Raw genomic sequence first — 115,003 nt, 5'->3', positions numbered from 1 at the left:
TGCTCGGTGCCCGTGAAGAGCTCACCGAGGCTGACGCTGAGGGCGTTGGAGAGCGCCGCTAGGGTCTCCACGTGGGGCACGCGCTCGCCGCGCTCGATCATCGACAGGAAGGACACGCTGATCTGAGCACGCTCGGCGAGTTCCTCCTGCGTCCATCGCTCCGGGCGCTGCGTGCGAAGCTCGCGAATGCGCTGGCCAATTCTTTTTCCGAGATCCGACACGAAAGACTTCTCCTCTGGGGGATGTTTCGAGGTGAGTGCAACCCTCGCTTGCGGCGGGTGATTCCTATCCCCCCGAACCAAAGGACCCGAAACCGGCGACAGTCAGATTGATGCCGGCGAATTCCGGCGACTGATTGCGCCGCAGGATCACCACCCCCTCGATTCGCCAGCAGTCGCAGGCGGGTCCATAGGACACGCCAAAGGTCTGCTGTGCAAGGGGCTGACTTTCCTGGGAAATCACGTCCTTGTAGAGGGGCTGCACCAACGCTTCGTATCGCAACCCGAGCCCGAATCCGAGCTTGATTCGCGTACCGGCAGTGAGTGCCTGTGCCCGTTCGGTCGGAGAGGGTGCGACTTGGTCGGGGTGGGACGGAAGGGGACGAGGTGCGTCTCCTACCAGCATGTCCACGCCCCGACGCACGAAGTCGGGGCCTTGCGCGAGGGGATCCAACCCGCGGTCGATGGATAATTGTTTCACGGCGAGCAGGTCGTCGTAGCGGGCGTAGAGGGCGTTCCCCTTGCCGTTGTCGATGGTGAAGTCGGCGGACAGCTGGGTGATGTCGCGCGTCGTCGGGTCCATGCGCACGAGCGCGCCCGCGGTGACGACGCCAGCGCTGGCGGACAGGCGAGCGAAGGTGTCGCGCAGCACGCTGCCCTGCACCGTGTCGCGTCCCGCGACGGGGGCGATGCGGGACAGGTCGAAGCCCTGGCCGATGCGCAGGCGCAGCGGCTCGCGGGTGGTGGGCCCCTTCCGGACGCGCAGCGTCTGGTCCACGGCGACCACGGCGTGGAGGAAGCCGCGCACGCGGCCATCGGACTGGAGCGGCACGGCGGCGTCCAGCTCGTCGTAGACGAGCGGCACGGTGCCGGTGCCGCTCGAGTTCAAGGCGGTGAGGACCCGGCCCCAGCCGCCGGGCACGTAGCGCAGGCTCACCGACGGGGCCAGCGTGTGGCGGTAGAGCGTGTCCCCGTCCGTGAAGGTGCGCGCCAGCTGCGAGTCCAGCACCAGGTCCGCCAGCGGGTAGCCGCGCTGGGCGGTGTGGCCGGAGTACTCGCCCACGGAGACGGCCTGGCGCAGCCCCAGCGACGGCGTCAGCCGGGCCCAGGTGCCCAGCCCGTAGGACGTGGACATCCGGGAGAACAGCGACACGCGGTCGCGCCCCTCGCGTTCGGTGGGGTCGAAGCGGCCGTTGCCCTCCAGCGCGTCGAAAGGCAGCGTCAGGGGATTCGCCTCCAGCGGCGTGCCAGGAGGGCGCCACCGGCCGGAGGGGGAGAAGAGGGCGTCGAAGCCGTCATCGGCGTAGCTGCCGCGCAGCGGCGCGAGCCGGCTGTACTCCACCTCCATCCCGCCCGTGACGCGGCCTCCGAACAAGGAGCGCTCGGGCAGGTTCAGCGTGAGCCCCGGCAGGCGCTGGAAGGTCGTGGGCCCGTGGGGATTGAAGGCCACCCCGCTCTTGCTGGCCTCCGCGGGGATGGTGTTGTCCTGGAAGAAGCGGAAGGGGTAGCGCAGGTCCTGGCGCAGCGACACGTCCAGGCCCAGGTAGCGGTCGTCGCGGCGCTGGTACACGACCGCGGTGCTGCGCAGGTAGCTGTAGTTCTGCACCAGCAGGTCGGCGGTGAGGTCGCGCGTGTAGAAGCCGTCCGACACGAAGTACGCGTCCACGCGGTCGTGCCACCCGTCGCCCAGGTCCTGGGTGTGCTGCCAGGACGCCTCCCCGCGCAAGCCACGCTTCTCGTCGACGATCTCCGAGGTGTAGACCGGGTTCTCAGGGTCGGAGCGGTTCACGACGCGGAGGAAGTCGAAGGTGGTGGGATCCAGCCGGGGCCGCAGGTCGTAGAGGAAGCCCAGCGTCGCCCGGCCCCGCGTGTGGTCGCTGGGGACGTAGCGGAACTCGGTGAGCAACCGGGGGCCCTTCACGCCGACGGTGCGAGGCTCATGGATGGGGGTGCCGTCCGGGTTCCTGAAGGGACCGTCGATATCCCCGCCCCCCGTATAGAAGCCGGGGGTGAAGGTGAGGTCGTAGCTCTCCCCCAGCGTGACGAAGACGGGCGCGTCCAGCGCGAAGCCGTTGAGGCCGGAGTTGGATGGGCGGGGGATGAGCAGACCGGTGCGGCGCTCGGCCAGGGGCAGGTACAGCCACGGCAGCGCGAACACCGGCACCGACTGCACGTACACCACCGGCCAGGTGAGGATGGCCCGCTCGCCCATCTTCACGTTGGCCTCCTTCGCCTCCACGCGCCAGCTGGGCTCTCCAGGGCCGCACTGGCACGGCGTGAAGGCCAGGCCATCCACGGAGAAGGATGTCTCGCCGGTGCGGCGGATGCGCGTGCCGCTCATCAGGACGGGCGTCTCGCCCAGCTTGCGCAGCTCGTCCGGCGTCTTGGCGGCCTGGAGCGCTTCGGGGGTGACGCCCTTCTTCTGCATGAAGAGGCCGCCCTTCACGTTGGCCTCGTTGGAGCGCAGGTCCACGCGCACGTCGTCCGCGATGGCGGCCATCATGCCGCTGACGAACATCACGTTGCCGGTGGCGGTGGCCACCTGCGTGGCCTCGCTGTACGTCACCTCGTCCGCGCGCAGCACGTTGGGGCCGCTGCGCAATTCGCAGTGGCCGCGCGCGGTGAGGATGTCGGATTCGTAGACGACGAAGTCGGCGGCCAGCTCCACCACCTCACCGGTGGGTAGCTCCACCTGCGTGGCCAGCGGAATCTGGGCCGACACCAGGAGCGTCAGAGCGACCGGGACAAGGAAGGTCATGCGGGAGGCGTGGGCGGTGGGCGCCGTGCCGGCAACGGCGCCCGCCCCGTCCTACCGGCCCGGGCGGGGGAAGTCGAGGGTGATGAGCCCCCCCTCCTGGCGTGTCTGGTAGCGGACCCCCTGCTTCAGCTGGATGACGACGCGCACGGAGTGGCCCGCGCCGGAGAACGCCTCCACGCGCGACACGGCCGACGGGAAGAAGTGCGTGTCCAGGGGCAGCGTGTTGTTGGACTCCACCACGCGGGTGTTCTCCAGCTCCAGCACCACCTGGTTGGCGGACTCGCTCACCGTGTATCGCACCGGCTCGTTGGTGCGTACGAACACGCTCGAGCTGTCCGGGTGCTGCTGGAAGCCCACCAACGTCATCGTCTTGCGGCGAGACGACACCTGTCCCCCGCCGCTCTCGCGAGGCTCGGCCGCGGCGCTGCCCTGGCTGGGACGGGCGCGCGTCTCCCGGGAGGCCACGGCCGTCGGCTGGCGGCGCTCGCGGGCCTCCTGCGCCTTCTGGCGCTTCGCCTCGGCGGCGGCCTCGCGGGCCTCCTGCTGCTCCTCGCGGCGGGCCTGGGCCGCGGCGCGGGCCTCCTCCAGCTTCTGGCGCTTCGCCTCCGCGGCGGCCTGGGCGGAGGTCCGCTTCTCCTCGGCGGCGGCCTGGGCACTGGCGCGGCGCTCGTCCTCGGCGCGCTTCGCGGCGGCGCGCTTCTCCTCGGCGGCACTCCTGGCGGCGGCCTGGGCCTCCTCGGCCTGCTGGCGCTTCGCGTCCGCGGCGGCCTGGGCACTGGCGCGGCGCTCGTCCTCGGCGCGCTTCGCGGCGGCGCGGGCGTCTTCATCCTGACGCTTGCGTTCGGCGACGGCGGCCGCCTCCGAGGCGCGGCGCTCCTCCTCCTGGCGCTGCGCGGCGAGCCGGGCGTCCTCCTGGCGCTTGCGGTCCGCGTCCGCATCCGCCTTGGCGCGGGCGGAGGCCTCGGCCGCGGCCTTCTCCTGGGCCTCGCGCTCCGCACGGGCCGCGTCGGCGGCGGCCTTCGCGGCCTTCTCCTGGGCCTCCCGGTCCGACGCGGCGGCGCGGGCCGCGTCCTGGGCGCTGGCCCCCGTGGGCGTCTGGGTCGCCGAGGCGATCTCCGCCGTGCCCTGCGCGGGCGTGTTCTGGGCGACGGCGGCGTTGCCCCCACCGCCCAGCACCTTCACCACCAGCTTCGTGCCGGAGGACTGGATGTCCGTCTCCACCTCGCGCTCGTACCCGATGAGGATGCGCGCGATGGACGACAACTCCGTGCCGTACACCTGCGTCCGGATGCCCGTCACGGTGCCGTTGCCCACCGGCATCTCCTCCGCCACGCCCTGGAACACGGCGCCGGACACGTCGATGACGAGCCGGGGGGGATCCGTCATGGTGAAGCTGTTGAAGTCCGGCTTCTTGCTGCCGGAGATCTCCACCGTTCCACCGTTGATGGTGATGCCGGTGATGGTGTTGAGGTCCGCCGGCTGCTGCGCCAGCGCCACCAGCGGCACGAGCATCCACCCAAGCAGCGACACCGCGAAGCCCTTCATCGACCACTCCCGTGACGTTCGTCAGACAGACGGGCGTGAAACTAACACGCACCGGGGAGGCACCAACTTTTCAGGCTGGCGGGAACGTCCTCGCTTCAACGCAGGCGCGGCAGGGCCGGCGAGCGCGTGCGGTGCGTCCGCGTGTACTCGATGAGGTTCTTGATGTCGTAGCAGATCTGCCGGATGTCGTGCCCCATCGTCAGCTCGACGTGGCTGTTGCCCTTCACCGGCCGCCACAGCAGGTACTCGCTCTTCGCGGCGCGATACACGCTGCGCGTGGATTCCACCGAAGCCAGCGGATCCATGTCTCCGAAGATGATGGCCATGGGGATTTCAATCTTCCCGAAGCCCCGCTTGAAGTCGTAGTCGGTGCGGTAGCAGACCATCTCGCCGCGGCGGATCCACCGGGCGAACTGTTCAATCACCTTGCGCGGTTCGCGCTCGCCGCCCTCGCGCAGCAGCCAGCGGATGTCGTCGCGGCTGACGCGTTCGGTGTTGACGAGGCGGTTCAACTTGCGCGTGAACCGCTGATACAGGGCGGAGTCGTCCGCCTGCGCGATCTGCCGCTCCACCCACTTCAACACCACGTCCACGGGCACGGCGTTGAACACGAGGGACTTCTTCGCCTCGGGCTCCAGGCGCTTCTGGAGCGCGGGGCTGAAGGCGCCCACGCCCCTGGCCAGCAGCGCCCGGCCCAGCGTGCTGGCGCGGCGCTCCAGGTTCAGGCCGCCCAGCGTCAGGTCCACCGCGCCCGCGAGCAGCGGCGAGCCGTGCGCCAGCATGCGCAGGAGCATGAAGCCGCGCCCCAGGTCCGCGGGCGAGCCGATGGTGATGAGCCCCTCGAAGTCGTCGTGGATGCCGGCATAGCCGTAGCCGAGCATGCCGCCCATGGAGTGGCCGCAGTAGAAGATGCGCTCGCGCCGGGTGATGCGCTTGACGCCGGAGACGGCCGCCGGGAGGTCGTAGAGGAAGTAGCTGTCCAGGTCCCAGCCGTAGTCCAGGTCCGGCGGCAGCGGGCGCTTGAAGCGCTCGGCGCGCTCCTTCTGGAAGGCGATGGAGCTCTTGCCGTGCCCGCGCAGCTCCAGGATGTGGATGTCCACGCCGAAGAAGAGCAGGTTCTTGACGAACTGGCCGCTCGTCCAGGTGTGCCGGTTCTGGGAGAAGCCGTGCACCAACAGCAGCGGCTCACCGAACAGCGGCTGCGCGAACGCCTGTTTCACCGGACGGTAGCGCGTGATGACAAGCGACCATCCGTCCGCCGTCTCCACCACGTAGTTGGTCTTGGAGTACAGCGCCCGGAAGTCGACCTCATCGACGGTGGGCATCGGAGGTCCCGGAAGCGCTGATCTCCAGTCCGGCAGGCGCATGTCTCAAAGTTACTGCTGCTGCTGCATCGCGCCAAGGCTTCGTCCGACCAATCGCTTCACGGCGCCCACCAGGAACAATGAACCGGTGGCCAGAACGACCCCGTCCGGGTGCCCCAAGGCATCAGCCCTCGCCCCGGCGAGGGCATCCTCCAGGGAGGCGTGCGCGACGACCCGTGAACACAAAGCCCCTGCTTCATGGATGTATCGCGACGGGGCGAGCGAGCGCGGCGTGTCCAGCGGGGTGAGGTGCACGGAGGCCGCCAGCGGAAACAGCGCCCGCAGCATCGGTCCCCGGTCCTTGTCCGCCACCACCCCGAAGACCAGGTGCAGGGGCCGCGCGGCGTAGAGCGTGCGCAGCGCCTCCAGCAGCACCGCCACGCCGGCCGGGTTGTGGGCGCCGTCCACCACCACCGTGGGGGCGTCCGCCACCTCCTCCAGCCGCCCGGGCCAGCGCGCCGTGGCCAACCCCACGCGCGCGGCCTCCGGCGTCACCGCCACTCCGCGCTCGTGGAGGACCTCCAGGCAGGCGAGCGCCACCGCCGCGTTCTGATGCTGGTACGGGCCGCGCAGGGCGAGCGTCAGCCCCCCGAGCGACCAGACGGGCCCCCGGTACGCGAGGCGCCCCTCCGACTCCGGGGCGAGGCCGAAGTCGCGGCCCTCCAGCCGGACGGGGACGGCGAGCTGCTCCGCGCGGCCCAGGAGCGCGTCCAGGGCCTCGGGGTCCTGCCGCGACAGCACCACCGGCACGCCGGGCTTGAAGATGCCGGCCTTCTCTCCGGCGATCTCCCGGAGCGTGTGCCCCAGGTACTCCATGTGGTCGAAGGACACGGGGGTGACGCAGGTCACGACGGGCGCCGCGGCGCTGGTGGCGTCCAGCCGGCCGCCCAGGCCCGTCTCCAGCACCGCCACGTCCACGCGCTCGCGGGAGAAGTGCCAGAGCGCCACCACGGTGCCGAACTCGAAGTACGTCATCGGGTCGGCCCGCGCGGAGGGGTAGCGCTCCAGCACCTCCAGGATGCGCTGCCCGAAGACGTCGTCCGGGATGTCCTCCCCGGCCACGCGGATGCGCTCGTTGACGCGCACCAGGTGCGGCGACGTGTAGAGGCCCACGCGGTGGCCGGCGGCCTCCAGCGCGCGCGCGACGAAGGCGCAGGTGCTGCCCTTGCCGTTGGTCCCGGCGACGTGCAGCGCCGGGAAGTCGCGCTCCGGGTGGCCCAGCGCGGCGAGCGCGTCCCGCACCCGCTCCAGGCCCAGCTTGATGCCGGAGGGGTTGAGCGACTGGAAGAAGCGCAGGGCCTCTTCGGGAGTGCGTGGGGCGTCCATGCCGTGGAAGCCCTCCGCCCTACCCCAGCATGCCGAGGATCTGCCCCAGCCTGGCGCGCAGCTCCTTGCGGTGGACGATGGAGTCGATCATCCCGTGGTCCAGCAGGAACTCCGAGCGCTGGAAGCCCTCCGGCAGCTTCTGGCGGATGGTCTGCTCGATGACGCGCGGGCCGGCGAAGCCGATGAGGGCCTTGGGCTCCGCGAGGATGATGTCGCCCAGCCAGGAGAAGGACGCGGCGACGCCGCCGGTGGTGGGGTTGAGCATCACCGACACGTACGGCTTGCCGCTGGTGCGGAAGCGCGCGATGGCCGCGGACGTCTTCGCCATCTGCATCAGGGAGAAGATGCCCTCCTGCATGCGCGCGCCGCCGGAGGCGGAGAACACCACGGCGGGGCACTTCAGCTCGAAGGCGCGCTCGAACACGCGCGTCACCTTCTCACCCACCACGGAGCCCATGGAGCCGCCCATGAACTCGAAGACGAAGCAGCCCACGGAGACGGGGTGGCCCTCGATGCGGCCCACGCCGGAGATGAACGCGTCGTTCTCCTCCAGGTTCTTGCGCGTGGACTTCAGCCGGTCCTTGTACTTCTTGGAGTCGGTGAAGCCGAGCGGGTCCTGGGGCTCCAGCTCCTTGTCGAACTCCTCGAAGGAGTCCGGATCCAGCGTCGCCGCGAGCCGGGCGCGGGCCGTCCAGGCGTGGTGGTGTTCGCAGTGCGGACACACCATCCAGTTCTTCTCCAACTCCTGACGGTAGATGATCTCCTCGCACTGCTCGCACTTGGCCCACAGGCCCTGCATGCGGGAGGGCTGGGGCTCGGCGGCGGGCTCGGAGTCGACGGCGATGCGGGGCTTCTTGGAGAACCAGGCCATGTGGCCCGGGGGTTAATCCGAGCGCCGCGAGCCGTCAATACCTCCGTACGGCGCGCCGCGGCACGAAGTCCCTGCGCCCTAGAACTGGAACGTCTCTCCCAGCTCCAGGACGTTCACCGGCAGCGAGGCCAGCTCCTTCTTCAGCTGGGTCACGAAGGCGGGCTTCAGGTGGTAGAGCATCACCTGGGCCCCGTTGCGGTCGAACTTGCGCAGCTCCGAGCCCACGGTGGCCGGGGTCAGGTGGCCGGAGATGTCCGCCAGGGCCTGGAGGCTGTTGGGGAAGCTGGCCTCCAGGAGCAGCGCCTTGAGGTTCGGGGTGGCGTTGAGCGCCTTCCACAGCTTGTCGGTGGGGCCGGTGTCGCCGCTCATGGCGAGGGCGGCCTTCCCGTCGGAGATGATGAAGGCGCACGACTCCACGGGGTGGCTCACCGGCACGCTCTTCACGGTGTAGGGGCCCACCTGGAAGGTGCTGCCGGCGCGGAAGGTCTTGATGGAGAGGACGGGCTTGTGGCGCGTGGGGATGCGCGTGAAGTCCGGCCACAGCGCGTTGTTGAACATGTTCTCGCGCAGCGCCTTGGCGCACTCGCGGGAGGCATGGATGGTGACGGGCTTGTCCCTGCGGCCGATGACCAGGTCGGCCAGCAGCGGCAGGTCCTTCACGTGGTCGAAGTGGCTGTGGCCGACGAGCACGTCGTCCACCTTGCAGAGCTGCTCCAGCGAGAGGGTCCCGGTGAGTGCGCCCGCGTCGAGCGCGAGCACGTCATCCACGAGGAAGCAGGTGCTCCTGCACGTGGGAAGCTCGCCGCCGTGGCACCCGAGGACTTGCAGCTTCACGCTAGAGGTCTCCGAACTTCCACTTCATCTCAAGGTAGTTGAGGAAGTCGTGCAGCCGGGCGGTGTCATACACGGTCACCCGGTCACCGCTGCGCTCGATGAGGCCCGCGCGCTCCAGGCGCTCCAGCATGCTGCGCACGGCGGGCTCGCCCACGCCAATCTGCCGGGGCATCTCCCGCACCGCGAAGTCGATCTCCACGCCCTCCTCCAGCGGCCGGCCGCGCGTCTGGCAGGCCTGGAGGATCTGATGGACGACGCGGCTCGCGGGGTCCCCGTGGAGCAGGTTCTCGATCTGGGCGTCCGCCTCGGAGAGGCGCTCGGCCAGCTTCTTGATCATCCGAACGGCGATCTCCGCGTTGCCGCGGATCATCGCCTCGAAGGTCTTCGGGTCGATGACGAGCAGCTTCGCGTCGTCGTGCACAACGGCGGAGGCGTTCCGGGGCTTGTTGGAGATGATGGCCATCTCCCCGAAGAACTCACCGGGGCCCAGCACGGCGAGCACCTTCTCCACGTCGCGCACGCGCTTGGAGATGGCGATCTTCCCGGACTGGATGACGAACATCTCCTTGCCGATCTCTCCCTCGCGGAAGAGCTCGGTGCCCTTGGGGAACTCCTTGCCAAAACGTTGAAAGAGGGTTTCCTCGGCGCCCATCTGGCCCGCGAGTCAATCAGCCCCCACCCCACCGGTCAAATATCCCAGAGCGATATCGCACCGGCGTCGGAGATCCGGGGATTGAGGCACGCCTCGCGGCGGCGTGGAGGCCCCGCGAGCGCGCGGCCAGCCCCCGGGCAAGCCATCCGTAGCGGTGGCGTGACAGGACGGCCTGCGTGCCAGGGGGCGTGGTCGCCACAAACCCGACACCCCGTTCCGAGGCCCGAGACAGGGGCCTCCGGGAGGGATACAAGGCCGGCCGTGGGAACGACCTACAAGCAGTCCGGAGTAGACATCGAGGCCGGCGACGCGTTCGTCGAGAAGATCAAACCCCATGCGGCGCGCACCACGCGCCCGGAGGTGATGGGTGGAGTGGGCGGCTTCGGCGGCCTGTTCGCCCTGCCACCGGGCAAGTACCAGGCGCCCGTGCTGGTGGCGGGCACCGACGGCGTGGGCACCAAGCTGAAGGTGGCCTTCCTGGCGGGGCGCCACGACACGGTGGGCATCGACCTGGTGGCGATGTCGGTGAACGACATCCTCACCTGTGGCGCGGAGCCGCTGTTCTTCCTGGACTACTTCGCCACCGGGAAGCTGGAGGTGGACGCGGCGGCGGAGGTGGTGAAGGGCATCGCGGTGGGCTGCGAGCAGGCGGGGTGCGCGCTCCTGGGCGGGGAGACGGCGGAGATGCCGGGCTTCTACGCGCGGGGCGAGTACGACGTCGCGGGCTTCTGCGTGGGCGTGGTGGAGCGCTCGGCCATCATCGACGGCAAGACGGTGAAGCCGGGGGACGCGCTCATCGGGCTCACGTCGTCGGGGCTGCACAGCAACGGCTACTCGCTGGCGCGCAAGGTGCTGCTGGATGACGCGAAGCTGCCGCTGGACGTGGCGCCGCAGGGGCTGGACCGGCCGCTGGGTGACGCGCTGCTGGAGCCCACGCGCATCTACGTGAAGGACGCGCTCGCGCTGTGCCAGGCGGTGAAGGTGAAGGGCATGGCGCACATCACCGGCAGCGGCATCCCGGGCAACCTGCCCCGGTGCCTGCCGGACGGGACGCGCGCGGTGCTGAGCGAGTCCGCGTGGAAGAAGCCGGCCATCTTCGACCTCATCGCGAAGACGGGCGGCGTCGCGCGCGACGAGATGTTCAGCACGTTCAACATGGGCCTGGGCCTCATCGTCGTGGTGGCGAAGGAGGACGTGGCGAAGGCGCTGGAGGTGCTGCGCGCCCGGGGCGTGGAAGCGTCCGAGGTGGGCCGGGTGGAAGCGGGCCAGGGCGAGGCCACGGCGGTCATCGATCCATGAGCGCGCGGCGGGCGCGGCTGGGGGTGCTCGTCAGCGGCGGCGGGAGCAACCTGCAGGCGTTGCTCGACGCGGCCGCGCGGGAGGACTTCCCCGCCGAGGTGGCGTGCGTGCTCTCCAACGTGCCCACCGCGTACGCGCTGGAGCGCGCCCGGAAGGCGGGCGTGCGCGCGGAGGTGGTGGATCACAAGGGCTTCGGGTCGAAGGTGGACTTCGAGGCGGCGGTGCTCGGCGTGCTGGCCGACGCGGGCGTGGAGTGGGTGTGTCTGGCGGGCTTCATGCGGCTGGTGAGCGCGGACTTCCTCAAGCGCTTCCCGGGGCGCGTGTTGAACATCCACCCCTCGTTGCTGCCCGCGTTCCCGGGGCTGCATGCGCAGCGGCAGGCGCTGGAGCGCGGCGTGAAGGTGGCCGGGTGCACGGTGCACTACGTGGACGCGGGCACGGACACGGGGCCCATCATCGCCCAGGCGGCGGTGCCGGTGCTGCCAGAGGATGACGAAGCGAGCCTGAGCGCGCGCATCCTCGCGGAGGAGCACCGGCTGTACCCGCTGGCCGTGCGGCTCGCGGTGTCGGGCGCGGTGACGCTGGATGGGACGCGCACGCGCGTGGCGGCGCATGTGACAGGCGATGCGGGCGCCCTGCGCAGTCCGGGAGCGCCGAAGTGACGCAGGGGGTGGATCCGGATGCGGCGTCACGCGCTGCTTCGGGGCCCACGCCGGATGGAACCGGCGGCGTGCCACGGCCCGTGGCTCCGGATGCGGCGCCCAGCGCCACGGCGGACGGCTCCGCCGCGCTCGATGCGTCCGCCCGCGACGCGAGGCGGGAGGCCCTGCGCGCAGCCCCGCGGGTCCTCGTCAGCGCGTGCCTGCTGGGTGAGGCGTGCCGCTACGATGGACGCTCGCAGCGCTCGGAGCGGGTGCTCGCGGCGCTGGACGGCAAGGCCGTCATCCCCATCTGTCCGGAGGCCGCGGCGGGCATGGGCATTCCGCGTCCGCCCGTGGACCTATCGGGTGGCACGGGCGTGGACGTCTGGGCCGGCCGCGCGCGGGCCCTCACGCGAGAGACTCGCGAGGACCGCACCGCCGCGTTCCAAGAGGGTGCCCACCTCGCCCTGGAGGCCGCGCGGCGGTTCGACGTCACGGTCGCGCTCCTGAAGGAAAAGAGCCCCTCGTGCGGCAGTCAGCGCATCTACGAATCCGGCGTGCTCCGCCCGGGTGAAGGCATCACCACCGCGCTTCTGCGCTCGGACGGACGCACCGTCGTGAGCGACGAGGACTTGTAGCGCGCCCCCGCGAAGCGCCCTGCCAGCGTCGTCCACCGAAGCCTCACACCGGCGAACGACGCAGTTGCTCAACCTCGCGCGGGCAACTCCAGCTCGTCACCGGGGCGCGGCGCGAAGCACGCCTCCACCTCCGCCTCCGTCACCTCCGCGAGCGTCGCCGGGCTCCAGCGCGGCTTCTGGTCCTTGTCCACCAGCACCGCCCGGATCCCCTCCCGGAAGTCATGTCGCGCGGTCAGCGCCTGGCTCAGCCGGTACTCCATGCGCGCCGTCGCGTCGTAGTCCTGTCCCCGCCCCTTCCGCAGCTGCCGCAGCGTCACCCGGAGGCTCGTGGGCGACATGCGCAGCAGCGTGGCGCGCGTCTCCTCCGCCCATGCCGTGCCCTCTCGCTCCAGCGCCGCGAGGATGTCCTCCACCCGCTGTCCGCCAAAGCACCGCGCGAGGACCTCCGCCCGCGCCGCGAGCCCCGAAGGCCCCGGCACCTGATGGAACCCCGCGAGCACGCCCGCCGCCACGTCCCGCCCCGCCCCACTCCAGTCCGCCGCCCCCAACGCCGCCATCAGGTCCTCCAGCCGGGAGGACTCCACCTGATGCGTCGCGTACCCGAGCCACACCGCATCCGCCGCGTCACACCGCGCGCCGGTCAGCCCCAGGTACGTGCCCGCCTCGCCCGGGAAGCGCGGCAGGAACCAGCCACCGCCCACGTCCGGGAAGATGCCAATCGCCGTCTCCGGCATCGCGAGCACCAGCTTCTCCGTCACGACCCGGAACGCGCCGTGCATCGACAGCCCCAATCCCCCACCCATGCAGATGCCATCCACCAGCGCGATGAACGGCTTCGGGTAATGGTGGATCCGGTGGTTGAGCGCGTACTCCGCCCGGAAGAACTCGCGCGCCAACGACGCCTCCGCGCCTGTGCGTCCGACCGAACTGGCCACCGCGCGCACGTCCCCTCCCGCGCAGAACGCCCGGCCCCCCGCGCCGCGGATCACCACCGCCTTCACGGATGGATCCGCCGCCCACGCATCCAATCGGGGATGCAGCGCCCGGCACATCTCCAGGGAGAGCGCGTTGAGCGCCTTCGGGCGGTTGAGGGTGACAACGCCCAAGGGTCCCCGGCTCTCCAGCAGCACGTCGTCGCTCATGCCCGGGGGATATCAGCCCAGAAGGCGCTCGCAGGGGAGATTCAGGGGTGACATGGCGACGGAAATCGGTATTGGGAAGAACATGACTCCCGTCGCCGCCCCCTTGCTCGCCGCCGTCTTCGACATGGACGGTACGCTCGTCGACAACATGGACTTCCACAACCGCGCCTGGGTGACGCTCGCCCGGAAGCTCGGCCTGGACGACCTGACCGCGGACCGGTTCCAGAACGAGTTCGCGGGAAAGAAGAACGAGGAGATCCTCCCGCAGCTCCTGGGCCGCACCCTCTCCGTCGCGGAGCTGGATGCGCTCGCGGACGAGAAGGAGTCCCACTACCGCGCCATCTACCGGCCCTATCTCGCGCTGCACCGGGGCGCGGAGGCCTTCCTGCACCGCCTGCGCGACGCGCGCCTGCCCATGGCCGTGGCCACCGCCGCGCCCCAGGGCAACCGCGAGCTGGTGCTGGACGGGCTCGCGGTCCGCCCGCTCTTCGCGTGCGTCGTCGGTGCCGAGCAGGTGACGCGCGGCAAGCCGGCGCCGGACATCTTCCTGGCCGCGGCGCAGGCGCTGCACGTGCCCCCGGAGTCGTGCGTGGCCTTCGAGGACGCCATCAACGGCGTGCTGTCCGCGCGCGCCGCCGGCATGATCACCGTGGGCATCACCACCACCACGACCGCGGAGCAGCTGGCGAAGGCGGGCGCCCACTACACCGCCCCGGACTTCGACGCGCTCCCCCCGGAGCTGGTCGCGCGCCTCTTCGGCCCCAGGCCCTGAGGGGCCCTCGGACCCCACCCCCAAGCCCGGCCCCTTGGAAACCCGGGAGCCAAAAGGGCGCCAGACGCGGTGGCGTTGTGTAGTGTTCGGCGGCCATGTCGACGTCCGCCGCCAAACTCAAGCTCCCCTCGGGCCCGTCCCGGCACGTGTACGACGTCATCGTGCTGGGCAGCCAGGTCGGAGGCGCGCTCGCCGCCGCGCTCCTGGCGAAGCGCAACCACCGCGTGTTGCTGGTGGAGCACGACGGCATGGGGCCCGGCTACGAGCACGACGGCTTCGTGCTGCCCTATGCCCCCTTCGTCGCGCCGCCCCTCAAGGCGATGCCCGCGGTGGAAGAGGCCCTCAACGAGCTGGGGCTCTCCACCGCCATCGGCCGGGCGCTGCGCCCCCACGCGCCCGAACTCCAGTTGGTGTTGCCCAGGAACCGCGTGGACCTGCCCGGCGACGCCGCACGCCGCCGCGCGGAGCTCACGCGTGAGTTCGGTGAAGCCGGAGAGGGCATCCAGGGCGCGCTGACGGGCAGCGCCGCCCAGCACGAGGCCACCGACGCCTTCTTCAAGGAAGGCCCCCAGCTGCCCCCCGACGGCTTCTTCGAGGGTTGGAAGCTCAAGGGGCGGATCAAGGACCACCCGGGCCTGGAGGCCACGCCCCGGCTCGCGAGCGACGACCCTGCGCTGTCGCTGGTGCGCGGCCTGCTCCCCTTCCTGGTGCACCTGGAGAAGCCCACCGCGCCCCTGGCGCTCACCCGGGCCCTGTCCCAGGTGCTCACCGCGCCGTCCACCTACCCCGGCGGCATGGACGCCCTGCGCGACGTGCTCACCCGGCGGCTCGCGGAGCTGGGCGGCGACGTGCTGGGCCGCGACAACCCGGCGGGCTTCATCGTCGAGGAGCTGGCGTTCGACGGCAGCAAGTTCTCCGGCGTGAAGCTGGTCCGCTCGGACACGCTCTACCGCGCGTCGTGCCTGGTGACGGCCACGGACTCCGGAGCGCTGCGCCGGCTGGTGACGGACAAGAAGCACCACCGCGGCCTGCTGGAGCACCTGGACCAGTCCAACACCCGGTCGCTGCTCTTCAGCGTGAACTGGGTCGTCCCGGAGGCGGCGCTCCCGCGCGGCATGGGCGAGCTGATCCTCGTGGACACGCAGGACGCGGAGCTGGGCCCGTTGCTCGTGCAGCAGCACCCGGCGCGGACGGCGGCGGTCGGCGGCCACAAGGACGTGGAGGGTGTGCGCGTGGTGTGCGCGGGCGCCTTCGTCCCGGCCTCCGCGCGCGACCTGGGCGAGGAACACCTCCAGGCCCTGGCGGCGAAGATCGACGAGCACCTGGACCGGCTGATGCCCTTCACGAAGCAGCACCGCGCGCTGCGGTCGGCCCCCTACCTGGACGCCGGGGGAGTGCGCGGCAGCCGCCTCATGCCCCACCCCCTCTACAGCTTCGAGACGGAAGCCTTCCTGGGCGTCACGGGGTTGAAGCAGCGCACGCCCGCGAAGAACGTGATCCTGGCGGGCCGCGAGGTGCTCCCCGGACTGGGCCTGGAAGGCGAGCTTTTGGCCGGGATGCGGGCCGCACGGCTGGTGCAGGACATGCTGAAGAAGAAGGATCCCCTCAAGCGGTAGGACTCGGGTCGGATCCGGCTGGATTTTCGGGCTGTTTCTGGTAGGGTCCGCCGCTCTTTTATGGGCTGCTGTCGAACGCCCCAGTTTTCAAGGAGTTAGCAGTCATGGCGTGGAAGTGCGACCTCTGTGGGAAGCGTCCGCTGGTGGGTAACAACGTCAGCCACGCGAACAACAAGACCAAGAAGCGGACCCTCCCGAACCTGCAGAAGCTGCGGGCGAACGTCGAAGGCCGCATCGAGCGCGTTCTGGCCTGCACCCGCTGCATCAAGGCGGGCAAGGTGACGAAGGCCGCCTGAAGTCCCGGGGCCTTCCGGTGGGCACGATGCGCGCTCGAAAGTCCGCGCTTCCGCCCACCGAACGGCTCCATCCCCGTGCGGGCGACCTGGACCTCCTCTCTGTCGAGGCGGTCGTCCGACGGTTGCATCAAGAAGACCTGATCGCCCTTCGAGCGGTCCGTGAGGCCTTGCCGTCCATCGCGGCGGCGGCCCGGGCCGTCGCGGATGCCTTGCGCGCCGGAGGTCGGCTGCTCTACGTGGGCGCCGGCACCAGCGGACGGCTGGGCGTGCTCGATGCCAGCGAGTGTCCCCCCACCTTCGGTGTCCCGGCCACGCGCGTCCAGGCGGTCATCGCCGGGGGTCGGCGAGCCCTGACGCGCGCGGTGGAAGGCGCCGAGGACGACGCGGACGCGGGGGCCCGGGCGGTGAGGGCCTTCCAAGCGACGGCGCGGGACGTGGTGTGTGGAATCTCCGCGTCCGCTTCGACGCCCTATGTCCGGGGGGCCCTGGACGAGGCCCGCGAGCGCGGAGCGCGCACGGTGTTGGTGTGCTGCAACCCACCTGGGAGCCCCATGCGGGCGGACACGGTGGTGCTGGCGCGCACGGGGCCGGAGGTGGTGGCGGGCTCCACGCGACTGAAGGCGGGCACGGCGACGAAGCTCGTGCTCAACGCCATCACCACCGCGGCCTTCGTGGCGCTGGGCAAGGTGTACCGGGGGCGGATGGTGGACGTGCGCCCGACGAACGCGAAGCTGCGGGCCCGCGCGGCGCGCATGGTGGCGGAGTTGACGGACTTGCCCCCGGCGCGGGCGAAGGTGCTGCTCACGGCCGCGGGCGACAGCGTGAAGGTCGCGCTGGCCATGCACTTCACCGGGCTTCCGGCGGCCCAGGCGCGGCGCGAGGTGGAGGAGCAGGGCCTGCGAGCACTGGACCGTCCAGCGCCGAAGCGGAAGTCCGCGACGCGCCCCCAACCCGGCGGGGTGGATGGAACCGCTCGGCGCACGTCGAGCGAGCCGCGGCGCCGTCGCCCCCGGACGCAATCCGCCCGGCCCGGGTCAGCTCCCCGACCGTGACCTGGAAGGTCCGAGCCGGCGCCTCCGGACCTTGGTGACGCGGCCCGAGCTGAGCCGCCCCCGAGCCAAGCCCGAGCCAAGCCCGAGCCAAGCCCGAGCCAAGCCCGAGCCAAGCCCGAGCCAAGCCCGAGCCAAGCCCGAGCCAAGCCCGAGCCAAGCCCGAGCCAAGCCCGAGCCAAGCCCTCGGGAGTGGAGAGGGACCCTCGCGGCGGGCCAGCCGCGTCGGGGCCGCACTGGACGGACGTGCAAGCCCCCTCTGGAATCGAACACAGGACCCTGCGGAACGTGAACTGGAGACACCCGGAGGGCGCCGATCCTGGACACCCGGGGCCCCCCCCGGTCCCGGGGACGGCGAGCGTCGGGGGCGGGCTCTAGACTGAACGCATGCACCCCGCCCCGCCCCCCTCCCCTTCCCTGCCGCCCCGGCTGTGCGTGGGCGTGCTGTCCGGCACCAGCGTGGACGCGGCGGAGGCGGCGCTGTGCCGCGTGGAGGGCACCGGCGTGGACGTGACGCTCCAGCTGATCGCGCACGTCTCACGGCCCTTCCCACCGGAGTTCGTCGCGCGGGTGCTGGGCCCCCAGGACGCCCGGAGCCTCTGCGCGCTCAACTTCGAGCTGGGCGAACGCTTCGCCGAAGCCGTGCTCGCCGTCATCGCGCGCGCGGGCGTCCCCGCCAGCGACATCCACGTCGTCGGTTCGCACGGCCAGACGATGGCCCACCTGCCATCGGACCTGTCCCCCATCCCCTCCACGCTCCAGATTGGCGAGGCCGCGGTCATCGCCGAGCGCACCGGGCTGCCCGTCGTCAGCGACTTCCGCACCCGCGACATGGCGGTGGGAGGCCAGGGCGCGCCGCTCGTGCCGTACCTGGACTGGGCCGTCTTCCGGAACCGCGAGCGACCGGACCTCCCGCGCGCGTTCCTCAACCTGGGCGGCATCGCCAACGTGAGCGTGGTGGGCGAACACCTGGACGACACGCTCGCGTTCGACACCGGCCCCGCGAACATGGTGCTGGATGGGCTGGCGCGCCGGGTGTCGGGCGGACAGCTGGAGTGCGACCGGGACGGCGGCCTGTCGTCCCGGGGGAAGGTGGTGCCGGGGCTCCTGGACGAACTGCTCGCCCATCCGTTCCTTGCGCGTCCCCCACCGCGCAGCGCGGGCCGCGAGGGCTTTGGCGAGGCGCTGGTGGACCGGCTCTGGGCGGCGGCCCCGGACCGGCCCTACGACTTGATGGCCACCGCGCGCGCGTTCACCGTGGAGGCCACCGCGCGTGCCTTCGAGACCTGGGTGCGGCCCCGCTTCCCGCGCCTGGAGGCGGTGTACGCATCGGGCGGCGGGACGCGGAACCCCGTGCTGATGGCGGACCTGCGGGCGCGGCTGGCCCCCGTCCCACTGGAGCGGCTGGACGTGCTGGGCTTCCCCGAGGAGGCCAAGGAAGCGGCCCTCTTCGCCCTGCTCGCGGCGGAGCACCGGGCCGGGACGCCCGCGAATGTTCGCCCCGCAACTGGCGCGAGGCGCCGAGTCGTTCTAGGTAAGCTGACACCGTGAGCAGCGTGAACCTGATGGCCCGTGAAGTGGCCGCGAAGATCGTCTTCTACGGCCCGGGCCTGTCCGGGAAGACGACGACCCTGCGGAAGGTCTACGAGACCGTCCGCCCGGCCCACCGCGGAGAGATGATGTCCATCGCCACCGAAGGCGACCGGACGCTCTTCTTCGACTTCCTGCCCGTGAAGGTGGAGCGCGTGGGCGACTGCTCCGTGCGCCTCGCCCTCTACACCGTGCCCGGACAGGTCTTCTACAACGCCACCCGCAAGCTGGTGCTCCAGGGCGCCGACGGCGTGGTGTTCGTGGCGGACTCGCAGGCGGAGGCCATGGACGCCAACCGCGAGTCCCTGGCCAACCTGGAGGAGAACCTCCTGGAGAACGGCATCCGCCTGGACCGCTTCCCGCTGGTGATGCAGTGGAACAAGCGCGACCTGGAGAGCACCCTGTCCGTGGAGGAGCTGCGCCGGGAGCTCAACCCGCGCGGCGTCCCCGACTTCGAGACCGCCGCCACCAACGGCCGCGGGGTGCTGGACACGCTCAAGACCATCACCCGGCTCGTCATCAAGGACCTGCGCGCCAAGCGCATCGTCCCGCCGCCCCGTCCCGCGCCGCCCCCGCCCGGGACGGCCCCCGCGGGCCTGGAGGCGCAGCTCGCGCAGCACCTCACCCAGCGCCAGCCCCCGGCCGCGTCCCTCTCCCCCACGCCCGCGCCCCGGACGCTGACCGCGCCCGCCCCGCCCCGCGTGGAGCCCGCCCCCATGCCGGCCCCCGCGGCCGTGGTGAACACCGCGGCCCGCCTGCTGGGCGCCACGAGCGCGCTGGCGCCAGGGGACCTGTTCGATCACGCCCGGGCCGCGGAGGCCGCCTTCGTCGCCGCAGACTACACGACCTGCGTCACCGCCTGCACCGACGCCGTCCGGCGCGCCATGGCCTTCGCGGGAGAGGGCACCCTGGCGCAGCAGGCCTTCCTGCTCCACGTGGATGGCGCGGACCTGCTGCGCTTGCAGGGCCTGTCCACGCAGCCGCACCTGCGCGTGGATGACGCGGCCTTCTCGCTCTACGTCCTGATGCAGGTCTTCGTGCGACTCAACGCCGTGGGGCTCCCGACCGCGGGGTGATTCAGGCGCGGCAGGAGCCCCCACATCTCAGGGGCACGGCTCCCGCGCGGGAGCCCAGGAGGCAGCCCCTGCATGTTGCGTGTGAAGACCTCGGTGAAGCCGTCGCGGATCCACGGCCTGGGCCTCTTCGCAGAGGAGCCCATCGCCCGGGGCGCCGTGGTGTGGACCTTCGACGCCCCCGTCGACCAGCGCTTCGGGCCCGGTGACGTCGCCCGGATGAGCGCCGCCGCGAAGGCGTTCCTGTCCCGCTACGCCTATTGCGAGCACGGCGCCCTGGTGCTGTGCGGCGACCACGCGCGGTTCATGAACCACTCGGACGCGCCGAACTGCGGCAACGACGCGACCCGCACCGCCACCGTCGCGCTGCGAGACATCGCGCCCGGGGAGGAGCTCACGGACGACTACGGCGCCATGGAGGACCCCTGGAGCGAATTCGAGGGCATCATCGAATCCGAGCCGGTCCCCGCGCCCCACCCGGTGCACTGAGGCCCCGCGTCAGCGCGGGTACGTCAGCTGGAGCAGCCCCATGCGGTGCAGCTTCGCCAGCGTCTTGAGCGTCTCCAGCTCCCGCGCGGGGCTGGCCAGCACCAGGGTGGACACGTCCCAGGTCCCGCTGACGAGCCCGGCGATCTGCCGCTCTTCCGGTTTGAGCATCACCATGGCCTGGGGGGACTGGATGAGCTGGGGCACCACCAGCGGCGGCAGGTCCGCGTAGAGCGCGGCCACGTGCTCGCGCTGCACCAGGCGCGCGAACTCCCGCACGCGCCGGTCCGCCGGGTCGCTGGCCAGCAGCGACGCGCACACGATGCCGGCCGCGTCGTACTGGCCCTCGCGCATCAGCACCGCGCCCTTCTCCAGCATCTCCGCCACGGGGTCCGCTTCCACCTGCGGCGCGCCGTCCACCTCCACCAGCTTCGCGCGCAACAGCTCGTGCACCCGGCGCGTCACCGACGAGCGCGACACGCCCATGGACAGCCGGAGCCGCCCCAGGTTCTGCGGCGTCGTCGTCAGGCCCAGGATGATCCGGTGCATGAGCGGCTGGCTCGGGCTGGGCGGCGCCAGCGCCTTCACGCTCAACGCGTCGATGGGCAGCGCCTTGTCCACGTCCCCCTGCTCGTCCACCCAGCGCAGGGACTCGAAGAGCAGCTCGCGGATGCTCATGTCGGACGGCACCCAGTCCTCACCGGTGCGGTCCGCGTCCTCCGTCCAGTGGAACGTGCCCTGTCCCGCGATGGTCAGGTCCGTCATCGCCGCGAACAGCTCCTCGCGGCCCAGGTCCCGCACCCAGCGCGCCTGCACCCCGTGCGCGTCGAAGGCCGCGTCCACGTCCGGGGTGCGCGCCAGCTCGTCGAAGGCCGCCAGCACGCGCGTGCCCGCCGCCAGCTTGGGCAACGACAGGAGCCGGGCCACCCGGCCGCGCAGCCCTTCGCTCGCGGTGGCGCCCACCTGGCCGGACAGGAGGAACAACTTGCGCTCGCCTGCTTCCCACGACAGCTGCAACGTCCCCGTCTTGCGGGAGCTGTCCAGCCATTGAAGGAACTCGGGGAGCGGGTAGCTGAAGAGGTCGCCGTGGATGGCCATGCGTGTCGGATTCGAGGATACAGTCCCGGGCCGTGCGCGTCGCGGTCCTGTTCATCGATGGGGTCGGCATCGGACGGAAGGACCCGGCCGTCAATCCGCTCGCGGACCGCGACCACCTGCTGTCCTGGTTCCAGGACGCCCCCGCGCCCGCCCTCCCCCACGGCGGCGTCGGCCTCGCGGTGGACCCCACCTTCGGCGTGCCCGGCCGGCCCCAGTCCGCGTCCAACCAGACGGCCATCCTCACCGGCGACCCCGCCCCCGTCCTCGTCGGGGGCCACGTGCTGGGCTACCCCAACACCGCCCTCCGGGAGCTGCTCGCGGAGCGCTCCATCGTGCGCCGCCTCAAGGCCCAGGGCCACACCGCCACCTTCGCCAACGCGTACCCCGCGCCGTACCTGGACGCGCTCGGCCTCCCCCGGCGCCCCTCCACGTCCCCGCCCGAGTTCACCCTGCCCCCCCGCGCCGCGCGCAAGGTGCGTCCCTCGGCCGCGAAGCTCGCCTTCGCCGCGGGCGCGGAACCCCTGCGCACCCTGGACGACGCGCGGGCGGGCGACGGGCTCACCCACGACATCACCGGCGCGAACGCGCGCGCCCATGGCCTGGACGTGCCCAGCCGGACGCCCCAGGAGGCCGCGGCCCTCTTCTGGCGCATCACCGCCGGGGCGGACTTCACCTTCTTCGAGCACTACCTCGCGGACGAGGCGGGCCACGCCCAGGACTTCACCGCCGCGCGCGCCGCGCTGGACACCGTCGACGCCTTCCTTCGCGCCGTCACCGCCACGCGGCCCCCGGACGCGCGCGTGCTGGTGTGCAGCGACCACGGCAACGTGGAGGACCTGTCGGTTCGCGGACACACCGTGCACGCCGTCCCCATGCTCTACTTCGGCCCCTCCGCCCCGGAGCTAGCGTCGTTCACCACCGTCGCGGATGTGGGCCGCGCCGTGATGCGCTGGCTCGGGGCCAGCTAGAGGGGCGAGGGATGCGGGTGGGCGGCACTGGACGATGGGCCCTCCTGGTCGCGGCGGCGGCCCTCCTCTCCGCGTGCGCCGCCCAGAAGGCCGCGGCCCCGGACGCCACCCTGTCCCTGTCCGGCGGCGAGTTCATCGTCGCGCGCGCCGCCCAGGACCCCCAGGGCGCGCTCATGGTGCGCATCGCGGTGGAGCGCGCCAGCCCCCGCCTGTCCCGCTGGGGCACCTTCCACGAGCCCGTCACCCTGGTCCTCCACCCCAGCCACGCCGCCCTGGAGCGCGCCGCCAACCGCCCCGGCTACGACTTCCTGCGCGCGTGGGCGCGCTACGAGCAGGTGGAGGTCCAGAGCCCCCGCACGTGGACGCGCGGCGGCGCCAACCAGAAGCAGGTGGACGAGCTGCTCCTGCACGAGCTCACCCACAGCCTGATGTGGCAGTCCTCCGCCACCGTGTCGGACTGGACGCGCAAGGGCATCCCCCTGTGGTTCAGCGAGGGCATGGCCTCGTACACCGCGGGCCAGGGCTACCGCGTCCCCAGCCTGGAGGACCTGTCCCGCTTCCTCCACGACTTCCCCCAGGAGGATCCGCTCGCCCGCGCCGAGGCCCTCTACGAAACCCAGAACGCCACCGTCTACGGCGCCGCCTACCACGCCTTCACCTTCCTGATGGAGCGCTACGGCGAGGCGCGCGTGCGCGGCATCCTCACCGCCATGCGCCTGGGCCAGGACTTCACCGGCGGCTTCCAGACGTCCATCGGCCTGCCCGTGGACGCCTTCCTCCGCGACTTCCGCCGCTACGTGTACCTGCGCGGCTTCAAGGGGGGCCGTTTGACCCTCCCCCCGCTCCGGCCCCGCCTGGATGGCCGGGGATTTCCACGGAATCCTCAGCTACCAGCGGCTCCGACCCCACATTCGCCCACTTCCAGCCCGCCGGACACAACTCCCGTGGGCACAAGTCCGACAAGTTGAGCGTGCCCGCTATGCGCGGGCCGCCGGAGGATTGACCCGTGACTGACTCCAAAATCAACCGCCCGAACCGCGCCCCGGCTCCCGCCACGGGCTCCACCTCCGCGGACCCGGCGAAGCTGCTCGCCCAGAAGAACGCCGCCGCCGCGAAGTCCGCCGCCGCGCGCCGCAACCAGTCCGCCTTCGAATCCACTCCGGGTCCCACGGCCCGCGCCCCGGTGGCCGGCTCCGGCACGCTGGCCCGCTCCGCCAACGCGGGGGCCCTGCTGGGCGCCGCGCCCACCCAGGCGGTGCGCTCCGGCGCGACGGTGGAGAACCCCACGGTCCGCACCATCACCTTCACGTACGACGCGGGCCCGCACGCGCAGCTCACCCACCCAAAGCTCAAGGGCAGCTGGGACGCGGACGGCCGCTACAACGCGCAGTGGTCCTCCGGCGGCATCCCCATGAAGTCGCTGGGCAATGGCAAGTACGAGGCCACGGTGAAGGTGGCGGACGACGGCCTCGCCCGCAACTGGGAGTGGGGCGTCAGCGTGGACGGCCCCGCGGGCAAGGACCAGTGGGCGGTGATGGGCGAGGGCAACCTCAAGCTGGACCTGTCCAAGTCCACCGCGTCGTACTCGCCCACGACGTACCACCAGATGGGCGCGCAGCGCTCCGGCAAGGACGCGTCGTTCAAGTTCTGGGCGCCGGACGCGCGGGCCGTGCAGGTGAAGGTGACGGACAAGCAGGGCCGCGAGCAGCGCATCCCGATGACGCGCGACGAGGGCGGCAACTGGACCGCGCAGGCGAAGGGCGCGTGGGAGCAGCTGGAGGGCAAGGCCTATGTCTACGAGGTCGTGGACTCCACGGGCGCCACCAGCGACCGGCCGGACCCCTACGCGCGCCGGATGATGGGCGAGCAGCGCGGCCTGGACCGGCTGTACCTGGACCCCACGCGCGGCAAGGAGGTGGACCGCTACTTCACCGGCGCCACCGGCCTGATGCGCTTCGACATCGACGAGGCGGAGACCGCTGACAGCGCCTACCTGGTGCTCAAGGACGGCGACGGCAACCCGCTCGACAAGAAGCAGCTCCAGGAGCGCCTGGGCTCGTTCGACGACACCCTCATCGACAAGCTGCGCGGCGGGAAGTTCAACGACTTCTGGTCGCGCAACGTGACGGATGACGGCCGCATCAAGATGACGAACGAGGGCGGCGCGTGGACCACGCTCGTCAATGATCCGGAGAAGCTCGCCGGCCTGCGCTACGAGTTCCAGGTGTTCGACAAGGACGCCCAGGGCAAGCTCCACCTGCGCTCCGACGTGAACAACGACGGCAAGGTCTCCGACGCGGAGCGCCTGGCGTCGTCGGAGAACGACCCCTGGAGCGACCTCATCACCGTGGGCAGCGGCGTGTCCTTCCGCGGCTCCGTCATCACCGACCCGACGACGTTCCAGTTCAAGAACGACGACGTCCCGCGGGAGAAGGATCCGTCGAAGTGGGTGGTGTACCAGCTGCACGCGGGCAGCTTCCTGGGCCAGGCGGGCAACGCCAACCGCTCCACCATGGAGGACCTGATCCAGAAGCTGGATTACTTCAAGGAGCTGGGCGTCACCACGCTGGAGCTGCTGCCCACGAACGAAGTCGAGGGCGCGCGCAACTGGGGCTACCTGGGCGTCAACAGCCTGGCGACGGAGAGCTCCCTGGGCTTCGAGGACGAGACCGGCAAGTGGGTGGAGGGCGATGAGGCGCTGAAGCGCTTCATCGACGCGGCCCACGGCAAGGGCCTCAACGTGGTGTCGGACGTCGTCTACAACCACGTGTTCGGCGACTACAACGGCCTGTGGAACGTGGGCGGCCCCAGCAACCCGTACTTCAACTGGTCCAAGGAGCCCGGCCAGTTCGAGCAGCGCGACACGCCGTGGGGCTCCGTGCCCGCGTACGACACGCCGCAGGTGAAGCAGCTGTTCGTGGACCACGCCGTGCAGCAGGTGTCCGAGCTGAAGTTCGACGGCCTGAGATTCGACTTCACGGAGCCCATCAAGGGAGTGGGCGGCAAGGCGGGCTGGGACATGCTCCGCGAGATCAACCGCCAGGTGCACTTCCTCAACCCCAACGTGTGGACCGTGGCGGAGCAGTTCGACTACGACCCGGCCATCTCGCGCCCGGCGCAGCCGGACGGCACGGGCGGCGGCTTCGACGCCCAGTGGTACACGGAGTTCCAGCACCGGCTCATCAACGACAACAGCAAGCCGGGCCTGGTGCAGGCCGCCGCGCGCGGGATGAAGACGGACGTGGACGCGTTCGTGAACCTGATGACGTCGCCGCGCGGCCTGGACAGCTGGAAGAACGCGCTGTCCATCATCTCCAACCACGACGAGGTCGGAAACGCGCAGCGCACCATGAACACCGCGGAGGGGGAGAACGCCACCGACTTCCCGGACCAGTGGACGCGCGGCGCCGCCCGCTTCGCCGCCGGCATCGGCATGGCCGGCCCCGGCATCCCGATGTTCTTCCAGGGCGACGAGTTCGGCGCGCAGAACGACTTCCGCTGGGGCAACCCGTCCACCTGGGACAGCGACTGGAGCTGGCAGGACGTGGGCAAGGACGTGGACTTCGGCAAGGTGACGTTCAACGACACCACGAAGGCCACCTACGAGCGCCTGTTCAGCCTGTCCCCGGACGCACGCACGAAGGACAGCGCCTACAAGGCCTTCTCCGCGGATGACCGCAAGCTCTTCAACGAGGTCGCCAGCCTGCCCGCCTCCGAGCGCAAGGACGCGATGCTCGACGTCACCCGCCGGCAGAGCTTCACGTTCTACAAGGACGCCATCGGCCTGAGGAACAGCAGCGGGGCCTTCAGCGCGGCGGCGGAGGTCAAGCGCGTCTACACCCACAACGACGACAGCGTGATGGCCTTCACGCGCAAGGCGGGCAACGAGGAGTTCCTCGTCGTGGGCAGCCTCAACAAGAAGAACCTGGAGGGGTACGCGCTGCCCCTGCCCCCGGGCCAGTGGAAGGAAGTGCTGAACAGCGACGCCGCCGCGTACGGCGGGAGCAACTTCGGCAACTACGGCGCCACGCTGAACGGCGGGAACACCCCGGTGAACATCCCCGCCGCCGGTTACGTGGTGATGAAGAAGGTCGGCTAGGGCTTCGCCTTCGCCTCCGGTCCGGCCGCCTGTGGTGAGGCGGCCGGGCTGGGGAGCAGCGGCGGGCGGTCCTTCCCCTCCATCGCCCGCTGCAGCTCCAGCTCCTGGAGCAGCACCGCGGGCGCCACGGTGGACACCGGGACGTTGCCGCTCTCCGCGCCGCAGAAGCCGTTGAACACGCCCAGCCGCTGGCCCGTGGCGAGGATGCGGTTCACCGACGACAGCGGCGTACCGACGATCTCCACGCCTCGCACCAGCGCCTCCTCGCCCGTCTTCACGTCCACGCGGTACACCCTGCGCGGAACGCCCTTGAAGGCCTGGTAGCCGTAGCTGGACGTGTTGGTGTTGCCGCCGGTGATGTCGCGGATGATGAGCCCGTACGGCTTGCCCTGCCGCTTCGCCTCCGCGACGAGCATCTTCTTCAGCTCCGCGTCGCTCACCTGCTTCGTGCTGTCCACCAGCAGGTTCGCCATCCGCGCCACCGGCTGGAGCGTGCCCTGCCCTCGCCCGTGGCCGTTGGACTTCGGAAAGCCCTCCACCGGGTGGCGGCTCATCAGGTAGCCCTTGAGCTCGCCCTTCTCCACCAGGCTCACCGGCTGCCCCTTCACGCCCTCCTCGTCGTAGAGGTAGTAGCCGTTGAGCGGCTCGCCGTTCACCTCGCGCTTCGACGGATCATCCCGCAGCGACAGGAAGGCCGGGAGGATCTGCTTGCCCTCCTGTCCCTTGAACGTCTTGCCGTCGGTGTCGCCATCCTGCCGGTCCGCCTCCAGGCGGTGGCCCAGCGTCTCGTGGAAGAGCACGCCCGCGGCCTCCGGGGCCAGGATGGCGGGCCCCGCGTACGGCGTGATGGCCGGCGCCTGCCGGAGCGCGAGCAGCTCGTCGATGACCTTCTGCGCCGCCGCGTGCACCTTCGCCTCGTCCGGCATCCCCGCCTCGGTGGGCAGGTAGAAGCTGCGCGAGTCGTCCAGCAGCTGCCCGTCCGGCGCCCGCGTCACCGCGGAGACATGGAACGCGTACAGCGTCTCCTCCGTGATGAGGCGCGTGCCTTCGGAGGACACGAACAGGCGCGTGGACTTGTCCGCGGTGACGCGCACCTCCGAGTCGAACAGCTCCGGGTGCGCGTTGAAGCGCGCGGACACGTCGCGCGCCAGCTTGCGCCACTTCTCTCTGTCGAATGGGAACGGCACCGGCGGCTGGACGTAGGTGGCGGGCGCCTCCTGGGAGAAGGACGCGGGCCGCTTGGGGTCCTCCACGGAGTAGACGTCCTCGCCCTTCTTCTTCAGGTACTGGAAGAGCGCGGCCTTGTACTTCTCATCCGTCACGAGCCACAGCGCCGTGCGCAGCGCCAGCGGCGAGTCATCCAGCGGCCCGTCCTTGCGCGCGGTGTAGCTGGAGCCCTTGCTGGTGCTGAAGCCGAAGTCGAGCGAGTCCGCCACGGAGCTGTCGTAGTCGTAGCTGCCCACGCGCACGTCCACGCCCAGCTTGCGCTCGCGGTAGTCGTCGTCCTGGAACAGCGCCCCGTAGCGCGCGATGATCAGCCGCGACTCGTAGTCCTTCACGCCGTAGCTCAGGAAGTACGGCGCTTCGTGGCCGTTCACCTTGAGCTGCTGCTGGTTGCGCGTCAGCTCCGCGCTCATCGCGTCCAGGAGCTGGGCGCGCGGATCCTTCACGGGCGCCGCGCCCATCAAAAGGGACGCGGCCAGGGACAGCGGGAACAAGGGGCGGAAGGCGCTGGGCACGGGCGCACTGTAGCCAAAAACAGGCGAGGGCCCTCCCCTCACGCGCCAGGCGTGAAGCGAGGACCCCTCTGCCTGCAAGCCCTGCCCGCGGGCCCTACGCCTTGACGATCTTCTCGCGGCCCTGCGTGACGGCCTTGGTCGCGTTGCGCGTGTCGACGACGATGTTCGAGCGCTGGACCAGCTCGTTGTAGTCGATGTGCGAGTGGTCCGTGAGGATCATCACCGCGTCGTACTGCTTGAGCTTCTCCGGTTCCAGCGGGACGGACTTCATCTCCATGTTGAAGCCGTGGCCCTTGTGCAGCTCCTTCACGAACGGGTCGTGGTAGCTGATCTCCGCGCCCTTCTCCTTGAGGAGCGTCATCACGCGCAGCGACGGGGACTCGCGGAAGTCGTCGATGTCCTTCTTGTACGCCGCGCCGATGCAGAGCACCTTCGCGCCGTTGAGCACCTTCTTGTTCTGGTTGAGCGCCTCCATCGTGCGCTGCACCACGTAGTAGGGCATCTGCCAGTTCACCTCACCGGCCAGTTCGATGAACTTGGTATGGAACTCGAACTCGCGCGCCTTCCACGTCAGGTAGAACGGATCGATGGGGATGCAGTGCCCGCCCAGGCCGGGGCCCGGGTAGAACGGCTGGAAGCCGAAGGGCTTGGTGCTGGCGGCCTGGATGACCTCCCACACGTCCACGTTCATGCGGTCGCAGAGCATCTTCATCTCGTTGACCATCGCGATGTTCACGCAGCGGTAGATGTTCTCCAGCAGCTTGGCGAGCTCCGCCACGCGGGTGGAGGACACCGGCACCACTTCCTTCAGCGCGCTGCCGTACAGGGCGACCGCCACCTCGAGGCACGCGGGCGAGTAGCCGCCCACGACCTTCGGGATCGTCTTGGTGTTGAAGCCCTTGTTGCCCGGATCCTCGCGCTCGGGGCTGAAGGCCAGGAAGAAGTCCACGCCCGCCTTGAGGCCGTTCTTCTCCAGCAGCGGCTTCAGCACCTCCTCCGTGGTGCCCGGGTAGGTGGTGGACTCCAGGATGAAGAGCTGGCCGGGGCGCACGTGCGGCGCCAGGGCCTCGCCCGTCTGGATGATGAAGCTCATGTCCGGCTCACGCGACGCGGTCAGCGGCGTGGGCACGCAGATGATCACGCAGTCCAACTCGCGCGCCTTCGCGAAGTCCTTCGTCGCCTTGAGCTTGCCCGCCTGCGTCAGCTGCGCCAGCGGCGCGCTGGGGATGTGCTTGATGTAGCTCTCCCCCTTGCCAATCTTGTCGATCTTCCGCTGGTCGACGTCCAGCCCCGTGACCGGGAAGCCCGCTTCCGCGAAGGCCATGCCCAGCGGAAGACCGACGTACCCGAGCCCCACCACGCCCACCTTCGCTTCCCGATTCTGAATCCGACCCAGCAACGGGTTGCCAACCATCACGCGCATTGTCGTTACTCCCAGCAGTTGACGCGCGGCCTCGCCGGCTCGCGCGCCCCGACCCACACCATTCACCTGAAGACGAACACCCACCCCAGCCATGCCGGAGGCGCCAGCTGCCTCCGGAACTCCACCGACACCGCCGGCACCACGCGCCCATATCCGGGCGAGTAGCGCGACGGCACGAGCGAGGTCTCCAACCCCCGCCCGAAGAGCACCCACCCCACGGGTGCCTCCGCCGGTCCAATCTCCAGGGCCCGTGCCTCGAAGGCCTCCGGGCCCTCCTGCACGCGCCCGGCCCGCGCCATGACGGCCGCCGCGGGCTCGCACCACCGCGCCTGCCCATCGGGCAGATGCAAACGTCCCACCACTTCATGCCGGCCCGTCCCGATGAGCCGGTCTCCCACGGCCAGCGCCCGCACGTGCCGGTCCAGGAAGAAAGTCCTCTCGATGCCCACTGGAGCCGGCAGGTGGCGGTAGCCGTCGTGGCGCACCACCAACCGGTCGTGCTTCGCTCCGGGCTGGAAGGCCACGACGCGCGCCCGGGCATCCTCCGGCAGCGCGAACAGCCGCGCCGGATCCAGCGGGGCCTGCTCCTCCCCGTCCACCTGGAGCGTGTTGTGCGCCGCGGTGCTCCGCATCGCGTTGCGCAGGGAGGGATCCCGCGTGTACGTGCCCGTGCCCGGATCAACGATGACCGGGCGCCCGTCCACGTGGAGCTCGAAGGAGAGCTTGTCGTTGTGGCTGTGTCCCCCGACGCCGCGCTGCCCCTGCTTTCCGGCGGAGACGGTGAGCACGACGCCTTCGCCGCGCAAGATGTGGAAGCCGCCTTCCGCGAAGCTCACCGACGCGGGCACCGGCGCCGCGGGCAGCGCGCCGAAACGCATCAGGCCCGCCTCGCCCAGGAGCCACGCCGCCTCGTCCGGGAACACGCCACCGGCCAGCCCCACGTCGTTGAAGAGCGCCGCGCCCAGCCCCGCGAGGTAGCCGTGGTCGCCGTCCGCGCGGTCCTGGAACGGAAACACGCGGCCGGAGTCGTTGTCTCCAATCTGCGGCGCCAGGCCTTCTTCCGAGGACCAGGCGCGGGCAGCGACGAACATCAATCGCAGACGCGCTTCGTACCCGGGCCCCAGGGACACACCCGCGCCGCGCGTGACGAGGAAGGCCAGGGTGAACAGCTCCACCGACAGGCGGTGATAGGGAATGGAGCCCTCGAAGGACGTGCCCTCCGGATGCACCTGCGCGTCCATCTGGGCGCGCAGGCCGTTCGCCGCGAGCGCCACCTGGCGCGGGGCACCGGGCAGCTCCGGGAAGAGCAGGCCCACCACCGCGAGCCCCACGTAGTTGGAGACGAGGTGGTTGTTGGGCACCGCGCCGCCGTCCTCCAGGTGGGCCTCCACCCACGCGCAGTGCTCCGCGAGCGCGCCCAGCACGGGAACCAGGAACTCCGGACGGCGCACCTCGGGCGCGTCCGCGAACATCGCCAGCGCCTGCGCCAGGTTCGCCGCGCGCAGGCCAATCTCCATGGGGCACGTCCAGTGGACGCCCATGCCCACGGGGTTCGCCTGGAGGAAGTCCAGCGTCTGCGCGACGAAGGCCGTGGCCAGCCGCGAGCGCTCGCCCTGCGAGTCCGCGACCCACGCGCCCTGGGCCAGGGCCAGCGCGCTGTCGAGCCGGCCCATCACCCAGGGATACTTCGGATCCATGCCCGTCACGTGCAGCGGCATGCGCTCCACGGACTCGACGGGGTAGTGCTGGCCACTCACCGGCTCCAGCGACCAGTCCACCGGCTTGCCCTCGCCGAAGGCCACCGGCGTGCCGAAGACGTCCCACTCCTGGCGGAGCGCACGCCCGGCGCGCAGCAGCGTGCGCGCCTTCGCGCCCGGGAGCTTTTCGATGGCGGCGCGAGCGGACTCACGCTGTGACAGTTCACACCAGGCCCGCGAAGTGCGGTGGTCGAGCGCCACCGTCACCAGCTCGTCGGCCCGGGTGGCGCCAAAGGACTCCAGCAGCTGGGCCTCGTCGATCTGCTCGCGGCGGCGGTAGAGCGCCTGCCGCGCGACACCTTGGACGCGGCGGACGGCGCTCTTCGCCAGTGCCCCGGGCGCCATCCGAGCCATCGTCGCGTAGTAATCGAGAGTACCCATCCGCCCCTTCCCGCCCAGCGTGACGTGGGAAGGCAATAGCAAGCGGCTGGCCAAAACCTTTTCCCTGCAAGAGCAAGGGTTTGGCTCGGCCACGCACCCGGTACGGCGGTAAAAATGCCTGTCCCGGTGGATCCCCGTGGGTAAAGGATTGCTGCCTGACGCGGAACGGAGCGCGCCACGGTGGAGCCATTGCGCCTCCATGAAGGCATGCGCATTCCTTGGGGCGTGCGGGCTGGGGCTTGGATGGGGCGGCGCATCGAGGACGACCTCGATGCCAGGATGGAAACGACGCTGACGGCGGTGGCTGAACAGGCGCTGCGCGGAGGAACGCGCGCGGGCCTGGAGGCACTGCTGAAGGCGTCCTTGCGGCTGACCGGCGCGACCGGCGCGGCCCTCTATGAAGGACGCGCGTGCGTGATGAAGCTGGGCAACGTGCCCGCCCGTCGCGCCCAGGCTCCGGGAAGCAAGGGCGTCCTGAGCGTGTGGCCCGCGCCGCTGACGACCTCGCAACGCAACGTGGTGGCGCGCTTCAACGCCTTCGCTCCGGCGCTGCTCCAGGCCCATGCGCGCGAGGTCGCGCGAGGCGCAAGTCAGGCGCGGCTCCTGGAAGCGAAGCAGCGCCTGGAGCGCGCGGTGGCCGCGCAGGACAAGCGGCGCTCCCGCGCGGCGCATGACCTGCGCACGCCCCTGATGGTCATCAAGGGCTACGTGGACATGATGCGCAAGGGCACCGCGGGCCCCTTCGGCGCGCAGGCCCAGCGCTACCTGGAGCGGATCACCAAGGTCGCCGCGGATCAGAAGGACCTCATCGACCGGCGCCTGTCGCCCCCCGTCCCGGGCCTGGAGGACCTGCGCCCCGTGCTGGAGCGCGCCTTCGCGCCCACGCCGGGCCCGGGGCGGGCCGAGCCCACGGTGATGCTGCCCACCGACCGGGCCGTGCCCGTGCGAGGCGCCCGGGCGGACTGGGAGCTGCTGGCGCGCACCCTCGCGAAGGCCACCGCGCGCGCGATGGCCGTGGACGTCCACCTGGGTCCGGACACGGAGCCCGGCCAATGGCTGCTGCGCGTCCGCGCGTGCCCCGCTGAGGCCCTGCCCGCGCGCACCGGAGCGGTGCTCCAACAGCTCGCGGGACGTCTGGGGGCCACGCTGACCGTGGCGCTGGAGCCCCGGCTGGACCTCACCCTGCGCTGGCTGGGGGATGACGCCTTCCCCCTCCCCGCTCAGCGCTAAGGGGATGAGATTGCAGGAGACGTCGGAGCGGCGCGCGAAAGGTAGGCGGAGGTCGCAACTCGCCTACCCGGAACTGCGATAAAAGGGAAAGCGGTTTTCCTTCCTGCCCCCGAAGGTCTCCCCATGAAGCTCTCCCGAAGCTCGAGCGTCAGCTCCACCAAGTCCGACTCGGCGCTGCCCTCGCCGCGCCGCTCCAACTCCGTGGATTCGAAGCCCGCCACGACGACGTCGGCCACGACGCGCCCCCAGCGTTCGAACTCGACGCCTCCGCCCGCGCGGCCGCAAGGCGACGTGGCCACTGGCAGCGCGTCCCGCACCCGTCCGCGCAACCCGGATGGCGCCGCTCGCGTGAACGGCCCGGATGCGGGCACGGTGAAGAAGCCCACGACCAACAGTGAGATCCGCGCCTGGTACAAGGAGCAGGTCGCCGGCATCCCCGCGAACGACGCGAAGCTCAAGGCGCAGGGGGTCTCCCTGGAGGGCCGCGCCAAGGCGGCGCATGAGATCCGGCACAAGGCCCGCGTGGAGGCGCGCCAGTTCATGGGCACGCTCGACGCCGCGATGCTCAAGGCGCGCGACTACTTCAAGTACGGCCGGCTGGACGGCCCCTCGTTCGACCAGCTCGTCGCGGACGCGAAGAAGAGCGGCTTGAGCGAGGCCCAGGCCTACGACAAGATCATCAACAGCTCGCAGCGCACGAACCAGGCCGTGGACAACATGTACGCCAAGCCGCAGGCAAAGCTATGAACGGTGATCAACTGCTGAAGCAGAAGCTGGAATGGGTGAAGACGTCGGACCCGCTCCACCCGCTGCGCACCAAGGCGGAGGGCAAGGAGCTGCGCCTGCGCATCGGCGACTTCCCCGAGGAGTCCATGTACACGCTGCTCGTCGACGACCAGGAAGTCACCCAGTTCGACGACTGGCCCAAGGCGTGGGTCCGCCCGCGCTGAAGGCCTGACGCCCGGGCCTTCAAGCCCGGGCCGCTGAGTCCGCCGCCCTGTCCCTCGCGTCCGCGCGAAGGACGGGGCGTCGTCGTCTCCGCCCTCCCCTGGCTCAGGTCGCGGAGCTGGGCAGCAGCTGGCGCACGAGCTCCAGGAGCTTGCCGCGCTCCACCTCGCGCTTGACCAGGTAGCCATCCGCGCCCGCCTCTAGGCCGGCCGCGCGGTCCTCGTTGCTGTCCAGCGACGTCACCAGGATGATGGGCGTGCGCCGGAACATGGGGTGGCCCTTGATTCGCCGCGCCAGGCCCACGCCATCCAGCCGGGGCATCTGCCAGTCGCTCACGACCAGGTGGCAGTGCACGCGCTCCAGCACGCTCCAGGCCTCCTCGCCGTCCGACGCCGTCACCACCGGATAGCCGGCGATCTCCAGCAGCGACTTCATCGCGAAGCGCGTGGTGAGCGAGTCGTCGCACACCAGGATGCGCGGCATCTTGGACTCGCCCGAAGCGGTGCGGGTGTCCGGCTTGGCCGCGCGCAGCAGCTCCAGCGCGTTGAGCACCGGCACCACGCGGCCGTCGTCCAGCACCGCCGCGCCCGCCAGGTGCGTGACGTCCCGCAGGTGCTTGCCCAGCGCGCGCACCACCAGCTCCTGCTGCCCCACCACCTCGTCGATGGCGTAGAGCACGCGCTCCTCGCCCAGCGACAGCAGCACCGCGGTCTGCCGCCGGCCCGACTCCAGCGCGAGCGGCATGCGCGGCAGGCCGATGGCCTCCGACAGCGACAGGAACGTGAGCTGCTCGCCGTCCAGCCGCGCCACCACGCGCCCCGCCACCGTGCCCACGTCGTCCGCGTCCAGCCGCAGCACGCGCTTCACGGTGTCCGACGGGATCGCGGTGATGGTGGTGCCCGTGCGCACCAACAGGCCCAGCGCCGCCGCCAGCGTCAGCGGCAGGTCCACGATGAACCGAGTGCCCTTGCCCGGCGTGTACTCGACGTCCGCGGAGCCCTGGAGCCGCTGCGCGGTGGCCAGCACCACGTCCAGGCCCACGCCGCGTCCCGACGTGGCGGTGACTTCATCCCGCGTGGAGAAGCCCGGCTGGAAGATGAGCCGCGCGGCCTGCGCGTCCGTCAGCTTCTCCGCCGCGTCCTGGGTCATCAGCCCCCTGCGCACCGCCGTCGCGCGCACGCGCACCGGATCCAGGCCCGCGCCGTCGTCCTCCACGATGACGCCGATGCGCGTGCCTCGCGCCTCCACCCGCACCGTCAGCCGGCCCGTCTCCGGCTTGCCCGCCGCGCGCCGGGCCGCGGGCGTCTCCAGCCCATGGTCGATGGCGTTGCGCACCAGGTGCACCAGGGGGTCCTTCAGCGCGTCCACGATGCGCCGGTCCAAGCGCACGTCGGTGCCGCCCAGCTCCAGCGCCACGTCCTTGTCCAGCCGCGACGCCGTCTCGCGCACCGTGCGCCGCAGGGGCTCCAGCACCTGCGAGGCCGGCACCATGCGCAGGTCGCGCAGGTCGTCGCGCACCACCTGCGCCACCAGCGCCTGCTGCTCGCCGTCGCGGTGCGCGTCCTTCGCCTGCTCCAGGAGCCGCTTCTGCATCGTGCGCATCAGGCCCACGCCCGTGCGCAGCGGCTCCAGCGCGGGTCCGCCCCCCGCCATGGCCAGCTGGGAGGCGGCGCGCTCCAGGTGCAGCAACACCTCATGCGCCTGATCCGTCAGCGCGCGGAAGCCGTCCGTGCGCCGGCCCTGCTGAGACCGGCCGGCCACCAGGTGCTCCACCTGGAGCGCCAGCGAGTCCAGCGTCTTCACCGACACGCGCACCGCGCGGTCCACCGTCCCGCTCCGGCCTTCGGGAGCGACCACCGGGGCCCGAGGCAGGGGCTTCGCCACCGGGGCCACGGCCCGCTTCACGGGGGGGGTCTCCCGCGCGTCATCCGCTTCGTCCGCCAGGCCCAGCGCGGCGCGCAGGTCCACCAGCGCGCCCGCCACCTCCGAGGCCGCCAGCCCCGCCGCGTCCCCGCCTTCCTCCATGCGGGTGAAGCCCAGCGCCGCGGCCTCCGCCAGCGAGGCCACCTGATCCGCCCGCACGGCCTCCGCGCTCTGGCGCAGGGCGTGCGCGCGCTCCACCGCCGAGCGCACCGCGCCGGCCCGGTCCTCCACCTTGGGAGACACCAGCCGGCCCAGGGCCGCCTCCAGCGCCGCCAGCGCCTTCACGCCATCCTCGCCCAGCGGGCCGGAGTCCACCGCGCCCTCCGACGAGGGGGCGGCGGCGTCGCCGTGGCCCAGGGCCTTGAGCAGCGCGGACACGCCCTCCACCACGGGCTGCTCGCCCGCGTCGCCCCGGTTGAGGGCGTTCTCGATGGCGGACAGGCCCCTCAGCATCGCCTCCACGGCGCCGCGTGAGATGGGCTCCTCCACGTTGACGTGGGACAGCCCGTCCTCGATGGCGTGCACGACGCGCTCGATGTCGTCCAGCCCCAGGCTCGCCGCGGAGCCCTTGAGGCTGTGCACCACGCGCTTGAGCGAAGGCAGCAGGTCCGGTTCGCGCGAGGCGGCCGGCTGCTCCAGCCCCAGCACCTTCGACCCGATGGCTTGAATCTGCTCGCGCGTCTCCGCGGCGAACACCGGCCAGATGCTGCGCAGCAACTGCGGATCCATGAAACCCCAGTCCCCTCTAGCCGCGCCGTGCGGCCGCCGGGTTGCCCAGCTGTGTCAGGTCCAGCACCGTGAGCCGGTCCGGCGTCAGGAACAGGAACGGGCCCGGCGGCGGCTGCGACAGCTCCGCGCGCGGCAACTCCCGCCGTCCATCCACCACTTCGGCCGCCAGCCCGAACGCCTCGTCCTCCAGCTCCACCACCACGACCTTGCTCAGGTCGGACATGCCGCCGCCCTCCAGGCCCAACAACTGCCGCAGGTCCAGCACCGGCACGATGCGCGAGCGCGACAACAGCGCGCCCAGCACATGGCGGGGCGCCCCTGGCAGCGAACACATGCCGCGCGCTTCCAGCACGTGGTCCACCAGGTCGATCTTCACCGCGTAGCGCTCGCCGCCCACCTGGAAGGCGAGCACCGTGACGGCCTCCTGGCGCGTCTCATGGCGCGAGTTGGCCAGCGCCAGCGCGCGGGCGTGCAGCACCTCGCGCCGCTTGTGGGCGCTCACCACCGTCGCGCCCTCGAGCAGCATCTGGGCCGCGTCGAGCGAAGCCTTCAGTTCGTCGAAGTCGATGGGCAGCAGCTTGCCGTCGTCGGTAGGCATGGGCGCGTCAGTACTTCGTGGCCGGCAGCTTGAGGATGTCCCGCACCTTGGAGCGCAGGTCGTCCACGGAGACGGGCTTGTTGAGGAACGCGCTCGCCCCCACGAGCTTCCCCTTCTGGCGGCTCGCGTCGTCCTTCAGGGATGTCAGCAGCATGAAGGGCGTGTCGTGCAGCTTCGCGTCACCCCGGATGGCGGCGCACAGCGCGAACCCGTCCATCTCCGGCATCTGCACGTCGGAGATGATGAGGTCCGGCTTCTGCTCACGCGCGCGCTTGAGTCCCACCGCGCCGTTGGGCGCGTCCACGAAGTCCAGCCCCCACCCCATCAGGTAGACCTGCAGGAGGTTGGTGATGGTCTTCGTGTCCTCCACGATGAGCACCTTCGCCGACTTCCTGGCCCCGCCTGTCACGTTGCTGTTCATAGCTGGTACCTGCCTACGAGATCCGAGAAACGCTTCGACAAGATGGAGAGGTTGCCGGCGACCTGCTCGATGCGCCGCGTGCCCTCCACCGAATCACTCATGGCGGACGTCAGCTCGCCCATCGCCGTGGCGATCTGCTCCACGCCAATGGTCTGCTGCCGCGTGTTGCCGGCGATCTGCCGCGCCGCCCCCGACGACTCGCGGATGACCTCCGACAGGCCCAGGATGGTGGAGCCCGCGCCGCGCGCCAGCTCCATCGCCGCCTGTGCGCGCCGGCTGCCCTCGTCCGTCGTCGTCACCGCTACACGTGTGCCCTTCTGCACCTCCCCCAGGAGCACCCGCACCTGGTCCGCCGCCATGCGGGACTGCTCCGCCAGCGTGCGCATCTCCGTGGCCACCACCGCGAAACCACGCCCGTGTTCGCCCGCCTTCGCCGCCTCGATGGAGGCGTTGAGGGCCAGGAGGTTGGACTGCTCCGCCACGTCCTTCACCTGACCGATGATGTCGCTGATCTGCAGCGTGCGTTCGTTCAGGTCGGTGATGGCCAGCGCGATGGCCTTCACCTGCTCGCCCAGCTTCTCCATGCCGGCCACGCTCTCCGTGACCACCTTCTGGCCCTCCGCGCTCAGCGACTCCGACTTCTGCGTCTGGGCGATGACCGCGTCCGCGTAGGACGTGGCCTGCTTGGAGGTCTGGGCGATCTCCGCCACCGTGGTGCTGGTCTCGTTGATGGCGGACGCCTGCTGGTGCGCCATCGCGGACTGCTGCGTGGACGTGGCCAGCACGCCCGCCGCCTCGTGCTCCAGGTCCGTCGCCGCGCCCCGCAGGTCATGGAGCAGATGCACCAGCGCGTCCGCCATGGTGGCGAAGCTGCGCGCCAGCTCGCCGATCTCGTCCGTGCCGTTCGTGTCGATCTGCTGGCGCAGGTCCCCCGCCGCGATGCCCACCGCCGCGCGGGCCAGCCGCTCCAGTGGCACGATGAAGAGGCTGGCCATGCCGGCCGCCCCCAGCAGGCCCAGCACCAGCACCAGCAGGCCCAGGCCCGCGGTGCGCCAGGTGCTCGCGGCGAGCGACTCGGCCAGCGCCTCGCGGTCCAGCGCCAGCTGCACGGTGCCCACGCGCTGGAGCGTGCCGCCCGGCGGGCCGAACAGGATGGGCGCCGTGGTCTCCACCACGGGCAGCGTGCCCACGGTCAGGAGCCGGTCCACCACCGAGTCGCCGTCCGCGGGCTCCACCGCCGCGGCGCTCGCGAAGTGTTCGTCCGCGGAGCGCGCCAGCACCTTGCCGCTGGCGTCGCGCAAGACGATGTACGCGATGTCCGGCACGCTCTTGAGCGCCATGTCCGTGCCCGCCTGGAGCATCGCGGAGTCGCCCGCGGCCGCGGACGCGGACACGCTGAACGCCATGCCGATGCCCACCGCGCGCGAGCGCTTGGTGAGCTCCGCCAGCAGGCCATCACTCATCTGCATCCAGAACGCGAAGGTCAGGCTGCCGACCAACACGATGCCGAAGATGCCGGTGGCGGCGAGGATCTTCGTCCGCAGGCTGAGCCGCGCCGAGTCCGCCCCTTCGGGCAGTGCCGCCTTCATTCCTTTCGCTTCCACGTTGTCCCCACCTCACGTGTCGAGGCACGCAGCCTGTTCAGCGCGCGCCCTGCCAGCCCATCTGCGAAGGCCGGGGAGCGAGCGCCTGCCGCAGCCCCCCCGCGGTCATCGTCGTCTCCACCCCTCGCAGCGGGTGCTCGTCATCCAACCCATCCAGCGCACGCAGCGCGTTCTGCCGCGCGTGCTCCGCGTCCTCGCGTCGATCCAACCGGCTGTAGAGCGCCACCAGCGTCGCATGCCCCAGCGCCAGCTGCGGCTCCAGGTACAGCGCCTTGCGCACCGCCTCCACCGCCGCGTCCAGATCGCCCCGCGACTCCGCCACCATCGCCAGCAGCAGGTACGCCTCCGGAGACAACGCCCGCGCCGCTTCGCGCGCCAGCGCCTCCGCTTCCTCGAAGTGGCCCGCCTGCGCCGCCTCCAGCGCCCGCGTCAGCGCGCCGCGCTCGTCGCCCAGGCGCGGCGCCACCGCCGCGGAAGTCCCAGCACGCCGGGCCTCCGTCGCGCGAGGCTCCACCTGAGCAGAGGCCGCCGAGGGCCGCGGCAGCAGGGCGGGCATGGGCGGCGGCGTGGGGCGACGGGGCTCCAGCCGCATCACGCTGCCCGGCACGGGCGTGTGGCGGCGGAGCGCGGCGAAGGGCCCCGGCGTGTCGCGGCGCGCGGGCGCGGCCACGGGCTCCACCGAAGCCGAAGCCCACGGCTCCAGGGGCACGCGCAGGACGGGCGTACCGTCGGCGTCCAGCGACTCCAGGCCCAGGCCGTTGGTGAGCGGGACCTCCGCGGGCGACACGAAGAGCAGCCCGCCCGGCGCGAGCGCCGCCACCAGCCGGCTCAACACCGCGCGCACCAGCTCCGGCGTGAAGTAGATGAGGACGTTGCGGCAGAAGATGGCGTGAAAGCCCAGGGACGGCACCGCGTCCGTGGCCAGGTTGTGGCGGCGGAAGTCCACCGCGCGGGCGACCTCCGGGGCCACGCCGTGCTGCGCGTCCTGCCCCTGCGCGCCCGGGTGCGGGATGAGGAAGCGCCGCTCCAGCTCCGGCTCGATGCGGCGCAGCGACCACCCGCTGTACACCGCGGCCTTCGCGCGCTGGATCGCCCGGCCGGACACGTCCGTCGCCAGCACGCGGAAGCGCCCACCGTCACCCAACCCGGCGGCCATCAGCGCCATGGCGATGCTGTAGGGCTCCTCGCCGCTCGCGCAGCCCGCGCTCCACACGTGGAAGGTGCCGCCCTGATGGAGGCGGGCCCGCACGGCCAGCGCGCGCAGGTGCTCCGGGTGGCGGAAGAAGTACGTCTCGCCGATGACGGCGTGCTCGATGAACGCCTCCACCGCCGCCGGCTCACGCATGAGCAGCTGGCGAAGGAAGGTCGCCTCCGACAGGCCCCGCGACAGCGCCGCGCGGGACAGCGCGGGCTCCAACGAGCGACGCAGGCTGCTCGCGAGCGTCAGGCCGCAGGCGCCCTGGAGCACCTCCTCGACCTTCGCGAGCGTTGCGTCGTCGAGAAGCCCCTCGCTCACAGGCCCTCCGTCCCGGCCAGCATCGCGCTCGTGCGCAGGAGCGGGCGCAGGCCCTCGGGCGTGCGGCACAGCCCCGCCATCAGCCCGGTGCCGTCCCACGGGAGGGCTTCCTCGCCGCCCTGCGAGCCGTCCACCAGCACCGGCGTCTCCACCAGGTCCTTCACCCGGTCCACCAGCAGCGCCACCGTGCGGCCCGCGTCCACCACCACCAGGAGTGAATCCAGGTCCGGTACGCGCTTGACGCCCAGGAGCCGGGCCACGTCCACCACCACCGCCGGACTGCCCCGGTACACGAAGGACCCCGACACGTGCACGGGGGCGCCGGGCAGCGGATCCAACGCCACCAGCCGCACCACCTCCTGCACCTGGCGCGCGGGCACCAGCGCGGTCGTGTTGCCTGCCTCCACGGTCAGATAGAGGCCGGGCAGGCGGACTTCACCTTGCAGCGACACCAGCTCCTGCCGCAGCTGGTTCTGCTCCACCTCCAGCGCGCTCAACCGCTGCTGCACGGAGGCACGGCGCGCATGGGTGGGAACGGGAACTTTGGGGGTTTCAGCCATCAGGGAACTCCGCCCGCCGCACGACGGACAGGAAGAAAAACCGTAATCCGGGAACCCCGTCCAACGCAATGCGGGCAAGCCGGAAGGTCCGTTCTCACATCAACCCCTGCGACCAGGGTCGTGCTTGCCCCGACGTGGTGGATTCCGGACCCCCTCCGGGTGCGCCCCACCCGCGAGTTGTGCTTGGATGCAAGCACGCTGCTTTTGCCGGAGAAACCATGCTGCACGCGGCATCGAGGGGACACGAATGATCAAGAGCGATTCCCCGAGCCCTGAGGCCCCGGGAACGGATCCGCTCATCGGCCGGACGTTGAACGGCCGCTTCAGCATTCTGGAACCCCTGGGCGTGGGAGGCATGGGCAAGGTCTACCGAGCCCTGCAGGCGCCGCTGGAGCGCGTGGTGGCGCTCAAGGTGCTCAACCCCAACTTCCCGAGCAGCCGCGACCCGGGCTTCCAGAAGCGCTTCCTGCGCGAGGCGTCGCTGACGTCGAAGCTGCGGCACCCCAACACCGTCACCGTCATCGACTACGGGCAGACGGACGACGGCATCTACTACATCGCGATGGAGTACCTGGAGGGTCGCACGCTCGCGCAGGTGCTGGGCCAGGCAGGTCCGCTCCCGTGGGCGCGCGCGGTGTCGGTGGCGCAGCAGGTGTGCCGCTCCCTGCGCGAGGCGCACAGCCTGGGCATCATCCACCGCGACCTGAAGCCCGCGAACATCATGATCCTCAACGAGTCCGATCAGGACCTGGTGAAGGTCCTGGACTTCGGCCTCGTGAAGTCGGTGGCGCCGCAGGAGGGGCCGGTCAGCCCCGAAATCACCCAGAACGGCACGTTCCTGGGCTCTCCGCAGTACATGGCGCCGGAGCAGGCGCGCAACGTGGCGGACGCGCGGAGCGACGTGTACTCGCTGGGCATCATGCTGTTCCAGATGCTGATGGGACGGCCGCCCTTCATCGCGCGCGACCACATCGAGCTCATCTTCGCCCACTACAAGGAGCCGCCTCCCACCTTCCAGGCCGTGCGCCCGGACATCGCGGTGCCGGCCGAAATCGAGCTGGTGGTGCGCCGCTGCCTGGAGAAGGACCCGGTCCGGCGCTTCCAGACGATGGACGAGTTGCTGGAAGGCCTGCGCGAGGCGCACATGGCCGCGGGCGGCAACAGCGGCGTGTTCCGCCGGCTGGGCGGCGCGACGACCACGGGCCCCTACCCCTCTCCCCCGACGACGGGCCCGTACGCGTCGCCGCTGTTCGCCAACGTGGGCAACGCGGAGCCCGCGGACGGTGGGCTCGCGGTGGACATCAGCGTGGAGGTGCCGGCGGACGTGCAGCGCGCGCGCCAGCGCACGCTCCTGATGGGCGGCATGGGCGGCGTGCTGGTGGCGGGCCTCGTGGGCGTGACGCTGTTCTTCCTGCGCGGCGGTCCGGAGGAGAAGGCCGCGGCGCCCGCGGCGCCCGTGGCGGCACCCGCCCAGCAGGCCCCCGTGGCGGAGGCCCCGACGACGGCGCCCGCTCCGGGCAAGGTGCGCTTCCGGCTGATGAGCCAGCCGTCTGGCGCGCGCGTCTTCTACAAGGGCAAGGAGCGTGGCGTGACGCCCTTCGTCCTGGAGCTGCCCCTGGGCACCGAGGGCAGCATCACCGCGGAGCTGTCCTTCGTGCTGGAGGGCTACCAGACGGAGACCGTGGTCACCGGCGGCTCCGGCGAGGTGGTGCTGTCGCAGAAGATGACCAAGCGCCGCGGCGGCTCCGACCGCCAGAGCCGCGTGGACCTGGCCACCGCCTCCACGCCCGAGGACTTCGAGAACGTGGCCCCGGTGACGCCGGGGGGACTCGCCGCGCCGGTGATGGTGCAGGCGACGCCGGCCACCGCCCCCAGCACCGCCGTCGTCCCCGCCACGACGACGGACAAGTCCGCGGGCGCGGTGGGCTCGTCGGCCGCGGCGGCGCAGGTGAGCGCGGTGGGCAGCCTCGCGGTGCCGTCGCTGACCACCGGCGCGCTCGCGCCCGTCGACCCCAACGCCGTCGTCCCCTTCAACGAGGCCATGGAGCGCCCGGTGCTGTTGGAGGAGGGCCGGGACATCTCCTATTCGCGCGAGGCGCTGGCCACCAAGGCCGAGGGCCTGGTCGCGGTGCGCTGCACCATCACCACCAAGGGCCGCGTGGAGAACTGCCGCATCCTGAAGATGGTGCAGCACATGGACCGGGCGGTGCTCGACTCGCTCCAGTCCCGCGTCTACAAGCCCATCCAGTACCAGGGCCGCGCGACGAACGTGGACTACACGTTCACCATGCGGCTCGTCGCGCCGCGCCGCTGAGACAGCGGCACCGCGTCCTCCACTGCCCTTAGGGGCCGGTGGAGGGCAGCAGCGGCGGCGACGGTGGGACGGAAGGGGCGGCGCCTCCAGAAGGCACGCCCCAGTCCACCACCGGCCAGCCCTGCCGCCGGGCCTCGCGGCGCAGGCGGTGGTCGGGGTTCACGACCACCGGGCGCCCCACCACCCGAAGCACCGGCAGGTCCGAATACGAGTCCGTGTAGAAGGCGCATGCGGACAGCGCGACGCCTGCCTCCTTCGCGGTGGCCTCCGCGTAGAGCCGCTTGCCCTCGCCGAAGCAGACCTCCCCCAGCGGGCGCCCGGTATGGCGGCCCGCCGAGTCCACCTCGAAGCGGTTGCAGAGCACGCCGTCCAGGCGCAGCTCGCGCGCCACCAGGTCGGACAGGTAGCCCGAGGACGACGTCAGGAGCACCAGCCGGTCCCCCGCCGCACGGTGGGCCTCCAGGGCCTGCAGGGCCCCCGGCCGGTACCGGCCCCGCACGGCCTCCGCGTAGAAGTCCGCCGAGCGCGCCTCCAGGTCCTTCGCGTCGGAGCCGGTGAGCAGGGCCGTGGCGCGCAGCAGCACGTCCTGCATGGCCACGAAGCCCAGGTGATAGCGCGCGAGGAGCACGCTGGCGCGCAGGGCCTGCCAGCGGGAGATGTGGCCCAGCGCCAGCTCGCGGCGCACCCAGAGCGACGCGGAGTTGGCGGCGAGCAGCGTCCGGTCCAGGTCGAAGAAGGCGACAGCCACGCGGACAGTCTAACCGCGAGTGCTGCCCGGGGCAGCGGCAAGAGGGCCGGCCAGCGGACCCGTTGCCCGCCTGCTCCGGCGCCGCCGGAGGCCCCCCGCGGCCCAGAGCAGCCCAGCGGCCAGGGCCGGTCCCCCGGAGGAGGCGTCGCAGCCGGTGCCCTTCCCGTCCGCCACCAGCTTGAGGCCCGGGTCCACCGGGGTGCGGCACTGGGTGGGCGGCAGGCCGCGCGGATAGGTGGCGCAGAAGCCGGCCGCGGAGCCCGCGTCGATGACGCGTTTGGAGGTCTCCCCCAGCGAAGCGGTGGCTTCCATGGTGGAGCCCGCGGAGAAGACGTGGTCCAGCCCGATGACGTGGCCAATCTCATGCGTCATCGTGTTCTGCACGTCCGTGGCGACGCAGTCGGTGGACAGCGTGCCTTCGCACGGAGGACCGTTGACGGTGGTGAAGAGGAAGCCGGGGCCGTAGTCCGACTGCGCGGCGTTGAGCTCGATGTCCGCGTCCACCACGCGCCCGTCCTTGAAGCTGAACGAGGACGTGGTGAGCCCAATGGTGGCGCCCCCGTGCGCCCAGCATTGATAGACATTGCCGCACGTCTCCTCCTGCCAACACACGTCGTCCGCGGGGGCCACGTCCTGGCAGTTGCGCTCGCGGAAGGTGATGACGTTGTAGTTGTCGAAGGGGTGTTCCTGGTCGTAGCCCACGGCGACCGGCAGCTTCCAGTCCTCGCCCCGGATGAAGCGGTAGTCGCTGCACGTCGCGGACAGCGCCCGCCACGCGTCGAACGCGGCCTCGATGGCGGCGACCTCCGTGTCTCCGGGCGTGCGCGAGCTGCCGGCGGCATCCAGGTGGTAGACGTAGTCGCGGCCCGGCCACACGAGGCACAGCGGCCGACCCGGCACGAGCGTGCGCCTGTAGTCCTGCTGCGCGCCCGCGGCTCCCGCGCACAACAGCCATCCCAGGAGCAGCAGGCGACGGCTCACCGCGCCCCCCGGCGGCGACGCGCCAGCAGCGAGGCGGCGGCCAGCAGCGGCAGCGCCGCCAGCCCTCCCGACGCCGTGGCGCAACCACCGCCGCTGTTCCCGGACCCTCCCGGGTTCGTCAGCGGAATGCAGGGCTGGCTCGCGCTGCCCTTCGGGTACGCGGCGCACACGAAGCTCTGCGAGCCGGAGTCGATGGTGCGCTTGGACGTCTCACCCGGCGGGGCGCTGGGGTTCATCGTCGAGCCTTGCGCCTGCGTATGGTCCAGGCCCACGAAGTGACCCACCTCGTGCGTGGCCGTGTTCTGCACGTCCGTCTCCACGCAGTCCGGCGTGGCCACGATGCCGCACGGTCCGCCGTTGCCCGTGGTGAAGTTGAAGCGCGCGGCGTTGAAGGAGATGTCGGAGTCGTACACGACGCCCGTGCGCTCGTCGTAGGTGGTGAGCGTGATGGCGATGGTGCCGTCGCTGTCATCCCAGCAGTCGTACGTGTTCGCGCACGTGTCCTGGGTGAAACAGGCATCGCCGGCGGGCACCACGTCGCGACAGCCGCGCGCCCGGAACAGGGTGAGGTTGATGTTGTCGCCCGTGCGGTTGTAGCCCACCGTCCGGCTGTCCACGCGCGGGCCCTCCACCAGCGACAGGTTGCCGCAGGTGGCGAAGATGTTCTGCCAGCTCTGGAACGAGCGGGAGATGGCGTCGAACTCCGTGTGGTTCGTCATCTTCGGGTTGCCCACGGTGCTCTGCTGCCAGGTGACGCGCGACTGCGTCCAATACAGGCACTGCGTGGAGGCATCCCCGGGCGTCACGCGGCTGCGGACATAGGGCGCGGAGCTCTGGCCCAGCACCGCCGCCATCACCACCCACGACGCGAGCGCGCCCATCACTTCGCCCCCTTCTTCGCGGGCGCGGCCTGCTGCGCCTGGAGCGCCGCGCGCACGGCGGCCTTCAGCTCCTCCAGCGACAGCGTCTGCGCGGACGACACGGTCTCCTGCCGCGTCTTCGGGTCGATGAGCACCGCGTCGCCGGTGGGCGCCGGCACCGCCATCGCGCTCGGCCCGGCGCGCTGCACCTGGTACTTGCCCTGCGCCATGCCCGACAGCTGGAACGCGGACGCGCCCCGCTTCTCCAGGAAGACGACGACCTCCTCGCCCTCGGAGAACGACGCCAGGCCGCTCACCACCTGCCCGATGTCCCCCACCCGGCCTCCCAGCTGGGTGACGAGCACCGTGCCGCCGGGCTGCCCCTTGAGCGACTCCGTCACCTGGATCTCCACGTCGGTGACGATGCGGCGATTGTCACCGCTCCAGCGGCTCTGCACGCGCCGGACGACCCCCTGCACCACCGCGTCGGACGTCTGCGCCATCTGGGGCAGGTCCGCGCGCAGCATCGTGGTGGCCCCCACCGGCAGCCCCCCGAGCAGGGCGACCAGCACCAGCGTGCGAACTGCGTGTCGAATCGGCATGGAAAGTCTCCTTGGGCGCGCAGCCTAACCTCAAGCGGGCGGCTTGCGTTGACCCTCGTGTCCCCGTCCTGCTATCGCCCGCCTGCCCATGGCTTCATCCAAACCCCGCGTCCGCTTCGCTCCGTCGCCTACTGGATACCTCCACATCGGAGGCGCTCGCACGGCGCTCTTCAACTACCTCTACGCACGGCGCTACGGCGGCACGTTCATCCTGCGCGTCGAGGACACGGACCAGGAGCGCTCCACCCCGGAGTCCGTCAAGGCCATCCTGGACGGCCTGAACTGGCTGGGCCTGGACTGGGATGAAGGTCCCGGCAAGGAGGACCCGAAGTACGGCCCCTACTTCCAGACCCAGCGGCTGGACACCTACCGGGCGCACGCCGAGCAGCTCATCTCCCAGGGCAAGGCCTTCCGGTGCTACTGCACCCGCGAGGAGATCGCCGAGCGCCGTGCCGTGGCGGAGAAGGAGAACCGCGCCTACCGCTACGAGGGCACCTGCCACGACCTCAAGGCCCCGCCCGCCGGCAAGAAACTGGAGGACGCGGTCATCCGCTTCCGCATGCCCTCCGGCGAGGGGACCGCGTCGTTCGACGACAAGGTGCTGGGCGTCATCTCCAAGCCGTACTCGGACCTGGATGACTGGGTGATGATGCGCGCGGACGGCATCCCGCTCTACAACTTCGGCTGCGTCATCGACGACCACCTGATGGACATCACCCTGGTGTCGCGCGGCCAGGAGCACGTGAACTCCACGTTCCCCCAGCTGATGCTCTACCAGGCGCTGGGCTGGACGCCGCCGGACTTCGCGCACCTGCCGCTCATCCTGGGACCGGACCGGGAGAAGCTCTCCAAGCGCAAGCACCCGGAGGCGGACGTGATGCTGCACGCGCGCACGGGCATCATGCCGGAGGCGCTGCTCAACTTCGTCATCCGCCTGGGCTGGAGCCACGGCAACGACGAGGTCATCACCCGCGAGCAGATGGTGGAGTGGTTCGACTTCGACGGCGTGGGCAGCACGTCCGGCGTCTGGAACCCGGAGAAGCTCCAGTGGCTCAACCAGCAGTGGTTCAAGCTGCTGCCGCCGTCCGTGGTCGCGGAGCGGCTGACGCCCTTCCTGGAGGCCCGAGGCTTCCAGGTGAAGGGCGACGCGCGCCTGGAGCCGCTGGTGCTCGCGCTGCGGGAGCGCTCGCGCACGCTGGACGAGATGGCGAACACCGCGTCCATCTACTTCCGCACCGGCGTCACCCTGGATGAGAAGGCCGCCGCCAAGCACCTGAGCGGCGACTCGCTGGGCCTCCTGCGCCAGGCCCGGGAGAAGCTGGCCGCGCTGCCCGAGTGGACCGTGGAGCCGCTGGACGGCGTGGTGAAGGCGGTGAGCGAGTCCGCCCAGGTGGGCATGGGCAAGGTGGCCCAGCCGCTGCGCGTGGCCATCACCGGCAACACCACCAGCCCCGGCATCGGGGAGACGCTGCTGCTCGTGGGGCGCGATGAAGCCCTCCGGCGCATCGACGCGGCGCTGGCCCGCGGCGGGTGAGATTGTCGGTGGACGCGGACGGCGCCGGGCCCTATCTTGGCCGGCGATGACGCGACCGCTTGACAGCCTGCGACCCCATTTCTATAAGGCGCGCCCGCTCGGGGTGGTGCTGCTGGCCCTCTGGGCAACGGCCTCGGGCGCCGAGGTGGTGAACGGCGCCCAGATTCCGGATGGTGCCCAGAAGGTGGGCGAGAACAGGTACCGGGCGTCGCGTGATTTCGAGGCGACGCTCGACTACTACAAGAACATCTACCCAGCCTCGAGCTACCCGAGGCGGTCGATCGTCAACCAGCCGGGCATCAAGGCCGTGCACATCTCCAACCCGTCGGGGAAGAACTTCGAGGGGCTGAATATTTACGAAGCGAACGAGGAAGTTCGCATCTACGTCGTCCCGCTGCAGGGGACGACGAAGCCGGCGAAGAAGCCCGACAGCAAGCCGGTCAGGAAAACGAAGTAGTTGAAGTCAGCAGCAGAAGTCGGTAGTAGAAGCGCCCGCAGTCGCAGGTCCTTGGGGAATCGTCTAACGGCAGGACAGCAGACTCTGACTCTGCTTATCTAGGTTCGAATCCTAGTTCCCCAGCTGAAAATCTCCGGTTGACTGAGTGAAACGGAGACTGTAGGAAGCGTCGGCAGAAACGACGCGGTTGTAGGGAAGAAATCTGGCCCTGTCGTCTAGTGGTTAGGACGGAGCCCTCTCACGGCTCAAACTCGGGTTCGAATCCCGGCAGGGTCACTGAGACGCCCACCTTCTGAAAAGAAGGTGGGCGTTTCGCTTTTGCGGGCTCTCGAACCCCTCCCTGCTCCGCGAGCGGGGCCACCCCTCGTTCAGGAATGGCCCCGGCGGCGTCAGGCCGTGGACGCGATGCTCTGCCGGAAGGTGTCCAGCGCGGAGGTGAGCCGCTGCTGGGCGCGCTGGATGCCCCGGCGCATCAGCAGCATGCGCACCTTCTCTGGCAGGACGCGGGCGGCGTTGGCCTGGCCGTAGCCCACCAGGTCCATGCGCAGGGTGATGGCCTCCAGGAGGTCGCTCAGGTCGGCGTCCGCGCCGGCCAGGAGCACCACGTCCGGGGAGCCGTTCTGGAGCCGCTCGGCCAGCGTGTGCCACTGGGGGTCGCCCGTCTCCACCACCACCACGTCCGCGCCGTCCAGCTGGGGCGAGTACGGCGGCAGCTCCACCACCTCGAAGCTCGCGTCCCGCAGCACCTTCACGGCCTCCGCGCTGCCCACCACCGCGATGTTGCCGGAGTGGCCCAGGCGCACGGCCTCCTCGTAGTTGCGCAGCTCCGTCTCCAGCGCCACGTGCGCGGGCTCCGGCGCGTCCCGGCCGGCATCCAGCAGCGCGGCGGCCTGCCGCGCCACCTCGCGGGCGCTGTCGCGCGTGCGCACGCGTTCGGACCTGCGCTCCAGCGCGGCGCGCACCTTGGCGCGCAACACCCGCAGGTCGTCGAAGGGCTTGATGATGTAGTCGCTGGCGCCGGCGGCGAACGCGGCGATGACGGACTCGGAGCTGGCGTACGCGGTGATCATCACCGCCTCCAGCGCGGGCTGGATGCGGCGGGCCTCGGCGATGAGCTCCACGCCGCCCATGCCGGGCAGGTTCTTGTCCGTCACCAGGACGTCGAAGCGCTGGTTCTTCAAGAGGACGACCGCCTCCTCCGCGCTGCCCACGGGAGAGACGATGAGGTCCGCCTCCCGCCCCAACAGGCGCACGCAGATGTCGAGCACCACCGGCTCGTCATCCACCAGCAGCACCTTCGAGGCGAGCGTCCCCCGCCCTTCCCCTTCACCTTCACCGGTCTCAAACGGGAGATCCATGAATTGGGAGGATCGCACAGCTCTCGCCCAACTTCGAGGGTCGGAAGCATGCGGTCCGCCTATCATCGCCGGGTGAGCTTCGAAGACGCGCTCCGGGAGAACCGCGTACCGCCGCGGCTGGGTGATGTGCGGCTGTTCTACGACGCAGGACGACTGGTGGGGGAGTCCCTGCCGCCGCCCTGGACGCTGCGGCTCCTGCCGTCCCTCTGCGTGGGGCTGGCCGGGGTGTGCACCGTCGTGGGGCTGGTGCTGCTCGTCCTGGATGCCTCCCGGACCCCGGGTGCCGCGACCCTGCTGCTCGTGCTCGCCGGGGCGATGGTGGGCTGCGCGCTCGGGGTGGAGGCGCGGCTGCGGCGCCGGCGCTTCGTGCTGCACTTCAAGACGGAGTCCCTGCGGCTGGAGACGCTGGCGTGGGCCCCGGGGGCCGCGCGCACCCTGACCCTGCCCTTCGACGACGTGCGCGCGGTGCACATCATCGAACCTCCGAAGGGCGGCTACGCACTCGTGGTGGAATATGGCCCCGAGTCCGAACCCCAACGCGCACTCCTGGTGCGGAACGTGCGCACGCAGGAGGGGGAGACGCTCTACCGGGTGTGGCGCCTCCTGCACAACGCCTTCGGGCTCAAGGGAGCAGGGCTCGCTTGAAGGTGAGCTCGATCTCCGTGCCCTCGCCCGGCGTGGACGACAGGCGGAGCTGACCGCCGAACTGCGTCACCAGCTCGCGGCAGATGGACAAGCCCAAGCCGGTGCCGATGCCCACGGGCTTGGTGGTGAACAGCGGCTGGAAGACGCGCTCCTGAAGCGCCACGGGGATGCCGCACCCGTTGTCCACCACCGACAGCACCACCTCCTCGTCGCGCGCCGCCCACCGCACGTCGATGCGGCCCGCGCGGCCCGTGCCCTCCATGGCCTGCGCCGCGTTGACGATGAGGTTGAGCAGCACCTGGCACAGCTTCACCGGCCCGAAGACGATGCGCACCGGCTCGCCGTTGCTGGTGAGCCGTGCCCGGTCACGCACCTCCGCCCGCGCCAGCTTCACCGCGAAGGACACCACTTCGGCCACGTCCGCGGTGGCCTCCATGTCCTCGCCGCGCGCCTGCGCGCGCAAGCCCAGCGCCACCTCGCGCAGGTGGCTGGCGCCCTCGGACAGGTCCTTGATGAGGGCCGGCAGGTCCTCGACGGTGGAGGACACGTCCGCGTCCGGATCCGTCGCCAGGTGGCGCGACACGTACTGCACCACGCGGTGCATGTCGCGCTGGAGCGACGACACGTTCTGAGTGAGGTAGCCCACCGGGCCCATCAGCTCGTGCGCGATGCCCGCGGTCACCTGCCCCAGCGTGGCCAGACGCTCGGACTTCATCATCCGGCCTTCCACCTCGCGGATGCGCAGCTCCAGGCGAGCGATCTTGAGCGCGTCCTCCAGCGCCGCCAGCAGCTCCGCGCGGTCCCACGGCTTGACGAAGTAGCGCGTCACCTGGCCGCGGTTCACCGCGTCGATGACGGCCTGCATGTCCGCGTACGCCGTCACCAACATGCGCTTGGCGTCCGGCGCGATGGTGCGGGCGCGCTCCAGCAACTCCACGCCCGTCATCCCCGGCATGCGCTGGTCCGACAGCACCACGCCAATCTCCCCACGCCGCTGCTCCAGCAGCGCCAGGGCCTCGTTGGGCGACGAGCACCGGAAGATGCGAAACCGCTGCCCGAAGTTGGCGTCGAACACCCTCAGGTTGAGGGCATCGTCGTCCACGTACAGCACGGCGGGCAGGTCCGAGGCGTTCATGGAGCTCCTCCAGACCATGGCTTCCTCATCCGGAAGACAGGCTGGTCGCGCCGAAGATAACGCGCACGTCCGACCGCGCGCCTGGGGGTACCTTGTACCCAGGTCGGAACCGAACGTGGCAGCCGGCTTCCCGGCTCAGGCGGAGGCGTTTCCAAGCGCGAGGGCCACCGTGTCCACGGACGGGAACCGGCCTCGGGGAAGCGACCCCAGCAACGACACCAGGTGCGCCGGCGCCTCGTTCTCCCGGGCCACCCACATCAACTGCTCCGCGGTGAGAGGGAACACCGCGCCGCGAAGCGCTTCCTGAAGCGACTGCGCCAGGGACACCGACGGAACGAGCGGAGCCACGGAAGGCTCCACCTCCCGCAGTCCAAGTCCCAGGCGCTCGCGAGTCATGTCGTCGTTCATTGACTGAGAAGTTAAGCAGCGAACCGTGCCGGCTGCTGATCTTTTTCGCCATCCGGAGGGAGACAGGCAGGCAAGCCCCCTGCCCCTCCATCCCACGGGGTGGCTGCCTTGGTGCGGGCATCCCACCACACCGCCACACACCCCTCCCCATGCCTCCGTCCAAAGGGAAGAGTCACGCGTCTTCGCGAACACGACGGAATCGGGCGGGGCACCCGTGAAGCACGGTCCAGCCCCTCGCCCGGAACCGTGGCCCGGACTCCCAGGACGCGCGCATGAGCACGCGGAGAGGCCCCGACATGGACATGCCGCGCGCGGCCCCAGCGGACGTCACTGGGGCACGGCACAGGTTGAAGCGGGAGGTGGAGGAGGAACTGACGCGGGAGGAGCCCGAGCCGTGCCCCGCCCCCGTGCGTCCTGCACGGGGGCGAAGGCGGCGGGCCGCGAGCCCGCTAGAACAGCAGCCGCGAGGGGTGCTCCAGGAGCCCCTTGAGTTCGCGGAGGTACTCCGCGCCGGTGGCCCCGTCGATGACGCGGTGGTCACCCGACAGCGTCACCGTCATCATCTTGCGCACCACCACCTGCCCGTCGCGCGCCACGGCCTTCTCCGCCACGGCACCCACCGCGAGGATGGCGGACTGGGGCGGGTTGATGACCGCGATGAACTGGTCGATGCCGTACATGCCCAGGTTGCTCACCGTGAGCGACCCGCCCGTGTACTCGGCGGGCTTCAGGGCGCGCTTGCGGGCGCGCTCCGCCATGTCGCGGGACTCGGCGGAGATGGCCTGCAGGCCCTTCAGGTCCGCGTCGCGGATGATGGGCGTGATGAGGCCGTCCTCGATGGCCACCGCGATGCCCACGTCCACGGTGCCGTAGTGCAGCACCTGGTCACCCTGGAGCGACACGTTCATCTTCGGGGAGCGGCGCAGCGCGATGGCCGCCGCCTTCACAATGATGTCGTTGACGGACACCTTCAGGTCCAGCGCCTTGGCCTCCTCGCGGATCTTCGCCGCCGCCTCCATCTCCACCTCGACGGTGAGATAGAAGTGAGGCACGCCGGGCTTCACCTCCGACATGCGCTGGCCAATGACCTTGCGCATGGAGGACATGGGCACCGCCTGCGGCTCCGGACGCGCTCCGAAGGCGCGGACTTCCGGCTGCGGAGCACCGACCTTCTTCGCCGCCGGTGCCTGCACGGGGGCCTTCGCCACGCCCTGGCCCAGCGCCTGCTCGACGTCGCGCTTCACCACGCGCCCGAGCGGCCCCGAACCGCGCACCTGGCTGATGTCCAGCCCGCGCTCCTGGGCGATGCGCTTCGCCAGGGGGCTGGCGCGCAGCCGGCCACCCGAGGCCGGGGCGGCCTCACGGCGAAGGGGAACGACCTGCCCCCCGGCGGGCGCGGACGGAGCCGCGGCGGCGGACGGCTTCGGCGCAGAGGGCGCTGCCGCCGGAGCGGACGTCCCGGCCTTGGCCCCCTTCGGCGTGAGGAACGCGATGGGCGCACCCACGGTGGCCATGTCGCCCTCCTTCACGGTGATGCGCGCGAGCGTGCCGTCGTCGTACGCCTCGACCTCGAGGTTGGACTTGTCCGTCTCCACCTCGGCGATGGCGTCTCCGGAGGAGACCTTGTCGCCCTCCTTCTTCAGCCACTTGACGATCTTCCCCTCCTTCATCGTCGGGGAGAGCGAAGGCATCAGGATGGCGAGACCCTCACCCGCGCCGCTGGCGGCGGGGGCCGGGGCCTGCTCCGGAGGCTTCGCGGCGGGGGCTTCCGCCTTGGGCGCGGCCGGGGCCGCAGCCACGGGCGCGCCGCCCGTGACCTTCTCGCCCTTGGCGCCGAGGTACCCGATGGGCGCGCCCACCGTGGCGACCTCGCCCTCGGGCACGGCGATCTGGATGAGGTAGCCGTCGTCGTACGCCTCCACCTCGAGGTTGGACTTGTCCGTCTCCACCTCGGCGATGGCGTCTCCGGAGGAGATCTTGTCTCCCTCCTTCTTCAGCCACTTGACGATCTTCCCCTCCTTCATCGTCGGGGAAAGGCTGGGCATCTGAATGGGCGTCGCCATACGCGTTCAGGCTCCCTCGCGGTACAGGACCTTCTTGACCGCGGCGATGATCTTGGGCGCGTCCGGCTGGGTCGCGTTCTCCAGGTTCGCTGCGTAGGACATGTTCACATCGAGCCCGGTGACGCGCACGACGGGCGCGTCCAGGTCGTCGAACGCCTGGGACTGGATGAGGTCCACCACGGACGCGCCGATGCCGGCCAGCGCCCAGCCCTCCTCGCAGATCACGGCGCGGTTCGTCTTGCGCACGCTCGCGAGGATGGCCTCCTCGTCCAGGGGACGCAGGGTGCGCAGGTCCAGCACCTCCACGCTGATGCCTTCCTTCGCCAGGGCCTCCGCGGCCTCCATGCAGAAGTAGTACATCCGGCTCCAGGTGATGAGCGTGACGTCGGTGCCCTCGCGCTTCACGTCCGCCTTGCCCAGGGGGACGATGTGCTCACCCTCCGGCACCTCGCCCTTGAGCGCGTAGAGCCGCTCGCCCTCGAACATGATGACCGGGTTCTCGTCCCGGATGGCGCTCTTGAGCATGCCCTTGGCGTCCGCCGGGGTCGCCGGGGCAATCACCTTCAGGCCGGGGAAGTGCGCGTAGTTGGCCTCCAGCGACTGGCTGTGCTGGCTGGAGAGCCGGCCGCCCGCGCCGCCCGGGCCGCGGAACACGATGGGGCAGCGCAGCTGGCCGCCGCTCATGTGGCGCAGCTTGGCCGCGTTGTTGACGATCTGATCCATCGCCAGGATGGCGAAGTTCCAGGTCATCATCTCCACCACCGGGCGCAGGCCCACCGCGGCGGCGCCCACGGAGAGGCCCGTGAAGCCCAGCTCGCTGATGGGCGCGTCGATGATGCGCGCGCTGCCGAACTTGTCCAGCAGGCCCTGGGACACCTTGAACGCGCCGTTGTAGCGGCCCACTTCCTCGCCAATGAGGAACACATTGGCGTCGCGCTCCATCTCCTCGGCGAGCGCCTGGTTCAACGCTTCGCGATACATCAACTCGGGCATCGTCGGCTCCGAACTCGAATCTCGAATGGGTTGTGGATGGGGGGACGCGAGCGCTAGCGGCTCAGGCCCGCCTTCTTGTCCGCCTGCTCGGCTTCCGCGCGGGGCTCCAGGTCCCACGTCACCTTCAGCTCCTGGCCCGACGGGTACTTCGGCCAGTTGGTGACCTTCACGCCCAGCACGCGCTCACGCGGGCGAACGTCCTCCTCGCCCGGCTCCACGATGGTGTCGCGCCACAGCTCGTCCACGCTGGGCTCCGGCGACTCGTCGGCGAACTTCACCGCCGCGTCCACCGCGCGCTTCTCCTCCTCCTCGATGGACTCGAAGTCCGCGTCGGAGAGGCCAAAGCCCTGCTTCATCGCGAACTCGCGCAGCTTCGGGATGGGGTCGTTGCGGCGCTCGTCCTCCACCTCCTGCTTGCTGCGGTAGTTCGCCGGGTCCGCCATCGAGTGGCCGCGGAAGCGGTACGTGTTCGCCTCCATCAGCACGGGGCCCTTGCCCGCGCGGCAGTACTCCGCGGCGTCCTTCACCGCTTCGTACATCTTGAGGACGTCCATGCCGTCCACCGCTTCGCCCCGCATGCCGTACGCGGAGGCGCGCTTGTGGATCTCCGGCACCGCGGACGTGCGCGCGATGGCCGTGCCCATGCCGTAGCGGTTGTTCTCGCAGATGTAGATGACCGGCAGCTTCCACTTCTGCGCCATGTTGAAGGTTTCGTGGAACGCGCCCTGGTTGGCGGCCGCGTCGCCGAAGAAGCACACCGTGACGCGGTCCTCGTTGCGGTAGCGCGCGGCGAAGGCCATGCCCGCCGCGAGCGGAATCTGCCCGCCGACGATGCCGTAGCCCCCGTAGAAGTGGTGCTCGATGTCGAAGATGTGCATCGAGCCGCCCTTGCCCTTGCTGTAGCCCGTGCCCCGGCCGAACAGCTCCGCCATGATCATCCCGGCGTCGCTGCCACGCGCCAGCGGCTGGCCGTGGTCGCGGTAGGCGGACAGCATGTAGTCATCCGGACGGATGGCCTCGTTGCAGCCCACCGCCACGGCCTCCTGGCCGATGTAGAGGTGGCAGAAGCCGGCGATCTTTCCCAGCGTGTACTGCTGGCCGGCCCGCTCCTCGAAGCGCCGCAGGAGGTACATCTTCCGGTACATCGTCAACAACAGGTCCTTCGAGTACGCGCTGGCCACCGCGGCATGCCTCCGTCTGGGCCGCCCCTGGGGACCCGAGGGGGAAGGGCGGCGAACGCCGTGCGCCTCTTAGCGCGCGGCAAAGGGACTTCCAAAGCCTTTCAGAACCACTCTCCGCCACGCCTTTTTTCAGGCGCGGTGCGTCACGCCCTCCAAGTCAAAATGAGGCACGGATACAACGTCCTCCAAGAGTTCCACGGCGCGGCCCGAGTGGTCCGTGGCCAGGTGGATGACCGTCGCTTCAGGGAAGCGGTGACGGTAGTCATTGGCGTGTGTGGGTTCATTGTCGAACGCCGCCACCACCCGACCCATGCGGCCCAAACGCACATGCGCGTCGCGCTTGAAGGCGTCGTCGCTCTCCGCGAGCGTGGGCTTCATGATGAGCTGCACGCGCCCGTCCGCGCCGGGCGGTGTCACCATCCCGCAACGGGAGAGGCACGCCACGGTGCCCTCGCGCATCGCCTCGTGGCGGCCGGTGAGATAGACGAGCTGCGCGCCCGTGGCGGCCACCGCCTGCGTGAAGGCCGCCGCCCCTTCAATCGCCTCGTCGGAGACGCAGTAGGCGCTGGTGAAGAAGCGCTCCTGCCAGAAGGCCCGCGCGTCCGCGTAGAGCCGCTCCACGTCGGCGTCCGTCAGGCCGCACGCGCGCATGGCGGCGCGCATGTCCCAGCCGGTGTCCCAGTGACGGGGCTCGCACGCGGAGAGCAGGCTCAGGGCGCGCGCGTCGCCATACTCGCGCAGGATGCGCGCCTGACGGGGCCGGTTGTCGAAGAGCGTGGAGTCCAGGTCGAACGCCAGCACGGCCTGGGGGCCGAGCGAGCGGGCATTCACCAGGATGCCCCGGAGCGTGTCGCGCCAGTCCGGCCGCACGCGTTGCTTGAGATCTTCAAAAGCCATGGACGCCGGAAGATACATGCCCCCGGCGCGATGCTGGCCATCAAATCACGCGCCCGCGCGCCATGCGGCCGGCTGGAAGGGCACGGACCCTGCGGGCTCCGCTGCTTCCGGGGCCTGGAGGAAGTTCTGCATGCGCTGGATGCCGTTGCGGTCCAGCACCAGCCGGACCAGCTGCGCGGACTCCTTGCGCGCGCCGGCCTCCATCACCGTGAAGCGGAACACCAGGTCCACGGGGTAGCGCTTCGCGCCGCGGATGTGGCCCACGGAGAAGTCCCCCAGGTCCACGTACTCCAGCGCGAACTCCGGCTCGTCCATGTCGCGCAGGAAGCGCCCCACGTTGAGCCGGAGGATGTCCGTGACGCCGGTGAGGCCGCGCTCCGAGCGGGGCAAGAGGCGCGCGTCCAGCACGATGCGCTTCTGGTAGCGGATGACCGCCTCCGACAGCTCCCCCTGCGACACGGTGAGGAAGTCGTCGTGCTGCCGCAGGGACGACACCGCCTGGGGCACCTTCACCGCCGCGCCGTAGTCCACCCGCTCCTCGCAGGTGCCGATGGCGCGCGCCGTGACGGGGTCCACCAGGTCCGTGGTGCGGTCGTACAGGTGCGTGGCGGCCACGCGGCTGAACATGCGCCGCAGCCCTTCCTTGATGCGGTCCTTCATCATGTAGCCGACCACGGCCACCAGGAAGAAGTTGAGGCTCACCTGCGTGAAGCGCACCTGCGCCCAGAGCGCCACCGACGTGGCGAAGGCCATGGCCACGCCCGCGGCGATGGCGAACAGCACCTCCTCCCAGCCCTGCCGGCGCTGGCGCCTGCGCGAGGACAGGAAGAGCACGTTCATGCAGAACTTCTTCAGGAAGCCCAGCCGCTGCATGTACTCCTCGTTGTCCCCGGTGGGACTGAGGACCGAGCGCAGCCGGTGCTCCTTGCGGTAGGACTCCTCGCGCAGCACCGCCTCCATCAAGCCCTTGCGCAGGGACAGCCACGGCCCGGAGCGGGGCAGCGGCTCCATGTCCGCCACCGCGCGGCGGAAGAACTGCTCCACCAGCAGGCTCACGTACTCATCCACGAGCCGCAGCGACGCGCGCGTCTTCTCCTGGAGCTTCGCCTCGCCCGTCGCGCGCAGCCACGCGCGGAAGCGCTCCAACACCGCGGGCACGGAGTCCCCCGCCGAGCGCACCACCGTCTCCAGGTCCGCGCGCCCCGCCTCGCCGGTCTTCGCGTCACAGCGCGTCTCCACCGTCGTGGCGAACCGGCGCAGCGCGCCCCGGAACACGCAGGAGAAGAGCTTCGCCTGGTAGACGACGTCCGCCTCCGGCGCCACCCCCGAGCGCTGCCACGCCTCCAGCTTCACGAGCGGCGAGCCCTCCGACGACAGCAGTTCTCCCAGCCCCATCACCGGCGTCTTGAAGCGCACGTAGTTGTGGATGTCCGCGTAGAAGTCCGCGCGGGGGTACGTCTCCGCGTCGATGTTCAGGCTCGACGGCAGGAAGAGGTAGGCCTCCACCAGGTAGCGAGTCTCGTCCGCGCCCGTGGGCTGGTACTCGAGCTTGATCTCAAACTGCTTGCGGTCGTGGACGTCGAACCGACTGTGGAGTGCTTCAGGGGCCTGGGACACGGACCGCAGTCTATGTCACAGGCCTGTCACACGGGAGTCACCCACACCGGAGGACGGGGGAGCGTCCGAGGACGCACACCCCGGCGCTCCGGAAGTGCTCAACCGTTGGTGCCCGTACGAGAAGACGCTTCCGCCACGGCGCCCGGGACGACGGCGCCCACGGGGAGCGGCGCGGCCTTGGGCTGGGGCTTCGCGTTCCACACGCGGGACGCCAGCACCAGGCCCACGACGGCCAGGGGCAGCATGGCCAGCGGCCAGGGCTTCCAGTTGGCGGGATCCTTCATCGCGTCGCCCGTGGGCAGGATGGCCCCATAGACGAGCGCGTGGATGGCGGTGCCCGCGTACACCGCGCCGTCGATGATGCCCACCACGATGCCCGCGTTCTTCTTGCCGCCGAAGTCCATGGTGGCCGTGCCGGACAGCATCCCGTGCACGCCGATGACGCACAGGGACATGAACACCACGGACCAGCCGGCGCCCTGGGTTCCCAGGAGGAACACCGCGCCCACGGCGCCCGCCAGCAGCCCCGCGTAGAGCACCGTGGACACGGGGCCCCGGCGCGAGTCGAAGAGCCGGTCGCTGATGACGCCCGCGAACATGCCGCCCAGGATGCCCGCGACACACGACAGCATGCCCCAGTTGGAGGCCACGAAGCCGCCGGACTCCCCCACCGCCTTGGCGTACTTGGGGAACCACTGCATCACCGCGTTGCGCAGGAAGCCGCTGCAGAACTCCACGCCCAGGATGATGAGGATGACGCGGTTGCTCAGCAGCTTCCCGAAGAGCTGGGGCACGCTGAGGGCCGGCCCCGTCTCTCCGCTGGACGCATCCTGCGTGTCGAAGTCCGGGTGGCCCGTCTCCCCTGGCGTGTCGCGGATGACGAAGAAGTCCACCCCCAGGAAGCCCACGAGCAGCGCCGCCGGCACGAAGAACACCCACCACACCGGGGCGGCGTCCGCGATGAAGCGGCACCAGTCGAACGCGAAGTACAGGCCCAGGGAGATGAGGATGCCGAACACGCCGCCCAGCTGGCCGCGCTCACGCACGTGGAACCACGACGCGTTCACCTTCACGATGGAGACCGCGCCGAAGCTCTGGAAGTACATGTTGACGCTGTAGAGGAACGCCAGCCACGCGACGACGCCGCCCGGGGGCGCCCAGCCGTTCTTCAGCACCGCGTACACGACGCCGCCCATCGCGACGTTGGCCACCGCGGAGCCGCCCGCGGACAGCAGGATGGTGAAGCGCCCGCCCAGCTTGTCCGTCAGCGGGCCGTTGAGGAGGAAGGCCACGCCATAGGTGAGCGTCCCCCAGAAGAAGATGGTCGCGAAGTCCGCGTTGGACGTCTGCTGCCCCATCGCGCTGGTCGCCACGTTGAGGTTGTAGCGCCCCATGTAGAGGAACGCGTACGTGAGCCCCAGGGGGAACCAGTTGAAGAAGCGGCGGCGGCGGAACGCATCGGTGTGGCCCAGCTCCACGCGCGGCAGCCGCGAGAGCACCAGGCCAATGGCCCCGAGCAGGATGACGATGGGCAACAGCTGGGCCAGCCACGGGGGCAGCGACGACATGCGACGAACCTCGCCTGGAGGGGGGAACGAACGGGCCTGCACCCTACCCCGTCCGTCCTCACCCCGGAAACAGCAAGCGCCTCAGCCCAGCCGGGCGAGCAGCCGCGTGAGGGACACTTCCGTCTTCGCGTCCGCGATGTCACCGCGCCGGCACGCCTCCAGCACCGCCTGCACCGGCCGCCATTGCAGGTGGATGCCCTCCTCTAGAGGCGAGCCGTCCCCTTCCACCGCGCCCTGCTCGACGCCGGTGACGTCCACCGCGGCCGGGAAGACCTTCTCCGACAAGATGCCCGGCGCCAGGAAGAACGCGCCGCCCAACAGCTGGATGTCCTCCGGCCGCACCGCGTAGCCCGCCTCTTCCTTCACCTCTTCCGCCGCGCGGCGGCGAAGCCCCTCCTCGCCCTTGTCGGAAGGCTCCAGCAGCCCCGCGACGATTTCCTCCACGCGCAGATAACTCACCGCGTCGGGCACGGTCATGGACGCGGTCTGCTCCCGGCGGAAGTACGCCGCGGGGCGCAGGTTCATCCGCGTCAGGACTTCCACGGTTCCGTCTGACGCACGGCGGTAGACGAGCACGGACACCGCGTCCAGCCGTGGCCGGTCCACGACATCCACCCTGTACACCGGAGAGGAGGAACCGTCCGCGCGCCGGTTGCGGCAGCGCAGCCGCCGCACTCGGAGGAAGCCCTCATCACAACGCGCCGTGGCGGAGAAATCCTCGATGATCTCGATGTCAGTCACATTGGAACTGCTGGGACGCATGTCTGCCTGCTCTCCTGTTGCCGGGTACGTGGACCTGCCACGGCGGCGTTGCTTGCCCGTGCACCGTTGATCCCGTAGGTTGCGCCGTCCTCAAGTCGTCACTCCCTACGAATCACGGATCCGTCACGAATGTGTCGCGCACTGCTCGGCCTCCTCTGTGCCTGCGCCCTGGCCCTCGCCTCGTGCATGCCTGTGCTGGAAGGCCAGGATTACCACCTCGAAGGTCAGGAGGTGCGGCTTACCCTCCTCCATACCTCTGACATCCACTCGCGCCTCATCCCGTACGACTTCACGCCGCTGAAGACGGACCAGGACCTGGAGCTCATTCCGGAGGCCGGCCCGTTCGGAGGCGCCACGCGCATCGCGTCCATCCTCAAGCGCGAGCGCAAGAAGGGCGACCGCATCCTGCACCTGGACTCCGGTGACTGCTTCCAGGGCGCGCCCATCTTCAACGTGAACACGGGCGAGGCGGAGTTCCGCTTCCTCTCCGAGCAGCACCTGGACGCCGCGGTCGTGGGCAACCACGAGTTCGACGCGGGCGCGCTCAACTTCACCCAGAAGGCGCGCAACTTCGCCAACTTCCCGCTGCTGGCCGCCAACTACTACTGGGACGACCCGAAGACGACGGGCACCAACGGCACCGCCATGGTGACCAACCCCTACACCATCAAGACGGTGAAGGGCCTGCGGGTGGGCGTCATCGGCATGGCGAACATCTCCTCGCTCAACTCCATCGTGGAGGGTGGCAACAGCCTGCAGGTCACCCCGCTGGAGCAGAACGAGGCCGCGCGCGCCTACGTGGAGCTGCTGCGCCCGGTGACGGACCTCATCGTCATCGTCAGCCACCTGGGCCTCACCGAGGACCAGGACCTCATCCAGGGCTACGAGGCCTACTACGAGTACTCCCGCGCGAAGCCCTTCGTGGAGCGCGCGCATGACGCGTGGAAGGTGCTGGAGTGGTTCGGTCCGGAGGGCGACCCCAAGTCGGTGGTGCGCGTGCACATCGCGGGCGTCAACGGCATGGACGTGGTGCTGGGCGGCCACCTGCACGTGGTGCTCAACCCTCCCCAGCTCGTCACCGACCCCAGCGGCCGCAAGGTCGTGCTGTCCCACTCGGGCGCGTTCGCCAAGTACGTGGGCCGCCTGGAGCTGGTCGTGAAGATGCCGCAGCGCCTGGGCGAGGGCGAGGGCGCCGAGGTCATCAGCCAGGACTACCACGCGTTCCCGGTGGACGGCCTCTGGTGCAACGAGGCGATGCGCAAGTACCGCTTCGACAAGAGCATCTTCTGGGATCCGGGGAAGTTCATCGAGGCCCCGGGCGTGCGCGACGCCATCGCGGAGTGCGGCCGCCAGGAGGACTCGCGGACGACGGACCTGCTCATCCCGTACCTCCTGGGCATGGACGTGAAGCTGCAGCTGACGTCCATCTTCTCCTACGCCCCGCTGGACGTGCAGCGGCGCAACAACTCCAACGGCGGTGACTCCCCGCTGGGCAACATCGCCGCGGACTCCATGCGCAAGCGCAACCGCGTGGAAGCGGAGATGGCGCTCACCAACTCGCTGGGCATCCGCGACAACCTCTACGCGGGCGTCGTCACCCAGGAGTCGATGTTCAACGTGTTCCCGTTCGAGAACACCATCAACATCATGTACCTGTCCGGCGTGGAGATGCAGGAGATGTTCGACTTCGTCACCGAGCGCTCCGCCGAGCGCGGGTGCGTGAGCCAGGCGCAGATCTCCGGCGCCCGCTTCACCATGGACTGCGCCCAGGTGCAGCTCAACGACCTGCGCATCGCGTGCACGCCGGAGACGCTGAACACCGCGTGCCCCCAGACGGCCCGCGAGGGCCACGCGCCGTGGCAGTGCCTGGAGGACACCAGCGGTTCGCGCTGCTGGGCGCACCCTGGCATCGACATCCAGATCAACGGCCGGCCGCTGGACACCAACGGCACGTACAAGGTCGCGGTGAACGACTACATCGCCAAGGGCGGCTCCGGCTTCGCGGTGCTCAAGCGCAACACCACGCGCATCGAGACGGGCATCAGCCTGCGTGACTCGCTCATCGGCTACATGCAGGGCTTCTGCTCCTGCAAGGACCTGCTCGCGGGCAAGGAGACGTCCAGCAACGGCACGCGCTGCGGTTCGCTGGTGAACGGCCAGTGGACGGTGGACGACAAGACGCTGGGCTCCTGCCGCGTGTCCCAGGCGTTCGAGGACGCCATCAACAAGAAGGTGGGCAGCTGCTCCTGCCTGGACCTGCTCAAGCTGCCCGCGGACGCGGCCGGTCAGCAGGCGGCCCTGGACAAGTGCGGCGTGGCGAACCTGACGAAGGACCAGGTCGTCGCCGAGTGCGCGGTCCCCCAGGGCCCGTCCACCGGCCGGTGCAGCTGCCGCGACCTGCTGTCGGGGAGCAACCCCAGCTGCGGTACGGTGACCAGCCAGTTGCGGTCGTTCTGTGAGAAGCCCACTGCCATGCCCGTGGCGAGCGCCATCGAGGATGGCCGTATCGGGCGGAGGGTGAAGTAATGAAGCGACTCGTCCTGCTGTCCTCGCTGGCCCTCGCGGCTGGCTGTTACACGAAGGAGTCGGAGCTCACCACCGACGGGCTCAGCTCCTTCCGCGTGGAGGTCACCCGCATCGTCACCGGTGACTCGGCCGCCGCGCTCCTGCCGGTGGTGAACACCTGCGCCGCGAAGTACGGCAACGACCAGGCGGCGGTGCCGCCCGCGGTCCGTGGCACGGCCGACTGTCCCTACACCCTGCCCCGCACGGACGTGGACATCACCGTGTCCATCACCGCGCTGGACGGCAACGGCGGGGAGATGACGTCCTTCAACGGGCCGGTCTCCTTCCGCACCATCCCGGGCAACATCACCGGCGACTACAGCAAGCGCTGGGCGCAGCTCACCAACGGCAAGGGCACCGGCACCGTGCGCGTCGCCCACCTGTACGGTGAGACGCACATCTGGGTGCAGGACCAGCCCTTCACGCTGGACTACCAGGATGGCGGCGTCGTGGGCGACCTGACCCAGGTGCCCGAGGAGCCCGCCACCCGCACGTACGCGACGGGCCTGACGGCGGGCATCCGGTTCGAGGAGCCCAGCCTCGCCACCATCCAGCTGCCGGAGAACGGCTCGGAGACCAGCGTCTTCGTCAAGCAGTTCATGCGCGTGGGCCGCAACCCGGAGGCCGGCGAGCCGCTGACGCAGAACTGCGACGCGGCGGATCCGAACAACGGCAAGCAGATGATGCTGCTCGTCACGGGCACGGACTCCAGCGGCTTCTACGTCACGGACATGACGGCCTGCCGCGTGCTGGAGAAGAACGTGCCGGGCGCGAACATCCAGACCCCGGAGCCGGACGGCTACAACCCGGGCCGCTTCAACAGCATCTACATCTACAACTACTCCTTCCCGGAAGGCCTGGACTCGGGCGACCTGCTCTGGACGTTGTCCGGCACGGTGGCGGAGTTCACCAACACCACGCAGATGAGCTTCCCCGCCTGGACGCTGCGCGAGAACGTGCGCCTGCTGCCCCAGAGCGAGTGGAACAAGTACCTGTCCCAGGTGCCCCCGGTGGAGGTCAACGGCCGGCTGTGCGGCTTCAGCGGCTCGCCCTACCTGGACGACCTCCTGTGCGGCTACAGCTACAGGAACTTCAAGATGGAGAGCCTGGAGTCGTCGCTGGTGAAGCTGCGCCGGGTGAAGTTCCCCCGCGTGTTCCGCAACTGCGACGCCAACGGCAACAACGACCTGCCCATGTTCTGCCCGGTCGGCAGCGGCACGGCGCGCAGCTGGCAGAACTGCTTCGAGGAGCCGCCGGATGATCCGGACCTGCCGGAGCGCCAGTGCGTCATCGACTGCACGCTGGGCATCGGTGAGTACGCGGGCACCATCTGCGCGGAGAAGACGACGTACACGAGCTTCGGCCAGTTCGTGGTGGAGATGAACGCCACGGGCCCGGAGGCCGCGGGTCTGGACGAGTCCGTCCCCTCGCGCATCGCCAGCGTCACCGTGGGCACCACCTCCGTCACCCCCGCCAAGGCGCAGGCCCAGGGCACGCGCGTCAACCTCTACTGCACCCAGCCGGTGCGCGCGCGCTTCGGCCCGGCCGGAGTGACGGTGGACCAGACGGGCACGCTCATCGCCGCGAACACGCGCTTCGAGTACACGCTCACGGGCTCCGAGGTGACGGTCGCGCTGGTGCGTGACAGCACGGCCACGGCCAACGCCACCTGCAAGATCGCCCCGGACTCACGCACCCGCATCAGCCTGCAGATCAAGGACGCGATTCCGGACCTGAATCCGGACTGCAGTGAAACCGACGCCGACGCGGCGAGGGCCCTCCAGTGCAAGCAGCTGCACGCGGCCACCTTCGACGTCGTGGGTCACCTGAAGCACGTGGGCCCCGCACGGCCCCGCTGGAACGTGTTGCCCCGCGATCAGGACGACATGTGCTGCTACCCCGGGCCCGGCATGCAGTGCCCGAAGCCCATCAAGCCTTGCCCGTAGTCATTCATTCTTAGCTAGACGCATCGCGCCCCGGTGGATTCCGGGGCGCAGGGAGGAGCGGTCTCCCCCGGACCGCTTCCTGGAGGGACATTGAAAACGTTGCAGACGCTGGCCTTGACGGGCCTGACAGCCCTTTCCGCGCCCGCTTGGGCCGGGGACTTCGTGGACACCCGTTTGTCGTTCGTCTTCGCGGACGACAACGTGTTGGCAGGCGCGGGAGAGACCACTCCCAACAGCCCCAACGCACGCTTTGGCGCGGGCAACCAGAACACGCAGTTCTACGACAACTTCAACACCAAGTTCTCCGGCTTCGAGTCGCTGTCGAACGTGGTGCTCTACAAGCGCATGCCGGCCTTCTTCGAAGGCCTCACCACCGAGGCGGCCCTCACGCTGCTGGTGTTGGAGCGGCCTTCTGGCGGCGTCGACATCCTGGACAACTCCAGCTACGTGCGACTGAACTATCAGCCGCCCGGCTGGGGTGAGAAGGAAGGCATTTCGCTCACCGGCTTCCCGGTGTCCGCGGACCGCTTCCGTCTGGGATATGCGTACCGCATCTCCTGGGGCGGCAGCCCCATCTTCACCAACCGCGCCTCCGCGGCGGGCGTGCCGGGCGCCAAGCTCCAGCTGACGCGCGACCGCTGGTACGCGTACGTGGGCGGCAAGACGGCCCTGGTGCTCAACGACCTCATCCTGGAGCAGGAGACGCTCTACGGCGTGATGGCCGGCGCGGGCTGGGACATCCTGGAGACGCTGCGCGTGGAGGCCGGCGGCGGCTACTTCCAGAAGGGCATCGTCCCGGGCCTGGCGAACCAGAGCATCGAGGCGCCCGTCAACTCGGCGGGCGTGTCCGGGCAGATCGTCTACCACGTGGGTGTGCCGGTGGGCACGAGCGTGGACTTCCGGCTCTACAAGAACGACCCGGAAATCTACCAGCGCTTCTTCGCGCCGGAGCAGTACCCGGGCGGCCTGTCCTACTCGGTGTCGCTGGAGGGCAGCTACCTCACGCAGACGCTGCAGGATCCGGACAAGTTCGGCGCCACCAAGCCCCAGGGCGCCACGGCCGTCGCCCTCCAGGCGCGCGCGAAGTACAACCAGATGCGCTTCAACGTGCTGGCGCTCTACCGCAGCCTGTCCTTCATCCAGTTCGACGTGCCGGGCTTCCCCCCGTTCCAGGACTTCCCGACGGGCACGGTCCTGAAGCCGGAGATGTTCCTGGCGCTGGGCGCGGACTACAACCTGCCGGGCCTGCACCTGACGCCGGGCTTCATCGTCGGCGTGCAGCAGCCGGCGTCGTTCCGCAGCCCGGTGCCGCTCATTGGCGGCAGCAACCCGCCCCCCAGCCTCACCGGCACGCGCACGGTGGTGGTGCGTGACGCCAACCAGCTGAGCATCCTGCCCAGCACCTGCGGTGGCTCCGGCGCCTGCGAGGCGCAGCCCATCATCTCCGCCAAGGCCACCTTCCGGTGGGACCTGTCGGAGACGGTCGCGGCGGTGGGCGAGGTCTACTACACCTACGACACCAACCGGACCACGTTCGAGGACGACGTGACGGGCATCGCCCAGCCGAACTTCGAGAAGCCGCACGCGCTGGGCTTCAACACCCTGCTGCAGGCGCGCTTCTAGGCCCTGCTGCTTCCGGTGTCATTCGCGGGGCCCGCCGTGCGGTACGGCGGGCCCTTCGTGTTTCCGCGGGTTCGCTAGAAGGCGGACGTCATCCGCACCACCTCGTCGAAGGCGGTGAGGCCCTGGGCCAGCTTGCGCACGGCGGCCTCGCGCAGGGTGCGCATGCCGGTGCGGCGCGCGGCATGCACCAGTTGGTCGTACGGCGCCTCGCGGGCGATGAGCTCCCGCATCTCCCGGGTGGTGGAGACGATCTCGAAGACGCCCGTCCGGCCGGAGTAGCCCGTGCCGCGGCACCGCACGCACCCGGCCCCCTTCGACAGCCGGACCCCGCCGGGCAACAGCGGCAGGGGGGCCTGGAGGGCGAGCAGCTCGTCCGGAGTGAGCACCGCCTCCTCCGAGCAGTGCACGCAGATGCGCCGGAGCAGGCGCTGGGCCATGACGCCCAGCAGGCTCTGCGCCAGGAGGAAGGCGGGCACGCCCAGGTCCTTCATGCGCGCCACCGCGCCCAGCGCGTCGTTGGTGTGCAGCGTGGAGAGCACCAGGTGTCCGGTGAGCGCGGCCTGGAGCGCGTTCTCCGCGGTCTCCGCGTCGCGGATCTCGCCCACCATGATGACGTCCGGGTCCTGGCGCAGGATGTGGCGCAGCGCCCCCGCGAAGTCCAGGCCCACCTTGGGCTGCACCTGCACCTGGTTGAAGGTGTCCCACACCATTTCGATGGGGTCTTCCACCGTGGTGACGTTGACGTCCGGGCCCGCCACCGCCTTGAGCGCGGAGTAGAGCGTCGTCGTCTTGCCGCTGCCCGTGGGGCCCGTCACCAGGATGAGGCCGTGGGGTTGATCGATCCACGACTCGAAGTGGCCCTTCTCGTCCGGCTCGAAGCCCAGCTGGGCGATGTCCTGCACCAGCGTCTCCGGGTCGAAGATGCGGATGACCACCTTCTCGCCGAAGGCGGTGGGCAGCGTGGACACGCGCAACTCCACCTCGCGGCCGTCGCGCTCCGTCTTGATGCGGCCGTCCTGGGGGCGGCGCTTCTCGGAGATGTCGATGCGCGCCAGCATCTTCACGCGCGACACGACGGGCGGATGCACCTGCGCGGGCAGCGTATAGACCGGGTGCAGCACCCCGTCGATGCGCAGCCGCACCACCGCGGTGGCGCGCTTGGGTTCGATGTGGATGTCCGACGCGCGGTTGTCGAAGGCGTAGCGCAGGAGGTAGTCCACCGCCTGCACCACCGGCCGGTCGGACGCCTCCAGCTCCTGGGTGCCGCTGAGCGACACCAGCTGTTCGAAGTTGGCCAGCTGGGACTGCGAGCCGCTGAAGTCGTCCGCGGCCTGCGCCAGCGTCTTCTTGAAGCCGTAGATGTCCGCGATGGAGCGGAGGATGTCCGTCTTCGCCGACAGCACCGGCTCCACCGGCTCGCCGGTGAGCCGGTGGAAGCTCTCGAAGAGCTCCCGGTCGAAGGGGTTGGCCACCGCCACGCGCAGCCGCCCCTGTTCGGTCCGCTCCAGGGGCAGCAGCACGTGCTTCTGCGCGTAGGGCCGGGACACCGTGCGGGTGGCCAGGGCCATGTCCATCTTCAGCGGATCCAGCTTGCGGTAGGCCAGCCCCGCGGCGCGCGCGGCGGCCTCCGTGACGCGGTCCTCATCCAGCACGCCCCGCCCGCCCGGCGCGGGGATCTGGAAGGCGGCGACCACCTCCACGGGCGACACGTCGTAGCGGGCCGCGTCCTTGCCCGTCCCTCCCTGCGCCTTGAGGATGCGGGCCCGTGCCGCGGGCTCGCGCGCCAGGACCTCCTGCGCCTGCGGTGAGGTCAGCAGGCGCTGGGACACCAAGGCCTCCAGGAGGAAGCCAAGGGTGAAGTCCGCGCCGCTGCGTGACGGGCCGCTGCCTCCTGAAGCTGTCGCCTGGGTCAACCGTTCCTCCTTCTTCGAGTGGCCAGGAACAACAGCCCGAGTCCCACGAGGAATGCCGCCGAAGCCGGGGTGCTCTCACAGCCGCAGCCGCCCGGCCCGTTCGTCGGGTCACCCGACCCGGCGTCCACGGGAGGCGGAGGCGGCGTGCCGCCATCACCGCAGAGGGCGCAGGTGCCACCATCCGTCTGGGCATAGGGGTCGTAGCACTTGCCGCCGTTGCCGCAGAACAGGCCATTGGGGCAGTCCTGGTTGGTGCGGCAGGGCGCCAGGCAGGCGGTGCCCTCCGAGAACGGGACGCACTGGAGCGGCGAGGCGCAGGTGCCAGCGCCGCAGTCATGGAGACAGAAGCGGTCGCTCCCGGTGCCCGCGGGGCGGCAGGTGTTGCCAGGGCTGCACGTGCAGGTGGCCACCGAGCAGGGCTCCGCGCAGACGCCCTGCGGGTTGCCATTGATCTTCAGGCACTGCTGGTTGGTGCCGCACTCCGAATCCTGGAGGCACGGGTCGCCGACGTTGCGCGTGCCCGTCTTCTGCTGGACGCAGGCGTGGTCACACGAGCGGCAGGCGTAGTTGCCGCCACAGTCGTTGCTGGTGGCGCAGTCCGCGACGCACACGTCCCCGCCCTGGTCGGGCAGCGTCGTGCACGTATAGCCCTGGCGACAGTCGCCCGTCCCCGGACGGCAGTTCTTCAGACAGCGCTTGCCCACGGAGCCCACGGTCGCGCAGGTGGACCCGCCCGGGCAGTCCGCGTTGGCCACGCAGGACTCGGTGCAGTAGCCGTTCTTCCACGCCGGGAAGGCCGTGGTCTTGTCCGCGTCCGTGAGGCAGCGCGAGTCCGCCGCGCCGCACTGGCTGGCGCTGGTGCAGGGGTTGCCCACCTTCGTCCCCGTCCCGAAGGCCTCCGGCAGACAGGCGAACTGCGAGCCCGGCACCAGGCTGGACGCGCGGCACTGGTAGGGCGCGGGGCAGAAGCCCGGCGTCCCGTCCGGGCAGCCCTTGGAGCAGATCTTCAGCGTGGCGCCGCTGGTCGTGGACTGGGTGGTGACGCAGGTGAGCCCCGCGCCGCACGCGGTGGTGTCACACGGCGAGCCCACCGCGCCCGTCTGGGGGTAGTGCTTGCAGAGGGCGCCCTTGTCATAGGACGTCAGGGTGCGCCGCTGGATGCCACGGTCCAGCGAGAAGTACATCACCGCTTCCGTGTAGAAGTACGTGCTGCCCAGGCCCAGGCAGTGGCCCACCTCGCGCATCACCGCCGTCTGCAGGTCGATGAAGCCCGCCGGCGTGGGGCTGAGCGTGGTGAACTTGTAGCTCACGGCGTTGAGGAAGATGTCGCACTGGTAGACGTAGCCGCCGTGACGCAGGGGCACGGCCTCCGCCACGCTGTCGCCCGCGTTGAGCACGTCCTTGAACTCCGTGCTGTTCGGGTCGGTGACGAAGACCGCCGCGACGCTGAAGCCGTCCAGGCGGTCGTTCACGTCGGGGATGGGGACGATGGTGGAGCGGCCCTTGTAGGTGAAGGCGGGCCAGGCGCAGTCCACGTCCTGCCAGGCCTGGAAGGCCTTCTTCACCGCGTCTTCGACCAGGGACAAATCATTGTCCGCGGGCCGGCTGTTCCGCGCGTCCAGGTAGTACGGGAACGGGTCCTGGCTGTTGTTGAGCACCCACTGGTCCAGGAACTGGTAGTCCTCCTGCGACTGCGCGTGCGCTGTCGCGGCCAGCGCCAGCAGTCCAAGAAGGAAGACACTCCGCTGCAACCCACGATTCATCACCCGCACCTCGTCGCGTGACGTCCGCAGGGGGCACCGGCCTGGCACCCGGAACGTCACCGGGCGGACAGTCTACCCGTGAACGGCGCGGACCGTGGCATCCACCAGCGCTTCGGGCGTGGGGCGCTCCGCGACCGCGGCCACGGGGATGCCCAACTGGGTCAGCGCCGTCGCCGTGGTGGGGCCAATGGCCACCGCCTTCGCGGAGGCCAGCGGCTCGCGGCCCACGCCCTCCACGAAGGCCTCCGCGGTGCGCGGCGAGGCGAAGAGCACCACCTGCGGCGGCGCCTCGGAGAGCTGGGACAGCTCCCCGGGCTCGAGGGTGACGGGCGTGGAGCGGTAGGCCGTCACGCGCGTCACGCGCACGCCCAGGTCGCGCAAGCCGTCCTCCAGCTCGCGCCGCCCCTCCTCCGCCGACGGGAGGAGCACGTCGTCGTCCGGCCCCAGCACGTCGCGCAGCGCGATGAACAGGGCCGCGCCCGTGCCCTCGTTGGGTTCGGCCTCCACCTTCAGGCCGTAGCCCTCCAGGGCCCGCGCGGTGCGAGGCCCCACGGCGGCCAGCTTCACGCGAGACAGCCGATCCAACGTGCCCGCGAGCCGCAGGGCCTCCAGGAAGGCCTCCACCGCCGAAGGGCTGGCGAACACCACCCAGTGGTAGCGCTGCACGTGCTCGGCGGCGGACGCGAGCGGGCGCGGATCCTCCGGCGGGCGCAGCTCCAGCAAGGGCAGGCTGAGGACATCCGCGCCCTCGTCCTCCAGCAGGAAGCACAGCTCCTCGGCCCGCTCACGGGGGCGCGTCACCAATACTCGGATGCCATCCAGTCGCCGGTCCACGGGCCGGCACTCTAGGCGCGGGACGCGCCGTCGCGGCGGCCGAAATCGCGCAGGATGTCCCCGGCCCCGCGAGACAGCAGCTCGTCCGCGAGCGCCTCGCCCAGCCGCTCCGCCTCCGGGACGGGGCCCTTCACCTCGCCCCGCACGACGCGTGAACCGTCAGGCCGCCCCACCAATCCGCGCAGGTGCACCTGTCCCTCCACCACCGTGGCATGGCCGGCCAGGGGCACGGTGCAGCCGCCCTCCAGCTTCGCCAGGAAGGCGCGCTCGGCGCGCACGGCGCCGCGCGTGGTGAGGTCCTCCAGCGGTGCGAGCAGCGCGCGCACCTCCGCGTCCGCCTCCCGGCACTGGATGGCCAGCACGCCCTGCCCCACCGCCGGCAGGCTGTCCGCCACCGGCACCACCTGGGTGATGTGGTGGTCCAGGCCCAGGCGCTTGAGGCCCGCCGCGGCGAGCATCGCCCCGGCGAGCTTCAGCTCCCGCGTCCGCTGGAGGCGCGTCTGCACGTTGCCGCGCAGGGAGACGATCTCCAGGTCCGGGCGGCGCGCGCGCAGGATGCAGCTGCGGCGCAGCGAGGACGTGCCCACCTTCGCGCCTGGCGGGAGCAGCTCCAGCGTGTGGCCGTCCGGGCTGCAGAACGCGTCGCGGGGGTCCTCGCGCGTCGGCACCGCCGCGAGGATCAACCCCTCCGGGAACACCGACGTCATGTCCTTGAGGCTGTGCACCGCCACGTCCGCGCGGCCATCCAGCAGGGCCTGCTCAATCTCCTTCACGAACAGCCCCTTGCCGCCCACCGCGGACAGCGGCGCGGACAGGAAGCGGTCGCCCTCGGTGGTCATCTCCACCAGCGACACCTCCAGCCCGGGGTTGTGCTGGGTGAGCAGCGACGCCACGTGACGCGCCTGCCAGAGCGCCAGGGGGCTCTGCCGCGTCGCGATCCTCACGGCCTTCATCGTCGGCTCCCATGGGCCACCGCGTTGTTCAGCTCATTCGTCGAGGGCACGGACTCCAGCTCCGGAGCGATGGCGGCGGCCTCCGCTTCGGTGAGGCCGAACAGCTCCGCGGCGGCGCCGGCCAGGCGGTTGCCCTCGCCCTGGGGGCCCACGGCGCGCAGGCGCGCGGTGGGCTCATGCAGCAGCTTGTTCACGATGGCGCGTCCCATGGCTTCGATGCTCTTGCGTTGCTTGTCGGTGAGCCCGTCACCCAGGCCCTGCAGCGTGCGCTCCACCTCCGCGCGGGCGATGGCCTCCGCGCGCTGGCGCAGGCGGGCCAGCACGGGCATGCCGTCGCGCAGCGCGCGCTCGCGGGCGAAGCGCGCCACCTCCTGCGCCACCAGCCCGCCCGCCTTGTGCGCCTCTTCCGCGCGCGCGGCGGTGTTGTCCGCGACGAACTTCTGGATGTCGTCCACGTCGTACGCGTGCACCCAGTCCAGGGTGCCCACCGCCGGGTCGATGTCGCGCGGCACCGCGAGGTCCACCATGAACAGCGGCCGTCCCTTGCGCGCCTTGCCCAGCGCCCCCACGTTGTCGCGCGTGAAGAGCGGCACGGGCGACGCGGTGCTCGTCACCACCACGTCCGCGGACGCCAGCAGCGCGAAGAGCTCCTCGAAGGGCCGCGCGACGCCCCCCACCTCCGCCACCAGCGCCTCCGCGCGGGCCAGCGTGCGGTTGGTCACGATGAGCTTCCCGGCGCCCGCGTTCTTCAGGTGCCGCGCCGCCAGCTCGCCCATCTCCCCCGCGCCCACCACCAGCACCGTCTTGTCCTTGAGCCCGTCGAAGACCTTGCTCGCCAGCTGCACCGCCGCGGACGCCATGGACGTGGCCGCCCTCCCCACCGCCGTCTCCGTGCGAACGCGCTTGGCGCAGCCGAACGCCGCCGCGCACGCGCGCGTCAGCTCGCCGCGCACCGCGCCCGCGCCCTGGCCGCGCTCGAAGGCGTCCTTCACCTGGCCCAGGATCTGCGCCTCGCCCAGCACCATGGAGTCCAGGCTGGAGGCCACCCGGAAGAGGTGCACGAGCGCCGCCTCGCCCTGGTGTTCGTACAGGTGCTCCAGCGCCTCCGCCCCGCCCAGCGTGCGCAGCGTCTCCCGCGCGCGCTCCCGCGCCTGCTCCGCGCTGGGGGCCACCAGGTAGACCTCCACGCGGTTGCAGGTGGACACCCAGAGCGCCTCCACGGGCGCCTGCGCCAGCCGACGCAACACGTCCGTCTGCTGGGCTTCGGGCAATGCCAGCCGCTCCCGGACGCCCAGGGGCGCGGTGCGGTGGGACACGCCGATACAGATGAATTCCATGGCTACGGCATCCCCGGGCCAGCGGCGGACAGGTCGTAGGACGACAGGAAGGAGACCAACACCAGGCAGAAGCCGGCCATGGTGAGCAGCGCCACGCGCCGGCCGCGCCAGCCGGCGAAGATGCGGGCGTTGACGAGCGCGGCGAAGACGCCCCACGCGACGAACGTGGCCACGTGCTTGGCCTCCAGCGCCCACGTCAGGCCACGCGCTGTCGTGGTGAACAGCGCCCCGGTGGCCAGCGTGAGCGACAGCGCGATGAAGCCCCACACCACCAACCGCCGGTTGAGCGTGTCCAAAAACTCCAGCGAAGGCAGCCGCGAGAAGAGCAGCCCGAAGTGCTTCGTCTTCACCTGCCGCTCCATCAGCAGGTACATGACGCCCACCCCGGCGGCCACCCCGAACGCCGTCATGCCCAGGAGCGCGATGGTGACATGCACCGGCAGCAGCGGCTGGCGCATGGCGTCCGGCAGCGGCGCGGACCCTCCGTGCAGCAGCATGCCCACGAGCAGCACCGCCACCGCCAGCGGCGTGAGGAACGCGCCGATGACCGGCTTGCGGTAGCGCACATCCAGGGCCAGGAAGAGCGCCAGCAGCAGGAAGGCGAAGGTGGACATGCCCTGCGCGGGCCCCACCAGCCGGCCCCCCTGCGCGCCCAGCATCTCGATGAGGGCCACGCAGTGCATCAGCAGGCCGGTCCCCACCAGCACGCGGCCGGAGACGGCGAGCACCTGGGATTGGCGGACCAGGAAGGCGAGGTAGACGAGCGCGGCCAACCCGTAGGCGTGGCAGGCGAGCGAGACGAGCGTATGGCTCATGGCGGCAGGCTCATAACCCCGGCCGAGGAGACATTCAGTCCACCCTCAGCCCATTTTATTGAGAATGAAGGCCGCCAGCAGGTCGGTCTCCGAATTGGGCTTCCGCTCCGGGGCGGGCGCACCCACCTCCGCCACATAGCCCGGAACGACCTCGTAGGCGGAGTCCCCCACCAGGATGGAGTCGGCCATCTGTTCGGCCCCCAGCCGGGCGAGCTGTTCCTCCGTCTTCACCCGCGAGACCAGCTGGTGGGTGTCCTCCCCCGACACCAGCTGCACGACATGGACCGCGGGCGACAGCGGCCAGTCGCCCCCTCCCTCGGCGGCGACCACCAGGCGGCCTTCGCGCAGGTCTGCTTTGTCGGCCAGTGCCCACTCCTCGAGCTGGGCCTGGGACAGGAAGAGCTTCGTCACGGGTTCCATCCTACACCAGCATCCTGGCCGGAGGGCTGGTGAAATGGGGGTGCAACGCCCAGCGGGAATCCGCATCCGTTTCCTCGAAACGGCCCGGGTTCCATGCTCTGGAATCCCCTTGTAGTGGGCGCGGGACCCCGGCATGAGCCCCGCTGAAGCAGAAACACCAAGGAGACGAAATGGCTGGCGACGTGATCAACATCGGAGATTCGGATTTCGAGCAGCAGGTGCTGGCCTCGCAGGAGCCCGTGCTCGTGGACTTCTGGGCCACCTGGTGCGCCCCCTGCCGGGCCATCGCCCCCTCCGTCGAGGCGCTGTCCACGCAGTACAAGGGCCAGGTGCGCTTCGCGAAGCTCAACATCGACGACAACCAGGACACGCCCCAGAAGTACGGCATCCGCTCCATCCCCACCCTGCTGCTCTTCAAGGGCGGCAAGGTCGTGGAGCAGATCGTCGGGGCCGTGCCGAAGTCGCGCATCGAAGACGCGGTCAAGAAGGCGCTCTAGTCTCCAGCGCCCCCGGTGACGGCCCGCCCAACCGCGGGCCCCGTCCCCCCACGTCCCCTCCCACGGATGACGCGCCTGGTCTTCAACCGCCAGGATTCGCGCTCGGTGAGAGGGGACGCTTCGCTTGATGCTCCCCAACCAGACACCCGGCCGTGACACCCCCCGCGTTCGATATGTCTGTAGAAAGACAACTCACCGCGACGGTAAGGGCTTTCACGTACCGGGTACTGGAAGCCCCCCGAGGGAGACGTTTCTCTCCGCTTGAGACAAACGCCTTGCTGGTCCGGATGGACGATCCTCCCGTCATGTTTTGTTCAACAGCCATTGAAATTGCATTACGAGTCAAACACGACCCCAATATGTCTTGTTGACAGAGTTCGCCACACCAGACAGAAGTCGCGAGTACACGCCTGTCTTGATTGGCGAGTTTCAATAGGAGTTTTCATGGCACGCCTTCGCAAAGAATTGACCTCGCAAGCGCCGCTGACCCCTGCCCTGACGTCTTGGGCGGAGGCATTGGGCGACGCCATCGGCCGCGGCATGCTGCGCGCGCTGAACACGGGGATGCCGGGAATGGGAAGTGTGACGCCGTCGCCGGGCAATGGCTCGATGATGGCGGGCCGCCGCCGGGGACGTCCCCCCAAGACGGTGGCGGGCGGCCCGGTGCCCATGGACCGCCGCTGCACCGTGAATGGCTGCACCCGGGAGCAGCGCTCCAAGGGCCTGTGCTCCGCGCACTACCAGGCCGAGCGCCGCCGGCAGATCGCCACCGGCAAGCCGGCCTGAGCAGGCCTCCGGAGGCCTACTCGCCGCGCCAGGGGTCTCCGGGCGTGGTGGCCTTGAGCAGCTCCCAGGCCGCCATCACGTCGATGACCCGCTCCAGCTCATTGGGCAGGGAGCGGGCGCGCTGGGATTTGAGATAGTCCTCCGTGAAAGCACGCAGACGCATGCCCAGGAAGAGCCGGGCGAGCGCCACCTCCGTCTGTCCGGAGAAGTCCAGGAAGCGCAGGGCGAACCCGCTGCGGCCCTCCTCCTCCGGGCCGCGCTCCTCGCGGACGATCTCCGCGCGAGCCTCCACGGGGGCCGCCCCTTCCTCCAGCGCGAAGCGCGTGCGCACCACCGTGCCCATGGGCAGGAAGAAGGTGCTCGCCAGGAACGCGCCGCTGACGCTCACGTTGATGGACATCAGGTTGGCGGAGAAGCGCCGGCCCCCTGCCCCATCATCCACCCAGAGGTCGAAGTGCGTGGCCAGCTGCGCGCGCGGGAAGTGCCGGTGCTCCGGCTCCCCCTGATTCATCTCAATGCGCGGGGCCACGCCCGGCAACGGCGCGGCGCGCGGGACGCCCACCGGAGGCACGAACGGGCGGGGGGCCTCCACGCCCTCCGGCCCACGAACGCCCGTGCCGGCCTTCACCCCAGTCGCGCCCTTCCTCTGAACCACCATCGGAGCCTCCGGCCGTCAGAACATGTGACGGCGCATGCTGATGTTCACCAGCAGCCCGATGCACAACATCACCGACAGCATCGAGGAGCCGCCATAGCTCATGAGGGGCAGCGTGATGCCCGTCACTGGCAACAGGCCAATGACCATGCCGATGTTTTCGAACACCTGCCAGAAAAGTGTGGCCACCACCCCCACCGCGACGAACGCTCCAAAACGGTCTCGCGCGTTGAAGCCCACGCCCAGTCCGAGAATGAAGATGCCACCGTAGAGCAGGAGCAATAGGAGACAGGAGAAGAAGCCGTGCTCCTCGGCCCACACGGAAAAGATGAAGTCCGTGTGCTGTTCCGGCAGGAAGCGCAGACCTGTCTGGGTTCCCTCACGCCAGCCCTTGCCGGTGAGCCCTCCGCTGCCCACGGCGATCTTCGACTGGGCGGCGTGGTAGCCGCTGCCGCGGAGATCCGCTTCGGGGTCCAACCATCCAGAGATGCGCTGGCTCTGGTGCTTCTTGAGGAAGTGGCGCACGACGGTGGAGCGCGGCTCGGGCATCTCCCGCACGTAGTCGTTCCAGATGATGAGACCGCCCACCAGCACCCCGGCCACCAGCACCCCGGCCAGCTGCCAGCGCACCTTGCCGAAGAGGATGACGGTGCCGGCGGACAGGAAGATCATCAGCGCGGTGCCCAGGTCCGGCTGCACCAGCACCAGGAGGAAGGGCACCATCACCACCAGCACCGGCTTCCACAGCCGGACCAGCCCATAGGACGGTTGGTTGGGCTGGAAGTCGTCGTGGTAGACCTTGGCGAGCATCAGGACGACGCCAATCTTCATGAACTCCGCGGGCTGCAGGCGGAACGGGCCAATGACGAACCAGCTCTCCGCGCCCTTCGCCGTGTGCCCCACCAGCCGCAAGGCCAGCAGCGCCAGGATGTTGAGCACGTAGACGGGGAAGGCCATCCGCTGGATCCACCGGTAGTCCACCAGGCAGACCATCAGCACCGCGCCCAGGCCCACGGCCAGGTAGAGCGCCTGGCTGGTCCACACCGGCGCCATGGGGGGCCGGGACGCGGACGCCAGGTTCCAGATGCCCAGCGCGCACACGCCCAGCACGCACACGATGAGCCCCCACGGCACGTGGGGCATCATCCGGCGCTCAATCCGCAGTTGCACTGTCGTCTCCGGTTTCCGAGGGCGGCTGGATGGGTTCGCCCGGCAGGTTCACCTTGGGCGGAGGCACCACGGCGCGCGTGAGCGCGGCCTGGTCCAGGCTGGGCTCGGGCGGCAGTGACGGGGTGTAGGGCTGGTTGGCGCGGGGCGGCGGGGACGTGGCGTCCTGCGCCTTCAGCTCGAAGTACTTCTTCATCACCGCCAGCGCCGTGGGGGCCGCGTCCACGCCGCCGTGGCCGCCGTGCTCGTTGAGCACCACCACCGCCAGCTCCGGCTTGTCCGCGGGCGCGAACCCGGCGAACCACGCATGGTCGCGCTCGAAGTAGCTCATCTGGTTCGTCTTCAGCCGCACCGTGCCGATGCGCGCCACCTGCGCGGTGCCCGTCTTCGCCGCCACCAGCATGTCCGGGGGCAGGCCCGACTTGAGCTTGGCGCGGTACGCGGTGCCGCCGGGCTCCTGCGCGACCGCCTCCAGCCCCTCCACGATGGCCTTCAGGTGCGCGGGGTTGATCTCCACCTTGGACACCACCTCCGGCTTGAACTCCTCCATCACCTGCCCATCCAGGTTCTCCAGCCGCTGCACCAGCTGCGGCTTGTAGAGCGTCCCGCCGTTGGCGACGGCCGCGTACACCAGCGCCATCTGCAGGGGCGTCGCGTTGTCGTCGCCCTGCCCGATGGCGCTGTTGAGCGCCATGCCCTTGGTGTATCCGCCAGGAGAGGCTTTGTCGTGGTACGCGCTGGACGGCATGATGCCCGGCACCTCCGCCACCACCGAGATGCCGGTGGGGCGGCCCAGGCCCAGCGACTTGCCCATCTCCGCGATGGGGTCCAGGCCGATGGTGTCCGCCACCTTGTAGAACCACGAATCACACGACGCCTTCATCGCGCCCCGGCCGTCCAGGGGACCGTGGCCGCTGTCCTTGTGGCAACGCCAGACACGCGCGCCCAGCCGGTAGCCGCCGGAGCAGTTCACCACCGTCTCCGGGCGGAACAGGCCGGACTTGAAGGCAGCCAGCTGGGTGATGACCTTGAAGGTGGAGCCGGGGCTGTAGTGCTCGGCCGCCACGCGGTTGATCATCGGGTGGAGGGGGTCCCGGGCCAGCGTGGACATCTGCGCGGGCGTCACACGGCCGGTGAGCAGGTTGGGGTCGAAGCCGGGCCGGGACACCAGCGCCTTGATGAAGCCGGTGTTCACGTCGATGGCCACCACCGCGCCCGTGACGCCCGGGAACGCGCGCTCCGCCTCCTCCTGCAAGCGCATGTCGAGGGAGAGCACCAGGTTGCTGCCAGCCGTGGGAGGAATGACCGCGTTCTCCCCCAGCTTGTCGTTGAGTTCTTCAATCGTCTGGCCGCGCGCGTTCACCACTTCCTTGCGCACGCCGTCCTGGCCGCGCAGCTTGGATTCGAAGTAGCGCTCCAGGCCGCGCCGGCCGATGTAGTCGCCCAGCGCGTACTTCGCGCCGTCCCCATTGAGGCGCTCCAGCTCCTCCATGGTGATTTCATTCATGTAGCCCAGCACGTGCGACAGCACCGTGTCCGCGCGGTAGTTGCGGTGCGGCACGGGCACCACCTCCACGCCGTCCAGGATGTCGCGCCGGGCGTTGAGCCGGTCGTACTCGTCGCGGGTCAGGTCCACGCGCACCGGGACCGGCTGGAAGGGCGCGTTGCGGCGGCTGGCGCGCACCAGGTCCTCAATCTTCTTGCGCTGCTCGGGGTCCCACTGGAGCAGCTCCCCCAGGCGGGGAATCACCTGATCGAAGCAGTCCGTGCAGAAGGCGGGCGTGACGAAGGCGTCGAAGGAGGGGCGGCTGTCCACCAGGATGGTGCCGCGCGCGTCCTTGATGACGCCCCGGTCCGCGCGCAGGCGCACCTCCTTCACGAAGTTCGCCACGCTCTTGGCGGCGTACTCCTCGTGGCGGATGAGCTGGAGCCGGTACAGCTGGATGGCCAGCGCCACCATGCCCAGCGACATGGCCAGGCCCAGCCACAGGAAGCGGCGCTTGAGGTCCCGGCCCGGGGTGGTGTTGCCAATGGTCGGAGGCGTCAACGGAGCAACCCCGCCGGACGCTCCTGCGCGACCTCGAAGCGCTTGAACAGCGGGAAGAGCACCAGCGCCGCCGCGCCCGTGAGGGCCAGCTGCACCGGCATGCCGGAGAGCAGCGGCGCGGTGGAGCCCTCCTTCACCGTGAGCCAGGTGAAGAACGTGGACAGCAGGCCGTGCCCCAGGTCCGCGCCCATGGCGAACAGCGCGAAGGCCACCGGGCCGCGCACGTCCACGAAGGACGCCACCAGCCGGCCCACCAGGAAGGTGAACACCGCCAGGAACGTGAACAGGCCGGTGGGCTGGCCGCTCATCAGGTCCAGCAGATAGCCCACCGCGAAGGCGGAACAGGCGCCCTCCGTGAGGCTTGCCCGGAGCGCGAGGAAGGCCACCAGCACCACCGTGACGTCCACGCGCCCCAGCACCAGCCCCACCTGCTGGACGAACACCGACTCCAGCGTGAGCAACACCAGCGCCAGGATGACTGTCACCAGGAACTTCATTTCTGCGCGCCTTCCGCCGAGGCCCCGCCGGAGGCCATCGCACTGTAGGGGCTGCCCACGACGAGCACCTCCTCCAACCGGCTGGTGTCCACCGCCGGCTGGATGTCCGCGCCCTGGAACATGCCGTGCTCCTTCTTCTCCAGCTGCGTCACCCGCCCCACGACCAGCCCCGGCGGATAGATGCCGTCCGTGCCGGAGGTGATGATGAGGTCGCCGTCCTCCACGTCCTCCGTGCGCAGCATGTTCTCCAGGTTCAGGGGGCCGTTGCCCGCGCCCGCCGCGGTGCCGCGCGCCCGCGAGCGCTGCACCCGCACCGCCACCCGGCTCTGCGGATCCGTCACCAGCGCCACGTCCGCGTACCCGCCCGTGGAGCGGATGACCTGCCCGACGATGCCGTCCGGCGTCACCACCGACATGCCCCGGAACACCCCGTCCTTCTCCCCGCTGCTGATCCGCACCGACAGGAGCTTGGCCACCGGGTTCACGCCCACCACCCGCGCCGGGATCTCCGCGCCCGGGGAGGCCTCCGCGTACGCCAGCAGCTTGCGCAGGCGCCCGTTCTCCGAGCGCGTCTCCCCCAGGGCCTGCACCGTCGCCCGGAGCTGCAGGTTCTCCAGCCGCAGCGCGTCATTGTCCTGACGGACGCCGCGCAGGTCCAGGTAGTTGCGCACCGCGGCCACGGCGCCATCGATGCCGGCGGTGAGCCCCTGCTGCACGGGGGCCGTGAGGGCGATGACGCCCCGGTCGACGAAGTTCGGATCGCGCCCTCGCCGGCCGCCCAGCAGGAAGGCACCCAGGGGGTACAAGAGGAGGGCGGTCACGAGGAGGAAGCGGCGGTACCGCTTGAGGAGAGACAGCACGGACGGGGGCTTTCCCGGGGTGGGCGAGGACGGCGGTTGAAGGGGGGAAGGGGCGGGCTAAGCTCTCTGAATCGCTTGCATTTTCCGGTCTGTTGTCCTAGGCAGTCAAGGCCCGGATGAGGGGGTGTTGACACTGATGCATCCCCACCGGCCGGGCTACCAACAACACGGCGCCGCGAGACCTTCCGCAAGGTGAATCGCGGGCGCTTCCGACCGTGAAGTGACCACAATGGACGGTTTGAATCCCCGGAAGGTCTTCTCCCTCCTGTTCATCATCGGCATCGCCGTGGTGTTCACGCTCCAGTTCGGCCCGGGCAGCAACGGGTTCGGCTCTGGCGGTGGTGGCCAGGCGCCCGGCACCGGCGCGGCGGCGACCGTGAACGGGAAGGAGATCCCCCTGCGCGACTTCAGCATGGCCTGGTCGCGGCAGATGAACTTCCTGCGCTCGCAGGGCAACCCCATCCCGGAGTCGGTGGCCCGCCAGTTCGGCCTGGACAAGCAGGTGCTCGACCGCCTGGTGAACGCGGAGCTGCTCGCCCAGTCGGCGGAGCGCCACGGCATCACGCCGTCGGATGAGGAGCTGCGCAAGCTCATCCACGAGAACACGGACTTCCACTCCAAGGAGGGGGCGTTCGACTTCGCCCGCTACCAGCAGGTGCTGCGCGACTTCTACCGCCGCACGCCGCAGGAGTACGAGCAGGAGCTGCGGCGCCAGATGGCCGCCCAGAAGATGCTGGACGTGGTGCGCACGGGGGCGGTGGTGTCGGACGACGAGGTCCGCGCCCGCTACGAGAAGGAAGGCAACCAGGCGAAGCTGGTGTTCGCCCGCTTCCTGCCCACGATGTACGCGGACAAGGTCCCGGCGCCCACGGCCGCGCAGCTGGCGGCGTTCCAGAAGGCGCACGAGAAGGAGATCGCCGACTATTACGCGGCGAACAGCTTCGTCTACAACGTGCCGGAGCGGATCCGCGCCCGGCAGATCCTCGTGCAGGTGGCCCCGGACGCGACGGCCGAGCAGAAGGCCCAGGCGAAGGCGAAGGCCGAGGCGCTGCGCAAGGAGCTGGAGGGCGGCAAGGACTTCGCCACGCTGGCGAAGGCGAGCAGCGACGACACCGCCACCAAGGCCAAGGGCGGCGAGCTGGGCTGGGTGGAGCGCACCACGTGGGATCCGGCGCTGGCCAACGCGGCGTTCGCGCTCAAGGCCGGGGAAGTGACGCAGCCGGTGGAGTCCCCGCTGGGCCTGCACCTGGTGAAGGTGGAGGAGAAGAAGGACGCCCAGAACAAGAAGCTGGAGGACGTGAAGGGCGAGATCGCCACCACCCTCTACAAGCAGGACCAGGCGAAGGGCCTGGCGAAGGCGGAGGCCGCCAAGGCGCTGGCGGCGGCCAAGGCTGGCAAGTCGCTGAAGGAGCAGTTCCCGGTGGCCCCCGGCCAGCAGCCGGCGCTGCTGCGCTTCGAGGCGGAGACGAAGCCGGAGGCGGTGGAGACGGACAGCTTCACCGCGGCGGGTGACTCCGTGCCGCACCTGGGCCCGGCGCCGGAGCTGGTGAAGGCCACCTTCGGAGCCTCCGGCCCGGTGGTGCTGGACGAGGTCTTCACCGTGGGCGAGGCGAACGTCGTCGCGCAGGTGGTGGAGCGCGAGAAGCCGGACACCGCGGGCTTCGACAAGCGCAAGGAGGAGCTGCGCAGCCAGGCGCGTCAGGCCAAGCAGATCGAGCTGACGGAGTCCTTCCTCAAGTCGCTCAAGAAGACCGGCAACGTCGTCACCAACACCGAGGCCATCGACTCGGTGCTGGGCTCCGCGGGGTAGTCAGCCTTCGGAGCGGGCGTAGGGGACCTCTCGCGGGGTCCCCTCCCCCGTGGGGGCTTCGGCCACGGCGATCCGGTCGCGCCCCCGGCCCTTGGCCGCGTACATGGCGAAGTCCGCCGCGCGGATGAGGTCCACGGACGTCGTGGCGTGCCCCGGGAAGGACGCCACCCCGACGCTCGCGGTGAGCGCCACGTCCAGCCCCTGCTCGCGCAGGAAGCGCTGGCCGCGGAACGCCTCGCAGATGCGCTGGGCGATGACCTGGGCACCCTCGGTGTCCGTTTCAATCAGCATCACCGCGAACTCGTCGCCGCCGTAGCGGAAGACGGCGTCCAGGTTGTGGCGCCCCAGGCTGATGAGCAGGTCGCCCACCTCCTTGAGCGTCGCGCTGCCCACCAGGTGCCCGTGCCGGTCGTTGATGGACTTGAAGTGGTCCAGGTCCAGGAACACGAGCGACAGCGGGTGCCGGAAGCGCGCCGAGCGCTTCACCTCCTGCTCCAGCTGCGCGCGCAGGTGCCGCGCGTTGAAGCAGCCGGTGTGCTCGTCGGTGATGGTGAGCTCCTGCACGCGGCGGAAGTTGCGCGCGTTCTCGATGGCGATGGCCGCGTAGTCCGCGATGGCCGTGAGGGTGGTGAGGTCCTCGGGCGTGAAGGTGGGCTCGGTGGGGCCGTTGACCAGCTCGATCACCCCCAGGACGCGCTCGCGCGCCACCAGGGGGACGGCGAGCAGTGAGCGGGTGTGGAAGGCGGAGGCCTCGTCGAAGCGGGGCGCGAAGCTGGGGTCGCCGCCCACGTCGTGGACGAGCCGCGCGGTGCCGGAGGCGAACACCGCCCCGGCGATGCCCTCCCCCGGGTTGAGCTGGAGGGCCTTGAGCGCCTCGGCGCCCTCGCCCACGGCGATCTCGAAGTAGAGCTTTCCGCTGCGCTCATCCTGCAGGATGAGCGACCAGTTGCGCGGCTTGAGCAGCGCGCTGACCTTCTGCATCACGAGCGCGAGCACTTCGCGCAGCTCCAGCGTGGAGGTCAGCGCCTTGGCCATCTCGTTGTAGGCGGCCAGCTGCTCCACTGTCCGCTTCATGGCCGACAGGAGGTCCGCGGGGTTCATCGAGGTGCCCTCTGGAGCGCAAGTCTGCTAAGGCCCGCGAGCGCGTCAAACCCGCACTCGCCCATGGATCCAACCGCTCACTTCGTTCTCGCCTCCGCCTCGCCCCGGCGCAAGGATTTATTGGCCCAACTGGGCCTGCGTTTCACCGTGGCGGCCGCGGATATCGATGAAACGCCGTTCGCCGGAGAAATTGCGCGGAACTACGTCCACCGACTGGCCGTGGAGAAGGCCCGCACGGTGGCCACCCGACACCCGGACGCCTGGGTGCTGGCCGCGGACACCACGGTGGCCCTGGGGTCGGAGCTGCTGGGCAAGCCCCAGGACGCGGCCGAGGCGCGAAGGATGCTCGCCCTGCTGTCCGGACAGGCGCACGAGGTCTTCACCGGCATCGCGGTCGCAGGCCGGGCCCAGGCCTCCCAGGTCGTGCGCACGCAGGTGACGTTCCGCGCGCTCTCCCCGGAGGAGATCGCCTGGTACGCGGACACCGGCGAGCCCCTGGACAAGGCGGGCGCCTACGCCATCCAGGGCAAGGGCGGCTTCCTGGTGGCGGGCATCGACGGCAGTCCCTCGAACGTGGTGGGCCTGCCGCTGGCCGAGACGCTGGCCCTGCTCGCCCAGGTGGGGATGCCGCTGCCCTGGAGCGGGGGCACGCGGTGAACCCCTCCGTGGCGGACCAGCTGGCGCGGGTGCGTGAGCGCGTGGCGAAGGCCTGCGCGAGCGCGGGGCGGCCGGAGTCGTCGGTGACGCTGGTGGCGGTGTCCAAGCTCAAGCCCGCGGCGCTCATCCGCGAGGCGTACGCCGCGGGGCAGCGCGACTTCGGGGAGAACTACGCCCAGGAGCTGCGCGACAAGGCCGTGGAGCTGGCGGACCTGGACGGCCTGCGCTGGCACGCCATTGGCGCGCTGCAGACGAACAAGGTGAAGTACGTGGCCCGCGTCGCGCACGCCTTCCACGCGCTGGAGCGGCTGGACGTCGCCACCGAGCTGTCGAAGCGGCGCGCGGGGATGGCCCCCCTGCCCTGCTACGTGGAGCTGAACCTGGGCGGCGAGGACACCAAGCACGGCCTCGCGCCGGAGGCGCTGCCCGGATTCCTCGCCCAGGTGCGCGCGCTGCCGAACCTCCAGCTGGTGGGCCTGATGGCGCTGCCACCGCCGACGGATGACGTGGCGAGGATGCGCGAGGGCTTCGCCCGCCTGCGTGAGCTTGCCCGGACGCACGCGCTGAGCGCGCTCTCCATGGGCACCACGCACGACTTCGAGCAGGCCATCCTGGAGGGTGCCACCGTCGTGCGCGTGGGGACCGCCATCTTCGGCGATCGCGCGTGAACGGCAATCCGCCGGGGGCTCACAGCTCCCGGAATCGGATCCGCCCCTCCTGGTTGACGCTGACCCGGTACTCGCAACCACAGTAGTTGCAGCGCAGCTCGTCCCCGTCGGTGAACGTGTCATCCACGGGGTTGTTGGCGTTGCAGCCGGGGCAGTCGAACTCCTTGAACACGCGGGTGCCGCTCGCCGCGCCGGCATCCTTCGCGAAGTCGTCGTCGTCGAATTGGAAGTCGTTGGACATGGACGCGACGCTAGCACCGGAGAGGCGCCCGGGTGTGCCCTGGCAGGGCATGCGGGCGGGCGCGGCCGACTGTCCTCCATTTGTCAGCGGAGGGTGCTCCCGGGTACCCCTGCGTGCCTGTCCCGCGCGGCGGAGCACGGACGCGCCTGGAGGGCCGGCGGCCGTACGACTTTGAATGCCGGTGCCCGGCGGTCCGTCCCGGAAATGTCCGGTGGTGGGGGCGGTTGCGCAGCGCGGTTGGATTGGGCGGACCGGCCACCTAACTTGCAGCCAAGGGAGCACACCCGATGCGCAGTCTGTCCAGGTGGGGGTTCACGGCGGCGATGGTGGGACTCATGGGGTCCGCCCTGGCGCATGCCCAGGAGCCCTCCGGCGCGGCCTTCGCCCCGGGTGAGCAGGCCCAGTACCGGGTGCGCTACCTGGGGCTGACGGCGGGCACCGCGACGGTGACCGTGGGCGCGCCCATGATGCAGTGGGGTCAGAGCGTGTGGCCCATCGTGTCGCTGGCGAAGTCCGACGACATGGTCGGCGTCTACCCCATCAAGAGCCGCTTCGTGACGTACTGGGACGCGGGCGCCCAGCGGGTGACGGGCAGCGACCTGCATTCGGAGGAGAACCGCAAGCGCCGCCGCCAGCGCATCCAGCTCACGGCGGACGGCCGGAGCGCCAAGGTCATCAAGCAGAAGGAGAGCGACGCGCCGCGCGAGTCGGACCACGCGCTCCCCGAGGGCACGCTCGATGTCGCGGGCGCGACGTTCATGCTGCGCGGACAGGAGCTGGTGGTGGGCCGCAGCTATGCGTACCCGGTGTTCACCGGCAGCAAGCAGTTCACCATGCGCGCCACCGTGGAGGGCCGGGAGACGCTGACCACTCCTGCGGGCGCGCGCGACACGTTCCGCGTGCGCGTTCACACTGAATTCGAGGGCAGCCTGGCCTCCAACCGCGACATGGTCGCGTACCTCAGCGCGGACAAGCACCACGTCCCGGTTCGCATCGAAGCGGACCTCGCGCTGGGCACGGTGGTGGCGGAGCTGACGGACTACAAGCCGGGCCGCGTGGTGACGGTGGCCCGGGCGGACAACACGGACGACTGAAGCGTCGTCCTCCCATCAGGGAAGGCAGGGGGCATGGGCGTGGGATGGGCATGGGCATGGGCAGTGGCGGCGGTGCTTTCCGCCGCGCCGGGTGGTGTGCAGGTGGTGTCTCCGTTGGTGAAGGTGCGGCCGGACGCGACGCCGAAGGGCGCGAAGGAGGCCCACCTCAGCGCGGCGAAGGGCGAGTGCGAGGGCACGCAGCTGGTGCTTCCGCACGGCGTGACGCGGGTGACGCTGGAGCCCCGGGTCCTCAAGGGGCCGGGCAGGCCGCTCACCGTGGACGCGTGGCGGGAGGCCTACCTGGACGTGAAGACGCCGTCCAACGGCGAGGGCCAGAAGGGCCCCTGGCCCGACGCGCTCGTGCCCCTGTCCGCGCCCGCCAATCCCAAGCTCCCCACCGTCCTCTACGTGGAGGTGTGCGTCCCCCGGAACCAGGCCGCCGGCACCTACCGCGGCAGCCTGAGCGCGAAGGCGGACGGCAAGGAGCTGCCGGCGGTGCCCTTCACCGTGGAGGTGCAGCCGTTCGAGATTCCGGCGACGTCCTCGCTGCCCAACAGCTTCGGCATCTCTCTCTACAGCATCGCGAAGGGGCACGGCATCGCCGCCGACTCACCGGAGGCGAAGGCGCTGCTGCGCGCGTACGGCAAGGCCTTGCTGGAGCACCGCGTGAGCGCGCACGGCATGGGTATGGACCCGCCTCCGGTGAAGTTCCAGGACGGCCGCGCGGTGCTGGACTGGAAGGCGTACGACGCGGAGATGGCGCCCTTCCTGGATGGCAGCCTGCTGCCCTCCGGCGCGCGCTTCACGACGAGCGACGTGCGCGACAACAAGAAGGCCCTCACGGACGCGGAGAAGTCCGCGTACTACCGCGCCTTCCAGCAGCACTTCGAGGACAAGGGCTGGAAGGCGCAGCTCTTCTTCTACGCCAAGGACGAGCCCAAGCCCGAGGACGTGCCGCTCGTGAGGGCGCAGTCCAAGCGCGTGCGCGAAGCGGAGGCCCACATCCCCGTGCTCGTCACCACGCCGCTGGACGCGGCGCTCCAGGGTTCGGCGGACATCCTCGCGCCCACGCTCAACTGCTTCTACCCGCGACCGGGCCCGCAGACGTGCCGCACGGTGGCGAACACCGCGACCGTGCGCTCACGCCTGGCCCCGCGCACGAAGGTGTGGTGGTACCAGAGCTGCAACTCGCATGGCTGCACGGGCGGCCCCCCCGAGGACAAGGCGCAGGACACCGCGTACAGCGGCTGGGCCTCGTACATGGTGGACCACCCCGCCCCGCTCAACCGGGCCATGGGCGTGCTGGCCTACTCCAGCGGCGTGGACGGCGAGCTCTATTACGACACCGTCTTCGCCTACAACACGAAGAAGGATGTCTGGACGGACGTCTTCGAGTTCGGCGGCAACGGGGACGGCACGCTCTTCTACCCGGGCACTCCCGCGAAGCTGGGCGGCGTGGAGCACCAGCCGGTGGTGACGCTGCGGCTCAAACAGATCCGCGACGGCCTGGAGGACTACGAATACCTGCACCTGCTGGCGGCGCTGGGGGACAGCGGTTTCGCGCGGTCCGCGGCGAAGCGGCTGGCCCGGTCCGGCTATGAAATCACCCGGGACCCAGCGGAGTGGGAAGCCGTGCGCCAGGAGGTGACCGAGCGCATCGTGAAGCGATGGTCGGCTGAACAAGCGAAGCGCTCCGGACGTCGGACTTCCGGGGGTACCCCGTAGTCACTCCCCCCTGGGAGGAAGCAGAATGAGCTCCATGCGCACCCTCGTCGCGGCCTGTCTCGCGTTCAGCGCCGTCAGCGCCACCCCGGGTCAGGCCCAGCAGGCCCAGCCCTTCACCCTCCCCTCCGCCCTGCGCCCAGGCGCGGGCGCCGTGGAGGCCAACCCTGACGCGGGGAGCTCCTCCAACCCGGAGTCGAACACCGGGGACGCGGCGTCGGCCGCGTCCGCCAACGAGCCTGTCGTCGCGGTGCAGCCCTGTGAGCGGGGCCTGCCCGCGCTGCGCACGCCTCTGGCCTTCAAGCCTGGAGAGCTGCTCGAGTTCGACCTGGACGCCATGGGCGCCAAGGCGGGCAAGCTCACCATGCGCGTGCAGCGGCCCGTGAGCGGCACGCTGCCGGTGCTGGTGGAGGCGCAGACCAACACGCTCTTCTCCAAGGTGCGCCGGGTGCGCGGCAGCGCGACCAGCTACCTGCACCCCAAGACGCTGCGCCCGTCGCGCTACGCCGAGGAGGCGGTGGAGAACGAGCAGCGCCGCAAGGTGGACGTCGTCTTCGGCGCGCAGGACAAGAGCGTCAAGGTGGACTACCAGGTCAGCGACAAGCCCCGCGGCCACTACGACTACACGTTCGACAAGGACGGCCTGGACGTCGCCGGCGCCATCTACCTCATCCGCCAGCTCCCCCTGAAGAAGGACCTGCCCGTGTGCTTCGACGTGTACGGCATCCGCCGCATGTGGCGGATGACGGCCACCGTGGTGGAGCGCGAGCACGTGTCCCTGCCCCTGGGCGAGTTCGACGCGTGGCACCTGGCCGGCACCGCCGTGCGCCTGGACCGGCCGTCGCAGACGCGCGACGTGCACGTGTGGATCACCGACGACGACCGCCGCCTGCCCCTGGCCGCCGTGGGCGCCATCGATCTGGGCGCGGTGCGCCTCACCCTCTCCGGTGTGAAACGCCCCGGAGAAAAACCCCTGGAGAGCCAGGGCAAGGAAGATCTCAAGTGGTGACGCGGGGTTGAAGCCCCACCCCCCAGCCCGCCTCCTCCGGGAGCGCGGGCTTTTCCTTGCCATCCAAATGAGAGTGGTTTGCAAAGTCAAAACCCCGGGCGTAGGGTGCGCGCCGCTCGATGCGTCCCCAACTCCTGAGTCCTCTCCTGACGTTGCTGTGTGCCCCCCTGTTCCTGCTGCCGCTGGTGGCCCGCGCGGAGGCCCCGCGAAGGGCCGACGAGAATCGCGGACGCCGGACGCGCTTCCTTGATGACGGCCGAGTCGGGGAGGACGAGAAGACGGACACCGTCCTCACGGTGGGCAGCAAGCCGAAGCTCGACCTGGACATCAATGCCTACGCGGACCTCCAGTTCGCGTACTTCAACTACGGGGAGAACCAGAACCGGGCGAACGGGTCCCAGAAGGACTCGCGGCTGGCGTTCGACACGACGCGCCTGTCGCTGGAGCTGGAGGCGGGGCTCCCGGAGTACGGCCTCGAGGCCGAGTTCGAGGTGGAGTTCGAACACGGCGGCACCGGCGCGGCGATGGAGCTCGAGTACGAGGAGTTCGGCGAGTTCGACACCGACGTGGAGAAGGCCGGCGAAGCGATGGTGGAGGAGCTGTACCTGACGAAGAAGCTGGGCCGACAGGTGGAGGTGTCGGTGGGCCGCTTCTACGTCGCGGTGGGCACGCTCTTCTCGGACTACCGCCCCACGGACTACCTGGGCACCACCCGCTCCGAGGCGGAGACGCGGATCATCCCCAACACGTGGAACGACATGGGGATGCAGGTGCGGTGGGACATCCCCTGGGGTGTGCGGCTCACCGGGCAGGTGGTGAACGGGCTGGACTCCACGGGGTTCAATTCGCAGACGTGGGTGGCCACGGGCCTGCAGAAGCGCTTCGAGTTGGTGCGCGCCTCCGACCTGGCGGCGGTGCTGCGCGCGGACGTGCGGCGCTTCGAGGGGTTCACCTTCGGCGTGTCCGCCTACTACGGCGGCACCACGCGCAACCGGCCGAAGCCGGACCTGCTCAAGCAGTGTGATGACGCGAACCCCAACGTGGTGGCGCCGTGCGGGTACGTGAACGCGCCGCTGTTCATCGCGGACGCGCACCTGTCGGTGAAGCGGGGCCGCTGGCGGGCGCACGCGATGGTGATGTACGGCCACCTGGGCAACGCCGCGGCGGTGTCCGCGCGCAACGCGCGCCTGTCCAACCTGCTCAACGTGCTGCGCACGCCGGTGTCCGACAACGCGCTCTCCGCCTGGGGCGAGCTGGGCTACGACATCGCGCCCTCGCTGGGACTCAACGGGAACCACCGGCTGGAGCCGTACGTCCGCGTGGACTTCATGGACTCCCAGTTCAAGCCCCGCGCGGACCTCTTCGACAACCCTCGCTTCGAGCGCACCGTCTACACGGTGGGCGCCAGCTACACGCTCGCGGGGCTCGCCGTCCTCAAGCTGGATTTCGGACACCGGCGCATGGGCAGCTCGGCCTTCCGCCCGGAGAACACGCTCCGGATGTCGACGGGCTTCGTCTACTGATTCGTCACTCCCGACTGTCTGAAACGCAGTTGCAAGAAAGGTCACAAGGCATCCCATGTTCTCCCGTTCCCTCAAACTCTCCCTGCTGGTGGGTGGCGCGCTGCTGACGGGCGCCTGCAGCAACGATGACGGTGGCAACACCAACCTGGATTCGTTGGATCAGCAGCTCGTCGTCAACTTCGCGGACGCGGTGGTGGTCCCCACCTACAACCTGCTGGCGACGCGCATGGTGGAGCTGGACGCGGCGGCGCAGGCGCTGAAGAACGCGCCCAGCGCGACGACGCTGAAGGCGGCACAGGACGCGTGGTTCGCCGCGCGCGTGCCGTGGGAGCAGAGCGAGGCGTTCCTCTTCGGGCCGGTGGACAGCTACGGGTGGGACCCGGCCATGGACAGCTGGCCGGTGAACCGCACGGACCTGGACGCGGTGCTGGGCAACAGCGACAAGCTGACGCAGCAGTACGTAAGCGGCCTGCAGGAGACGCAGAAGGGCTACCACACGACGGAGTACCTGCTCTTCGGCGAGGGCCAGGCGAAGAAGCCGGCGGACTTCAACGCGCGCCAGTTCGAGTACCTGCTCGCGCTCACCGCGGAGCTGAAGACGGTGTCGGGCAACCTGGCGTCGTCCTGGACGACGGGCGTGAATGGGCAGTCCCCCTACCGCGACACGCTGGCCAAGGCGGGCGAGGCGGGCAACACCGTGTACCCCACCGTGGAGTCGGGCGCGCAGGAGATGCTGGGCGGCGTGCTGACCATCCTCGACGAGGTGGCGAACGGGAAGATCGCCGACCCGTACGACGCGAAGGACCCCAACCTGGTGGAGAGCCAGTTCGCGCTCAACTCGCTGTCTGACTTCACCAACAACATCCGCAGCGTGGAGAACGTCTACCTGGGCCACCGCCCGGAGAGCGAGGCCAAGGGCCTGTCGATGTCGGACGTGGTGAAGGAGCGCGACGCGGCGCTGGACACGCGCGTGAAGGCGGAGATCGCGGCGGCCATCGCGGCGCTGGGCAAGGTGCCGGAGCCGTTCCCGGTGTCCATCAAGGACCCGGCCTCCGCGGATAAAATCGAGGGGGCGCAGGCCGCCATCCGGAAGCTGCACGACACCTTCCAGGTGAACGTGAAGGCTGTCATCCTGAACTGATGTTGAAGCAGGGGAACGCGATGCGACGGGTATTCGGACTCGGGGCGCTGCTGTGGCTCGCGGGCTGCGGCGGCAAGGACACCGAAGCTCCGGAGGCACCGCCGCGCGCGGGGGGCGACACCACCATCAACGACCGCACGTCGCGGGCGTTCGCGCAGGCCGCCCCCAACCTCAGCCTGGAGCACGAAGCGCTGCACCGCGAGGGCGACGCCGCCTTCGCCGCCGTCTTCGTGCCCGGCCCGGCCCCGGTGAACCCGGGGCTGGGGCCGGCGTACAACAACACCTCGTGCAACGGCTGCCACCTGCGCAACGGGCGGGGCATGCCGGTGATGGGCGGAGGCCCGCAGCGCACGCAGCTGCTGGTGCGCGTGAGCCTCCCGGACGGCACGCCGGACCACCCCAACGGCGCGGTGCCCGTGCCGGGGTTGGGCCTCCAGATTCAAGACCAGGCCGTCTACGGCGCCTCGCCAGAGGCCAGCGTGACGCTCGCCTGGGAGGAGCGCGAGGGGACGTACGCGGATGGGACGGCGTACGGGCTGCGCTCGCCGCGCATCACCATCGTGATGCCGGACGGCTCCGCGCCGCCCTCGAACATGCGGACGTCGCTGCGCCTGCCGCCTCCTGTCGTCGGGCTGGGGCTGCTGGAAGCGGTGGACGTGGCCACGCTCCAGGCGCTCGCGGACCCCACGGACGCGAACAGCGACGGGGTGTCCGGGCGGCTGAACACCGTGTGGGACGTCCAGGCGCGCGCGCTGGTGCCGGGCCGCTTCGGGTGGAAGGCGAACAGCCCCAACCTGCGGCAGCAGTCCGCGGAGGCGTACTTCAACGACATGGGGATTTCATCGCCCCTCTTCCCGGAAGCCGACGGCACCTTCGAGCTGCCCCTGCGCACGCTGGACGCGGCCGTGTTCTACGCGCAGTCGCTCGGGGTGCCGGCGCGCACGGCGATGGACGACGCGGCGGTGAAGCGCGGTGAGGCGAAGTTCAAGGACCTGGGCTGCGTGGCGTGCCACCGCGACACGCTGGAGACGGGTGAGCACCCGGTGGCGGAGCTGTCGCACCAGCGCATCCATCCGTACACGGACCTGCTGCTGCACGACATGGGCGCGGGTCTGGCGGACGGGCGGCCGGATGGGGATGCCACCGGCAACGAGTGGCGCACGGCGCCCCTCTGGGGCCTGGGGCTGACGCAGACCATCCTTCCGTATTCGAGCTACCTGCACGATGGGCGGGCACGGACGCTGGAAGAGGCGGTGCTGTGGCACGGCGGCGAAGCGGAGCGGGCGCGGGAGGGGTTCCGCAGCCTTTCCGCCAGCGACCGGGCCGCGCTGGTGCGCTTCCTCCAGTCGCTCTAGCGGGCGACCGAACCGTCGCGGAGCATCCCGGCGGCCTGGGACATGCGGCGGCGCAGGTGGGTCACCACCTCGTGCAGGTCCTCCAGGCGCTGGAGCACGTGCAGGTCCTCGCCCGCGTTCAACAGGGTGACCGGCGTGAGCGTGTCGCGCTGGAGGGCCAGGAGCAGGTCATGGAAGTGGGCCTGCACGTCGCCCAGGGCATCCAGGCCCTCGCGGAGGTCATCCTCCACGAAGTCCAAGAGGACGCTCGTGTCCGCGCGAGCGGGCAGCGCGTGGGCCAGGCGCTCCACCGCCCCGCGAACGGGGTCGGTGCGGCGCAACATCGCGGGGGTGGCGAGGGCTGCGACGGGAGAGGGCATGCTCAGGAAGCTACAGGCCCGTAGCGTCCGGTCAATTTTCCAAGCCCTGCCCACGGGTGCGAGGAGGTCCCGGGACCAGAGCTCGCCGGGCTCGACATTCAGGCACGCCCCGCGGTGCGCTTCGGCACGTGCCGCGATGGCAGCTTCGGCTCCGTGTGGGTGCCCCCTGTGGACAGGTGACTGCGTTTCGTCCCCTGGCTGGAGTCAGGGCTCCCGATACAGGAGCAAGTGGGTCGATGGGGGTCGCGGGCCCCGGCGGCCTGACACTCCAGACCGGCGCCCTGGCATTCCGAGGCGCGCGATTGAGCCCTGGCGGCGCCGTCAACTGCTTGCGGCGCGGTCTGCGGTGGGCGCGGAGGAGGACCGTGACGTCATCTCTCTGCGTCGGGCGCGGAGGAGGACAGTGGCTCCGCCCCGGCGTTGGAGCGCGGAGGAGGACCGTGGCTCCGCCCCGGCGTTGGGGCGCGGAGGAGGACCGTGGCTCCGCCCCGGCGTTGGGGCGCGGAGGGGGCCCCTGGCTCCGGCCCGACGTTGGAGCGCGGAGTAGAACCGTGGCTCCGCCCCGGCGTTGGGGCGCGGAGGAGAACCGCGGCTCCGGCCCGACGTTGGGGCGCGGAGGAGGACCGTGGCGTCCGGTCCTCCCCCCATCCTCGTCAGGGGACGGGGGCCGCCGGGCCACCGATGGGCGCTGGGGCCGCGGCGGCTCCCGTGGCCGGCGCGGCGTTGGCCGGGGCCGGCGTGGAGGGCAACGGCGTGCTGGGCGCCGCGTTCAAGGGCGTGGGCGTCCCCAGGAGCGGCGGTGGTGTGCCCGTGTTGAGCGGCGCCGGAGTCCCCAGGATGGGCGGCGGCGGCGTGGTCGACGACTGCGACAGCGGCGGCACCGTGGAGATGATGCCCGGGCTCACCTGACCCGTGCCCAAGAAGGTATTGAAGTCCGGCGCGGACACCTGCGGCGTCGTGAAACCGCCCACGGACACGCCCGCCACCGTGGGGGGCGTGGCGAAGGTCCCCGGCCCCACCGTGGCGGTGGAGCCCGGCTCCACCCCCGAAACAATCGCAGGCGGGTTGGACGGCGCCGCGGCGGAGAACGAACCGCTGAACGTCGCGGGCGCGGGCGCGGGCAGCGAGGGCGGCGCGACTGGCGGCGTCTCCACCGTCCCCGTCGTCGGCCCCAGGGTCGGTTCGGACGTCACCGTGCCCACCGTCCCACTGCCTCCCGTGCCCTCGGTGGCCGGAGCGAAGCGCGGTGGTGACATCGGGGCCACCGCCGCAGGGAACGCCGTCGGGGCCACCGGCGTGAGCCCCACGAGCGAAAGGGGCAACTCCCCCGTCGTCGGGATCACCGCCACGGAGGGCAGCGTGACCCCGTCCACCTCGATGGACACGTTGTCGTAGAGGAACTGGAGGTAACCCCGCGGCTCGGCCTGCGGCGGCAGATTCCACACCACCACCATCAGCTCCGTGTCGCCCGGCCGAGCTTCGCGCAACAGCCTCGCGGTGTCGTCGTCCGCGAAGGTGCCCGCATCCAGCGCCGCCGCATGCACCAGCGCCGAGTCCGTCAGCAGCGCCCCGTTGCGCCACACGCTGCCAATGCCCCACACGGCCATCGCCGCGTGCGCACGCGTCGTGGCGCGCCACCCGATGCCCGTCTCGCCGTAGATGGGCGTGCCCATCATCACGCCGCCTTCGATGAGGTGCGGAGGCGGCCCGGGGAGCGGCCCGGCGGGCGCTCGCGACATCGCCTGGATGGGGGGAAAGCCCACCTGGGTCAGCTCCACCCGGTAGTCCGAGCCCCCGACACGCAGGCTCGCGGTGAGCCGCGCCTTGTCGCCGAAGGTCGCGTTCGGGACTCCGACGCGATCCTCCACGGAGAGCGACGCCTGCCCCGAACCGCGCTCCGTCAGGTCACTGAACGGGAGAAGACCTTCGAAGAAGTAGCCGTCCGTCTGCTCGGTCCTCGCGCTGGCCTTCCGGCCCTCGAACGCGACCCCGTCGCCCCCTGGCGACGCCGCCAGCACACCGGACAGCAAGATGCTCGTGATTGGACCCGCCATCGACGCTGCCTCCCTTGAACTTGAAGGTAGGCAGCGGAGCGGGCCGTGGCACGCCCCGGACTAAATCAGGCCGCGAGCGCGGCGGATCTGCTCGACGGTCTTGTTGTACTCGATGTCGAAGGCGCTCGTGCCTTCCTGCAGGTGCTTCAGCCTCGAGCGGGCCTCCCGGTCGATCTCGTCGTCCACGTCCAGGTGCTTCTTCATGCCCTGGAACATCTTCTGACGCAGCACGTTGTCCGGGGAGTAGACCTCCTCGACGTTCCGGCTGATGAGGAGGAACTCGATCATCTGGTTGATGACGTACTCGATGCCCTCGTCCCCCATCTTGAAGCCGCGCACGTCCGCCATCTCGCGCTTCACCTGGTTGAACTTGGAGTAGTCATATCCTCGACGCTCCAGGGCCTCCCGCGTCGCCTGGTTCACACGCTCTTCGTTGGCGAGGTACTCGCGCATGATGGCGGACAGGTCCATCTCGGCGTCGGCCACGCGCATCGGCTCCACCTCGATGTCCCCGTCCTGCATGAGCTGCTGAATGGCCTCGCGCGAGATGATCGGGATCACCTTCGGATACAGCCTCATGTCGGTCCCTCGTCCTCTTCAAACGTGCTCGGATCTTCAGCCGCTATAAATCAGCGCCGAGCATGGTCGCAATGAAAAACCCTAGGAACGTCGCGGGTTCCAGCGGCCAGCCCCCCCGGCGTCCGAACCGGAACTTAATCATGCCGTACCCGGTGGCGACCCTCCATCCGCTTTTTCATGCGCGGGTTCGGAAGCATCATCCAGGGACGCCTCACGCACCGGGTCCTCGCTGTCTTCCTCGGGGTCGCCGTGCAGGCCCGCGTGGACGCGCTCGGCCATCGCCGGGCCCACGACCTCCGCCAGCTCCTCGATGCTGGCGTCCCCCACCCGCTTGAGAGAACCGAAGTGGCGCAGCAACATCTTCCGCCGCCCTTCGCCCACGCCGGGAATGTCCTCCAGCGCCGACCGCATGGCGCTCTTTCGCATGGACTTGCCCTGGAAGGTGATGGCGAACCGGTGCGCTTCGTCGCGCATGCGCGTGAGCATGAACATTTCCGCCGAGTTCTGCGGCAGGACGATGGGGTCCTTGCGCCCCAGCACGAAGACGCGCTCGGGGCTCTTCGCGCTCTCGGCGTCCCGGTCGAACACGTCCTGATCGCGGCTCTTGGCCAGGCCCACCACGTCCACCCCCTCCACGCCCAGGTCCTTCATGGCCGCGTGCGCGCTGGCGAGCTGCCCCTTGCCACCGTCGATGACCAGCAGGTCCGGCAGGTCCCCGTCCTCCACGCCGCGCTTGATCCGGCGGGTGATGACCTCGTACATGCTGGCGAAGTCGTCCTGCTTCTCCACGGATTTGATCTTGTACTTGCGGTAGCGCGACTTGTCCGTCTCCCCGTCCGTCACGGCCACCTGCGACGCGACGATGGAGGAGCTTTGGAAGTGGGAGATGTCGAAGCACTCCATCCGGCGCGGGAAGTTGCGCAGGCCCAGCTTGGACTGGAGGCGTGACAGCACCGTGTCCGTCTCGTCCTTGGTGCGCTTCCTCTCCACGAACGCCTGCTCCGCGTTCTTCAGCGCCATGTTCACCAGTTCATGCTTCTCCCCGCGCTTGGGGACGAAGACGCGCGCGCGCTCGCCCTTGCGCTCGGTGAGCAGGGCCTCCAGGCCTTCGGTGCCGTCGCCGGGCTCCAGGGGCAGGAGCACCTCCTCCGGCACGAAGCCGCCCTGGTCGTAGTAGAGGTTCACGAACGAGGCGAGCAGTTCGTCATCCGGGAACTCCTGGCTGCCGAAGGGGAAGGCCTGGCCGCCGTTGAGCCGGCCCTGCCGCACGTGCAGGACGTAGAAGAGGATGCGGTCGCCCTCGCGGTGGAAGGCGAACACGTCCTGGTCCTTGAAGTCGCTGGTGGCCACCTTCTGGCGCTCCAGGCTGCGCTCGATGGCGAGCAGCTGGTCGCGCACCCGCGCGGCCTCCTCGAACTTCAGCTCCACCGCGGCGCGCTTCATGCGCAGGCGCAGGCCTTCAATCAGCTCTCCGGCCTTGCCCTCCAGGAACATGGCCACCTCGTCCACGCTCTTGCGGTAGTCCTCCGGGGGCACCGGGTAGACGCACGGGGCCGGGCACCGGCCAATCTGATGGAGCAGGCACGGCCGCTTGCGGTTGGCCAGCACGTGGTCCGTGCAGGTGCGCAGCTGGAAGAAGCGGTTGATGAGGCGCAGCGTTTCGCGGATGGCGCCCGCGCTGGAGTAGGGGCCGAAGTAGCGCGCGCCGTCCTTCTCGTACTTGCGCACCACCTCCAGCCGGGGGAACGGCTGGGTGCGGTCCAGGCGCAGGGAGATGAACTGCTTGTCGTCCTTCAAGAGGACGTTGAAGCGCGGCTTGTGCTTCTTGATGAGCTCGTTCTCGAGGAGGAGGGCCTCCTTCTCGTTGTGGACGAGCACCGTCTCCAGGTCGCCCAGCATCGTGTCCAGGAGGGACACGAAGACGCGGGTGTCGCCGGAGCGGTTGAAGTAGCTGCGCACGCGGCTGCGCAGGTTCACGGCCTTGCCCACGTAGATGATCTGCCCGCGCTTGTCCTTCATCAGGTACACGCCGGGCTCGGTGGGCAGCGCGTCCAGCTTTTCCTGCAGCCGGATGTCCATGGCGGGGCCTCGCTCCTAGCTCTTGCGCGTCCGCGAACGTCCGGAGGGCCCCGAGGCCCCCCCCGACGACCCGCCAGAAGAGCCGCCCGACGGCCGCCCCCGTCCCCGCCCCTTCTTCGGGGTGGTGCCGGGTTGATCCACCGCCTTGGGGGGCGCGCGCAGCAGCGAACGCGACGCGGGCTTGAGCCCCAGGTCCATATCCTTGAGCAGCTGGACGCGGTCGCGGAACTCCGCGGCCTTCTCGAACTGCATCTCGTCCGCGGCCTTGAGCATGTCCGCGCTGAACTCCGCGATGAGGCGTTTGATCTCCTTGGGCTCCAGGAGGTCGTTCTCGCCTTCCGCCGCCATGGGCAGCGCGCCCGCGCCGGCGTCGTAGTCCGGGATGTTCTCGCTGAAGTCCGTGATGTTGCTCTTCACCGAGCGCGGCGTGATGCCGTGCTCCACGTTGTACGCGCGCTGGATGTCGCGGCGGCGCGTCGTCTCCTCCATGGCGCGCTTCATGGAGTCCGTCGTTTGATCCGAGTACATGATGACGCGCCCGTTCACGTTGCGCGCCGCGCGGCCAATGGTCTGGATGAGCGACACGTGGCTGCGGAGGAAGCCCTCCTTGTCCGCGTCCAGGATGGCGACCAGCGACACCTCTGGGATGTCCAGGCCTTCGCGCAGCAGGTTGATGCCCACGAGCACGTCGAACTCGCCCCGGCGCAGGTCGCGGATGATGGCCATGCGCTGGATGGCGTCGATGTCCGAGTGCAGGTAGCGCACCTTCACGCCCACGTCGCTGTAGTACTCGGTGAGGTCCTCCGCCATCCGCTTGGTGAGCGTCGTCACCAGCACGCGCTCCTTGCGCGACACGCGCACGCGGACCTCTTCCAGCAGGTCGTCCACCTGGTTGCCCGCGGGGCGCGTCTCCACCTCCGGGTCGGTGAGGCCGGTGGGGCGGATGATCTGCTCCACCACCACGCCCTTGGACTTCTGGAGCTCGTATTCCGCGGGGGTCGCGGAGACGAAGACGGCCTGGGGGACCATCTCCTCGAACTCACCGAACTTCAGCGGCCGGTTGTCCAGCGCGCTGGGCATGCGGAAGCCGAAGTTGACCAGCGTCTCCTTGCGCGCGCGGTCGCCTCGGTACATGGCGCCAATCTGTGACACCGTCTGGTGGCTCTCGTCGATGAGCACCAGCAGGTCGCGCGGGAAGTAGTCGATGAGGCACGGGGCGGACTCCCCCGGCGCGCGCCCGGTGAAGTGGCGCGAGTAGTTCTCGATGCCGTTGCAGTAGCCGACCTGTTCGATCATCTCCAGGTCGAACAGGGTGCGCTGCTCCAGCCGCTGCGCCTCCACGAGCTTGCCCTCCGCCTTGAATCGCTGGAGCTGTTCGGCCAGCTCGTCGCGGATGGTGCGCATGGCGTTCTGGCGCGCGTCCGCGCCCGCGACGTAGTGGCTGGCGGGGAAGATGACGATCTTCTCCAGCTGGCCCAGCGTCTGGCCGCGCAGCGGGTCGAACTCCGTGATGCGCTCCACCTCGTCGCCAAAGAAGCTGACGCGCACGGCGCGCTCTTCCTCGTACGCGGGGAACACCTCCACGGTGTCGCCCCGGGCGCGGAAGGTGCCGCGGTGGAAGTCCAGGTCGTTGCGCTCGTACTGCGCTTCCACCAGCTTGCGCATGAAGCCGTCGCGGCCCATGTCCTCGCCCACGGTGGCGCGGATGGCCAGGTCCACGTAGCTGCGCGCGGCGCCCAGGCCGTAGATGCACGACACGCTGGCCACGATGATGACGTCGCTGCGGGTGCGCAGGCTGTGCGTGGCCGAGTGGCGCATCCGTTCGATGTTGTCGTTGATGGACGAGTCCTTCTCGATGAAGGTGTCCGTCGACGGGACGTAGGCCTCGGGCTGGTAGTAGTCGTAGTACGAGACGAAGTACTCGACGGCGTTGTTCGGGAAGAGGCCCTTGAACTCGCCGTACAGCTGCGCCGCCAGCGTCTTGTTGTGCGCGATGACCAGCGCCGGGCGTTTCACGTTGGCGATGAGGTTCGCCATGGTGAACGTCTTCCCCGACCCGGTGACGCCCAGGAGGGTCTGGTAGCGGTCGCCCCGCAGCAGGCCCTCGGTCAACTCCCCGATGGCCCGCGGCTGGTCGCCTTCTGGCTTGTGCTCACTGACGAGTTCGAACTCCGGCATGGGGGACAGATCTAACATCCCCGCTGCCTGTGTACTGAACCTTCGTGCATGTCCGTCTGGCAAAAGACGGAGCGCCCCCCTACTTCGCGGGCGCGCCCTTCAGCGCCTCCAGGGACTTCAAGCGGGCGGCCTCGAACTCGTCCCCCTTGTTCCACACGGGCATCTGGGGGGCCTTCGCGACCTGGGCGCCCACCTGGAAGAACAGCCGGGTGTCCTCCACGGCGCCGGACAGGTCCCACTCCGGGCGGATCTCATCCGAGGGCTGGTGGTAGTGCTTCGCCTCCCACTGGCCGCGCTGTTCGCGGCCCCAGCCCTCCGGCCGGCCGATGAAGTCCATGCCGCTGCCAAAGTAGGCGGCCGGGATGCCCTGCCGCGCGAAGTTGAATTGATCCGACCGGTAGAAGAAGCCCCGGTCGGAGAGCTGATCCGCCTTCACCGTGCGCCCCTGCGTCCTGGCCATCGCGGTGACGAAGGTGTCCAGGCTGGACTTGCCCAGACCGATGACGGTGATGTCGCGGGTGCGGCCCAGCACGTTGCCGCCATCCACGTTGATGTTGGCGGCGATGCGACCCGGGGGCACCGGCGGATGGCCGGCGAGGTACGCGGAGCCCAGCAGGCCGTACTCCTCCGCGGCCACCGCGGCGAAGAGGATGGAGCGGCGCGGCGGCGTGGGCAGCGCGGTGAAGGCCCGGGCCACCGACAGCATCGCGGCCACGCCCGCCGCGTTGTCCAGGGCGCCATTGTAGATGACGTCCTCGCCCGGCTTGCCCTCGTCCTTCTGGCCCAGGTGATCATGGTGCGCGCTGTAGAGCACCACCTCCTTCGCCAGCGCGGGGTCGCTGCCGGGCAGCAGGCCCAGCACGTTCGCGGTGGGCCGGCGGCGCACCTCGTTGGTGAGGCGCAGGGACAGCGTCACGCCCAGGGGCACGGGGCGGAAGTCCCGCTTCTGCGCGGCGGCGCGCAGCGCGTCCAGGTCCTGGCCCGCCAGCGCCATCACCTGCTTCGTGGCGTCCTCGGTGGTCCACGCCTTCACCTGGAGGCGGGGCGCGTCTCCGGCGGGCAGCTCGAACTGCTCGCCCGTCCACGAGGTGCGCACCACCTGCCACGGGTAGCCCGCGCTGGGGGTGGTGTGGATGATGATGGCGCCCGCCGCGCCCGTCTTCGCCGCCTGCTCGTATTTGTAGTCCCAGCGGCCGTACCAGAGGCGCGCCTTGCCAGCGAAGAGGCGCGGATCATCCTCGGGGTCGTTGTTGAGGATGACCAGCGTCTTGCCCCGGAGGTCCGCGCCCTTGAAGTCGTCCCACTGGAACTCCGGCGCGACGATGCCGTAGCCCACGAACACCAGCTCGGACGCGTCCAGCTTCGCTTCGGGGGCCTGCACGCCGGACACGGCGATGAAGTCCTCGCGCGGCTTGAGCTCCACGCGGCCCGCCTTCGCCTGGAAGGCCATCCCGCCCGGGTGGCTGTTGATGCCCACCAGGTCGAAGCGCTGAAGGTAGCCGCCGTCCGGTGCGCCGGGCTTCAAGCCCAGGCCCTCGAACTGCGTGGCGATGTACTCCTGGGCCAGCGCGTCGCCGCGCGTGCCGGGGCCCCGGCCCTCCAGCAGGTCGCTCGCCAGGAACCGCACGTGCGCGCGGAGCAGGTCCTGCGTGATGGCCTGTTCGGCCACCTTCTCCTGCGGCGTGACGGTGAGCGCGCCCGCCGCGAGGGCGGAGGCCGAGGACAGGGCGACGAACAGGACGGGGAGGTGCGCCGGGAGGAGCCTCATGTTTCCGTGCGTAACACGGCCCCATGGGCGCCCCCCAGCGGGTTTTCAGGCGGCGGGCGCCGCCACCTTCCAGGAGGTGCCGGCAGGCGTGTCCATGATGTCCACGCCGAGCGTCTTGAGCGCTCCGCGCACCTGGTCGGCCTTGGCGAAGTCCTTCGCGGCACGCGCGGCGGTCCGCTCGGCGAGCAGCCGCTCCACCTCCGCCACGTCGATGCCGCGCTCGAGCACCGCGCGGTCGCGGCGGCGCAGCAGCCACGCGCCCGGGTCGTCCTCGAAGAGGCCCAGGACGCGGGACATCTCCCGCACCTGCTCGCGCAGCGCCTGGAGCGTGCGGCCCACCAGCGCCTTGTCCTTCACGGGCGGCTTGTCGGTGAGCTCGTTCATCAGGCCGAACTGACCCGACAGCGCGCCCAGCGCGCCCGCGGTGTTGAAGTCGTCGTCCATGGCGGACTCGAACTCCGTGAGGAAGCGGGCGGGGTCGCCGTGCAGCGGCCCCTTGCCGAAGTCCTTGCCCGCCACGCGCTCGTCCACCTTGCGCAGCGTTTCGTAGAAGTACTCCATGCGCCCCTCGGCGTCCTGGAGCGACTTCTCCCCGAAGTTGAGCGGGTGGCGGTAGTGCGTGGAGAGGAAGAAGAAGCGCAGGGCCTCCGCGTCCACCTTGGCGAGCGCGTCGCGCAGGCGCACCACGTTGCCCAGCGACTTGGACATCTTCGCGCCTTCCAGGTCCAGGAAGCCGCAGTGCATCCAGTACTTCGCCATCGTCTGGCCGGTGGCGGACTCGCTCTGGGCGATCTCGTTCTCGTGGTGGGGGAAGATGAGGTCCAGCGCCCCGCCGTGGATGTCGAACGAGCGGCCCAGGTACTTCTCGCTCATCGCGGAGCACTCGATGTGCCAGCCCGGCCGCCCCTTGCCCCAGGGGCTGTCCCATGACGGCTCGCCGGGCTTCGCCGCCTTCCACAGCGCGAAGTCCAGGGGCTCGCGCTTGAGGTCGCCGGGCTGCACGCGCTCGCCCTGGCACAGGTCATCCAGGTTGCGCTTGGACAGCTTCGCGTAGTCGTCGTCCTTGTTGACGGCGAAGTACACGTCGCCCTTCGCCTCGTAGGCGAAGCCCTTGTCGACGAGCGTCTGGATGATGGCGATGATCTCGGGGATCGTCTCGCTCACGCGCGGGGACACGTCCGGCTCGCGCAGGTGCAGCGCGCGGGCGTCCTCGCGGAAGAGCTCCACGAAGCGCGAGGCGAGGGCCACGGGCGTCTCTCCCGTCTCGTGCGCGGCCTTGATGATCTTGTCGTCGACGTCCGTGTAGTTGCGCACGTACGTCACCTTGAAGCCGCGATAGCGCAGGTAGCGGACCACCACGTCGAACGACGTGAAGGTGCGTGCGTTCCCGATATGGATGTAGCTGTAGACCGTGGGCCCACAGACGTAGACCTTCACCTCGCCGGGCACGAGCGGCTCCAGCGGCTCCTTCTGCATGGACATCGTGTTGAAGAGCCGGATGGATGGGGGGGCCACGGTGGAGGGTCCTCCTGGGGTGCGAGGCGGGCGCGAGACTTGCGCGGCGCGGTGCACACTCTAGGATCCCGGGTCGCACACAGGCCAGCACTTGGCGTTGGAAGCGTCGGACATCCGCGCAAACGCCGGTGGGGCCCTGTTCGGGGCCTTGCAACCTGGGAGAATGGCCCGCATGGCCCCGCCGAATCCCAAGCGTCCGCCGCGCCCTCCCCGTCCGCCCGGGCAGCAGGCGCCTTCGGATGATTCGGCGGAGGAGCTTCCGTTCGACGACGACGAGGTGGCGCCCCTCCAGGCGGATGATCCGCGTCCCCAGCGCGTGCCGCAGTACCCGGCGGGCCCCCGGAAGCTGAAGCGGCGCGGGCCGGGCGAGCGGACGAGGTCCGACCGGGAGCTGTCCCCCCGGTACGACTGGGCGAAGGAGTATACGGATCCCGGCATGACGCCCGCGTTCGTCTACGTGGAGCGCGGCCCCGGCGCGGGGCAGCTCGTGCCGCTGCGCCAGGGGTCCATCACGTTGGGGCGCTCGTCGACGTCGGACCTGCGACTCCAGCATGCCTCCATCAGCCGCCGCCATGCGCAGCTGACCCGGAGGGGCAATGGGTTCATGGTGCGCGACCTGGGCAGCCAGAACGGCACCTTCGTCAACCGCATCCGCATCAAGGGCGAGGTGGAGATCCGGCCCGGCGACGAGCTGAGCCTGGGCAACGCGACCTTGCGCGTGCGCGGCGCGGGCGGCGGGCCGACGGTGAGCACGACCTCGCTGGAACCCATCCTGCCGCGCAGGACGAAGCGCCCGTTGGGCGGCGTCGCCGTGGCGCTGGCCGCGGCGGTCGTGGGCTCGGCGGTGGCGGCGCTGATCAGCATCATGGCCATGCGGATGACGGCCGCGTCGCCCGCGGACCCGACGCCCACGAAGGACACGCGCGCGGATCCGCCGACGGAGGTTCGCGCCACCGAGGACGGGGCGCCCCGGGAGGCCTCGGAACCGGCGGAGGGTGCACGGGGCCCCGATGCGAAGGCGCCAGGCCCCGGCGCTCCGGAGGACGGTCGGACCGTTCAGGGCAGCGCGGCGCCGGGCGCGTCGGACGGCATCCAGCGCCTGCATGAGGGCCCCGTGGCCGCGAACTCCGCCCCCAGCGCCACGGACATCGCGCGGGGGATGCAGCGGAGCTCCGCGACCTCGAAGGCCGGCAGCACGTCACCGAGCGCCACGCACCCCACTCGAGGTCCGCACACGGGCGAGGGCTCTGCTGCCGCCTCGGACATCGTGCGGGGCGAGCACACCCGCTCGGCGTCCATGGTGGCCGAGGAGTCCCCCAGCGCCTCGGACATCGCACGGGGCGAGCACACCCGCTCGGCGTCCACGGTGGCCGAGGAGTCCCCCAGCGCCTCGGACATCGCACGGGGCATGGGCTCCGCGAAGCCGGGGACTGGCGGCTCGGACGCGGCCCGGGGTTCCGGCCACGCCTCCTCTGGATCCATGCACAGGGGGCCCGTGGCCGCCGCGGCGTCCGGCACCCCAGATGAACGCCTTCGCGCGGACATCCTCTCCCGCTACGAATCCGGTGACGTCTCCGGCGCGCTGGCCCAGGCCCGCCGCGCGAACCTCGCGCCCCTGGTGCAGCAGCTCACCCGCTTCCAGACCGCCGAAGCCACCGCGCGAACCGCCCTGGCGAAGCAGGACCGCCCCCGGGCGCTCGACGCGCTCGGCGTCGCCGTGCGCCTGGACCAGGAGCTTTCCCAAGGCTGGAGCCGCCAGGGAGCCGGGCTCCGCCGTCAGCTGGCCGGCCTCTACGTCAACACGGGCCAGGAGGCCGCGCGCGCCCGCCGCTTCAACGACGCTCGCGAGGCCTTCAACGCCGCCCTCCAATACGACAGCACCAACACCGAGGCCCGCGCGCAGCTGACCCTGCTCGATGCCCAGGCGCCCGCGACGCCGTAAGGCTGGTGGCACCGGCCTCCAGAAACACGACGCCCCGGATTCCAGCGAGGGAACCCGGGGCGCGGGATGCGGACGGGCTGGCCACGTGGGCCTGCCCGTCGAACCACCGAATCAGGCGAGGTTGAAGATCTTCTTCAGGTCGGACTCGACCTCTTCCTCGGAGCAGTCCTTCGCCAGCGACAGCTCCTTGATGAGCAGCGAGCGCGCCGTGTCGAGCATCTTGCGCTCGCCGAACGACAGGTCCTTGTCGCCCTTGAGCAGGTACAGGTCGCGCAGCACCTCGGCGATTTCGAAGACGGAGCCCGTCTTGATCTTCTCCATGTACTCGCGGTATCGACGGTTCCACGTCGTCGAGTCGACGGAGATGTCCTTCTCCCGGAGGATGGAATAGACCTGCTTGACGTCCTCCTCGCTGATGATCTCCCGCAGGCCGACCGAACCGACCTTGTTGATGGGGATCATGATCCGCATCCCGTTCTCCAGGATGCGCAGCACGTAGAACGACTGGCGCTGCCCGGCGACCTCGGTGTGCTCGATGCCCATGACCTCACCGACGCCCTGGCCCGGATAAACCGCCTTGTCACCAGTCTTGAAGCTGGTCTGCACTAACTGCCTCCTTGGAGAAAGCTTCGCCCCCGGCCTTCGAGCCCGCCACTACTACCACAAACCACATCCACGGGCAACGAAATCGCCTTGACCACCCGATGCGGGCCGCACTACGGTGTCCGATTTTGTGTGCGGTGTCGCTCGGTGTGTGAGCGCTACCAGACGGACTGGGCGGTGGGTGGGGGTGGGTGTTGGTTCGTTTCGGGTGGCGCGACCTGGGTGCGCGTCCGTTGTTCTTTCCTGCGCTGAGCCTCTTGCTCGGCGCCCTCTGGGCAACCGGAACAGGGAGCGCCGCCGGGGTATTTCTCCTCTGCGCGCTTTGCCTGGGACTGATGGGAATGGCGCTTGGCCCACGGCCAGGAGCCCATCTCGCGGTGCTCGGCGCCCTGGCGCTGACGGGCGCGGGGCTTTCCGGTTTCGAGGCGCGGGTCGACGTGCCCCCGGGACTCGCGGACGGCGGAGCCGCGCTGCTCGAAGGCGAGCTGGAGCGGGTGGAGCGGTTCGACGGCGCCACCCGGCTGCGGCTCGCCGTGGCCCGGGCCGGGCCGGCGCCAGGGCCCCACGTCCCCGCCCGCTTCCGCGCGAGCCTCTCCGGCCGGGGAGAGGGCCTGGACCTGCAAGCTGGCCAGCGCGTGCGGGTGGAGGCCCGGCTCGTGCCCGACGCGCCTCCCTCCAATCCGGGCGAGCGGGACTTCGCGTCGGCGCGACGGCGGCAGGCCGTGGCCTTCACGGGCGGGTTCGTCCCGGGACGGGTGCTGGCGCTCTCCCCTGCCCCGCAGTGGCGACTCGCGCTGGAGGCGGTGCGGGAGCGGCTGACGGGGGCGGTGCATGGCGTGGCGCCCTCACCGGACGCGGCGGCGCTGTTCCTGACGTTGGCGGCCGGACAGCGCGCGGACCTGGACGCGGCCTGGGAGGACGCCTTCTCGCGGGCGGGGCTCGCGCATGTGCTCAGCGTCAGCGGGCTGCACGTGGCGGCGCTGGCGCTGATGACGCTCGCGCTCCTGCGGCGCGGGCTGGTGTGGCTGGGAGGACGGTGGCGCACGCTGGAGGCGCGGCGGGTGGCGGCCCCGGCGGCGGTGCCCTTCGTCTGGGCCTATGTGCTCTTCACGGGGAACCAGGCGCCCGCGGTGCGCTCGGCGGTGATGGCCACGGCCGTGCTGCTGGGGCTGGCGCTGTGGCGGCGCGCGGATGGGCTCAACGGGCTGTCGCTGGCGGCGCTGGTGCTGGTGGCCTGGACGCCCTCGAGTGTCGTGGACCTGTCCTTGCGGCTGTCGTTCCTCGCCGTGTTGGGGCTGGTGCTGCTGTCGCCCGCCTTGCGCGAGGCCCTGCCCCTCCCGCGGCCAGAGCCGGCGGAGCCCCGGCGGCTGAAGCGGTGGGCCGCCCAGGCGCGTGAGACGGTGGCGCAGACCTTTTGCGCCAGCGCCGCGGCGACGCTCGTGGGGCTGCCCGTGGTCGCGGCGGCGTTCGGACGGGTGAGCCTGGTGGGGCTCGTCTCCAACATCGTCGCCCTGCCCCTGTGTGGCCTGCTCACCGGCCTCGCCGCGGGGGGCGCGGCCCTCTTCGTCGTCGCCCCCGCGCTGGCGATGCCGGTGCTGTGGGCGGGCGCATGGGCTTCGGAGCTGCTTCTCGCGCTGACGCGGGGCTTCGCGGCCGTGCCCTTCGCGGCGGTGGAGGTGCCGGCGCTGGGGGCGCTGCTCGGCGGGGCGTACGCGGTGGGGCTGGGAGGCTGGGCGCTTGGCTCGGGGCGGTGGCGATTCCTGGGCGTGCTCGTCCCTGGCGCCGTGCTGGGCGCCCTGCTGCTGCCCGCGCTCACCCCGGAGCCCGCGTTGCGCATCACCTTCCTGTCGGTGGGCCAGGGGGACGCCGTGGTGCTCCGCTCCCAGGGGCACCATGCGCTGGTGGACGCAGGGGGCGTCCCGGAGGGCGCGGACACCGGGGAGCGCTTCGTGCTGCCCTTCCTCCGGGCGGAGGGCGTCTCACGGCTGGACCTCGCGGTGCTGTCCCATCCGCATCCCGACCATGCGCTGGGGCTCGTGTCGACATTGGCCCAGGTGCCCACCGAGCGCCTGTGGTTGTCCGCGGGGAGCACCGACGGTCCGCTGTCCCGGCGCATCGTGGCCGCGGCGAAGGGCGCCCGGGTGGAGGAGGTGCAGGTGGGGCATCCCGCGTTCGCGCTGGGCGAGGCGACGCTGGAGGTGTTGGGTCCTCCCGTGGACCGGGAGCTGATGGAGGGCGCGAACGACCGGAGCGTGGTGCTGCGCGTGCGCCATGGCGACGTCACCGTGCTGCTGGCGGGCGACGTGGAGGAGGACGGCGAGGCCGCCCTGGAAGAAGCGCTGGGGCCGGTGACGGTGCTGAAGGTCCCGCACCACGGCTCCCGCACCTCGTCCACCGCGCCACTGCTGGCGCGGACACGGCCCCGTCACGCGGTGTTCTGCGTGGGCCGACGCAACCGGTTCGGCTTTCCACACCCCGAGGTGGAGGCGCGCTACCGCGCCATGGGCACCCAATGCTGGCGCACCGACCGGGATGGGGCCGTGGCCCTGGAGAGCGACGGGCAGGACGTCCGCCTGGTGTCCTTCCTGCCGCATGCCGCGCCGGAGCCCCTCCCCATTGCCGGGAGGGGTGAGCAGGCCCACCTTGGAGGGCGATGATCTCCGATGATCTTGATCTCCGGCAGCTGACCGCCGAGCTGAAGTCCCGGCTGGGTCCTGGCGAGCCCGTGGGCTATCTGCGCGGCAAGTCCCTCATGCGCGACATGCTGCTCGCCATGCGCGGGAACCGGTTCTCTGAGCTGGAGGCCGAGGAGCTCGTCGACACGCTGGAGTCCCAGGGGTTCGTGCGCTTCCTGGGCGACCCGGCGGAGCGCTCCGTCGCGGATGCGCCCTGGGACATCTCGCCCCACGCCTGACCCCAGGCCGCGCCCATTACTGGAAGACGAGCCACGCGAAGCGCGGCAGCGCGTGGAAGTCACCGATGAAGAGCGGTGAGAAGGCCTGGCCCTCCACCTGCCTGCGGTCGTGGTGCTCCAGCCGGTAGAGGTTGAAGCGCCAGCGCTCGCCCGGCTGGGGCGGGATGTGCGGTACCTCCGCGAGCCGGTTGAACGGGATGGCCATCTCCACCGACCAGCCCTCGTCCCGGTCCGACGCGTCATCCAGCGTGCCCCGCACCTTCACCGCCGTCTTCATCCCCGAGTCCCACGACAGGTCCATGCCCTGGCGCCGCGCGGGGAAGTACGCGTCGAAGATGACGTTGTGGGGTGAGACCTCCAGCTCGTTGTAGGTGCGGCCGTCGGCGTTGGCGTCGAGGAACACCTCCACGACCTCCTGCTCGTAGATGGAGTCGTCGCGGTTGCGCAGCGTGCCCCAGACGTCCGGGTCCTCCACGTCGAAGGCCACGTACAGGTGCGCGTCGTCGTAGACGAGCCGGGCCTGCGTACGCAGCCGCGCGGGCCGGCCGTCGAAGCTGCCCACGAGCGTCACCGGCTTCGCGCCCTTCCAGGCCTCGTCGTCGAGCACGCCATCGAGCACCGGCGCCTTCTTCACGCGCGTGACGGTGTACTCCGGCAGCGCGGGGGGCTCGCCGCCCAGGAGCGGGCCGCGCACGCGGTTGTCCCCCAGTTGCTGCCGCGGATCATCCACCGCCAGCCGCTCCTCGTCGCGCCAGAAGCCCAGCACCACCCGTGCGGGCACGGCCGGCATGGTGACGGTGTGCACGTCCTCCAGCACCCGGCCCACCGGCCAGGTCTCCAGCGGCGCGGCGCCGTCCTGGAATTCGTGGTCCGCGTTGCCAATCATCTGGCCGCTCTCCGGATCCACCACGTGCACGAAGAAGTGGAAGCCCTGCGGGGGCGCGCGCACGGCCTGGAAGTAGTGCGAGAGCCGCACCGGCTGCCCCGGCGGAGCGCGCTCTGGCGTCACTCGCGTGCCCAGGTAGACGACGGCGCCGCCCGCGAAGGTGGCTCCGCCGCGGTAGGTGAGGCCGTCCGGAGCCGCGTCCAGCGTCCGCGGCGCCGTGGGCGCCGGGAGCCGGGGCGTGCGGTGGGCGGGGCCCGCCTGTTCGTCGCGGCAGGCGCCAACGAAGAGGAGGGAGGACATCAGCAGGGCGAGGTCGAGGGGGCGGAGGCGCATCGAAGGCGCCGAGTCTACCCTTCCCCGCCTTCCGGGAAGCGTTCTTCCACGCGGGGACACCGCGCTTCCCCAGCGTGGGCAACCCGTCCGCAAGGGTGGGCGACCGAGCCAGCGGGCCCCCGGGGTCTTGTTGGCGTGGCCGCGAGGGCACCCCATGTTTCGGTCCATCACAGGCAAGGGGAACGACATGAGCAAGGGACTGATTGCCAGCGCGGCGGTGGTCGCGGTTCTGGCGGCGGGATCCGCGCAGGCGGCTTCAACGGAGCTGCGCAGATCCTCGGACATGAGGGGCCTCACGTTCCTCGTGGGCGGTGGCGTGGAGGGATACACCAGTGTCCTCCGGGATCAGATCAATCCAGGTCTGGCCTACGGCGTGACGGTGGCCATCAAGCCGACGAACGTGTTGGGAATCGAGCTGGGCTACACGGGCGCCATCAGCGAGTTCAACAACAGCCGCGTGCTGGCGACGAACACGAATGGCCCGGACATCGTGCGCAACGGCGCGCAGGCGGCGGTGACGCTGGGCCTGACGGCCACGCCCGTGCAGCCGTACATCATGGGCGGATTGGGCATCAGCCGTTACAACGTGCGCGCCTTCGCCCCGGGCTTCCAGGACGACACGGTGGGCAACGTGCCGGTGGGCGCGGGCCTGCGCCTGCACATGGGCAGCTTCACCGCCGACGCGCGCGTGAACTACAACTTCCTGTTCGACCAGGAGTTCGCCCTGGCGGTGCCGCCATCCGATGTGAACCTCGGGGGCGACGAGACGTTCAGCAAGGGCGGCCGGTACGTGGGGACCCTCAACCTGGGCGCCACCTTCTAGCGCGCGGCGGTCCGCCGTCCCGTCCTCCGGACATGGGGGGCCGGGGATGGATGGGAGCGCCCGGGCAACCTCGCGAAAACGCAGCGCCCGGCGGCAGGCGTGACGCTTGCTGCCGGGCACTCGCATGCGCTTCGAATTCGAGCACCTGGGCACCCCCACCCCGTTCGAGCTGACCGAAGGCCTCCACTCGTTGGGCGGTGGCCCGGAGGACCATGTCCACCTGGAGGGCCTGCCTCCAGGGCTGTTGACCCTGCGCATCGAATCCCAGCGCCTCATGGTGGAGGCGGTGCGCAGCTTCACCGTGAACGCGGTGCGCGTGCTGCCCGGCGTGGCGCGACTGGTGCTCCCAGGGGAGGTGCTGGGCCTGCCCGACGGCATGTGTCTGCGGGTGCTCGCCGAGCCAGGTGCCCCCGAGCGAGGCGTGGGCACCGTCGCGGTGCTCAAGGGCCTGCTGACGGATTCGGAGACCCGCCCCTCCCGCGCCGCCACCCTCACCTGTCTGACCGGCTTGGACGTCGGACGCGCGCATGCGCTCGCGGAGGCCTGCACGAACATCGGCCGGGGCGAGGGTGTGGCGCTGCGGCTGCGCGACCGCGCCGTGTCCCGGATGCACGCGCGGATCCTCCGCGAGGAGTCGGGGTTCGTGCTGGAGGACCTGGGCACGCCCAACGGCGTGTTCCTCAACGGCGTCCGTTTGGAGGCGCCCGCGCGGCTGGCGGATGGCGACGTCGTGGAGTTGGGGCGCTCGCTGCTCCGCTTCCAGGCGGCGTTCGATGATGCATCGGGCGCGAACCCAGATGCTCCGGAGCCCGTGGAGGACGCGGCAGCGGCCCGGAACGGGGCTCAAGCGCTGCTGCCTCCCGAACGAAGGCCCCCTCGCTCGGACGGGTGGATCATCGCCCTGGGCGTGCTGCTGGCCCTGAGTGGACTGGTGCTCACCTACGCGCTGACAGCGGCCGGGTGAGGCTGTGCGGCGCGGGCGTCACGCGGGCAGCGGGGAGAGGCCGGCGCGCTCCACCAGGAGCCGAGCCAGGTACCGGTGGTGACGGAAGAAACTGGTGAAGTGCACGAAGCCCTTGCTGCCCCGGATGGCGTAGACCGTCACGGGACCCGGGAGCACATCCAGCTTGCGGATGTCCGCGAAGGAGAAGCGCCGGGTGCGCACCATGCCCCGGCAGGTGATTCCCCGGGCGTCCACCTCGATGCGGGTGCGCCCGTAGTAGGTGACCGACACCGCGAAGAAGACGACGAAGAAGGCCGCGGACAGGAACGTCTCCAGCGGCACGCCGTCGAAGTGGAAGAGGTAGACGAGCACCCCGACCCACAGCAGGCCCGCGGCCGCCATCACCGCGGCGAGCACACGCCGGGGGCGAAAGACCTGCTGCGCCTGCTTCCCCTCCACCGTCCGTTCGCGTCCGTCCATGACCTCAAAATAGTGGCCTGGACAACCCCTCCAGCAGTGGCTGTCCGCCTACCTGCCAGGCGGTCAGCGCAGGCGCTCGGCCTTCTGGCGGGATTCCTCCTTCAGTTCAGGACGGACATCGGAGGCGGTGGAGCGGGCATAGCGCTCATAGAGGTCGCGCGCTTCCAGGTTGCGGCCCAGGGCGCGGTACGCCTCGGCGAGCCCGTACAGCGGCGAGGCCGAGTCCGGCTCCAGCTTCAGCGCGAACTGATAGTCGGCCGCGGCCTCCGCGTAGCGCCTGAGCCCGATGTTGGCGCTGCCCCGCGCGATGTAGGCCACGGTCAGCAGCGGCTCCTGTTGCAGGGCCTGTGTCAGCGTCTGGAGCGCGGCCGCGTAGGCGCGCTGGCCGATGTGCTGGACGCCCTGCTCGTAGGCGCGACGGGCCTGGGCTCTCGTCGTGTCCGCCACCGGACCCGAACCGGGAGCCTGGCCCGTGGCCTGCGGCGACGTGCCGGACTCCTCCTGCTTCGCGCGCGCCCGGGCGATGTTGTCCTGGGCGCTCTGGCGGATGGCCGCGTCCTGGGTGAGGCGCGAGGCGTGCTCCCACTCCTCGATGGCTCGCCCGTAGTACCCGAGCACCGCCAGCGCGTTGCCCAGCTTGAAGCGCGCCTCCACGTGGTCCGGCGCCGCGTGCTCCGCGTCGAGGAAGGCGAAGGCCGCCTCTCGGTAGCGGCGCTCACGCATCAGCGCATCCCCGTCGCGGATCCGCGTGGCCGCCAGCACCGGCTGCGACGTGCGCACGGGCTCGGGGCTCCCCCGCTGCGTTTCGGAGGCAGAAGCCTGCGCCCTTGAGGCGGGCTGCGCTTCGGCCCCCGCGGCCTGCGTCCTCGCGCCCGGCTTCGCTTCGGGGACAGAGGCCTGCGTCATCGACACCAGGGCAGCGGGCTTCGCTTCGGAGCCAGGAGCTTGCGTCTTCGCGGCGGGGGCAGCGGGCTTCGCTTCGGAGCCAGGAGTCTGCGCCTTCGCGGCGGGGGCAACGGCCGGCTTCGCTTCAGCGGTCGGAGTCGGTGCACCCGTGCCCTGCGCCCAGGCGGACGTCGCCGCCGTGCCAAGACACACCACCGCCGAGACCGCGAGCTGGAACCTGCGCGTGCGAACCATGTCCCTCTCCCGTCCTCGCCCCCGGCGGGCCAGGACCACTACCGCTACCGCCGGTGTCCATCGGCGGACACCGGCGCCCCGGACGGACCGGCGAGGACCCGGAAGGCCCTCCCCACAAGCC

At 70.5% G+C, this 115,003-nt stretch carries 97 protein-coding genes and 2 tRNA genes (1 of these 99 running past the window's edge); 41 read left to right on the top strand and 58 right to left on the bottom strand.

Annotation, left to right across the window (positions count from 1 at the left end):
* From GTY96_RS17285 to GTY96_RS17250, 8 genes are all read right to left on the bottom strand, one after another.
* Positions 1–221 carry the 5' portion of a helix-turn-helix domain-containing protein gene (locus tag GTY96_RS17285; RefSeq protein WP_014398120.1) on the bottom strand. The gene continues 130 nt to the left of window position 1, outside the view, so only the first 221 of its 351 coding nucleotides appear in the window; its start codon is at positions 219–221; the stop codon falls past the left edge of the window.
* A 64-nt stretch (positions 222–285) separates the two neighbouring features.
* Positions 286–2,976: an LPS-assembly protein LptD gene (locus tag GTY96_RS17280; protein ID WP_161665297.1), complete on the bottom strand. Its 2,691-nt coding sequence runs from the start codon at positions 2,974–2,976 to the stop codon at positions 286–288.
* 51 nt (positions 2,977–3,027) lie between these two features.
* Positions 3,028–4,521: an AMIN domain-containing protein gene (locus tag GTY96_RS17275; protein WP_143901845.1), complete on the bottom strand. Its 1,494-nt coding sequence runs from the start codon at positions 4,519–4,521 to the stop codon at positions 3,028–3,030.
* 95 nt (positions 4,522–4,616) lie between these two features.
* Complete coding sequence (locus GTY96_RS17270) at positions 4,617–5,888, bottom strand: alpha/beta fold hydrolase (RefSeq protein ID WP_143901846.1); 1,272 nt, start codon at positions 5,886–5,888, stop codon at positions 4,617–4,619.
* Between the two features lie 9 nt (positions 5,889–5,897).
* Positions 5,898–7,211: a bifunctional folylpolyglutamate synthase/dihydrofolate synthase gene (locus tag GTY96_RS17265; RefSeq protein ID WP_186001903.1), complete on the bottom strand. Its 1,314-nt coding sequence runs from the start codon at positions 7,209–7,211 to the stop codon at positions 5,898–5,900.
* A 19-nt stretch (positions 7,212–7,230) separates the two neighbouring features.
* On the bottom strand, positions 7,231–8,082 hold the full coding sequence (gene accD, locus GTY96_RS17260) for an acetyl-CoA carboxylase, carboxyltransferase subunit beta (protein ID WP_143901847.1): 852 nt from the start codon (positions 8,080–8,082) through the stop codon (positions 7,231–7,233).
* Between the two features lie 78 nt (positions 8,083–8,160).
* Positions 8,161–8,916: an MBL fold metallo-hydrolase gene (locus GTY96_RS17255; protein ID WP_143901848.1), complete on the bottom strand. Its 756-nt coding sequence runs from the start codon at positions 8,914–8,916 to the stop codon at positions 8,161–8,163.
* A gap of 1 nt (position 8,917) precedes the next feature.
* A complete protein-coding gene (locus GTY96_RS17250) occupies positions 8,918–9,568 on the bottom strand; it encodes a Crp/Fnr family transcriptional regulator (RefSeq protein WP_143901849.1) in 651 nt (216 codons plus the stop codon).
* Positions 9,569–9,829: 261 nt separating this feature from the next.
* Between GTY96_RS17250 and purM the strand changes: the two genes are divergently transcribed.
* From purM to GTY96_RS17235, 3 genes are all read left to right on the top strand, one after another.
* Entirely contained in the window at positions 9,830–10,867 is a 1,038-nt protein-coding gene (gene purM / locus GTY96_RS17245) for a phosphoribosylformylglycinamidine cyclo-ligase (protein WP_143901851.1), read from the top strand.
* Positions 10,864–11,529 (top strand): phosphoribosylglycinamide formyltransferase, encoded by a 666-nt coding sequence (purN, locus tag GTY96_RS17240; RefSeq protein ID WP_143901853.1) that lies wholly within the window; start codon positions 10,864–10,866, stop codon positions 11,527–11,529. The genes purM and purN overlap by 4 nt, the downstream gene beginning before the upstream one ends.
* A gap of 68 nt (positions 11,530–11,597) precedes the next feature.
* Complete coding sequence (locus tag GTY96_RS17235) at positions 11,598–12,146, top strand: DUF523 domain-containing protein (protein ID WP_328700916.1); 549 nt, start codon at positions 11,598–11,600, stop codon at positions 12,144–12,146.
* A gap of 68 nt (positions 12,147–12,214) precedes the next feature.
* On the opposite strand, the gene GTY96_RS17230 is transcribed toward GTY96_RS17235, so the two are convergent.
* Positions 12,215–13,288, bottom strand: a complete 1,074-nt coding sequence (locus GTY96_RS17230; RefSeq protein WP_161665296.1) for an enoyl-CoA hydratase/isomerase family protein — start codon at positions 13,286–13,288, stop codon at positions 12,215–12,217.
* 82 nt (positions 13,289–13,370) lie between these two features.
* Here GTY96_RS17230 and GTY96_RS17225 point away from each other — a divergent pair, with 82 nt between their 5' ends.
* From GTY96_RS17225 to GTY96_RS17195, 7 genes are all read left to right on the top strand, one after another.
* Positions 13,371–14,060 (top strand): HAD family hydrolase, encoded by a 690-nt coding sequence (locus GTY96_RS17225; protein WP_143901857.1) that lies wholly within the window; start codon positions 13,371–13,373, stop codon positions 14,058–14,060.
* A gap of 95 nt (positions 14,061–14,155) precedes the next feature.
* Positions 14,156–15,676: an NAD(P)-binding protein gene (locus tag GTY96_RS17220; protein WP_161665295.1), complete on the top strand. Its 1,521-nt coding sequence runs from the start codon at positions 14,156–14,158 to the stop codon at positions 15,674–15,676.
* Between the two features lie 104 nt (positions 15,677–15,780).
* The gene (gene rpmB / locus GTY96_RS17215; protein WP_120532048.1) at positions 15,781–15,972 is read left to right on the top strand and encodes a 50S ribosomal protein L28; all 192 of its coding nucleotides are present in this window, start codon (positions 15,781–15,783) and stop codon (positions 15,970–15,972) included.
* Between the two features lie 26 nt (positions 15,973–15,998).
* Positions 15,999–17,024, top strand: a complete 1,026-nt coding sequence (murQ, locus tag GTY96_RS17210; RefSeq protein ID WP_235685674.1) for an N-acetylmuramic acid 6-phosphate etherase — start codon at positions 15,999–16,001, stop codon at positions 17,022–17,024.
* Positions 17,025–17,408: 384 nt separating this feature from the next.
* Entirely contained in the window at positions 17,409–18,572 is a 1,164-nt protein-coding gene (locus tag GTY96_RS17205; protein ID WP_161665294.1) for an anhydro-N-acetylmuramic acid kinase, read from the top strand.
* Positions 18,569–19,687: a GTP-binding protein gene (locus GTY96_RS17200; protein ID WP_161665293.1), complete on the top strand. Its 1,119-nt coding sequence runs from the start codon at positions 18,569–18,571 to the stop codon at positions 19,685–19,687. The genes GTY96_RS17205 and GTY96_RS17200 overlap by 4 nt, the downstream gene beginning before the upstream one ends.
* Positions 19,688–19,759: 72 nt before the next feature.
* Positions 19,760–20,173, top strand: a complete 414-nt coding sequence (locus GTY96_RS17195) for an SET domain-containing protein (protein WP_143901866.1) — start codon at positions 19,760–19,762, stop codon at positions 20,171–20,173.
* A 9-nt stretch (positions 20,174–20,182) separates the two neighbouring features.
* Here the strand turns inward: GTY96_RS17195 and GTY96_RS17190 are convergent, their stop codons facing one another.
* Positions 20,183–21,268, bottom strand: coding sequence for a DUF4388 domain-containing protein (locus tag GTY96_RS17190; protein WP_143901868.1), 1,086 nt, complete (start codon positions 21,266–21,268; stop codon positions 20,183–20,185).
* A gap of 32 nt (positions 21,269–21,300) precedes the next feature.
* Here GTY96_RS17190 and GTY96_RS17185 point away from each other — a divergent pair, with 32 nt between their 5' ends.
* The 3 genes from GTY96_RS17185 to GTY96_RS17175 are packed head-to-tail and all read left to right on the top strand — an operon-like array spanning position 21,301 to position 26,335.
* Positions 21,301–22,236: a metalloenzyme gene (locus tag GTY96_RS17185; protein WP_161665292.1), complete on the top strand. Its 936-nt coding sequence runs from the start codon at positions 21,301–21,303 to the stop codon at positions 22,234–22,236.
* 11 nt (positions 22,237–22,247) lie between these two features.
* Positions 22,248–23,204: a hypothetical protein gene (locus tag GTY96_RS17180; protein ID WP_161665291.1), complete on the top strand. Its 957-nt coding sequence runs from the start codon at positions 22,248–22,250 to the stop codon at positions 23,202–23,204.
* Between the two features lie 38 nt (positions 23,205–23,242).
* Complete coding sequence (locus GTY96_RS17175; protein ID WP_161665290.1) at positions 23,243–26,335, top strand: alpha amylase C-terminal domain-containing protein; 3,093 nt, start codon at positions 23,243–23,245, stop codon at positions 26,333–26,335.
* On the opposite strand, the gene GTY96_RS17170 is transcribed toward GTY96_RS17175, so the two are convergent.
* From GTY96_RS17170 to GTY96_RS17160, 3 genes are all read right to left on the bottom strand, one after another.
* A complete protein-coding gene (locus tag GTY96_RS17170; RefSeq protein WP_235685694.1) occupies positions 26,332–28,020 on the bottom strand; it encodes a TldD/PmbA family protein in 1,689 nt (562 codons plus the stop codon). The genes GTY96_RS17175 and GTY96_RS17170 overlap by 4 nt on opposite strands.
* Before the next feature lie 148 nt (positions 28,021–28,168).
* Positions 28,169–29,488 (bottom strand): nucleotide sugar dehydrogenase, encoded by a 1,320-nt coding sequence (locus GTY96_RS17165; RefSeq protein WP_143902205.1) that lies wholly within the window; start codon positions 29,486–29,488, stop codon positions 28,169–28,171.
* Positions 29,489–29,559: 71 nt separating this feature from the next.
* Positions 29,560–31,635 (bottom strand): heparinase II/III family protein, encoded by a 2,076-nt coding sequence (locus GTY96_RS17160; RefSeq protein WP_201756147.1) that lies wholly within the window; start codon positions 31,633–31,635, stop codon positions 29,560–29,562.
* 279 nt (positions 31,636–31,914) lie between these two features.
* On the opposite strand from GTY96_RS17160, the gene GTY96_RS17155 reads away from it, so the two are divergent.
* The 3 genes from GTY96_RS17155 to GTY96_RS17145 all read left to right on the top strand — a co-directional run bounded on the left by GTY96_RS17155 (position 31,915) and on the right by GTY96_RS17145 (position 33,815).
* Positions 31,915–32,865: a HAMP domain-containing histidine kinase gene (locus tag GTY96_RS17155; protein WP_161665288.1), complete on the top strand. Its 951-nt coding sequence runs from the start codon at positions 31,915–31,917 to the stop codon at positions 32,863–32,865.
* A 123-nt stretch (positions 32,866–32,988) separates the two neighbouring features.
* Positions 32,989–33,612, top strand: coding sequence for a hypothetical protein (locus tag GTY96_RS37215; protein WP_201756146.1), 624 nt, complete (start codon positions 32,989–32,991; stop codon positions 33,610–33,612).
* Positions 33,609–33,815 carry a hypothetical protein gene (locus GTY96_RS17145; protein ID WP_143901881.1) on the top strand — a complete coding sequence of 69 codons (207 nt, stop codon included), beginning with the start codon at positions 33,609–33,611 and terminating at the stop codon, positions 33,813–33,815. The genes GTY96_RS37215 and GTY96_RS17145 overlap by 4 nt, the downstream gene beginning before the upstream one ends.
* Positions 33,816–33,918: 103 nt before the next feature.
* Here the strand turns inward: GTY96_RS17145 and GTY96_RS17140 are convergent, their stop codons facing one another.
* From GTY96_RS17140 to GTY96_RS17115, 6 genes are read right to left on the bottom strand one after another with little or no spacing between them, the layout of a single operon-like run.
* Positions 33,919–36,465 carry a hybrid sensor histidine kinase/response regulator gene (locus tag GTY96_RS17140; protein WP_143901883.1) on the bottom strand — a complete coding sequence of 849 codons (2,547 nt, stop codon included), beginning with the start codon at positions 36,463–36,465 and terminating at the stop codon, positions 33,919–33,921.
* A 16-nt stretch (positions 36,466–36,481) separates the two neighbouring features.
* On the bottom strand, positions 36,482–37,063 hold the full coding sequence (locus GTY96_RS17135) for a chemotaxis protein CheW (RefSeq protein WP_143901885.1): 582 nt from the start codon (positions 37,061–37,063) through the stop codon (positions 36,482–36,484).
* A 7-nt stretch (positions 37,064–37,070) separates the two neighbouring features.
* Positions 37,071–37,484, bottom strand: coding sequence for a response regulator (locus GTY96_RS17130; RefSeq protein ID WP_143901887.1), 414 nt, complete (start codon positions 37,482–37,484; stop codon positions 37,071–37,073).
* Positions 37,481–39,073, bottom strand: coding sequence for a methyl-accepting chemotaxis protein (locus tag GTY96_RS17125; RefSeq protein WP_201756145.1), 1,593 nt, complete (start codon positions 39,071–39,073; stop codon positions 37,481–37,483). Before GTY96_RS17125 ends, GTY96_RS17130 begins: the two co-directional genes overlap by 4 nt.
* Before the next feature lie 52 nt (positions 39,074–39,125).
* Positions 39,126–40,604, bottom strand: a complete 1,479-nt coding sequence (locus GTY96_RS17120) for a CheR family methyltransferase (RefSeq protein WP_143901891.1) — start codon at positions 40,602–40,604, stop codon at positions 39,126–39,128.
* The gene (locus GTY96_RS17115) at positions 40,601–41,164 is read right to left on the bottom strand and encodes a chemotaxis protein CheW (RefSeq protein WP_143901893.1); all 564 of its coding nucleotides are present in this window, start codon (positions 41,162–41,164) and stop codon (positions 40,601–40,603) included. The genes GTY96_RS17120 and GTY96_RS17115 overlap by 4 nt, the downstream gene beginning before the upstream one ends.
* A gap of 247 nt (positions 41,165–41,411) precedes the next feature.
* Here GTY96_RS17115 and GTY96_RS17110 point away from each other — a divergent pair, with 247 nt between their 5' ends.
* A complete protein-coding gene (locus GTY96_RS17110; protein WP_143901895.1) occupies positions 41,412–43,478 on the top strand; it encodes a TonB family protein in 2,067 nt (688 codons plus the stop codon).
* Between the two features lie 28 nt (positions 43,479–43,506).
* On the opposite strand, the gene GTY96_RS17105 is transcribed toward GTY96_RS17110, so the two are convergent.
* The 4 genes from GTY96_RS17105 to GTY96_RS17090 are packed head-to-tail and all read right to left on the bottom strand — an operon-like array spanning position 43,507 to position 46,669.
* Positions 43,507–44,226: an HAD family hydrolase gene (locus GTY96_RS17105; RefSeq protein WP_143901897.1), complete on the bottom strand. Its 720-nt coding sequence runs from the start codon at positions 44,224–44,226 to the stop codon at positions 43,507–43,509.
* A 9-nt stretch (positions 44,227–44,235) separates the two neighbouring features.
* Entirely contained in the window at positions 44,236–45,207 is a 972-nt protein-coding gene (locus GTY96_RS17100; protein ID WP_161665286.1) for a myxosortase-dependent metalloprotease, MXAN_2677/MXAN_2678 family, read from the bottom strand.
* On the bottom strand, positions 45,204–46,088 hold the full coding sequence (locus GTY96_RS17095; RefSeq protein ID WP_143902212.1) for a myxosortase-dependent metalloprotease, MXAN_2677/MXAN_2678 family: 885 nt from the start codon (positions 46,086–46,088) through the stop codon (positions 45,204–45,206). The genes GTY96_RS17100 and GTY96_RS17095 overlap by 4 nt, the downstream gene beginning before the upstream one ends.
* Positions 46,088–46,669, bottom strand: a complete 582-nt coding sequence (locus tag GTY96_RS17090) for a hypothetical protein (RefSeq protein WP_143901901.1) — start codon at positions 46,667–46,669, stop codon at positions 46,088–46,090. Before GTY96_RS17090 ends, GTY96_RS17095 begins: the two co-directional genes overlap by 1 nt.
* Before the next feature lie 88 nt (positions 46,670–46,757).
* Here GTY96_RS17090 and gltX point away from each other — a divergent pair, with 88 nt between their 5' ends.
* The 4 genes from gltX to GTY96_RS17070 all read left to right on the top strand — a co-directional run bounded on the left by gltX (position 46,758) and on the right by GTY96_RS17070 (position 48,936).
* On the top strand, positions 46,758–48,203 hold the full coding sequence (gltX, locus tag GTY96_RS17085) for a glutamate--tRNA ligase (RefSeq protein WP_143901902.1): 1,446 nt from the start codon (positions 46,758–46,760) through the stop codon (positions 48,201–48,203).
* Between the two features lie 46 nt (positions 48,204–48,249).
* Positions 48,250–48,660, top strand: a complete 411-nt coding sequence (locus GTY96_RS17080; RefSeq protein WP_161665415.1) for a hypothetical protein — start codon at positions 48,250–48,252, stop codon at positions 48,658–48,660.
* A gap of 52 nt (positions 48,661–48,712) precedes the next feature.
* Positions 48,713–48,783, top strand: a tRNA-Gln gene (locus GTY96_RS17075).
* An 81-nt stretch (positions 48,784–48,864) separates the two neighbouring features.
* Positions 48,865–48,936 (top strand) — tRNA-Glu (locus GTY96_RS17070).
* 113 nt (positions 48,937–49,049) lie between these two features.
* On the opposite strand, the gene GTY96_RS17065 is transcribed toward GTY96_RS17070, so the two are convergent.
* Complete coding sequence (locus GTY96_RS17065) at positions 49,050–50,018, bottom strand: response regulator (RefSeq protein WP_186001906.1); 969 nt, start codon at positions 50,016–50,018, stop codon at positions 49,050–49,052.
* A 48-nt stretch (positions 50,019–50,066) separates the two neighbouring features.
* On the opposite strand from GTY96_RS17065, the gene GTY96_RS17060 reads away from it, so the two are divergent.
* Positions 50,067–50,663, top strand: coding sequence for a hypothetical protein (locus GTY96_RS17060; RefSeq protein WP_143901906.1), 597 nt, complete (start codon positions 50,067–50,069; stop codon positions 50,661–50,663).
* Here GTY96_RS17060 and GTY96_RS17055 read toward each other — a convergent pair.
* From GTY96_RS17055 to GTY96_RS17015, 9 genes are all read right to left on the bottom strand, one after another.
* The gene (locus tag GTY96_RS17055; RefSeq protein WP_143901908.1) at positions 50,641–51,798 is read right to left on the bottom strand and encodes a sensor histidine kinase; all 1,158 of its coding nucleotides are present in this window, start codon (positions 51,796–51,798) and stop codon (positions 50,641–50,643) included. The genes GTY96_RS17060 and GTY96_RS17055 overlap by 23 nt on opposite strands.
* Before the next feature lie 135 nt (positions 51,799–51,933).
* The gene (locus GTY96_RS38280) at positions 51,934–52,146 is read right to left on the bottom strand and encodes a DUF2795 domain-containing protein (RefSeq protein WP_255442174.1); all 213 of its coding nucleotides are present in this window, start codon (positions 52,144–52,146) and stop codon (positions 51,934–51,936) included.
* Positions 52,147–52,655: 509 nt separating this feature from the next.
* Positions 52,656–54,269, bottom strand: a complete 1,614-nt coding sequence (locus GTY96_RS17045) for a pyruvate dehydrogenase complex dihydrolipoamide acetyltransferase (RefSeq protein WP_161665285.1) — start codon at positions 54,267–54,269, stop codon at positions 52,656–52,658.
* A gap of 6 nt (positions 54,270–54,275) precedes the next feature.
* Positions 54,276–55,289 carry a pyruvate dehydrogenase complex E1 component subunit beta gene (locus tag GTY96_RS17040; protein ID WP_255442208.1) on the bottom strand — a complete coding sequence of 338 codons (1,014 nt, stop codon included), beginning with the start codon at positions 55,287–55,289 and terminating at the stop codon, positions 54,276–54,278.
* Between the two features lie 26 nt (positions 55,290–55,315).
* Positions 55,316–56,443 carry a pyruvate dehydrogenase (acetyl-transferring) E1 component subunit alpha gene (gene pdhA, locus GTY96_RS17035; protein ID WP_143901916.1) on the bottom strand — a complete coding sequence of 376 codons (1,128 nt, stop codon included), beginning with the start codon at positions 56,441–56,443 and terminating at the stop codon, positions 55,316–55,318.
* A 129-nt stretch (positions 56,444–56,572) separates the two neighbouring features.
* The gene (locus GTY96_RS17030; RefSeq protein ID WP_161665284.1) at positions 56,573–57,340 is read right to left on the bottom strand and encodes an HAD family hydrolase; all 768 of its coding nucleotides are present in this window, start codon (positions 57,338–57,340) and stop codon (positions 56,573–56,575) included.
* A 45-nt stretch (positions 57,341–57,385) separates the two neighbouring features.
* Positions 57,386–58,957 carry a hypothetical protein gene (locus tag GTY96_RS17025; RefSeq protein WP_143901920.1) on the bottom strand — a complete coding sequence of 524 codons (1,572 nt, stop codon included), beginning with the start codon at positions 58,955–58,957 and terminating at the stop codon, positions 57,386–57,388.
* A 98-nt stretch (positions 58,958–59,055) separates the two neighbouring features.
* Positions 59,056–60,525 (bottom strand): MFS transporter, encoded by a 1,470-nt coding sequence (locus GTY96_RS17020; RefSeq protein ID WP_143901922.1) that lies wholly within the window; start codon positions 60,523–60,525, stop codon positions 59,056–59,058.
* Positions 60,526–60,606: 81 nt separating this feature from the next.
* A complete protein-coding gene (locus tag GTY96_RS17015) occupies positions 60,607–61,287 on the bottom strand; it encodes an NUDIX hydrolase (protein ID WP_143901924.1) in 681 nt (226 codons plus the stop codon).
* A 231-nt stretch (positions 61,288–61,518) separates the two neighbouring features.
* Between GTY96_RS17015 and GTY96_RS17010 the strand changes: the two genes are divergently transcribed.
* The 3 genes from GTY96_RS17010 (at position 61,519) to GTY96_RS17000 (ending at position 67,421) form a co-directional block, all read left to right on the top strand.
* A complete protein-coding gene (locus GTY96_RS17010; RefSeq protein WP_255442175.1) occupies positions 61,519–63,813 on the top strand; it encodes a bifunctional metallophosphatase/5'-nucleotidase in 2,295 nt (764 codons plus the stop codon).
* Positions 63,813–65,798 carry a single stranded DNA-binding domain-containing protein gene (locus GTY96_RS17005; RefSeq protein WP_143901928.1) on the top strand — a complete coding sequence of 662 codons (1,986 nt, stop codon included), beginning with the start codon at positions 63,813–63,815 and terminating at the stop codon, positions 65,796–65,798. Before GTY96_RS17010 ends, GTY96_RS17005 begins: the two co-directional genes overlap by 1 nt.
* Before the next feature lie 90 nt (positions 65,799–65,888).
* Positions 65,889–67,421, top strand: coding sequence for a hypothetical protein (locus tag GTY96_RS17000; protein ID WP_186001908.1), 1,533 nt, complete (start codon positions 65,889–65,891; stop codon positions 67,419–67,421).
* 74 nt (positions 67,422–67,495) lie between these two features.
* Here the strand turns inward: GTY96_RS17000 and GTY96_RS16995 are convergent, their stop codons facing one another.
* From GTY96_RS16995 to GTY96_RS16965, 7 genes are all read right to left on the bottom strand, one after another.
* A complete protein-coding gene (locus GTY96_RS16995) occupies positions 67,496–69,334 on the bottom strand; it encodes a GspE/PulE family protein (protein ID WP_161665283.1) in 1,839 nt (612 codons plus the stop codon).
* A complete protein-coding gene (locus GTY96_RS16990) occupies positions 69,331–71,097 on the bottom strand; it encodes an MYXO-CTERM sorting domain-containing protein (protein ID WP_161665282.1) in 1,767 nt (588 codons plus the stop codon). The genes GTY96_RS16995 and GTY96_RS16990 overlap by 4 nt, the downstream gene beginning before the upstream one ends.
* Before the next feature lie 72 nt (positions 71,098–71,169).
* On the bottom strand, positions 71,170–71,931 hold the full coding sequence (locus tag GTY96_RS16985) for a uroporphyrinogen-III synthase (RefSeq protein WP_161665281.1): 762 nt from the start codon (positions 71,929–71,931) through the stop codon (positions 71,170–71,172).
* 11 nt (positions 71,932–71,942) lie between these two features.
* Positions 71,943–72,884, bottom strand: coding sequence for a hydroxymethylbilane synthase (gene hemC, locus GTY96_RS16980; RefSeq protein ID WP_161665280.1), 942 nt, complete (start codon positions 72,882–72,884; stop codon positions 71,943–71,945).
* Complete coding sequence (hemA, locus tag GTY96_RS16975; protein WP_235685673.1) at positions 72,881–74,221, bottom strand: glutamyl-tRNA reductase; 1,341 nt, start codon at positions 74,219–74,221, stop codon at positions 72,881–72,883. Before hemA ends, hemC begins: the two co-directional genes overlap by 4 nt.
* Positions 74,222–74,223: 2 nt before the next feature.
* Entirely contained in the window at positions 74,224–75,036 is an 813-nt protein-coding gene (locus GTY96_RS16970) for a cytochrome C assembly family protein (RefSeq protein ID WP_143901937.1), read from the bottom strand.
* 45 nt (positions 75,037–75,081) lie between these two features.
* On the bottom strand, positions 75,082–75,456 hold the full coding sequence (locus GTY96_RS16965; RefSeq protein WP_235685672.1) for a hypothetical protein: 375 nt from the start codon (positions 75,454–75,456) through the stop codon (positions 75,082–75,084).
* Positions 75,457–75,626: 170 nt separating this feature from the next.
* Here GTY96_RS16965 and trxA point away from each other — a divergent pair, with 170 nt between their 5' ends.
* Both trxA and GTY96_RS16955 read left to right on the top strand, forming a co-directional pair.
* On the top strand, positions 75,627–75,953 hold the full coding sequence (gene trxA, locus GTY96_RS16960; protein ID WP_143901941.1) for a thioredoxin: 327 nt from the start codon (positions 75,627–75,629) through the stop codon (positions 75,951–75,953).
* A 444-nt stretch (positions 75,954–76,397) separates the two neighbouring features.
* Positions 76,398–76,739, top strand: coding sequence for a hypothetical protein (locus GTY96_RS16955; RefSeq protein WP_143901943.1), 342 nt, complete (start codon positions 76,398–76,400; stop codon positions 76,737–76,739).
* A gap of 16 nt (positions 76,740–76,755) precedes the next feature.
* On the opposite strand, the gene GTY96_RS16950 is transcribed toward GTY96_RS16955, so the two are convergent.
* The 5 genes from GTY96_RS16950 to mreC are packed head-to-tail and all read right to left on the bottom strand — an operon-like array spanning position 76,756 to position 81,965.
* Positions 76,756–77,397: a PilZ domain-containing protein gene (locus GTY96_RS16950; RefSeq protein WP_143901945.1), complete on the bottom strand. Its 642-nt coding sequence runs from the start codon at positions 77,395–77,397 to the stop codon at positions 76,756–76,758.
* Positions 77,398–77,412: 15 nt separating this feature from the next.
* Positions 77,413–78,540 (bottom strand): rod shape-determining protein RodA, encoded by a 1,128-nt coding sequence (gene rodA, locus GTY96_RS16945; RefSeq protein WP_186001924.1) that lies wholly within the window; start codon positions 78,538–78,540, stop codon positions 77,413–77,415.
* A 7-nt stretch (positions 78,541–78,547) separates the two neighbouring features.
* On the bottom strand, positions 78,548–80,608 hold the full coding sequence (gene mrdA / locus GTY96_RS16940) for a penicillin-binding protein 2 (protein WP_143901949.1): 2,061 nt from the start codon (positions 80,606–80,608) through the stop codon (positions 78,548–78,550).
* Complete coding sequence (locus GTY96_RS16935; protein WP_143901951.1) at positions 80,605–81,105, bottom strand: hypothetical protein; 501 nt, start codon at positions 81,103–81,105, stop codon at positions 80,605–80,607. Before GTY96_RS16935 ends, mrdA begins: the two co-directional genes overlap by 4 nt.
* Positions 81,102–81,965 (bottom strand): rod shape-determining protein MreC, encoded by an 864-nt coding sequence (mreC, locus tag GTY96_RS16930; protein WP_143901953.1) that lies wholly within the window; start codon positions 81,963–81,965, stop codon positions 81,102–81,104. The genes GTY96_RS16935 and mreC overlap by 4 nt, the downstream gene beginning before the upstream one ends.
* Positions 81,966–82,194: 229 nt before the next feature.
* Between mreC and GTY96_RS16925 the strand changes: the two genes are divergently transcribed.
* Entirely contained in the window at positions 82,195–83,775 is a 1,581-nt protein-coding gene (locus tag GTY96_RS16925; protein WP_143901955.1) for a peptidylprolyl isomerase, read from the top strand.
* Here the strand turns inward: GTY96_RS16925 and GTY96_RS16920 are convergent, their stop codons facing one another.
* On the bottom strand, positions 83,776–84,876 hold the full coding sequence (locus GTY96_RS16920) for a GGDEF domain-containing protein (RefSeq protein WP_143901957.1): 1,101 nt from the start codon (positions 84,874–84,876) through the stop codon (positions 83,776–83,778).
* Positions 84,877–84,939: 63 nt separating this feature from the next.
* On the opposite strand from GTY96_RS16920, the gene GTY96_RS16915 reads away from it, so the two are divergent.
* Both GTY96_RS16915 and GTY96_RS16910 read left to right on the top strand, forming a co-directional pair.
* On the top strand, positions 84,940–85,533 hold the full coding sequence (locus GTY96_RS16915; protein ID WP_143901959.1) for a Maf family protein: 594 nt from the start codon (positions 84,940–84,942) through the stop codon (positions 85,531–85,533).
* The gene (locus tag GTY96_RS16910) at positions 85,530–86,201 is read left to right on the top strand and encodes a YggS family pyridoxal phosphate-dependent enzyme (RefSeq protein ID WP_143901962.1); all 672 of its coding nucleotides are present in this window, start codon (positions 85,530–85,532) and stop codon (positions 86,199–86,201) included. The genes GTY96_RS16915 and GTY96_RS16910 overlap by 4 nt, the downstream gene beginning before the upstream one ends.
* A gap of 19 nt (positions 86,202–86,220) precedes the next feature.
* Here GTY96_RS16910 and GTY96_RS16905 read toward each other — a convergent pair whose 3' ends face one another.
* Positions 86,221–86,442, bottom strand: a complete 222-nt coding sequence (locus tag GTY96_RS16905; RefSeq protein ID WP_143901964.1) for a hypothetical protein — start codon at positions 86,440–86,442, stop codon at positions 86,221–86,223.
* Between the two features lie 287 nt (positions 86,443–86,729).
* On the opposite strand from GTY96_RS16905, the gene GTY96_RS16900 reads away from it, so the two are divergent.
* The 6 genes from GTY96_RS16900 (at position 86,730) to GTY96_RS16875 (ending at position 94,286) form a co-directional block, all read left to right on the top strand.
* Complete coding sequence (locus GTY96_RS16900) at positions 86,730–87,536, top strand: DUF3108 domain-containing protein (protein WP_143901966.1); 807 nt, start codon at positions 86,730–86,732, stop codon at positions 87,534–87,536.
* Between the two features lie 63 nt (positions 87,537–87,599).
* Complete coding sequence (locus tag GTY96_RS16895; RefSeq protein ID WP_304503214.1) at positions 87,600–89,261, top strand: DUF4091 domain-containing protein; 1,662 nt, start codon at positions 87,600–87,602, stop codon at positions 89,259–89,261.
* Between the two features lie 25 nt (positions 89,262–89,286).
* Positions 89,287–90,267, top strand: a complete 981-nt coding sequence (locus GTY96_RS16890) for a DUF3108 domain-containing protein (protein ID WP_143901970.1) — start codon at positions 89,287–89,289, stop codon at positions 90,265–90,267.
* A 119-nt stretch (positions 90,268–90,386) separates the two neighbouring features.
* Positions 90,387–91,790, top strand: coding sequence for a hypothetical protein (locus tag GTY96_RS16885; protein WP_235685671.1), 1,404 nt, complete (start codon positions 90,387–90,389; stop codon positions 91,788–91,790).
* Positions 91,791–91,845: 55 nt separating this feature from the next.
* Positions 91,846–92,931, top strand: a complete 1,086-nt coding sequence (locus tag GTY96_RS16880; protein ID WP_143901972.1) for an imelysin family protein — start codon at positions 91,846–91,848, stop codon at positions 92,929–92,931.
* A 20-nt stretch (positions 92,932–92,951) separates the two neighbouring features.
* On the top strand, positions 92,952–94,286 hold the full coding sequence (locus GTY96_RS16875; RefSeq protein ID WP_143901973.1) for a di-heme oxidoreductase family protein: 1,335 nt from the start codon (positions 92,952–92,954) through the stop codon (positions 94,284–94,286).
* On the opposite strand, the gene GTY96_RS16870 is transcribed toward GTY96_RS16875, so the two are convergent.
* The 7 genes from GTY96_RS16870 to cysS all read right to left on the bottom strand — a co-directional run bounded on the left by GTY96_RS16870 (position 94,283) and on the right by cysS (position 104,818).
* Entirely contained in the window at positions 94,283–94,645 is a 363-nt protein-coding gene (locus tag GTY96_RS16870; protein ID WP_143901975.1) for a hypothetical protein, read from the bottom strand. The genes GTY96_RS16875 and GTY96_RS16870 overlap by 4 nt on opposite strands.
* Before the next feature lie 653 nt (positions 94,646–95,298).
* Entirely contained in the window at positions 95,299–96,699 is a 1,401-nt protein-coding gene (locus GTY96_RS16865; protein WP_161665278.1) for a hypothetical protein, read from the bottom strand.
* A gap of 60 nt (positions 96,700–96,759) precedes the next feature.
* Complete coding sequence (locus GTY96_RS16860) at positions 96,760–97,278, bottom strand: DUF507 family protein (protein ID WP_014398200.1); 519 nt, start codon at positions 97,276–97,278, stop codon at positions 96,760–96,762.
* 138 nt (positions 97,279–97,416) lie between these two features.
* The gene (gene uvrC, locus GTY96_RS16855) at positions 97,417–99,357 is read right to left on the bottom strand and encodes an excinuclease ABC subunit UvrC (protein ID WP_161665277.1); all 1,941 of its coding nucleotides are present in this window, start codon (positions 99,355–99,357) and stop codon (positions 97,417–97,419) included.
* A 15-nt stretch (positions 99,358–99,372) separates the two neighbouring features.
* Positions 99,373–101,535, bottom strand: coding sequence for an excinuclease ABC subunit UvrB (uvrB, locus tag GTY96_RS16850; protein WP_186001910.1), 2,163 nt, complete (start codon positions 101,533–101,535; stop codon positions 99,373–99,375).
* A 79-nt stretch (positions 101,536–101,614) separates the two neighbouring features.
* Positions 101,615–103,303 carry a M28 family metallopeptidase gene (locus GTY96_RS16845; protein ID WP_161665276.1) on the bottom strand — a complete coding sequence of 563 codons (1,689 nt, stop codon included), beginning with the start codon at positions 103,301–103,303 and terminating at the stop codon, positions 101,615–101,617.
* A 45-nt stretch (positions 103,304–103,348) separates the two neighbouring features.
* Positions 103,349–104,818 (bottom strand): cysteine--tRNA ligase, encoded by a 1,470-nt coding sequence (gene cysS, locus GTY96_RS16840; protein ID WP_143901987.1) that lies wholly within the window; start codon positions 104,816–104,818, stop codon positions 103,349–103,351.
* Between the two features lie 172 nt (positions 104,819–104,990).
* Between cysS and GTY96_RS37210 the strand changes: the two genes are divergently transcribed.
* Complete coding sequence (locus tag GTY96_RS37210; protein WP_201756143.1) at positions 104,991–106,760, top strand: FHA domain-containing protein; 1,770 nt, start codon at positions 104,991–104,993, stop codon at positions 106,758–106,760.
* A gap of 111 nt (positions 106,761–106,871) precedes the next feature.
* Here the strand turns inward: GTY96_RS37210 and GTY96_RS16830 are convergent, their stop codons facing one another.
* Complete coding sequence (locus GTY96_RS16830; RefSeq protein WP_014398206.1) at positions 106,872–107,366, bottom strand: CarD family transcriptional regulator; 495 nt, start codon at positions 107,364–107,366, stop codon at positions 106,872–106,874.
* Positions 107,367–107,704: 338 nt separating this feature from the next.
* On the opposite strand from GTY96_RS16830, the gene GTY96_RS16825 reads away from it, so the two are divergent.
* Both GTY96_RS16825 and GTY96_RS16820 read left to right on the top strand, forming a co-directional pair.
* Entirely contained in the window at positions 107,705–110,020 is a 2,316-nt protein-coding gene (locus GTY96_RS16825; protein ID WP_235685670.1) for a DNA internalization-related competence protein ComEC/Rec2, read from the top strand.
* Positions 110,017–110,277: a hypothetical protein gene (locus GTY96_RS16820; protein WP_143901989.1), complete on the top strand. Its 261-nt coding sequence runs from the start codon at positions 110,017–110,019 to the stop codon at positions 110,275–110,277. Before GTY96_RS16825 ends, GTY96_RS16820 begins: the two co-directional genes overlap by 4 nt.
* 16 nt (positions 110,278–110,293) lie before the next feature.
* Here GTY96_RS16820 and GTY96_RS16815 read toward each other — a convergent pair whose 3' ends face one another.
* On the bottom strand, positions 110,294–111,496 hold the full coding sequence (locus tag GTY96_RS16815; RefSeq protein WP_161665275.1) for a carbohydrate-binding family 9-like protein: 1,203 nt from the start codon (positions 111,494–111,496) through the stop codon (positions 110,294–110,296).
* A gap of 187 nt (positions 111,497–111,683) precedes the next feature.
* Between GTY96_RS16815 and GTY96_RS16810 the strand changes: the two genes are divergently transcribed.
* Entirely contained in the window at positions 111,684–112,319 is a 636-nt protein-coding gene (locus tag GTY96_RS16810) for an outer membrane beta-barrel protein (RefSeq protein WP_143901993.1), read from the top strand.
* A gap of 124 nt (positions 112,320–112,443) precedes the next feature.
* Positions 112,444–113,283, top strand: a complete 840-nt coding sequence (locus GTY96_RS16805; RefSeq protein WP_161665274.1) for an FHA domain-containing protein — start codon at positions 112,444–112,446, stop codon at positions 113,281–113,283.
* Between the two features lie 18 nt (positions 113,284–113,301).
* Here GTY96_RS16805 and GTY96_RS16800 read toward each other — a convergent pair whose 3' ends face one another.
* Both GTY96_RS16800 and GTY96_RS16795 read right to left on the bottom strand, forming a co-directional pair.
* Entirely contained in the window at positions 113,302–113,742 is a 441-nt protein-coding gene (locus GTY96_RS16800; RefSeq protein WP_161665273.1) for a PH domain-containing protein, read from the bottom strand.
* A 63-nt stretch (positions 113,743–113,805) separates the two neighbouring features.
* A complete protein-coding gene (locus GTY96_RS16795; protein ID WP_161665272.1) occupies positions 113,806–114,882 on the bottom strand; it encodes a tetratricopeptide repeat protein in 1,077 nt (358 codons plus the stop codon).
* Positions 114,883–115,003 lie beyond the last annotated feature (121 nt).

The organism is Corallococcus silvisoli (assembly GCF_009909145.1).
Taxonomy (GTDB): Bacteria; Myxococcota; Myxococcia; order Myxococcales; family Myxococcaceae; genus Corallococcus; species Corallococcus silvisoli.
The sequence above is the reverse complement of the archived record's forward strand: the minus strand, read 5'-3'. Positions and strand labels throughout refer to the sequence as shown.

Coding starts and splice junctions, on each gene's coding strand:
- GTY96_RS17280 (WP_161665297.1), bottom strand. CDS start 2,976: ATGACCTTCCTTGTCCCGGTCGCTCTGACGCTCCTGGTGTCGGCCCAG.
- GTY96_RS17275 (WP_143901845.1), bottom strand. CDS start 4,521: ATGAAGGGCTTCGCGGTGTCGCTGCTTGGGTGGATGCTCGTGCCGCTG.
- GTY96_RS17270 (WP_143901846.1), bottom strand. CDS start 5,888: ATGCGCCTGCCGGACTGGAGATCAGCGCTTCCGGGACCTCCGATGCCC.
- GTY96_RS17265 (WP_186001903.1), bottom strand. CDS start 7,211: ATGGACGCCCCACGCACTCCCGAAGAGGCCCTGCGCTTCTTCCAGTCG.
- accD (WP_143901847.1), bottom strand. CDS start 8,082: ATGGCCTGGTTCTCCAAGAAGCCCCGCATCGCCGTCGACTCCGAGCCC.
- GTY96_RS17250 (WP_143901849.1), bottom strand. CDS start 9,568: ATGGGCGCCGAGGAAACCCTCTTTCAACGTTTTGGCAAGGAGTTCCCC.
- purN (WP_143901853.1), top strand. CDS start 10,864: ATGAGCGCGCGGCGGGCGCGGCTGGGGGTGCTCGTCAGCGGCGGCGGG.
- GTY96_RS17230 (WP_161665296.1), bottom strand. CDS start 13,288: ATGAGCGACGACGTGCTGCTGGAGAGCCGGGGACCCTTGGGCGTTGTC.
- GTY96_RS17225 (WP_143901857.1), top strand. CDS start 13,371: ATGACTCCCGTCGCCGCCCCCTTGCTCGCCGCCGTCTTCGACATGGAC.
- GTY96_RS17220 (WP_161665295.1), top strand. CDS start 14,156: ATGTCGACGTCCGCCGCCAAACTCAAGCTCCCCTCGGGCCCGTCCCGG.
- rpmB (WP_120532048.1), top strand. CDS start 15,781: ATGGCGTGGAAGTGCGACCTCTGTGGGAAGCGTCCGCTGGTGGGTAAC.
- murQ (WP_235685674.1), top strand. CDS start 15,999: ATGCGCGCTCGAAAGTCCGCGCTTCCGCCCACCGAACGGCTCCATCCC.
- GTY96_RS17205 (WP_161665294.1), top strand. CDS start 17,409: ATGCACCCCGCCCCGCCCCCCTCCCCTTCCCTGCCGCCCCGGCTGTGC.
- GTY96_RS17195 (WP_143901866.1), top strand. CDS start 19,760: ATGTTGCGTGTGAAGACCTCGGTGAAGCCGTCGCGGATCCACGGCCTG.
- GTY96_RS17190 (WP_143901868.1), bottom strand. CDS start 21,268: ATGGCCATCCACGGCGACCTCTTCAGCTACCCGCTCCCCGAGTTCCTT.
- GTY96_RS17180 (WP_161665291.1), top strand. CDS start 22,248: ATGCGGGTGGGCGGCACTGGACGATGGGCCCTCCTGGTCGCGGCGGCG.
- GTY96_RS17170 (WP_235685694.1), bottom strand. CDS start 28,020: ATGGGCGCGGCGCCCGTGAAGGATCCGCGCGCCCAGCTCCTGGACGCG.
- GTY96_RS17165 (WP_143902205.1), bottom strand. CDS start 29,488: ATGGTTGGCAACCCGTTGCTGGGTCGGATTCAGAATCGGGAAGCGAAG.
- GTY96_RS17160 (WP_201756147.1), bottom strand. CDS start 31,635: ATGGGTACTCTCGATTACTACGCGACGATGGCTCGGATGGCGCCCGGG.
- GTY96_RS17155 (WP_161665288.1), top strand. CDS start 31,915: ATGGAAACGACGCTGACGGCGGTGGCTGAACAGGCGCTGCGCGGAGGA.
- GTY96_RS37215 (WP_201756146.1), top strand. CDS start 32,989: ATGAAGCTCTCCCGAAGCTCGAGCGTCAGCTCCACCAAGTCCGACTCG.
- GTY96_RS17145 (WP_143901881.1), top strand. CDS start 33,609: ATGAACGGTGATCAACTGCTGAAGCAGAAGCTGGAATGGGTGAAGACG.
- GTY96_RS17140 (WP_143901883.1), bottom strand. CDS start 36,465: ATGGATCCGCAGTTGCTGCGCAGCATCTGGCCGGTGTTCGCCGCGGAG.
- GTY96_RS17135 (WP_143901885.1), bottom strand. CDS start 37,063: ATGCCTACCGACGACGGCAAGCTGCTGCCCATCGACTTCGACGAACTG.
- GTY96_RS17130 (WP_143901887.1), bottom strand. CDS start 37,484: ATGAACAGCAACGTGACAGGCGGGGCCAGGAAGTCGGCGAAGGTGCTC.
- GTY96_RS17125 (WP_201756145.1), bottom strand. CDS start 39,073: ATGAAGGCGGCACTGCCCGAAGGGGCGGACTCGGCGCGGCTCAGCCTG.
- GTY96_RS17115 (WP_143901893.1), bottom strand. CDS start 41,164: ATGGCTGAAACCCCCAAAGTTCCCGTTCCCACCCATGCGCGCCGTGCC.
- GTY96_RS17110 (WP_143901895.1), top strand. CDS start 41,412: ATGATCAAGAGCGATTCCCCGAGCCCTGAGGCCCCGGGAACGGATCCG.
- GTY96_RS17095 (WP_143902212.1), bottom strand. CDS start 46,088: ATGGGCGCGCTCGCGTCGTGGGTGGTGATGGCGGCGGTGCTGGGCCAG.
- GTY96_RS17090 (WP_143901901.1), bottom strand. CDS start 46,669: ATGCCGATTCGACACGCAGTTCGCACGCTGGTGCTGGTCGCCCTGCTC.
- gltX (WP_143901902.1), top strand. CDS start 46,758: ATGGCTTCATCCAAACCCCGCGTCCGCTTCGCTCCGTCGCCTACTGGA.
- GTY96_RS17080 (WP_161665415.1), top strand. CDS start 48,250: ATGACGCGACCGCTTGACAGCCTGCGACCCCATTTCTATAAGGCGCGC.
- GTY96_RS17065 (WP_186001906.1), bottom strand. CDS start 50,018: ATGGATCTCCCGTTTGAGACCGGTGAAGGTGAAGGGGAAGGGCGGGGG.
- GTY96_RS17060 (WP_143901906.1), top strand. CDS start 50,067: ATGCGGTCCGCCTATCATCGCCGGGTGAGCTTCGAAGACGCGCTCCGG.
- GTY96_RS17055 (WP_143901908.1), bottom strand. CDS start 51,798: ATGAACGCCTCGGACCTGCCCGCCGTGCTGTACGTGGACGACGATGCC.
- GTY96_RS17045 (WP_161665285.1), bottom strand. CDS start 54,269: ATGGCGACGCCCATTCAGATGCCCAGCCTTTCCCCGACGATGAAGGAG.
- GTY96_RS17030 (WP_161665284.1), bottom strand. CDS start 57,340: ATGGCTTTTGAAGATCTCAAGCAACGCGTGCGGCCGGACTGGCGCGAC.
- GTY96_RS17020 (WP_143901922.1), bottom strand. CDS start 60,525: ATGTCGTCGCTGCCCCCGTGGCTGGCCCAGCTGTTGCCCATCGTCATC.
- GTY96_RS17015 (WP_143901924.1), bottom strand. CDS start 61,287: ATGCGTCCCAGCAGTTCCAATGTGACTGACATCGAGATCATCGAGGAT.
- GTY96_RS17005 (WP_143901928.1), top strand. CDS start 63,813: ATGAAGCGACTCGTCCTGCTGTCCTCGCTGGCCCTCGCGGCTGGCTGT.
- GTY96_RS16990 (WP_161665282.1), bottom strand. CDS start 71,097: ATGAATCGTGGGTTGCAGCGGAGTGTCTTCCTTCTTGGACTGCTGGCG.
- hemC (WP_161665280.1), bottom strand. CDS start 72,884: ATGAAGGCCGTGAGGATCGCGACGCGGCAGAGCCCCCTGGCGCTCTGG.
- hemA (WP_235685673.1), bottom strand. CDS start 74,221: ATGGAATTCATCTGTATCGGCGTGTCCCACCGCACCGCGCCCCTGGGC.
- GTY96_RS16970 (WP_143901937.1), bottom strand. CDS start 75,036: ATGAGCCATACGCTCGTCTCGCTCGCCTGCCACGCCTACGGGTTGGCC.
- GTY96_RS16965 (WP_235685672.1), bottom strand. CDS start 75,456: ATGGAACCCGTGACGAAGCTCTTCCTGTCCCAGGCCCAGCTCGAGGAG.
- trxA (WP_143901941.1), top strand. CDS start 75,627: ATGGCTGGCGACGTGATCAACATCGGAGATTCGGATTTCGAGCAGCAG.
- GTY96_RS16955 (WP_143901943.1), top strand. CDS start 76,398: ATGGCACGCCTTCGCAAAGAATTGACCTCGCAAGCGCCGCTGACCCCT.
- GTY96_RS16950 (WP_143901945.1), bottom strand. CDS start 77,397: ATGGTGGTTCAGAGGAAGGGCGCGACTGGGGTGAAGGCCGGCACGGGC.
- rodA (WP_186001924.1), bottom strand. CDS start 78,540: ATGATGCCCCACGTGCCGTGGGGGCTCATCGTGTGCGTGCTGGGCGTG.
- GTY96_RS16935 (WP_143901951.1), bottom strand. CDS start 81,105: ATGAAGTTCCTGGTGACAGTCATCCTGGCGCTGGTGTTGCTCACGCTG.
- GTY96_RS16925 (WP_143901955.1), top strand. CDS start 82,195: ATGGACGGTTTGAATCCCCGGAAGGTCTTCTCCCTCCTGTTCATCATC.
- GTY96_RS16920 (WP_143901957.1), bottom strand. CDS start 84,876: ATGAACCCCGCGGACCTCCTGTCGGCCATGAAGCGGACAGTGGAGCAG.
- GTY96_RS16915 (WP_143901959.1), top strand. CDS start 84,940: ATGGATCCAACCGCTCACTTCGTTCTCGCCTCCGCCTCGCCCCGGCGC.
- GTY96_RS16905 (WP_143901964.1), bottom strand. CDS start 86,442: ATGTCCAACGACTTCCAATTCGACGACGACGACTTCGCGAAGGATGCC.
- GTY96_RS16900 (WP_143901966.1), top strand. CDS start 86,730: ATGCGCAGTCTGTCCAGGTGGGGGTTCACGGCGGCGATGGTGGGACTC.
- GTY96_RS16890 (WP_143901970.1), top strand. CDS start 89,287: ATGAGCTCCATGCGCACCCTCGTCGCGGCCTGTCTCGCGTTCAGCGCC.
- GTY96_RS16885 (WP_235685671.1), top strand. CDS start 90,387: ATGCGTCCCCAACTCCTGAGTCCTCTCCTGACGTTGCTGTGTGCCCCC.
- GTY96_RS16880 (WP_143901972.1), top strand. CDS start 91,846: ATGTTCTCCCGTTCCCTCAAACTCTCCCTGCTGGTGGGTGGCGCGCTG.
- GTY96_RS16875 (WP_143901973.1), top strand. CDS start 92,952: ATGCGACGGGTATTCGGACTCGGGGCGCTGCTGTGGCTCGCGGGCTGC.
- GTY96_RS16870 (WP_143901975.1), bottom strand. CDS start 94,645: ATGCCCTCTCCCGTCGCAGCCCTCGCCACCCCCGCGATGTTGCGCCGC.
- GTY96_RS16865 (WP_161665278.1), bottom strand. CDS start 96,699: ATGGCGGGTCCAATCACGAGCATCTTGCTGTCCGGTGTGCTGGCGGCG.
- GTY96_RS16860 (WP_014398200.1), bottom strand. CDS start 97,278: ATGAGGCTGTATCCGAAGGTGATCCCGATCATCTCGCGCGAGGCCATT.
- uvrC (WP_161665277.1), bottom strand. CDS start 99,357: ATGGACATCCGGCTGCAGGAAAAGCTGGACGCGCTGCCCACCGAGCCC.
- uvrB (WP_186001910.1), bottom strand. CDS start 101,535: ATGCCGGAGTTCGAACTCGTCAGTGAGCACAAGCCAGAAGGCGACCAG.
- GTY96_RS16845 (WP_161665276.1), bottom strand. CDS start 103,303: ATGAGGCTCCTCCCGGCGCACCTCCCCGTCCTGTTCGTCGCCCTGTCC.
- GTY96_RS37210 (WP_201756143.1), top strand. CDS start 104,991: ATGGCCCCGCCGAATCCCAAGCGTCCGCCGCGCCCTCCCCGTCCGCCC.
- GTY96_RS16825 (WP_235685670.1), top strand. CDS start 107,705: ATGGCGCTTGGCCCACGGCCAGGAGCCCATCTCGCGGTGCTCGGCGCC.
- GTY96_RS16820 (WP_143901989.1), top strand. CDS start 110,017: ATGATCTCCGATGATCTTGATCTCCGGCAGCTGACCGCCGAGCTGAAG.
- GTY96_RS16815 (WP_161665275.1), bottom strand. CDS start 111,496: ATGCGCCTCCGCCCCCTCGACCTCGCCCTGCTGATGTCCTCCCTCCTC.
- GTY96_RS16810 (WP_143901993.1), top strand. CDS start 111,684: ATGAGCAAGGGACTGATTGCCAGCGCGGCGGTGGTCGCGGTTCTGGCG.
- GTY96_RS16805 (WP_161665274.1), top strand. CDS start 112,444: ATGCGCTTCGAATTCGAGCACCTGGGCACCCCCACCCCGTTCGAGCTG.
- GTY96_RS16800 (WP_161665273.1), bottom strand. CDS start 113,742: ATGGACGGACGCGAACGGACGGTGGAGGGGAAGCAGGCGCAGCAGGTC.
- GTY96_RS16795 (WP_161665272.1), bottom strand. CDS start 114,882: ATGGTTCGCACGCGCAGGTTCCAGCTCGCGGTCTCGGCGGTGGTGTGT.